The sequence below is a fragment of the Streptomyces sp. LUP30 genome (genome assembly GCF_001746365.1).
Lineage (GTDB): Bacteria > Actinomycetota > Actinomycetes > Streptomycetales > Streptomycetaceae > Streptomyces.
This window is the reverse complement of record NZ_MJAJ01000034.1, coordinates 1-89,983: the sequence shown is the minus strand read 5'-3', so window position 1 is coordinate 89,983 and position 89,983 is coordinate 1. Positions and strand designations below refer to the sequence as shown.

89 protein-coding genes, 1 rRNA gene and 1 riboswitch are annotated in these 89,983 nt (G+C 72.2%); of the genes, 59 read left to right on the top strand and 31 right to left on the bottom strand.

The genetic code is table 11. The features are described from left to right. Positions 1-132: 132 nt before the first annotated feature. The 12 genes from rrf (at position 133) to BG482_RS25550 (ending at position 11,068) form a co-directional block, all read left to right on the top strand. Positions 133-249, top strand: a 5S ribosomal RNA gene (gene rrf, locus BG482_RS25605). Positions 250-358: 109 nt separating this feature from the next. After that, entirely contained in the window at positions 359-967 is a 609-nt protein-coding gene (locus tag BG482_RS25600; protein WP_069771486.1) for a CDP-alcohol phosphatidyltransferase family protein, read from the top strand. A gap of 112 nt (positions 968-1,079) precedes the next feature. Beyond that, positions 1,080-3,575, top strand: coding sequence for a mannose-1-phosphate guanyltransferase (locus BG482_RS25595; protein ID WP_069771485.1), 2,496 nt, complete (start codon positions 1,080-1,082; stop codon positions 3,573-3,575). A 166-nt stretch (positions 3,576-3,741) separates the two neighbouring features. Continuing rightward, positions 3,742-4,578: a DUF881 domain-containing protein gene (locus BG482_RS25590; RefSeq protein ID WP_069771484.1), complete on the top strand. Its 837-nt coding sequence runs from the start codon at positions 3,742-3,744 to the stop codon at positions 4,576-4,578. Next, positions 4,575-4,907, top strand: a complete 333-nt coding sequence (locus BG482_RS25585) for a small basic family protein (RefSeq protein ID WP_020133151.1) — start codon at positions 4,575-4,577, stop codon at positions 4,905-4,907. The genes BG482_RS25590 and BG482_RS25585 overlap by 4 nt, the downstream gene beginning before the upstream one ends. Positions 4,908-4,912: 5 nt before the next feature. Continuing rightward, positions 4,913-5,776 carry a DUF881 domain-containing protein gene (locus BG482_RS25580; protein WP_069771493.1) on the top strand — a complete coding sequence of 288 codons (864 nt, stop codon included), beginning with the start codon at positions 4,913-4,915 and terminating at the stop codon, positions 5,774-5,776. A 190-nt stretch (positions 5,777-5,966) separates the two neighbouring features. After that, complete coding sequence (locus tag BG482_RS41455; protein ID WP_256096479.1) at positions 5,967-6,743, top strand: FHA domain-containing protein; 777 nt, start codon at positions 5,967-5,969, stop codon at positions 6,741-6,743. Between the two features lie 44 nt (positions 6,744-6,787). Further along, positions 6,788-7,525, top strand: coding sequence for a MerR family transcriptional regulator (locus tag BG482_RS25570; RefSeq protein ID WP_069771482.1), 738 nt, complete (start codon positions 6,788-6,790; stop codon positions 7,523-7,525). A gap of 84 nt (positions 7,526-7,609) precedes the next feature. Further along, positions 7,610-8,083 (top strand): bifunctional nuclease family protein, encoded by a 474-nt coding sequence (locus BG482_RS25565; protein WP_004934251.1) that lies wholly within the window; start codon positions 7,610-7,612, stop codon positions 8,081-8,083. Between the two features lie 244 nt (positions 8,084-8,327). Next, positions 8,328-9,011 carry a MerR family transcriptional regulator gene (locus tag BG482_RS25560; protein ID WP_079142137.1) on the top strand — a complete coding sequence of 228 codons (684 nt, stop codon included), beginning with the start codon at positions 8,328-8,330 and terminating at the stop codon, positions 9,009-9,011. A 68-nt stretch (positions 9,012-9,079) separates the two neighbouring features. Beyond that, entirely contained in the window at positions 9,080-10,495 is a 1,416-nt protein-coding gene (locus BG482_RS25555) for a DNA polymerase IV (protein WP_069771492.1), read from the top strand. A 111-nt stretch (positions 10,496-10,606) separates the two neighbouring features. Beyond that, the gene (locus BG482_RS25550; RefSeq protein WP_069771480.1) at positions 10,607-11,068 is read left to right on the top strand and encodes a nucleotidyltransferase domain-containing protein; all 462 of its coding nucleotides are present in this window, start codon (positions 10,607-10,609) and stop codon (positions 11,066-11,068) included. 4 nt (positions 11,069-11,072) lie between these two features. Here BG482_RS25550 and BG482_RS25545 read toward each other — a convergent pair whose 3' ends face one another. Next, positions 11,073-11,444, bottom strand: a complete 372-nt coding sequence (locus BG482_RS25545) for a PRC-barrel domain-containing protein (RefSeq protein ID WP_069771479.1) — start codon at positions 11,442-11,444, stop codon at positions 11,073-11,075. A 112-nt stretch (positions 11,445-11,556) separates the two neighbouring features. Then, positions 11,557-11,653, top strand: a riboswitch (glycine riboswitch). A gap of 184 nt (positions 11,654-11,837) precedes the next feature. Here BG482_RS25545 and gcvP point away from each other — a divergent pair. Continuing rightward, the gene (gcvP, locus tag BG482_RS25540) at positions 11,838-14,723 is read left to right on the top strand and encodes an aminomethyl-transferring glycine dehydrogenase (protein WP_069771478.1); all 2,886 of its coding nucleotides are present in this window, start codon (positions 11,838-11,840) and stop codon (positions 14,721-14,723) included. A gap of 138 nt (positions 14,724-14,861) precedes the next feature. On the opposite strand, the gene BG482_RS25535 is transcribed toward gcvP, so the two are convergent. Beyond that, on the bottom strand, positions 14,862-15,281 hold the full coding sequence (locus BG482_RS25535; RefSeq protein ID WP_069771477.1) for a molybdopterin-binding protein: 420 nt from the start codon (positions 15,279-15,281) through the stop codon (positions 14,862-14,864). A 198-nt stretch (positions 15,282-15,479) separates the two neighbouring features. Beyond that, entirely contained in the window at positions 15,480-17,438 is a 1,959-nt protein-coding gene (locus tag BG482_RS25530; RefSeq protein WP_069771476.1) for an APC family permease, read from the bottom strand. A gap of 417 nt (positions 17,439-17,855) precedes the next feature. Between BG482_RS25530 and BG482_RS25525 the strand changes: the two genes are divergently transcribed. From BG482_RS25525 to BG482_RS25510, 4 genes are all read left to right on the top strand, one after another. Further along, positions 17,856-19,148: an extracellular solute-binding protein gene (locus BG482_RS25525; protein ID WP_069771475.1), complete on the top strand. Its 1,293-nt coding sequence runs from the start codon at positions 17,856-17,858 to the stop codon at positions 19,146-19,148. A 6-nt stretch (positions 19,149-19,154) separates the two neighbouring features. After that, positions 19,155-20,153, top strand: a complete 999-nt coding sequence (locus tag BG482_RS25520) for a carbohydrate ABC transporter permease (RefSeq protein ID WP_069771474.1) — start codon at positions 19,155-19,157, stop codon at positions 20,151-20,153. A gap of 143 nt (positions 20,154-20,296) precedes the next feature. Next, positions 20,297-21,061 (top strand): carbohydrate ABC transporter permease, encoded by a 765-nt coding sequence (locus BG482_RS25515; RefSeq protein ID WP_245970598.1) that lies wholly within the window; start codon positions 20,297-20,299, stop codon positions 21,059-21,061. A 53-nt stretch (positions 21,062-21,114) separates the two neighbouring features. Further along, positions 21,115-22,188 (top strand): endo-1,4-beta-xylanase, encoded by a 1,074-nt coding sequence (locus BG482_RS25510; RefSeq protein WP_069771473.1) that lies wholly within the window; start codon positions 21,115-21,117, stop codon positions 22,186-22,188. Here the strand turns inward: BG482_RS25510 and BG482_RS25505 are convergent. From BG482_RS25505 to BG482_RS25495, 3 genes are all read right to left on the bottom strand, one after another. Continuing rightward, complete coding sequence (locus BG482_RS25505; RefSeq protein WP_069771472.1) at positions 22,181-23,263, bottom strand: LacI family DNA-binding transcriptional regulator; 1,083 nt, start codon at positions 23,261-23,263, stop codon at positions 22,181-22,183. The genes BG482_RS25510 and BG482_RS25505 overlap by 8 nt on opposite strands. Positions 23,264-23,558: 295 nt before the next feature. Next, positions 23,559-23,747, bottom strand: coding sequence for a DUF5999 family protein (locus tag BG482_RS25500; protein WP_057580598.1), 189 nt, complete (start codon positions 23,745-23,747; stop codon positions 23,559-23,561). A 420-nt stretch (positions 23,748-24,167) separates the two neighbouring features. Continuing rightward, the gene (locus BG482_RS25495) at positions 24,168-24,758 is read right to left on the bottom strand and encodes a hypothetical protein (protein ID WP_069771471.1); all 591 of its coding nucleotides are present in this window, start codon (positions 24,756-24,758) and stop codon (positions 24,168-24,170) included. A gap of 568 nt (positions 24,759-25,326) precedes the next feature. Between BG482_RS25495 and BG482_RS25490 the strand changes: the two genes are divergently transcribed. Continuing rightward, on the top strand, positions 25,327-26,844 hold the full coding sequence (locus BG482_RS25490) for a hypothetical protein (RefSeq protein WP_069771470.1): 1,518 nt from the start codon (positions 25,327-25,329) through the stop codon (positions 26,842-26,844). 725 nt (positions 26,845-27,569) lie between these two features. Next, the gene (locus BG482_RS25485) at positions 27,570-28,376 is read left to right on the top strand and encodes a CPBP family intramembrane glutamic endopeptidase (RefSeq protein WP_069771469.1); all 807 of its coding nucleotides are present in this window, start codon (positions 27,570-27,572) and stop codon (positions 28,374-28,376) included. 23 nt (positions 28,377-28,399) lie between these two features. Here the strand turns inward: BG482_RS25485 and BG482_RS25480 are convergent, their stop codons facing one another. After that, the gene (locus BG482_RS25480; protein WP_069771468.1) at positions 28,400-29,212 is read right to left on the bottom strand and encodes a PhzF family phenazine biosynthesis protein; all 813 of its coding nucleotides are present in this window, start codon (positions 29,210-29,212) and stop codon (positions 28,400-28,402) included. Positions 29,213-29,509: 297 nt separating this feature from the next. On the opposite strand from BG482_RS25480, the gene BG482_RS25475 reads away from it, so the two are divergent. The 8 genes from BG482_RS25475 to BG482_RS25440 all read left to right on the top strand — a co-directional run bounded on the left by BG482_RS25475 (position 29,510) and on the right by BG482_RS25440 (position 37,747). Next, the gene (locus BG482_RS25475; RefSeq protein WP_069771467.1) at positions 29,510-32,254 is read left to right on the top strand and encodes a LuxR C-terminal-related transcriptional regulator; all 2,745 of its coding nucleotides are present in this window, start codon (positions 29,510-29,512) and stop codon (positions 32,252-32,254) included. A gap of 162 nt (positions 32,255-32,416) precedes the next feature. Further along, entirely contained in the window at positions 32,417-34,042 is a 1,626-nt protein-coding gene (locus tag BG482_RS25470; protein WP_069771466.1) for an MFS transporter, read from the top strand. Positions 34,043-34,095: 53 nt separating this feature from the next. Next, positions 34,096-34,617 carry a hypothetical protein gene (locus BG482_RS25465; RefSeq protein ID WP_069771465.1) on the top strand — a complete coding sequence of 174 codons (522 nt, stop codon included), beginning with the start codon at positions 34,096-34,098 and terminating at the stop codon, positions 34,615-34,617. A 130-nt stretch (positions 34,618-34,747) separates the two neighbouring features. After that, positions 34,748-34,945: a hypothetical protein gene (locus BG482_RS25460; protein ID WP_069771464.1), complete on the top strand. Its 198-nt coding sequence runs from the start codon at positions 34,748-34,750 to the stop codon at positions 34,943-34,945. Positions 34,946-34,995: 50 nt separating this feature from the next. After that, the gene (locus BG482_RS25455; protein WP_079142133.1) at positions 34,996-35,706 is read left to right on the top strand and encodes an HdeD family acid-resistance protein; all 711 of its coding nucleotides are present in this window, start codon (positions 34,996-34,998) and stop codon (positions 35,704-35,706) included. A 151-nt stretch (positions 35,707-35,857) separates the two neighbouring features. Next, complete coding sequence (locus BG482_RS25450) at positions 35,858-36,289, top strand: SHOCT domain-containing protein (protein WP_069771463.1); 432 nt, start codon at positions 35,858-35,860, stop codon at positions 36,287-36,289. A gap of 116 nt (positions 36,290-36,405) precedes the next feature. Further along, a complete protein-coding gene (locus BG482_RS25445) occupies positions 36,406-36,840 on the top strand; it encodes a hypothetical protein (RefSeq protein WP_069771462.1) in 435 nt (144 codons plus the stop codon). A gap of 67 nt (positions 36,841-36,907) precedes the next feature. Then, positions 36,908-37,747: a class II glutamine amidotransferase gene (locus BG482_RS25440; RefSeq protein ID WP_069771461.1), complete on the top strand. Its 840-nt coding sequence runs from the start codon at positions 36,908-36,910 to the stop codon at positions 37,745-37,747. A 31-nt stretch (positions 37,748-37,778) separates the two neighbouring features. Here BG482_RS25440 and BG482_RS25435 read toward each other — a convergent pair whose 3' ends face one another. Further along, positions 37,779-38,594 (bottom strand): SDR family NAD(P)-dependent oxidoreductase, encoded by an 816-nt coding sequence (locus BG482_RS25435; RefSeq protein WP_069771460.1) that lies wholly within the window; start codon positions 38,592-38,594, stop codon positions 37,779-37,781. A 99-nt stretch (positions 38,595-38,693) separates the two neighbouring features. Between BG482_RS25435 and BG482_RS25430 the strand changes: the two genes are divergently transcribed. Then, positions 38,694-39,335, top strand: coding sequence for a PadR family transcriptional regulator (locus BG482_RS25430; protein ID WP_079142131.1), 642 nt, complete (start codon positions 38,694-38,696; stop codon positions 39,333-39,335). A 121-nt stretch (positions 39,336-39,456) separates the two neighbouring features. Here BG482_RS25430 and BG482_RS25425 read toward each other — a convergent pair whose 3' ends face one another. Continuing rightward, on the bottom strand, positions 39,457-39,885 hold the full coding sequence (locus tag BG482_RS25425; RefSeq protein WP_069771458.1) for an SRPBCC family protein: 429 nt from the start codon (positions 39,883-39,885) through the stop codon (positions 39,457-39,459). Between the two features lie 307 nt (positions 39,886-40,192). On the opposite strand from BG482_RS25425, the gene BG482_RS25420 reads away from it, so the two are divergent. Further along, complete coding sequence (locus BG482_RS25420) at positions 40,193-40,822, top strand: Clp protease N-terminal domain-containing protein (protein ID WP_069771490.1); 630 nt, start codon at positions 40,193-40,195, stop codon at positions 40,820-40,822. Positions 40,823-40,904: 82 nt separating this feature from the next. After that, positions 40,905-41,909, top strand: a complete 1,005-nt coding sequence (locus BG482_RS25415) for a DMT family transporter (RefSeq protein WP_069771457.1) — start codon at positions 40,905-40,907, stop codon at positions 41,907-41,909. 45 nt (positions 41,910-41,954) lie between these two features. Here BG482_RS25415 and BG482_RS25410 read toward each other — a convergent pair whose 3' ends face one another. From BG482_RS25410 to BG482_RS25400, 3 genes are all read right to left on the bottom strand, one after another. Next, positions 41,955-42,602: a dihydrofolate reductase family protein gene (locus tag BG482_RS25410; RefSeq protein WP_069771456.1), complete on the bottom strand. Its 648-nt coding sequence runs from the start codon at positions 42,600-42,602 to the stop codon at positions 41,955-41,957. A 195-nt stretch (positions 42,603-42,797) separates the two neighbouring features. Next, a complete protein-coding gene (locus tag BG482_RS25405; RefSeq protein ID WP_069771455.1) occupies positions 42,798-43,442 on the bottom strand; it encodes an FMN-binding negative transcriptional regulator in 645 nt (214 codons plus the stop codon). After that, a complete protein-coding gene (locus BG482_RS25400) occupies positions 43,442-44,128 on the bottom strand; it encodes a pyridoxamine 5'-phosphate oxidase family protein (protein WP_069771454.1) in 687 nt (228 codons plus the stop codon). Before BG482_RS25400 ends, BG482_RS25405 begins: the two co-directional genes overlap by 1 nt. Positions 44,129-44,163: 35 nt before the next feature. On the opposite strand from BG482_RS25400, the gene BG482_RS25395 reads away from it, so the two are divergent. Next, on the top strand, positions 44,164-45,495 hold the full coding sequence (locus BG482_RS25395; protein WP_069771453.1) for an aminotransferase class I/II-fold pyridoxal phosphate-dependent enzyme: 1,332 nt from the start codon (positions 44,164-44,166) through the stop codon (positions 45,493-45,495). Positions 45,496-45,546: 51 nt separating this feature from the next. On the opposite strand, the gene BG482_RS25390 is transcribed toward BG482_RS25395, so the two are convergent. Then, complete coding sequence (locus tag BG482_RS25390) at positions 45,547-46,509, bottom strand: DMT family transporter (RefSeq protein WP_069771452.1); 963 nt, start codon at positions 46,507-46,509, stop codon at positions 45,547-45,549. A 73-nt stretch (positions 46,510-46,582) separates the two neighbouring features. Here BG482_RS25390 and BG482_RS25385 point away from each other — a divergent pair, with 73 nt between their 5' ends. Beyond that, positions 46,583-47,536 (top strand): LysR family transcriptional regulator, encoded by a 954-nt coding sequence (locus BG482_RS25385; protein ID WP_069771451.1) that lies wholly within the window; start codon positions 46,583-46,585, stop codon positions 47,534-47,536. 63 nt (positions 47,537-47,599) lie between these two features. Here BG482_RS25385 and BG482_RS25380 read toward each other — a convergent pair whose 3' ends face one another. Further along, a complete protein-coding gene (locus BG482_RS25380) occupies positions 47,600-48,067 on the bottom strand; it encodes a pyridoxamine 5'-phosphate oxidase family protein (RefSeq protein ID WP_069771450.1) in 468 nt (155 codons plus the stop codon). Positions 48,068-48,202: 135 nt separating this feature from the next. On the opposite strand from BG482_RS25380, the gene BG482_RS25375 reads away from it, so the two are divergent. Next, positions 48,203-48,865, top strand: coding sequence for a cysteine hydrolase (locus BG482_RS25375; RefSeq protein WP_069771449.1), 663 nt, complete (start codon positions 48,203-48,205; stop codon positions 48,863-48,865). Here the strand turns inward: BG482_RS25375 and BG482_RS25370 are convergent. Further along, a complete protein-coding gene (locus tag BG482_RS25370; RefSeq protein WP_069771448.1) occupies positions 48,852-49,355 on the bottom strand; it encodes a Rieske (2Fe-2S) protein in 504 nt (167 codons plus the stop codon). The genes BG482_RS25375 and BG482_RS25370 overlap by 14 nt on opposite strands. Positions 49,356-49,546: 191 nt before the next feature. Here BG482_RS25370 and BG482_RS25365 point away from each other — a divergent pair, with 191 nt between their 5' ends. From BG482_RS25365 to BG482_RS25335, 7 genes are all read left to right on the top strand, one after another. Beyond that, the gene (locus BG482_RS25365; protein WP_069771447.1) at positions 49,547-50,302 is read left to right on the top strand and encodes a HipA family kinase; all 756 of its coding nucleotides are present in this window, start codon (positions 49,547-49,549) and stop codon (positions 50,300-50,302) included. After that, on the top strand, positions 50,299-50,715 hold the full coding sequence (locus BG482_RS25360) for a DUF3037 domain-containing protein (RefSeq protein WP_069771446.1): 417 nt from the start codon (positions 50,299-50,301) through the stop codon (positions 50,713-50,715). The genes BG482_RS25365 and BG482_RS25360 overlap by 4 nt, the downstream gene beginning before the upstream one ends. A 168-nt stretch (positions 50,716-50,883) precedes the next feature. Beyond that, positions 50,884-51,645: a 3-oxoacyl-ACP reductase FabG gene (fabG, locus tag BG482_RS25355; protein ID WP_069771445.1), complete on the top strand. Its 762-nt coding sequence runs from the start codon at positions 50,884-50,886 to the stop codon at positions 51,643-51,645. A 30-nt stretch (positions 51,646-51,675) separates the two neighbouring features. Further along, positions 51,676-52,437, top strand: a complete 762-nt coding sequence (locus BG482_RS25350) for an SDR family oxidoreductase (RefSeq protein ID WP_069771444.1) — start codon at positions 51,676-51,678, stop codon at positions 52,435-52,437. A 242-nt stretch (positions 52,438-52,679) separates the two neighbouring features. Next, the gene (locus tag BG482_RS25345; protein WP_069771443.1) at positions 52,680-54,263 is read left to right on the top strand and encodes an ABC transporter substrate-binding protein; all 1,584 of its coding nucleotides are present in this window, start codon (positions 52,680-52,682) and stop codon (positions 54,261-54,263) included. A gap of 159 nt (positions 54,264-54,422) precedes the next feature. Further along, positions 54,423-55,106: a uracil-DNA glycosylase gene (gene ung, locus BG482_RS25340; RefSeq protein WP_069771442.1), complete on the top strand. Its 684-nt coding sequence runs from the start codon at positions 54,423-54,425 to the stop codon at positions 55,104-55,106. A 159-nt stretch (positions 55,107-55,265) separates the two neighbouring features. Continuing rightward, positions 55,266-55,796, top strand: a complete 531-nt coding sequence (locus BG482_RS25335; protein ID WP_069771441.1) for a hypothetical protein — start codon at positions 55,266-55,268, stop codon at positions 55,794-55,796. 45 nt (positions 55,797-55,841) lie between these two features. Here the strand turns inward: BG482_RS25335 and BG482_RS25330 are convergent, their stop codons facing one another. Both BG482_RS25330 and BG482_RS25325 read right to left on the bottom strand, forming a co-directional pair. Further along, the gene (locus BG482_RS25330; RefSeq protein WP_256096477.1) at positions 55,842-56,321 is read right to left on the bottom strand and encodes a hypothetical protein; all 480 of its coding nucleotides are present in this window, start codon (positions 56,319-56,321) and stop codon (positions 55,842-55,844) included. A 370-nt stretch (positions 56,322-56,691) separates the two neighbouring features. Beyond that, positions 56,692-57,204 (bottom strand): DinB family protein, encoded by a 513-nt coding sequence (locus BG482_RS25325; RefSeq protein WP_069771439.1) that lies wholly within the window; start codon positions 57,202-57,204, stop codon positions 56,692-56,694. A gap of 135 nt (positions 57,205-57,339) precedes the next feature. On the opposite strand from BG482_RS25325, the gene BG482_RS25320 reads away from it, so the two are divergent. After that, positions 57,340-58,251 (top strand): Gfo/Idh/MocA family protein, encoded by a 912-nt coding sequence (locus BG482_RS25320; RefSeq protein WP_069771438.1) that lies wholly within the window; start codon positions 57,340-57,342, stop codon positions 58,249-58,251. Here BG482_RS25320 and lnt read toward each other — a convergent pair. The 5 genes from lnt to BG482_RS25300 form a co-directional block, all read right to left on the bottom strand. Then, positions 58,169-59,740, bottom strand: coding sequence for an apolipoprotein N-acyltransferase (gene lnt, locus BG482_RS25315; RefSeq protein WP_069771437.1), 1,572 nt, complete (start codon positions 59,738-59,740; stop codon positions 58,169-58,171). The two genes, BG482_RS25320 and lnt, sit on opposite strands and share 83 nt — an antisense overlap. Positions 59,741-59,869: 129 nt before the next feature. Further along, entirely contained in the window at positions 59,870-60,337 is a 468-nt protein-coding gene (locus BG482_RS25310; protein ID WP_069771436.1) for a nuclear transport factor 2 family protein, read from the bottom strand. A gap of 137 nt (positions 60,338-60,474) precedes the next feature. Further along, a complete protein-coding gene (locus tag BG482_RS25305) occupies positions 60,475-60,933 on the bottom strand; it encodes a chloramphenicol phosphotransferase (RefSeq protein ID WP_069771435.1) in 459 nt (152 codons plus the stop codon). A 62-nt stretch (positions 60,934-60,995) separates the two neighbouring features. Next, positions 60,996-61,175, bottom strand: coding sequence for a hypothetical protein (locus BG482_RS41450; protein WP_079142127.1), 180 nt, complete (start codon positions 61,173-61,175; stop codon positions 60,996-60,998). Between the two features lie 183 nt (positions 61,176-61,358). Then, complete coding sequence (locus BG482_RS25300; RefSeq protein ID WP_069771434.1) at positions 61,359-62,234, bottom strand: undecaprenyl-diphosphate phosphatase; 876 nt, start codon at positions 62,232-62,234, stop codon at positions 61,359-61,361. 430 nt (positions 62,235-62,664) lie between these two features. On the opposite strand from BG482_RS25300, the gene BG482_RS25295 reads away from it, so the two are divergent. The 4 genes from BG482_RS25295 to BG482_RS25280 all read left to right on the top strand — a co-directional run bounded on the left by BG482_RS25295 (position 62,665) and on the right by BG482_RS25280 (position 66,271). Further along, entirely contained in the window at positions 62,665-63,825 is a 1,161-nt protein-coding gene (locus BG482_RS25295; RefSeq protein WP_069771433.1) for a Gfo/Idh/MocA family protein, read from the top strand. Continuing rightward, entirely contained in the window at positions 63,822-64,751 is a 930-nt protein-coding gene (locus BG482_RS25290) for a PmoA family protein (protein WP_069771432.1), read from the top strand. Before BG482_RS25295 ends, BG482_RS25290 begins: the two co-directional genes overlap by 4 nt. Then, positions 64,745-65,455, top strand: a complete 711-nt coding sequence (locus BG482_RS25285; protein WP_069771431.1) for a cupin — start codon at positions 64,745-64,747, stop codon at positions 65,453-65,455. Before BG482_RS25290 ends, BG482_RS25285 begins: the two co-directional genes overlap by 7 nt. 117 nt (positions 65,456-65,572) lie before the next feature. Continuing rightward, positions 65,573-66,271: a hypothetical protein gene (locus BG482_RS25280; protein WP_069771430.1), complete on the top strand. Its 699-nt coding sequence runs from the start codon at positions 65,573-65,575 to the stop codon at positions 66,269-66,271. 306 nt (positions 66,272-66,577) lie between these two features. Here the strand turns inward: BG482_RS25280 and BG482_RS25270 are convergent, their stop codons facing one another. Beyond that, entirely contained in the window at positions 66,578-67,432 is an 855-nt protein-coding gene (locus BG482_RS25270) for a TVP38/TMEM64 family protein (protein WP_069771428.1), read from the bottom strand. A gap of 49 nt (positions 67,433-67,481) precedes the next feature. Here BG482_RS25270 and BG482_RS25265 point away from each other — a divergent pair, with 49 nt between their 5' ends. The 3 genes from BG482_RS25265 (at position 67,482) to BG482_RS25255 (ending at position 70,605) form a co-directional block, all read left to right on the top strand. Next, positions 67,482-68,219 (top strand): DNA alkylation repair protein, encoded by a 738-nt coding sequence (locus BG482_RS25265; protein WP_069771427.1) that lies wholly within the window; start codon positions 67,482-67,484, stop codon positions 68,217-68,219. Between the two features lie 303 nt (positions 68,220-68,522). After that, complete coding sequence (gene tuf, locus BG482_RS25260; RefSeq protein ID WP_069771426.1) at positions 68,523-69,692, top strand: elongation factor Tu; 1,170 nt, start codon at positions 68,523-68,525, stop codon at positions 69,690-69,692. 121 nt (positions 69,693-69,813) lie between these two features. Further along, on the top strand, positions 69,814-70,605 hold the full coding sequence (locus BG482_RS25255; protein WP_107450734.1) for a spermidine synthase: 792 nt from the start codon (positions 69,814-69,816) through the stop codon (positions 70,603-70,605). Positions 70,606-70,709: 104 nt separating this feature from the next. Here the strand turns inward: BG482_RS25255 and BG482_RS25250 are convergent, their stop codons facing one another. Continuing rightward, on the bottom strand, positions 70,710-71,747 hold the full coding sequence (locus BG482_RS25250) for a hypothetical protein (RefSeq protein WP_069771489.1): 1,038 nt from the start codon (positions 71,745-71,747) through the stop codon (positions 70,710-70,712). Positions 71,748-72,003: 256 nt separating this feature from the next. Here BG482_RS25250 and BG482_RS25245 point away from each other — a divergent pair, with 256 nt between their 5' ends. Next, on the top strand, positions 72,004-72,441 hold the full coding sequence (locus tag BG482_RS25245) for a DUF4442 domain-containing protein (RefSeq protein ID WP_069771424.1): 438 nt from the start codon (positions 72,004-72,006) through the stop codon (positions 72,439-72,441). 208 nt (positions 72,442-72,649) lie between these two features. Here BG482_RS25245 and galU read toward each other — a convergent pair whose 3' ends face one another. Next, positions 72,650-73,579, bottom strand: a complete 930-nt coding sequence (gene galU, locus BG482_RS25240) for a UTP--glucose-1-phosphate uridylyltransferase GalU (protein ID WP_069771423.1) — start codon at positions 73,577-73,579, stop codon at positions 72,650-72,652. A 428-nt stretch (positions 73,580-74,007) separates the two neighbouring features. Here galU and BG482_RS25235 point away from each other — a divergent pair, with 428 nt between their 5' ends. Together BG482_RS25235 and BG482_RS25230 are read left to right on the top strand one after the other, a co-directional pair. Further along, positions 74,008-75,930, top strand: a complete 1,923-nt coding sequence (locus BG482_RS25235; protein ID WP_069771422.1) for an RICIN domain-containing protein — start codon at positions 74,008-74,010, stop codon at positions 75,928-75,930. Positions 75,931-76,254: 324 nt separating this feature from the next. Beyond that, a complete protein-coding gene (locus BG482_RS25230; protein ID WP_069771421.1) occupies positions 76,255-76,911 on the top strand; it encodes a DedA family protein in 657 nt (218 codons plus the stop codon). Positions 76,912-76,960: 49 nt separating this feature from the next. On the opposite strand, the gene BG482_RS25225 is transcribed toward BG482_RS25230, so the two are convergent. Then, positions 76,961-77,488 (bottom strand): gamma carbonic anhydrase family protein, encoded by a 528-nt coding sequence (locus tag BG482_RS25225; RefSeq protein ID WP_069771420.1) that lies wholly within the window; start codon positions 77,486-77,488, stop codon positions 76,961-76,963. 137 nt (positions 77,489-77,625) lie between these two features. Here BG482_RS25225 and BG482_RS25220 point away from each other — a divergent pair, with 137 nt between their 5' ends. Beyond that, positions 77,626-78,390, top strand: a complete 765-nt coding sequence (locus BG482_RS25220) for an acyltransferase (RefSeq protein ID WP_069771419.1) — start codon at positions 77,626-77,628, stop codon at positions 78,388-78,390. Positions 78,391-78,450: 60 nt separating this feature from the next. Here the strand turns inward: BG482_RS25220 and BG482_RS25215 are convergent, their stop codons facing one another. Further along, positions 78,451-79,308: a DMT family transporter gene (locus BG482_RS25215; RefSeq protein WP_069771488.1), complete on the bottom strand. Its 858-nt coding sequence runs from the start codon at positions 79,306-79,308 to the stop codon at positions 78,451-78,453. A gap of 145 nt (positions 79,309-79,453) precedes the next feature. Between BG482_RS25215 and BG482_RS25210 the strand changes: the two genes are divergently transcribed. Beyond that, the gene (locus BG482_RS25210) at positions 79,454-80,035 is read left to right on the top strand and encodes a helix-turn-helix domain-containing protein (RefSeq protein ID WP_069771418.1); all 582 of its coding nucleotides are present in this window, start codon (positions 79,454-79,456) and stop codon (positions 80,033-80,035) included. Positions 80,036-80,102: 67 nt separating this feature from the next. Here the strand turns inward: BG482_RS25210 and BG482_RS25205 are convergent, their stop codons facing one another. Further along, a complete protein-coding gene (locus tag BG482_RS25205; RefSeq protein WP_069771487.1) occupies positions 80,103-81,308 on the bottom strand; it encodes a cation diffusion facilitator family transporter in 1,206 nt (401 codons plus the stop codon). A 62-nt stretch (positions 81,309-81,370) separates the two neighbouring features. On the opposite strand from BG482_RS25205, the gene BG482_RS25200 reads away from it, so the two are divergent. After that, on the top strand, positions 81,371-81,730 hold the full coding sequence (locus BG482_RS25200) for a metalloregulator ArsR/SmtB family transcription factor (protein WP_069771417.1): 360 nt from the start codon (positions 81,371-81,373) through the stop codon (positions 81,728-81,730). A 32-nt stretch (positions 81,731-81,762) separates the two neighbouring features. Here the strand turns inward: BG482_RS25200 and BG482_RS25195 are convergent, their stop codons facing one another. Continuing rightward, positions 81,763-82,971 (bottom strand): 4-hydroxybenzoate 3-monooxygenase, encoded by a 1,209-nt coding sequence (locus tag BG482_RS25195; RefSeq protein ID WP_069771416.1) that lies wholly within the window; start codon positions 82,969-82,971, stop codon positions 81,763-81,765. A 25-nt stretch (positions 82,972-82,996) separates the two neighbouring features. Next, the gene (locus BG482_RS25190) at positions 82,997-83,404 is read right to left on the bottom strand and encodes a CoA-binding protein (protein WP_069771415.1); all 408 of its coding nucleotides are present in this window, start codon (positions 83,402-83,404) and stop codon (positions 82,997-82,999) included. Between the two features lie 167 nt (positions 83,405-83,571). On the opposite strand from BG482_RS25190, the gene BG482_RS25185 reads away from it, so the two are divergent. Continuing rightward, positions 83,572-84,318 (top strand): hypothetical protein, encoded by a 747-nt coding sequence (locus tag BG482_RS25185; protein WP_069771414.1) that lies wholly within the window; start codon positions 83,572-83,574, stop codon positions 84,316-84,318. Continuing rightward, positions 84,315-84,863 (top strand): histidine phosphatase family protein, encoded by a 549-nt coding sequence (locus BG482_RS25180; protein WP_069771413.1) that lies wholly within the window; start codon positions 84,315-84,317, stop codon positions 84,861-84,863. Before BG482_RS25185 ends, BG482_RS25180 begins: the two co-directional genes overlap by 4 nt. On the opposite strand, the gene BG482_RS25175 is transcribed toward BG482_RS25180, so the two are convergent. Continuing rightward, positions 84,860-86,827: an APC family permease gene (locus tag BG482_RS25175; RefSeq protein ID WP_069771412.1), complete on the bottom strand. Its 1,968-nt coding sequence runs from the start codon at positions 86,825-86,827 to the stop codon at positions 84,860-84,862. The genes BG482_RS25180 and BG482_RS25175 overlap by 4 nt on opposite strands. A gap of 126 nt (positions 86,828-86,953) precedes the next feature. Here BG482_RS25175 and BG482_RS25170 point away from each other — a divergent pair, with 126 nt between their 5' ends. From BG482_RS25170 to BG482_RS25160, 3 genes are all read left to right on the top strand, one after another. After that, the gene (locus BG482_RS25170; protein WP_069771411.1) at positions 86,954-87,580 is read left to right on the top strand and encodes a YigZ family protein; all 627 of its coding nucleotides are present in this window, start codon (positions 86,954-86,956) and stop codon (positions 87,578-87,580) included. Positions 87,581-87,794: 214 nt separating this feature from the next. Beyond that, a complete protein-coding gene (locus tag BG482_RS25165) occupies positions 87,795-88,958 on the top strand; it encodes an exonuclease SbcCD subunit D (RefSeq protein ID WP_069771410.1) in 1,164 nt (387 codons plus the stop codon). Beyond that, positions 88,955-89,983 (top strand): AAA family ATPase (locus BG482_RS25160; protein ID WP_176741458.1); only part of this gene is annotated, 1,029 nt, incomplete at its 3' end. The genes BG482_RS25165 and BG482_RS25160, both read left to right, overlap by 4 nt.

The following is an 89,983-nucleotide window of genomic DNA, read 5'->3' as shown; positions in this document are numbered from 1 at the left end:
TGGGTGAAGCTGACTGGTACTAATAGGCCGAGGGCTTGTCCTCAGTTGCTCGCGTCCACTGTGTTGGTTCTGAAACCACGAACAGCCCCATGCCATGGTCACGGTGTGGTGCGGCTGACAGTTTCATAGTGTTTCGGTGGTCATAGCGTGAGGGAAACGCCCGGTTACATTCCGAACCCGGAAGCTAAGCCTTACAGCGCCGATGGTACTGCAGGGGGGACCCTGTGGGAGAGTAGGACACCGCCGAACTCCTTTTAGAGCTCTGGCTCTTGGGCATACAGCCCGAGAGCCAGAGCTTTTTTGCGTTGGGGTAGGGTCAGGGAGCATCGTTGGCTCATTTCCTACTGGAGGCCCCCGGGTGGAGGTCCAGGAGACCCGCGTTCAGACAGACCGGGTACTCACCATCCCGAACGTTCTCAGCATGGCGCGTCTCGTCGGCGTGCCCGTCTTTCTGTGGCTGATCCTCCGGCCTGAGTTCGGAGGCCCGCAGAGCGACGGCTGGGCCCTCCTCGTGCTGGCTTTCAGCGGGGTCAGCGACTATCTGGACGGCAAGCTCGCGCGACGCTGGAACCAGATCAGCAGCCTCGGCCGGCTGCTCGACCCGGCGGCCGACCGGCTCTACATTCTCTCGACCCTGGTCGGCCTCACGTGGCGGGAGATTCTCCCCCTGTGGTTGACGGCTGTACTTCTCGCGCGAGAGCTGGTTCTGCTGGTGATGGTGGGCATCCTCAGGCGACACGGTTATCCGCCGCCACAGGTGAACTTCCTGGGGAAGGCCGCCACGTTCAACCTGATGTACGCCTTCCCGCTGCTCCTGCTCAGTGACGGAAGTGGGTGGTTGGCGTCACTGGGTGCTATTTTCGGATGGGCGTTCGCTGGATGGGGTACAACCCTGTACTGGTGGGCAGGAGTCCTGTACGTGGTACAGGTCCGCCGCATCGTTCGTGCGGACGCTGTGGCCGACTGACCTCGCCGATTGGCAGCAGCAGTGGCTCGATCGCCTGCGGCATGAATCTGCGGGACAATCTGGACGGGTGAAGTCGGCTAGACCGTCGTCTCTTTAGGAGGACGCTTCCGACATGAAGGCCGTCGTGATGGCCGGAGGCGAAGGCACGCGCCTTCGCCCTATGACCTCGAGCATGCCCAAGCCGCTCCTGCCGGTGGCCAACCGGCCGATCATGGAGCACGTTCTGAGGCTGCTCAAAAGGCATGGGCTCAATGAGACCGTCGTAACTGTTCAGTTCCTGGCGTCACTGGTCAAGAACTATTTCGGTGACGGCGAAGAGCTCGGAATGGAGCTCAGCTATGCCAACGAGGAGAAGCCACTCGGTACCGCCGGAAGCGTCAAGAACGCGGAGGAGGCTCTCAAGGACGACGCCTTCCTCGTCATTTCCGGTGACGCTCTGACCGACTTCGACCTCACCGAGCTCATCAACTTCCACAAGGAAAAGGGTGCGCTGGTCACCGTCTGTCTGACCCGCGTGCCGAATCCGCTGGAATTCGGTATCACGATCGTCGACGAAGAGGGCAAGGTCGAGCGCTTCCTGGAGAAGCCGACCTGGGGCCAGGTCTTCTCGGACACCGTGAACACCGGCATCTACGTCATGGAGCCCGAGGTCTTCGACTACGTCGAGGCCGACGTCCCCGTCGACTGGTCCGGTGACGTCTTCCCGCAGCTGATGAAGGAGGGGAAGCCGGTCTACGGCTTCATCGCCGAGGGCTACTGGGAGGACGTGGGCACGCACGAGAGTTATGTGAAGGCCCAGGCGGACGTCCTGGAAGGCAAGGTCGACGTCGAGATCGACGGATTCGAGATCTCGCCGGGCGTGTGGGTTGCCGAAGGGGCCGAAGTGCACCCCGACGCCGACCTCCGCGGGCCGCTCTACATCGGCGATTACGCGAAGGTCGAAGCCGGCGCGGAAATCCGCGAACACTCGGTCATCGGCTCCAATGTCGTCGTGAAGAGCGGCGCCTTCCTGCACAAGGCCGTCGTGCACGACAACGTGTACGTCGGTCAGCACAGCAATCTGCGCGGCTGCGTCGTCGGCAAGAACACCGACATCATGCGGGCCGCCCGGATCGAGGACGGCGCCGTCATCGGCGACGAGTGCCTGATCGGTGAAGAATCGATCGTGCAGGGCAACGTGCGGGTCTATCCCTTCAAGACCATCGAAGCCGGCGCGTTCGTCAACACCTCGGTGATCTGGGAGTCCCGCGGGCAAGCCCACCTGTTCGGTGCTCGTGGGGTGTCCGGCATCCTGAACGTCGAGATCACGCCTGAACTGGCCGTGCGTCTCGCCGGCGCGTACGCCACGACGCTGAAGAAGGGGTCCACCGTCACCACGGCCCGTGACCACTCCCGTGGCGCCCGTGCGCTCAAGCGGGCCGTGATCTCGGCGCTTCAGGCCAGCGCCATCGACGTACGGGACCTGGAGAACGTCCCGCTGCCCGTGGCGCGGCAGCAGACCGCGCGCGGGAGCGCCGGCGGAATCATGATCCGGACCTCACCCGGTGTGCCGGACTCCGTCGACATCATGTTCTTCGACGGCCAGGGCGCCGACCTGTCGCAGGGCAGTCAGCGGAAGCTGGACCGGGTGTTCGCCCGGCAGGAGTACCGGCGGGCGTTCCCGGGTGAGATCGGCGATCTGCATTTCCCGGGCAGCGTCTTCGACTCGTACACCGGGTCGCTGCTACGGAACGTGGACACGACCGGGATCGCGGAGTCCGGGTTGAAGGTCGTCGTGGACGCCTCCAACGGCAGCGCCGGGCTGGTGCTGCCGAGCCTCCTCGGCAAGCTCGGCGTGGACTCGCTGACGATCAATCCCGGTCTGAACGAGGCACGGCCGACGGAGACCGGCGACCAGCGGCGGTCCGGCCTGGTACGGCTCGGGGAGATCGTGGCGTCCTCGCGTGCCGCGTTCGGCGTGCGTTTCGACCCGGTGGGCGAGCGGCTCTCTCTCGTGGACGAGAAGGGGCGGATCATCGAGGACGACCGCGCGCTCCTGGTGCTGCTCGACCTGGTGGCCGCCGAGCGGCGCAGCGGGCGGGTCGCCCTGCCGGTGACGACGACCCGGATCGCCGAGCAGGTCGCGGCCTATCACGGGACCCAGGTCGAATGGACGACGACGTCGCCCGACGATCTCACCCGGGTCGGGCAGGACGAGACCACCATCTTCGGCGGCGACGGCAAGGGTGGGTTCATCGTCCCGGAGTTCAGCAGTGTCTTCGACGGCACGGCGGCCTTCGTACGGCTGATCGGGCTCGTGGCCCGGACGCAGCTCACCCTCAGTCAGATCGACGCGCGCATCCCGCGGGCGCACGTCCTGAAGCGGGATCTGGCGACCCCGTGGGCCGTCAAGGGGCTGGTGATGCGGAGTGTCGTCGAAGCGGCCGGTGATCGCTTCGTGGACACCACGGACGGGGTACGCGTGGTGGAGACCGACGGGCGCTGGGTGATGGTCCTGCCCGACCCGGCGGAGGCCGTCACCCATCTGTGGGCGGAGGGTCCGGACGACGCGTCCGCCCAGGCCCTGCTCGACGAATGGGCGGCGGTCGTGGACAGCGCCGGCCGCTGAACCGCCTGCACACGCGCGTGCCGGACAGGTGTCCCCGACGGGGCCTGTCCGGCACGCGCGTGGGGCCGTTCGGAGGTACGGGACGCGACGTGCGACGATGTGCGGCATGCCGCAGCCGCCCCCCGTTCGGAGCACACCCGCGCGCGTGTCGCGCCCGGACGCGTCCATGTCGCTGCTCACCAACGTCATGGATCACAGCCTCGACGACGGTTACGCCGAGGCGGCCGCACGTAAACGGACCGACGGCGCGGGGGGCATGCCCAGGACGGCGGGGGCCAAGGTCGTTCTGGCCGCGGGCCTGGTGCTTGCGGCCCTGGTGGTCACCGTCGGTGCGGTGCAGGCGCGGGTCGCGGCTCCGGTCGTCGCCAAGGAGCGCGAGGAACTGATCGACCGCATCGACCGCGAGACCGAGGCGGCCGACAGGCTGGAGAGCACGGTCGACAAGCTGCGCGACGAGGTGAGCACTCGGCAGCAGGCGGCGCTCAAGCAGAGCGGCGGCGGCGAGCGCGCTGACCTGGTGGGCATCCTGGCCGGAGCGGTCGAGGTGCACGGACCCGGCGTGAAACTGGTGGTGGACGACGCCAAGGAGGCCACCTCGGGTGGTGGCGGCGGCCCGCGCGAGACCGCGGGTTTCTCCGACACCGGCCGTGTGCGGGACCGTGACATGCAGCGCGTGGTCAACGGGCTGTGGGCGTCGGGCGCCGAGGCCGTCTCGATCAACGGACAGCGGCTGACGGCGCTGTCGGCCATCAGGGCGGCGGGTGAGGCGATACTGGTCGACAACAAACCGCTGGTGCCCCCGTACACGGTGCTGGCGGTGGGGGACGGGAAAAACCTGAGCACGAGGTTCCAGGACAGCGCGGACGGGCTGTATCTGAACGCTCTGCAGGAGAACTACGGCATCCGGACGGCCATCTCGGTGGTGGACGACGTCCGGCTGCCCGCCGCACCGAGTGTGATCGTACGTACAGCACAGCCGAGAACTGAGAAGGACGCATCGTGATCGCCGTACTGGGCCTCGTCGTGGGAGTCGTGGCCGGACTGTTGGTCCAGCCCGAGGTCCCGGCAGCCGTCGTGCCGTATCTGCCGATCGCCGTGGTGGCGGCGCTGGACGCCGTGTTCGGCGGCTTGCGGGCCATGCTCGACGGCATCTTCGACGACAAGGTGTTCGTGGTGTCGTTCCTGTCCAACGTGGTGGTGGCCGCGCTGATCGTCTTCCTGGGCGACGAGTTGGGCGTGGGGTCGCAGCTGTCCACCGGTGTGGTGGTCGTCCTGGGAATCCGGATCTTCTCCAATGCCGCGGCGATCCGCCGGCACGTGTTCCGGGCGTGACGGCCATGAGCGACCAGGACGAGAACGACGAGACGCCCGAGTACCGGCTGCGCAAGGAACTGCCCGACGAGGTGCCCGCGGCCGCGGCCGCGCCCGCGGACGACGCGGCCGCGGACGACACGGCGGCGGAGCCCGCCGAGCCCGCGTTGACCGGTCGGCAGCGGCTGGTCCAAGGAATCTGGCCGCCGCGGGTCACCCGGGCCCAACTCATCGTCGCGGTCCTGCTGTTCGGTCTCGGCTTCGGGCTGGCCGTCCAGGTCGCGTCCAACAGCGACAGCGGAAACGCCCTGCGCGGCGCACGCCAAGAGGATCTTGTTCGCATCCTCGATGAACTCGGCGACCGCAGTCAGCGTCTTGAGGACGAGAAGCAGGGCCTCGACAAGCAACGGCAGGAGTTGGAGAACAGCTCCGACCAGGCGGAAGAGGCCCGTAAGCAGACCGTCGAGAAGGAGAGGCAACTCGGCATTCTGGCGGGCACGGTCGCCGCCCAGGGGCCGGGCATCACGATGACGATCGAGGACACGAAGGGGACGGTCGAGGCGGACATGCTGCTCGACGCGATCCAGGAGCTGCGCGCGGCCGGCGCCGAGGCGATCCAGGTGAACGGCGTGCGGGTGGTCGCCGGGACGTTTCTGACGGAATCCGGCAAGGGCGTGAGAGTGGACGGGAACAAGATCGACACGCCCTTCCGTTTCAAGGTCATCGGCAACCCGCAGGATCTCGAGCCGGCGCTGAACATCCCGGGAGGTGTGGTGCAGACTCTGGAGAAGGAGCAGGCCACCGTGACCGTCGAGCGGTCCGACAAGATCGTTGTGGACGCCTTGCGAGCAGCGAAGCGGCCTGACTACGCTCGGTCGTCGGACCGGTGAACCGGGAGTGCTTGGGGGGCGTCCGGCAGGGGCATGAGGTTGCGGGGGGTCGACGCACCGATCGGGTGGTGCGTGGTGGAAACTGTCTGGTGGGCACGGACGTTGTGAAGGTGTCCGGTTCGACCGGTGTAATCAGTCAGGGTTCGTCCTGCCCCACGGGCGGGTCTGTTTCGGTCAAGGGGAATCGCCCGTGAAGTTGTTTGCGAAGTTGTTCGGCAAGAGCGCGCGAGAGAGCAGCGCCAACGCGACCGCGCGTCATCGCGCACAGCCCGACGCGGAAGGTCAGCGGCCGCTGTTCAGGGACCAGGTGGGTGGTCCGGGCGGCGACATTTCCGGTGGTCAGGGCGCGGCGTCTGTTGACCCTGCACAGTCCGGCGGCATAGGTTTCGGCCAACCGTCAGCCTCAAGTGCGGGTGGAGGGTTTTCCCCTATGTCAGCCCTGGTGTGTACGAGGTGCGGTAACCGCAACGCGGAGAACAGCCGCTTCTGCTCCAACTGCGGCGCGCCGCTGCGTCCCGGGCTGACACCCGAGCGTCCGTCGGAGACGACCTCCACGATCTCCATTTCCGGTCTCGAGGCCTACGACGCGGAGGTGACCGGCCAGACGCAGTTGCCGGCGCTGTCTCCCGAGGCGCAGGCCGCGGTCGACGCGCTGCCGCTGGGTTCCGCGCTGCTCGTGGTGCGGCGCGGCCCGAACTCGGGCAGCCGCTTCCTGCTGGACGGCGATCTGACCACGGCCGGCCGCCACCCGCAGAGCGACATCTTCCTCGACGACGTGACGGTCTCGCGTCGGCACGTGGAGTTCCGGCGCAACCCCGACGGCACCTTCAGGGTCGCGGACGTCGGCAGCCTGAACGGCACCTATGTCAACCGCGAGCGGATCGACGAGGTCGCTCTGTCGAACGGTGACGAGGTGCAGATCGGAAAGTACCGGCTGGTCTTCTACGCGAGCCAGCAGGGCTACTGACCCGCCCCCGGGCTCTGCCCGGGGGAATCCCCCAGGGAAGGTCCATGCTTCGAACACCGAGGGGCGGTGCCGGACACGGCACCGCCGCGGCGGACGGTGGCCCGATGAGCATCGGCGCGGTGCTGAACGCGTTGCGCGACGAGTTTCCCGAGGTCACCATCTCCAAGATCCGTTTCCTGGAGTCGGAAGGGCTCGTCGAGCCGCAGCGCACCCCTTCGGGGTACCGCAAGTTCAGCGTGCGGGACGTCGAACGTCTGGGCCATGTGCTGAGGATGCAGCGGGACCACTATCTGCCGCTCAAGGTCATCCGTGAGCATCTGGACGCCATGGAACGCGGCGAGGCCGCGCCGTTGCCGACCGTGGGCCGGCAGCGGGACGGCGAGGCCGTCCTGGAGGCGTCGGACGGTCCCACCGTCGCCCGGATCGGTCGGTCCGAGCTGCTCGCGGCCGCGGGGATCGGTGAGCGGGAACTCGAGGAGTGGGAGTCGTACGGGCTCGTAGTGCCGCTGGAGGGCGGGGTCTACGACGCTGAGGCCGCCACGGTGGCCGCGCTCGTCGCCGAGCTGGGTCGGTTCGGGATCGAGCCGAGGCATCTGCGGGTGATGAAGGCCGCCGCCGACCGCGAGGCCGGGCTCGTGGATCAGGTGGTGGCTCCTCTGAAGCTCCACCGCAATCCGCAGACCAGGGCTCACGCGGAGGCCCGTACCAAGGAGATCGCGGGCCTCACAGTGCGGCTGCATGCGGCCTTGGTGCAGACCGCGCTCGGGGTGCGGCTGCCCTGAGCGGGCGGTTTCGGCGAGGGTGGATCGGTCACCCGTTCCCGGCCCGACTACCCAAACGTCCCGGGCACGGCCTAGGGTTGCTGTGTGAACGAGCTCGATGTCGTAGGTGTCCGGGTCGAGATGCCCTCCAACCAACCGATCGTGCTGCTGCGCGAAGTGGGAGGCGACCGCTACCTTCCCATCTGGATCGGACCGGGCGAGGCGACGGCGATCGCCTTCGCCCAGCAGGGCATGGCTCCCGCGCGGCCGCTGACTCACGATCTGTTCAAGGACGTGCTGGAGGCCGTCGGCCAGGAGCTCACCGAAGTGCGCATCACGGATCTGCGGGAGGGCGTCTTCTACGCGGAGCTGGTCTTCGCCAGCGGGGTCGAGGTGAGCGCGCGTCCGTCCGACGCCATAGCGCTGGCGCTGCGCACCGGAACGCCGATCTACGGCAGCGACACGGTGCTCGACGACGCGGGGATCGCCATCCCGGACGAGCAGGAGGACGAGGTGGAGAAGTTCCGCGAGTTCCTCGACCAGATCTCGCCCGAGGACTTCGGCACCAGCAACCAGTAGCCGGCGCAGGCGCGAGAGGAGGGCGTCCCGTACGGGGCGCCCGCTCCGTTTCCGGCAAATGCCGGGGGCCACTGAGAGCGTCCTACGGCTGGTTCTCAGCGCATTCGGCTAGCCTTTCCCCGCGGTGGGGTACGGGAAACCACTCCTTGGGTGATTATCACTCGGCGTGCCGAGTGTGGCGATCGTTGACGCACCCCTGGTGACTGCCTACCGTCGATAAGGCAGTTCAAGGACGGAGGTCGGCGTGAGAAGCAGCGGCGACGGTACGGCTGGGGGTGCCCCCGGACTCGGTGTCGGGGGAAGCGGTCCGTACCCTCCCCCGAGCTCTCGGTTGCGCCCCGGTGGGGGATACCCGCACCAGGGCGGCGCGGCCGATCACGCCCCGCATCGACCGGCGGCCGTGCCGAGCGGCGGAGGGGCGACGTCCATGGCGTCCGAGCAGATCGGCTATCGCGGTCCCACGGCCTGTGCGGCCGCGGGCATCACCTACCGGCAACTCGACTACTGGGCTCGCACCGGGCTCGTCGAGCCGAGCGTGCGGCCGGCGCTCGGCTCCGGCACCCAGCGGTTGTACAGCTTCCGGGACGTCGTCGTCCTGAAGATCGTCAAGAGGTTCCTCGACACCGGGGTGTCGCTGCAGAACATCCGCAGCGCCGTCCGGCATCTGCGTGAGCGCGGGTTCAGCGACCTGGAGCGCATGACGCTGATGAGCGACGGCGCCACGGTGTACGAGTGCACCTCGCCGGACGAGGTCCACGCCCTGCTCCAGGGCGGGCAGGGTGTCTTCGGAATCGCCGTGGGCGTGGTGTGGCGGGACGTGGAGAGCGCGCTGTCGCAGCTGCACGGTGAGCGCGTGGACACCGGGGAGACGCTGGTCGGGCACAACCCGGCGGACGAGCTGGCGCGGCGGCGCAACCGGGCGGTCTGAGGCCCTCTCCGGGCGTAGGCAGCGGCCGTGGAACGCCGTTGTCAGTGGCGTGGTGCAGCATCGGACATGTGAGAAACGCGCCCACCGTCCTGCATCTGGACATGGATGCCTTCTTCGCCCAGGCGGAGCAGGCGTCCAAGCCGAGCCTGCGCGGGAAGGCCGTGGTCGTGGGCGGTCTGGGACCGCGTGGGGTCGTGGCGACCGCCTCCTACGAGGCGCGTGTCTTCGGCGTGCACTCGGCGATGCCCATGGCCCAGGCGCGCCGCCTGGCCCCCAACGCCGCCTACCTCGTTCCGCGCTTCGCGTTCTACCGGTCGATCAGCGAGCAGGTGATGGCGCTGCTGCGGGCGCTCTCGCCGTTGGTCGAGCCGCTGAGCCTGGACGAGGCGTTCGTGGACCTGGAGGCCGGGGAGGCGGCCTGGGACAGCGAGTCGGCTCGGTTGTCCGGCATCCGGCTGCGCGGGGACATACGGGCGGTGACAGGTCTCACGGGTTCGGTGGGGCTGGCCTCCTGCAAGATGCTCGCCAAGATCGCATCGGAGCAGGCGAAGCCCGACGGCCTGGTGCTGATCGAGCCGGGCACCGAGCGCGCGATGCTCGGGCCGATGTCGGTGCGCACGCTGCCGGGGGTCGGCCCGGCCACGGGGGACCATCTCCGGCGCGCCGGGATCACCACGGTCGACGAGATCGCCGAGGCCGGTGAGGACGAGCTGGTGCGGCTGCTGGGCAAGGCCCACGGGCATGCCCTGTACGCCATGGCGCTCGCGCGGGACGACCGGCCCGTGGTGGCCGAGCGGGAGACCAAGTCCGTGTCGGTCGAGGACACCTATGACGTGGACATCCATGACCGGGTGCGGGTCGAGCTGGAGGTGCAGCGGCTCGCCGACCGGTGTGTGCGCAGGCTGCGGGAGGCCGGTCTGTCCGGGCGGACCATCGTGCTGAAGGTGCGGCGCTACGACTTCTCCACGCTCACCCGGTCCGAGACGCTGCGCGGGCCGACGGACGATCCGGCGGTGGTCCGGGAAGCGGCGGCCCGGCTGCTGGACGCCGTGGACACGACCGGTGGGGTGCGGCTCCTGGGCGTCGGCGTCAGCGGCCTGGCGGACTTCACCCAGGAGGACCTGTTCGCTCAGGCTGCGGAGGTGCGCTCGGCCGGCTCCGAGGAGGAGCCGGTGGGCGAGCCCGTGGTCGAGGCGCCGGCCCCGGCGGAGCACCGGTGGCGACCCGGGCATGATGTGCGCCATGCCGAGCTGGGGCACGGGTGGGTGCAGGGCAGTGGCCTCGGCCGGGTGACGGTGCGCTTCGAGACGCCCGAGTCGGAGCCGGGGCGGGTGCGGACGTTCCGGACCGACGATCCGGGCCTGGAACCGGCGGATCCGCTGCCGCTGGTGCGGCGAAGACCCGACGAGGGCGACGGGCCGGCGGCCTGGGCGCCCGGTCCGGACGTGGGCCTCACGGGGTGGGGGAGCGGGAACTCCCGGTGAGGCCCGTCAGTTACACAGAGTGAGACTGAGTGAGCAGTGTGAACGGCGTACGGACTGCGCCGGAGTGACGGCGATGCCGGGCGGGGCGGCGCCGACGGTGGAGGGGGCTGGATGACAGCGCACGAAGACCGGTTCGTGGCAGGGGCCGGGGTGTCGCCGCAGCGGGCGGCCGAGATGAGTTCGGTGGTGGACCGGGTCACCCGGTGGTCCGCCGACCGGAGCGACGTGGCCGGGCTGCTGCTCGTCGGGTCCTGCGCGCGGGGGGAAGCGCGCTCCGACTCGGACGTCGATCTCCTGCTGTTGTCGACGGCTCCGGGCCGGTACGCGGTCGACGACTCGTGGCTGCGGGAGCTGTCCCTGGGCGAGGTGGTGCGGGTCCGTGCCTGGGGGCCGCTCACCGAATGGCGGCATGTCACCGCGTCCGGTCTGGAGGTGGAGATGTGCGTCGGACCCACCGCCTGGGCGAAGACCGGCCCGGTCGACGCCGGCACGAGAAGAGTCGTCACGGACGGAGCCCGGCCGCTCCACGACCCGGCCGGGATTCTGGGTGAGCTGATACGGGCCTGTGCCTGAGGGCTCAGCCGTCGTCCGTGCCGGCCAGCCGGCCGAAGTCGTGATCGGGGAGCGGGGGAGGAGTGCCCAGGTCGAGACCGTAGTGGTGGTAGAGCTGGAGTTCCTGCTCCGGAGAGAGGTGGCGGCCCACGCCGAAGTCCGGAGCGTCCTTGATCAGCGCCCGGTCGAAGGGGATGCGCAGCGCGCCTTCGACCAGCTCGCTGGGCTCGAGGGGGACGAAGGCGTCGCGGGAGAACAGGCCCGTGCGTATGGCCGCCCACTCCGGAACACCGGTCGCGTCGTCCAGGTAGACCTCGTCGACGGTGCCGATCTTGGTGCCGTTGCGGTCGAACGCCTTGCGGCCGATCAGGTTGCGCGGATCGATATCGGTCTGCACGGGCCCTCCACTTGGTCGCAACTCATCCGTTAGCACTACAAAAGAGCACAATGGGACCGGCGGCCACTCGAGAGGGTGATGTTGACCTCGCTGGTAGTCTGACAACGGCTGCTGACCCCGTGCGGGAGAGTCCTCCGAACGACAATCGGAGGCGCCGAAGGAGCAAATCCTCCCCGGAATCTCTCAGGCTCACGTACCGCACGGACGAGGTCACTCTGGAAAGCAGGGCGGGTGCCGACGGCGTCGACGGCTTCCGCTCTCACCGACGGTGAAAGCCGGGCGCCCGCCTGCGTCCGGTGAAGCTCTCAGGTTGAGATGACAGAGGGGGAGGCCGTCCGGGTACCCGTGCCGTGGTGACCCACGAAGGTCGTGTCAGACCAGGAGGCCTCCGTAATGACCGCCCATCGCATTCCACTCTCCGAGCTCGAGCAGGGAATCCCCTTCGAGCAGCGCCATGTCGGACCCGATCACGAGGCGCAGGCCAAGATGCTCGCGCACGTGGGCTACGGCTCGCTGGACGAGCTCACCGCCGCAGCGGTCCCGGACGTGATCAAGAACGCCGACGCGCTGGACCTGCCGGGCGCGCGCACCGAGGCCGAGGTGCTGGCCGAGCTGCGCTCGCTGGCCGATCGCAACCAGGTCCTCGACCCGATGATCGGGCTCGGCTACTACGGCACGTTCACACCGCCGGTCGTGCTGCGCAACGTCATGGAGAACCCGGCCTGGTACACGGCCTACACGCCGTACCAGCCGGAGATCTCGCAGGGCCGGCTGGAGGCGCTGCTGAACTTCCAGACCATGGTCGCCGACCTCACGGGTCTGCCGACGTCCGGGGCGTCGTTGCTCGACGAGGGCACGGCCGCCGCCGAGGCGATGGCCCTTTCGCTCCGGATGGGGAAGAACAAGAAGGGCCTCTTCCTCGTCGACGCGGACGCCCTGCCGCAGACCATCGCCGTGATCGAGACCCGCGCCGAGCCGACCGGCGTGGAGGTCGTCGTCGCCGACCTGAGCGACGGCATCCCGGCCGAGATCGCCGAGCGCGAGATCAACGGCGTGCTCGTGCAGTACCCGGGGGCCTCCGGCGCCGTGCGTGATCTCCGGGCGCTCGTCGACCAGGCGCACGGGCTCGGCGCGCTCGTCACGGTCGCCGCGGACCTGCTCGCGCTGACGCTGCTGAAGTCGCCGGGCGAACTGGGGGCCGACATCGCCGTCGGGACCACTCAGCGGTTCGGCGTGCCGATGGGCTTCGGCGGGCCGCACGCCGGTTACATGGCCGTCCACGAGAAGTTCGCGCGCAGCCTGCCCGGGCGGCTCGTGGGCGTGTCCGTCGACGCGGACGGTCACAAGGCCTACCGGCTCGCGCTGCAGACGCGTGAGCAGCACATCCGGCGTGAGAAGGCCACCAGCAACATCTGCACGGCACAGGTGCTGCTCGCGGTGATGGCCGGGATGTACGCCGTCTACCACGGGCCCGACGGGCTGCGGGCGATCGCCCGGCGCACGCACCGGTACGCCACCGTCCTGGCCGCCGGACTCCGGGCCGGCGGGGTCGAGGTCGTGCACGGCTCCTACTTCGACACGCTGACCGTGCGGGTGCCGGCGAGGGCCGCGGAGGTCGTCGCCGGGGCGCGCGAGCACGGGGTGAACCTGCACCTCGTCGACGCCGACCACGTGTCGGTCTCCTGCGACGAGACCACCGCGCGGGCCCAGGTGTCGGCGGTGTGGGCCGCGTTCGGCGTGGCCGGCGACATCGAAGCGCTCGACGCGGCGACCGAGGACGCTCTGCCCGCCGGTCTGCTGCGGTCCGACGCGATCCTGACGCATCCCGTCTTCCACCAGTACCGCTCCGAGACGGCGATGCTGCGCTACCTGCGCCGCCTCGCCGACCGGGACTACGCGCTCGACCGGGGCATGATCCCGTTGGGCTCGTGCACGATGAAGCTCAACGCGACCACCGAGATGGAGCCCGTCACCTGGCCCGAGTTCGGGCAGATGCACCCCTTCGCGCCCATTGAGCAGGCACAGGGCTACCTGACGCTCATCCGTGAGCTGGAGGACCGGCTCGCCGAGGTCACCGGGTACGACAAGGTGTCCCTGCAGCCGAACGCCGGGTCACAGGGCGAGCTGGCCGGGCTGCTCGCCGTGCGCGGGTACCACCGGGGCAACGGGGACGAGCAGCGGACCGTGTGCCTGATCCCGTCGTCCGCGCACGGGACCAACGCGGCCAGTGCCGTGATGGCGGGCATGAGGGTCGTCGTCGTGAAGACCGCCGAGGACGGCGAGATCGACGTCGAGGACCTCCGCGCGAAGATCGAGAAGCACCGCGAAGAGCTGGCGGTGCTGATGATCACCTACCCGTCGACGCACGGGGTGTTCGAGGAGCACGTCGCCGACATCTGCGCCCAGGTGCACGAGGCCGGCGGGCAGGTGTACGTCGACGGCGCGAACCTCAACGCGCTGGTCGGGCTGGCCAAGCCGGGACACTTCGGCGGCGACGTCTCCCACCTGAACCTGCACAAGACGTTCTGCATCCCGCACGGCGGCGGCGGTCCGGGCGTCGGACCGGTCGCCGTACGGTCGCACCTCGCGCCCTATCTGCCGAACCACCCGCTGCAGCCCGCCGCCGGGCCGGAGACCGGTGTGGGGCCGATCTCGGCGGCTCCCTGGGGTTCCGCGGGGATCCTGCCGATCTCCTGGGCGTATGTGCGGCTCATGGGCGGCGAGGGCCTCAAGCGGGCCACCCAGGTGGCCGTGCTCAGCGCCAACTACGTGGCCAAGCGGCTGGAGCCGCACTACCCCGTGCTCTACAACGGGCCCGGCGGGCTGGTCGCGCACGAGTGCATCATCGACCTGCGGCCGCTGACCAAGGCGACCGGCGTGAGCGTCGACGACGTCGCCAAGCGGCTGATCGACTACGGGTTCCATGCGCCGACGATGTCGTTCCCGGTGGCCGGGACGCTGATGATCGAGCCGACCGAGTCCGAGGACCTCGTCGAGCTCGACCGGTTCTGCGACGCGATGATCGCGATCCGCGCGGAGATCGAGAAGGTCGGCTCGGGCGAGTGGCCGGCCGAGGACAACCCGCTCCACCACGCCCCGCACACCGCGGCCGCCCTCGGCGGCGAGTGGGCGCACGCGTACACGCGTGAGGAGGCAGTCTTCCCGGCCGGGGTGTCGGCCGCCGACAAGTACTGGCCTCCGGTGCGCCGGATCGACCAGGCCTTCGGCGACCGGAACCTGGTCTGCTCGTGCCCGCCGCTGGACGCGTACGAGGACTGAGCGAGCGTGCCGGCCGCAGGGCTCCTTCCGTGGTGGAGGAGCCCTGCGGCCGTTTGCGGTGCTGGAAGCCCTGTCCCCCCTCCGCGAGGTCCCGCCCGGCTCGTGCTGCCCCGCTCCGCGCGCTCGGTCCCGGGTGTCCTACGCCGTCGCCACGGACACCTCGGTCGCCTTGATCAGCGCCACGACGTCGGAGCCCACGAAGAGCCCGAGATCGGTCGCGGCCTCCTTGGTGATCACCGCCGTGAGCCGGCCGCCGTCCAGGGTGATTTTCACCGAGGCCATGACCTCGCCGATCGTGAGGCCCGTGATCGTGCCGGGGAGCCGATTGCGGATCGAGAGTCCGGCGACCTGACCGGCGGCCAGGGCCACCTCCGTCGACTTCACCAGGGCATGGACGGCGGTGCCCGGGGTGAGGCCGAGCTGGTTCGCGGCCTCCAGGGTGATGGCCGCCATGAGGTCCTGGCCCCCGTCGAGGCGGATCCTGACGGTGGCCATGACCTCGCCGGTCCGGACGGCGATCACGGTGCCGGGAAGCTGGTTGCGGATGCTCAGGGTCATGAGCGTCACGGTAGAGCTACTGAAGGCTTATGTCTGGTATGCGAGTTTCTGTGCCGTCGTCGCTTCCGGTCGGGACGAGTGCCGACGGGTCCGTGCGGACGACGGCGGTTACGGCGGTGACAGCGGCGGCCGCGGTCGGTGATCGACTTGTGTGTTCATCGACTTTTCGGGTCGCCCGCCCGCCCCGCCGCCCGGCTGTCAGCCCGTGTGGACGCGGGGGCGGCGGGTGCGGTCGGGTTCCGCCTCGCGCAGGACCTCCCGGGTGACCGGGGCGACCTCACCCTGGCCGAAGAGGAAGAAGCGCAGGAAGTTGGCGAACGGGTTGCCCTCGGTCCACTCGAAGTAGATGTGCGGAATGCGGCCGGTGGTGTCACGGGTGTGCAGCAGCAGTGCGGCCAGGGCGTTGGAGATGGAGGAGGACTCCAGGGTCAGGACGCGGTAGCGGTTGTGCAGGATCTCCCCGCGCACGGTCAGTCCGGCCTCGAACTCGGACGGGTCCACGACCGTGACCTCGACGAAGACGAAGTCCTCGCCGGGGATGTCGTTGTCCTGGCGGATCTGCTCGATCTTGTCGCGGTACTCGGCCTTGTCGCGCTGGTCGGGCTCGTTGGCGATGAACCGTATCTTGCGGCTGGCCATGTCCCGGATGAAGCGTTCCGCCATGTCGTCCAGCGTCACGCCGGTCACGCGCAGCTCGAAGGCGCGGGCCAGCCGGGAGAGGAGTGAGACGAGGATGATGCCGGCGATGAAGCAGGCGCCGATCTTCACGCCGTCGGGGCGCTCGATGACGTTGACGACGGTGACGTAGAGCAGGACCGCCGAGACGACGGCGAAGCCGGCCGTCCAGCCCCGCTGCCCGGCCCGGCGGGCGGCGATGGTCACCGCGATCGCGGCCGAGGACATCAGCACCAGGACGCCGGTGGCGTAGGCGCCGCCCTGGGCGTCGACGTCCGCGTCGAAGATCCAGGTGACCAGGAAGGCGATCAGGGTGAAGACGATGACCATCGGGCGGACGGCACGCGCCCAGTGCGGGGCCATGCCGTAGCGGGGGAGGTAGCGGGGCATCAGGTTGAGCAGTCCGGCCATCGCGGAGGCGCCGGCGAACCAGAGGATGGCGATCGTCGAGGCGTCGTACACCGTGCCGAAGGCGTTGCCCAGGTACTCGTGGGACAGGTAGGCGAGGGCCCGTCCGTTGGCTTTGCCGCCGGGCTCGAACTCCTTCTCCGGGATCAGCACCGTGGTGATGAAGCTGGTGGCGATCAGGAAGACGCTCATGATCAGGGCGGCCGTCGTCAGCAGCTTCTTCGCGTCGCGGATGCGGCCCGCGGGGTTCTCCGCGGTGTCGTCGGGGTCGCCCTGCACGTGGGGCATGACCGCGACGCCGGTCTCGAAGCCGGACAGGCCGAGGGCGAGTTTGGGGAAGACCAGCAGGGAGACGCCGATCATCGCGAAGACGTTGCCGTGCTCGGCGGTCAGGGCACTCGACCAGTCGGTGACCACATGGCCCTCGGTGAGTACGTGCCACAGTCCGACGGCGACGACGACGGCGTTCAGGGCGAGGTAGGCCGCCACCAGCGCCACGGCGACGCCGACGGCCTCCAGGAAGCCCTTGAGGAACACCGCGCCCAGCAGGGCCACCAGGACGAGAGTGATCACCATCTGCCGGTCGTGCAGGGCCGCGGTCAGGTGCGGGTTCTCGACGAGGTGGGTCGAGGCGTCGGCCGCGGACAGGGTGATGGTGATCAGGAAGTCGGTGGCGGCGAAGCCCAGCAGGGTCAGGACGAACAGCTTGCCCTTCCAGAAGGACAGCAGCCGCTCCAGCATCGCGATCGAGCCCTCGCCGTGCGGGCTCTCCTCGGCCACCCGCCGGTAGACGGGCAGCGCGCCGGCCAGGGTGACGACCACCAGCACGACGGTGGCCACGGGGGAGAGCAGGCCCGCCGCGAGGGCGGCGATGCCCGGCTGGTAACCGAGGGTCGAGAAGTAGTCGACGCCCGTCAGGCACATGACCCGGTACCAGCGCTGCCCCTGGGGCTCGGGGGGCGCCTCGGACCCGGCGGCCGACCCCTGGGGGCCGTGGCCCTTGCCCATGTCGGAGAGGCCCTCCAGCATCCAGGCGCGCAGGCGACCGGGCGGAGGGTGTTCGGCAGTGGCCATCGGCGTGCTCCATGGGTGCGGCTCGGCGTGTGGTTTCGGCCATCACGCGGACGGCGGCATCAGCGTAAGCGGAGAGTGACGCTCGGGCCCGTGGATGAAGGGTCGAACGGCGTCAAGCTTCCGTTAAGACTGGTCGCGGGCCGGGCGGGAGCGGTGACCGGAACACGCAGCGTCACGTCGCGCGGGGCGAGGAACCGGCCAGTCGGGCTTTCGTCTCTCTCCGGCTTCGTAAGGTTCGCCGACGAACCCGAATGTTTCGATGTGATCAAGGGTTGCGTCTGGCCTTCTTCTTTGAAGTGGCCCCCGGAATACCTGCGTTCAAGGGGTTGCCACCCGTCGGAGGGTGTCTCTAGGGTGCGGCAGCAGCGAACCTTTCTGGATCTGGTTCGAAACTTTCGATCTATCAAGGAGCGCATGATGGGCGACCCGGCACTCTCCCGCCGCGGCTTCCTGGCGGCCTCCGCCGCGGCCGGTGTCAGCATGACGGCACTGAGCGCCTGCGGCGGCGACTCGGACGGAGGGTCGTCCGGGACGACCACCATCGAGTGGTGGAACATCTCCACCACGCAGCCGACGAAGGACGTCTGGGCGGCGCTGGCCAAGCAGTTCGAGGCGCAGAACCCCAAGGTCAAGGTGAAGATCGTTCAGCTGGAGAACGACGCCTACAAATCGAAGATGACGGCGCTGACCGCATCCGGGAAGCTCCCCGACATCTTTCACACCTGGGGCGGCGGCGTCCTGCGGCAGCAGGTCGACGCCGGGCTCGTCGAGGACCTCACCGACCGCACGAAGGACTGGTCCGAGGGCCTGATGAAGGTGGCCCGGCAGCCGTATCTGGTCGACGACAAGGCGTACGGCATCCCGTTCGACATCGGCATGATCGGCTTCTGGTACAACAAGGCGCTCTTCAAGCAGGCCGGCGTCGCCGGGCCCCCCACCACCTGGAGCGGGTTCCTCGACGCCGTGCGCAAGCTGAAGGCCGCCGGGATCACCCCGCTCGCCCTGGCCGGCAAGGAGAAGTGGCCCGGCATGTACTACTGGGCGTATCTCGCGATGCGCACCGCGGGCGTCGACGCCCTGCGCAAGGCGGGCGACGACAAGGACTTCACCGGGGACGGGTTCGTCCAGGCCGGACAGCACCTGCAGGACCTCGTCGACCTGCAGCCGTTCCAGAAGGGCTACCTCGGCGCCGCCTACTCCAGCCCCACGGGTCAGGCCGCCGCCGTCGGCAACGGCAAGGCGGCGATGGAACTCATGGGCCAGTGGGCGCCGGTCGTGGAGGCCGACGCGGGCAAGGGACTCGGCGCGAACCTCGGCTTCTTCCCGTTTCCGGCGGTCGACGGCGGCAAGGGCGTGATCACCGAGGTGTTCGGCGGAGGAGGCGGGCACGCGCTGCGCAAGGGCGCCCCGCAGGCGGCCGTCGACTTCCTGAAGTTCTTCGCCTCCGCCGCCACGGACACCATCCTGGTCAAGAAGACCAGCACGCTGCCCATCGTCCCGGCCGCGGAGAGCGCCCTCACCGACCCCAACATCAAGGCCGTGCAGGCGCAGTTGAAGGGTGCCACCGGATTCCAGCTCTACCTGGACCAGGCGTACGCGCCCGCGCTCGGCCAGGAGGTCAACGACAGCGTCGCCGCTCTGATCGCCGGTTCGAAATCGCCCCAACAGGTCGCCCAGTCGATCACCAAGGTCGCGAAGGAAGAGCAGTAGCCGGCGATGACCTCCACCTTCCTCCCGGACAAGCGCAGCGGTCCGGACATCACACCCCCGCTTCCCGTCGCCGGCGCGGGCCGGGGACGGGCGCGGCGGCGGACACTGCACTGGCTCACCGCCGTCGCCTTCCAGGCGCCCGCGCTGGTGCTGTTCGGCACGCTGGTGCTGCTTCCGATGCTGTTCGCGCTCTACGCCGCGTTCTTCCGCTGGGGCGGCTTCGGCATGCCCGAGGACTTCGTCGGCGGCGACAACTTCACCCGTCTCTTCCAGGACCCGGTGTTCCTGGGCGACCTGTGGCGCTGCCTGCTCCTGGTGGGCCTCTCGCTCGCCCTGCAACTGCCGTTCGCGCTCGCCCTGGCCGTCGCGCTCAACCAGCGCATCCGCGGCCGGGCCGCGTACCGGATGCTGTTCTTCGCGCCGTACATCCTCTCCGAGGCGATCACCGGCGTGCTGTTCAGCATGATCTTCGCCCCGGACGACGGCCTCGCCGACCATGTGCTGGGGGCGGTCGGCCTGGACGGGGCCGGCGGGCAGTGGTTCGCCGATCCCTCCACCGTGATGGCGACCCTCTTCCTGGTCATGACGTGGAAGTACTTCGGCTTCCACATGATGCTCTACCTGGCCGGACTCCAGTCCATCCCGGCCGAGTTGACCGAGGCGGCGCTGATCGACGGAGCGGGCCCCTGGCAGCGCTTCCGCAACGTCACGCTGCCGCTGCTCGCGCCGACCCTGCGCATCAGCGTGTTCCTGTCCGTCATCGGCGCGATCCAGCTCTTCGACCTGGTGTGGGTGACCACCGCGGGCGGGCCCGACCACCACTCCGAGACCATGGCCGTGACCATGTTCCAGTACGGCTTCAAGCGCTACCAGGTCGGATACGCCAGCGCGATCAGCGTGGCCATGTTCGGCATCTGCCTCGTCTTCGCCCTCGCCTACCAGCGGTTCGTGCTCCGCCGCGACCTCCAGGGCGCCACCACGACCATGCGAGGAGGCGGCTCGTGAGCGTCGTCAAGACCGGCCCCGCCGCCCGCGGGGCCGACCGGAGCTCCCGCCGGAGCGACCGGAGCGACCGGCGCGCCCGCGCGGGCGGCCGGACCGGGCGGACCCTTCCGCTGCACCTGGTGCTCGTGATCGCCGGCGCGGTCATGGCCGTACCGCTCGTCTACGCCGTGCTGTCCGGGTTCAAGTCCACCGACCAGCTCTCCCGCAACCCCATCGGCCTGCCCGACCCGTGGGTCCCCTCCAACTACACCGACATCCTGGGCTCCGGCTCGTTCTGGCGGCTGGTCGGCAGCAGCACCCTCATCGCCGTGGGCACCACCGTGGTGGTCGTCGCGGTGTCCGCGCTCGCCGCGTTCTCCTTCGCCCGGTTCGCCTTCCGCGGGCGGGAGGTGCTGTTCACCCTGTTCACGATGGGGCTGATGTTCCCCTTCGCGGTGGCGGCGCTGCCCCTGTTCCTGCTGCTGCGCTCCATCGGTCTGCTGGACAACCCGCTCGGCGTGATCCTGCCGCAGGCGGCGTTCGGACTGCCGGTGACCATCGTCATCCTGCGCGGCTTCTTCCGGGAGATCCCCGCCGAGCTGGAGGAGGCGGCCACCCTGGACGGCTGCGGGCCCTTCGGCTTCTTCTGGCGGGTCCTGCTGCCCATGGCGAGGCCGGCCCTCGGCACGGTGTCCGTGCTCGCCGTCGTCGGCAGCTGGAACAACTTCCTCCTGCCGCTGCTGGTCTTCAACGAGCCCACGTGGTGGACCGTGCCGATCGGTGTGCAGCAGTTCCAGGGCCAGTACTCCGCCGAGTACGCCCGTGTGTTCGCCTACCTCGTCCTCGCCATGGTCCCCGCCCTGGCCTTCTACTCCGTCGCCGAGCGCCAGCTCGTCGGCGGTCTCGCCGCCGGCGCCACCAAGGGGTGACGCGCCCCCGCGAACCGTTCGGCTCACACCCACCCGACGTGAGGAGTCGCACCATGCCCAGCACCGCCGTCCGCACCCGGCTCAGACTCGCCGGAGCCCTCGCCGCCGTCCTCGTCGCCGCCGGTGTCGTCACCGGGCCCGCCGCACAGGCGCACGAGCGACCGGGGCAGGGAAAACCCCGGGCCACCCTCGCCGACCTCGCGCAGCGCCACGGCCGGTACTTCGGCAGCGCCACGGACAACCCCGAGCTCACCGACGCCGCGTACACGAAGATCCTCGGCCGCGAGTTCGACATGATCACCCCCGGCAACGGCATGAAGTGGTACGCCACCGAGCCGCAGCAGGGCGTCTTCGACTGGACGGCGGGCGACGAGATCGTCGCTCTCGCGCGCGGGCACCGCCAGAAGGTCCGCGCCCACACCCTCGTCTGGCACAGCCAGTTGCCCGCCTGGCTCACCGGCCGGGAGTGGACGGCCGGCGAGCTGCGCGCCGTCCTGAAGAAGCACATCCAGACCGAGGTGCGCCACTACCGTGGCCAGGTCTACTCGTGGGACGTCGTCAACGAGGCGTTCAACGAGGACGGCACCTACCGGGAGACCGTGTTCTACAAGACCCTCGGCCCCGGTTACATCGCCGACGCCCTGCGATGGGCCCATGAGGCCGACCCGAAGGCGAAGCTCTACCTCAACGACTACAACATCGAGGCCGTCGGCCCCAAGAGCGACGCCTACTACGCCCTGGCCAAGGAGCTGAAGGCCCGGCGCGTCCCGCTCGACGGCATCGGCCTGCAGGCCCATCTCGCCCTGCAGTACGGCTATCCGACGACCCTGCAGGACAACCTCCGCCGTTTCGCCCGGCTCGGCCTGGACACCGCCCTCACCGAGGTCGACGTACGGATGCTGCTGCCCGCGACCGACGAGAAGCTGGCCCAGCAGGCCGACTGGTACCGGGACCTGACCGAGGCGTGCCTCGCGGTGCGGCGCTGCGTCGGCGTCACCATCTGGGACTACACCGACAAGTACTCCTGGATCCCGGCGGTGTTCCCCGAGGAGGGGGCCGCCCTGCCCTGGGACGAGCACCTGGCACCCAAGCCGGCCTACCGGGCGATCCGGGAGGCTCTCAGCTAGGGCCGGGCCTGCGGACCGGGTCGGAGGGAAGGGACGGGAACCGGCCGCGCGGTGGTGCGGTGCTCGACCGCACCACCAGCTCCGTGCCCAGTTCCACCCGCGGCGAGTCCGGGCGCTCCCCGCGGGCCAGGCCGAGGACCGTGCGGACGGCGAGCTTGCCCATGTCGGCCAGGGGCTGGCGGACGGTCGTCAACGGCGGCGCCGACCAGCGCACTTCCGGCAGGTCGTCGAACCCGACCACGCTCATGTCCTCCGGCGCGCGCAGTCCGCGCCGGCGCAGCGCCTCGATCGCGCCGAGCGCCATCTGGTCGCTCGCCGCGAACACGGCGGTGGGCGGTTCGGGAAGGTCGAGCAGGGCGGTGCAGCCGGTGAAGCCCGACTCCGGGCGGAAGTCGCCGGGGACGACGAGGGTGTCGTCGACGGCGAGGCCGGCCGCCTCCAGGGCCGCGCGGTAGCCGTCGAAGCGGGCCCGGGAGCACAGCAGCCTGGGCGGGCCCGCGATCAGGCCGATCCGGCGGTGGCCCAGCGCCAGCAGGTGTTCGGTGGCCGCGAGACCGCCGGACCAGTTGGCGGCGCCGATGGTCGGGGTGTCGTCGGCGGGGGAGCCCATCGGGTCGACGACGACCAGCGGGACACCCAGGATCCGCAACTGCTCGTGCAGGGTGGGTTCCAGCGCCGAGGTGACGAGGATGACGCCGTCGGAGGCGCGCGAGCGCAGGTTGCGCATCCACTCGCGGGCGTCGCCCGAGCGGCCGTGGATCGCCGAGACCACGGTGCCCGCGCCCGCCGCGTGGGCGACCTCCTCGACGCCGCGGATGATCTCCACGGCCCAGGGGCTGTCGAGATCGTTGAAGACCAGGTCGAGCAGCGTGGCGCGGGCCGGGGAGGCGGCGGGGCGCTTGCGGTAGCCGTGCAGGCGCAGCAGGTCCTCGACCCTGGCCCGGGTCCGCGGGGAGACGTCGGAGCGGCCGTTGACCACGCGGGACACGGTCGGCACGGAGACGCCGGCCCGGCGGGCGATCTCCGTGATCGTGACTCTGCCCCCGGACGCGGGCGCCCTGTCCTGTGTCGTCACTTCCCCCACCTCCGTCACCCCGTTCCGGTCGCCGCGCCGAAACTTCCAGGAGTCTTCCGGAAGGTGCGCGGTCGTGGGAAGACGTCCGGAGCGACGGTCGGGGGGATCTTCGAGGAGTCGTGCGAGCGATGCCCGAGGGGGCGTTCCGGGGAGGCCGGGGGTCGTGCGTCGGTCCGGAGCCGGGGGGCTACGGGGAGTGAACAGTTCCGGACACGCGTCGGGGCCGGTGCGCAGAAGTGTCTGCGGCCGGCCCCACAGGTCTCCGGACGGCGGTCCCGCGCCGTCCGGACAGGCTCTAGGCGGCGGTCACGACCCGGTGGGGGGCGATGACCCGGCCGTCCGGCAGGAGCTCACCGGTGTCCTCGAAGAGCAGGACGCCGTTGCACAGCAGGCTCCAGCCCTGTTCCGGGTGGTGCGCCACGAGACGGGCGGACTCCCGGTCGGCTGAGGTCGCTGTCGGGCACGGTGGCTGGTGCTGGCACATGGATGGGAACTTCCGCTCTGGCGTGATGAGTGAGATGGCTGTCGTATCGGTCGTGTCTGTCCCGCGGCTTGAAGCGTCGTTCATGGCCGCCCCCCGTTGTGATACGTCGTCGGAACCCAGTGTTGCCCTACGGAGGTCGTTCCGCAGGGATTTCGCGGCACCGCTTCTCACAGGTTCATGACGCGTCACCCGCGCGGGCGGTTCATCCCAACCGCACTGTCACTTCGGGTGGTTCTCGGTGGCCGGATGGGGCTAGTCCCCTGGGGCCGCCCGGTGATCTTTCCCGTACGGCGGTCCTCCGCCCGGTGAGCGCCGCCCGGCACTGCCGTACCCCGCCGCCGGGGCCACGGCGACGGGGTACGGGGTACGGGCTGAGGGGACTGGCCTGACTGACCGGGCTGACCGGGCGGATCGGACGGGTCAGGCGGGCGAGCCGAGGAGGGGCGGAGGCGCCGGGGTCACCCGGAGGGTCAGCACCGGGAGCAGTTCGGCGACCCGGTGCGGGCGGTGGGCGGCGATACCGGGGGGCGCGGGGGCGAGCGGTACCAGCAGGTCGGTCGGATCGGGGTGCCCCGTGGTGCCGTCCGAGGCGCAGTCGCCGTGCAGCCAGAGCGTCAGCATGTAGAGGCCCGGCACCGACAGCAGGCGCGCCTGGTACGGCTGGGTCGCCGACTCGGCCTGCCGCAGGGCGCGTTCGGTGGAGGCGATGTAGGGGCCCTCGAAGAAGTGCGAGAACGCCCACCCGTCCGGGGTGAGCCGGGTCTCGGCCGCGGCCACGGCGCGCTCGTCGCAGCGGATCAGGAAGCGCCATCCGGCCAGCCGGGTCTCGGCCACGCCTTCCGCGCTGATCGCGTCCAGGACGTGCAGGGGCAGCGGATGGTCCGGGACTGCCTCCTGCTGTGCGGTGCGCAGGGCGGGCGTACGAGCCTCGCGGACCGCGGTGGGGGAACCGAGTGCCGTGAGGACGGAGCGTAGGGCGGGCGCGGGAGCCGGGGGGACATGCAAAGGCATGGTGGGTCGCCTCTCATTCGACAGGCACGGTGGCGCGAGGGCGGGGGCGGACGGCGCTGTCAGCTAGCTCTCGGGGGTCGGAGAGGCGGGGGCCGGGCCTGGGGGGGCTCGGGTGCGCGAGCGGCCTGCCGTCATCTCGACGACAGGCTCCTTCGACCGTGGGCGCCAACCTTCTCTGCCTTGTTCGCGGAGTTTATACGACATGTGTTCAGACTGTGTTTCGTCTAGTCGATCCCCGGTTACACGACAAGGGTTCATTCGGTCGGCGATACGTGTGAATCATCCCGATTCACCGGGAGTGGCGCCGCGATGACCTCGGGTTATGCGCGGGTAGCGGTCGGCCCATTTTCGTCGGCGTTTTTCACGAGACCTTGATTCGCGAAAGGGCTCCTGTGCCGCATGCCCGGTGAATGTGCCAACGGAACGCTGCGGGCGGCTTTCGGTCAGCGTAGCGGGTGCCGTGGACGGCCGGGGACGTTATCGATCCGCCGGGCTGGGCATCATCCTTCCTGTCAGGGACACCCGGCGGCCGGGACGGCCGGACCGCCGCACGAGGAGGGACGCTTCGATGGGCGAGAAGGTCGTGGCAGGCGCATTCGACCTGTCCGATCGTCAGCACTACCGGGACAAGCTCCGACGGTGTCTGACGGGGCTCGAGCGGCTCCTGGCCCAGAAGCGCTTCGACCGCCCCAAGAACCTCATGGGTCTTGAGATCGAACTGAATCTCGCGGGCGACGACGGCCAGCCGAAAATGTTGAATGGCGAGGTACTGGAGAGGATCGCGAGTCGTGATTTCCAAACAGAACTCGCCATGTTCAACCTGGAAGTCAACATAGCCCCACACCGATTGGGCGGCCGGGTATTCGACAGGCTCGCCGAGGAAATCACCACGTCGCTGGCATATGCCCACCGAAAGGCGGGCGAGGTCGACGCCGGAATCGTGATGATCGGTATTCTGCCGACGCTCGACCGGGACGACCTGGTGTCGACCAACCTTTCCGACGTCGACCGCTACACGCTGCTCAACGACCAGATCGTGGCCGCGCGCGGCGAGGACTTCACCCTGGAGATCGACGGGGTCGAGCGGCTGTCGTGCACCTCGAAGTCGATCGTGCCCGAGGCGGCCTGCACCTCCGTGCAACTGCACCTCCAGGTCACGCCGGCCCGCTTCCCCGCGGTGTGGAACGCCGCGCAGGCGGTCACCGCCGCGCAGATCGCCGTCGGGGCCAACTCACCCTTCCTGTTCGGCCACGAGCTGTGGCGCGAGTCGCGTCCCCCGCTGTTCCAGCAGGCCACCGACACGCGGCCGCCAGAGCTCCAGGCGCAGGGCGTCCGGCCCCGGACGTGGTTCGGGGAACGGTGGATCAGCTCGGCTCACGAACTGTTCGAGGAGAACCTGCGCTACTTCCCGCCGCTGCTGCCGATCTGCGACGAGGAGGACCCGCTGGAGGTCCTGGACGCGGGCGGGGTGCCCTCGCTCGCCGAACTCGTCCTGCACAACGGCACGGTCTACCGCTGGAACCGGCCCGTCTACGGCATCGCCGACGGCGTTCCGCACCTGCGGGTGGAGAACCGGGTGCTGCCCGCGGGGCCGACCGTGACCGACGTGATCGCCAACGCGGCCTTCTACTACGGCCTCGTACGGTCGCTGGCCGAGGAGTCCCGGCCGGTGTGGTCCCGGCTGCCGTTCGAGACGGCCGCCGCCAACTTCGAGGCGGCCTGCCGGCACGGGATCGACGCGCGGCTGCAGTGGCCCCGGCGGGGACGGCTGGGCGGCCTGGTCGAGGTGGACGCGGTGAGTCTCGTCCGGGACGAGCTGCTGCCGCTGGCCGAGGCGGGGCTGGACGCGTGGGGCGTGGAGCCCGCCGACCGCGATCTGTATCTGGGGGTCATCGACGAGCGCTGCCGACGACGGGCCAACGGGGCGACCTGGCAGGTGGCGACGTTCCACCGGGCGCTGGAGGCGGGACTGCCGCGCGATACGGCGCTGGCCGCCACCACGCGACGGTACGCGGAGCTCATGCACCTCGGAGAGCCCGTGCACACCTGGCCCGTGGGCCTGCCGGAGCCGGCCGCACTGGGGTGAGGCCGGGTCGTCGGCGGGAGGCGTACGGGCGGACGCTCGCAGCAGGGCGCGGCTGACCGCGCCGCGCCCCGCCGCAGGCTGGTCCGGGACCGCCGGCCGGTCCGTCGCCCCTTGGCCACCTCGGCCGGCGTTCCCGTCGCACGGCGTCCGGGTGCGGGGCACGCCCCTGCTTCGTAGGCCGTCGCCGCCCTCACCGCCGTCGCCGCCGTCCGCGCCGTCGCCGAGCCGCCCGTCGGAAGCACACGTGGTGGTCCTGATCCCCGGCCGGTCTCACGGACGACTCCCGCACTCCCACGCCCCGGTCTCGTCGTCCTCGGTGCAGGCGGTGAGCGCAGGCGGTGGGGATCCAGGCCGCCGCCATGTGCGAGCGGTCCGTGGCGGGGGACCGGATGCGAGGCGCCCCGCAGCGCCGCCCCGGCGTCCCCGGCGGTGATCAGGACGAAGGGCCCGGCGCGACCCGGCGCGGAGCGGCGACCGGGGTGAGAGCGGGGGGCGCTGCCGCCCGCCCCGTACGGATCGGGCAAGCTGTGACGTCCCATGACGGTGCCGCCCCTCCCTGTCGGACTCCGTGGCGGATTCCCGCCGAACGGCATGCGAAGGGGAGGTACGCCCCGTACGGTGCCCGTCCCCCCGGCGGCCTGTCGCGCACGGATGTCTCCACTTCTTTCGAGACCCTGGCGAGGCAGATGCGGGGATGCGGTGTGTTCACGCGACTGGAGGCAAGTGTGCAGGTGGAGGCGGGACAGGTGGCCGATTCCTTTTCGCGGGACGGACTTTCGCGACGGATGCTCCGGGACGAGACGCTGCTCGTCCTGGCGCTCTCGCTCGGCGCGAGCGGTGTGTCCGCGCTGATCAGCTTCGTCGGATCGGTCACCAAGCCGGGAGGCCTGAAGGACCAGGCGGCGACGCTCAACGCCTCCGCCGCACCGGGCCGCCCCTGGCTCGATCTCGCCTGGCAGCTCTTCGGGATCGCCACGGCGCTCGTCCCCGTCGCCCTCGTCGCGCACTTCCTGCTGCGCGAGCGCGAGGGGCGCGGGCTGCGGACGCTGGGCTTCGACCGCACCCGGCCCTGGCCGGACCTCGGCCGGGGGGCGGCGATCGCAGCGGTGATCGGAAGCACCGGCATCGCGTTCTACCTGGCGGCGCGCGGACTCGGCTTCAACCTCACGGTGGTGCCGGAAGCCCTCCCGGACGTCTGGTGGAAGTACCCGGTGCTGATCATGTCCGCGCTGCAGAACGCGATCCTCGAAGAGGTCATCGTCGTCGGCTACCTGCTGCGCCGGCTCGGCCAGCTGGGCTGGACGCCGGGGACCGCCCTCGTGGCCAGCGCCGTGCTGCGCGGCTCGTACCACCTCTACCAGGGCATCGGCGGCTTCATCGGCAACATGGTGATGGGCGTCGTCTTCGTCTACCTCTACCGGCGCTGGGGCCGGGTGGGCCCCCTCGTGGTGGCGCACTCCCTGCTCGACATCGGAGCCTTCGTGGGGTACGCGCTGCTCGCGGGGAAGGTGGGCTGGCTCCCGACGGCGTGAGCCGCCCCCCTTCACCGGGAGTTTCACCAGGCGAGCAGTTCCCCCTCGATGACGGTGACCGCGCGGCCGGTCAGCAGCGTGCGGTCCCCGCGCAGTTCGGTGCGGACGCGGCCGGAGCGGGGGGAGGCCTGCAGTCCCGTGAGGCCGGCGCGGCCGAGCCGCTCGGACCAGAAGGGGGCGAGCGCGGTGTGGGCGCTGCCCGTCACCGGGTCCTCGTCGATGCCGACGTTGGGGAAGAAGCAGCGGGAGACGAAGTCGTACCCCAGCTCCGGGTTCTCGGCGCGGGCGGTGGCGATGACGCCGCGACGGGAGTAGGCGGCCAGCGCCCTGTGGTGCGGGCGCAGCGCGTGCACGGTCTTCTCGTCGGCCACCTCGACCAGCAGGTCGCCGATCTGCGGGCCGGTGTCGAAGCAGGTCAGCGGCTCGGCGCCCAGGGCTTCGGCGACGCCGGCCGGGATCTCGGCCCTCGTCAGGCGGGCGGTCGGGAAGTCCAGGGTGATCGAGCCGTCCTCGGCGGGCGTGGCCACCAGCACACCACTGCGGGTGGCGAAGCGCACCGGGCCCTCGTGCGCGCCGGTCGTGCGCAGGATGTGGGCCGTGGCGAGCGTGGCGTGGCCGCACATGGCGACCTCGGCGACCGGCGTGAACCAGCGCAGGGCCCAGTCCGCCTCGCCGCCCTCCGGGAGCGGGTGGGCGAACGCCGTTTCGGCGTGGTTGACCTCCAGGGCCACGTTCTGCAGTCGGCCGTCGTCCGGGAAGGCGTCCAGGAGCACTACCCCGGCCGGGTTGCCGGCGAACGGGCGATCGGTGAAGGCGTCGACGATGTGAATCCGCATGCCGCCGACGCTAGGGGGTCGCCGCGCTCGCCGGCCAAGGCCAATCCGAGGGTCCTGGCCCGGATTCCGCCGACGCCCCGGCCCGTCCGCGCGTCCGCCTCGGCCGGCCCGCCTGGGCCCGCCCGTCCGCCTCGGCCCGTCTGCCCGCCTCGGCCCGTCCGTCCGCCTGCCTGTCCGCCCGCCTCGGGCTTGCCCCCTACCTCGGTCCGCTCGCAGCGCGGCGCCGACCGAAGGCTGGGATATTGAGGGAGGAGCGCAGCGCTACCCACGACCTCAGGACCAGGGGCGGTGAGCGCCATGAGCGAGCTCGAGGAGAGCGACGCCGAGCGGGCGGCGCCGGACGCGGATCCCCAGGGGGATCCGTTTCTGCGCACGCGGTTCGTCGTACCGCCCCGACCGGTGGCTTTTCTGCGGCGCGAGCGGCTGGTCAGCCATCTCGACCGGGCGCTGCAGACGCCCTTGACCATGGTCAACGGCCCTGCCGGGGCGGGCAAGACGCTGCTGGTGGCCGACTGGGCCGCAGCGCGCGAGACGTCCGTCGCCTGGCTCACCACCGATGCGGCGGGACAGAAGCCGGGCATGTTCTGGGCGTACCTGCTCCAGGCCCTGCGCGCGTCCGGCACGCCCCTGCCCGCCGCCATCGGCTGCCCGGCCGACGCGGGCCGGGCGCCCCCGACGCTGCTCGCACGCCTGGCCGCCGAGCTGAGCGTCCTGGACCGGCCGGTCGTCGTCGTCCTCGACGAGTACGACCAGGTCACCGACCCGGAGATCGCCGAGCAGCTCGAGTTCGTGCTGCGCCACGCCGGCGACGGCCTGCGCCTGATCCTCGTCACCCGCACCGAGCCGCTGCTGCCGCTGCACCGCTACCGGGCGGCCGGCGACCTGACGGAGATCCGCGGTGCGGAACTCGCCTTCACCTGCGAAGAGGCGACCGAACTGCTGGAGCTGCACGGACTGCGGCTTCCGGAATCCGCCGCACGAGGGCTCGTGGAACGCACCCGGGGCTGGGCCGCGGGCCTGCGGCTGTGCGCTCTGGCCGCGCGCGAGAGGCCGGATCCCCAGACCTATCTGAAGGAGTTCGAGGCCGACCGGACCTCGGTCGCCGACTTCCTGCTGGCGGAGGTGCTCGGGCAGCAGCCGGCCGCGACCCAGGACCTGCTGCTGCGGGTGAGCGTCCTCGACCGGTTCCGCCCCGACCTGGTCAACGCGCTCACCGGCCGGACCGACGCCGAACCGATCCTGGCCGGCCTGTGCCGCGCGAACGCGTTCGTGGAGCACCTGGAGCAGGACTGGTACCGCCTGCACCCGCTGTTCGGCGAGATCCTCCGGGCCCATCTGCGGGTGCGTTCGCCGGGGCTGGAGACCGAACTGCACCGGCGGGCCGCGCGATGGCTGCGCGGCTCGGGCTCGCTCACGGAGACGCTGGGACACGGTGCCGCCGCCGGCGACTGGCAGTTCACCGCGGACGCGCTGGTCGACGACCTTGCCATCGGCTGGCTCTTCACCGGACTGCGCTCGGACGAGCTGGGCGAGCTGTTCTCCCGGATGGGGCCGGAGGCCGCGGGCCCCGCCGCGGAGCTGGTCCGGGCGGCCCGTGATCTGTCCCGGCACGAGGTCGACCGGGGCCTCGGCCACCTGCGTCGGGCAGAGCACGGCCTGGCCGCCGAACTCGGCCTGACGGCGGCCGGAGCCGGCCCGGCGGCGGATCTGGGGGAACTTTTCCCGGGCCGGCCGGACCCGACCACCGGGTGGCGCCTGCCGGACAGTGATCCCGCACTGGCGGAGGCCCGGTTGACGTGTGCCCTGCTGGAGGCGCTGGCGGCCCGGCTGACCGGCGCCCCGGCCCGGGCGGAAGTGGCCGCGACGGCAGCCGAGACACTGCGCGACGTGGTCCCCGCCCACCTCCTGGAAAGGCACCCCGAACTCATCGCCCTCCTGCTCGCCCACCTGGGCTCGGCGCGCCTGTGGGCCGGACGGTTCGAGGACGCGCACACCGCCCTGACGGGGGCGGCGGGGAGTGCCGCCGGGGCCTCGACCGCGCTCGCCCGCGAGGACTCGCTGGGCCGGCTGGCGCTGATCGACTACCTGAACGGCCGGCTCGCCGGGGCGGAACGCACGGCCCGTGCCGCGCTGACCGAGATGGAGCGCTACGGCCTGCCCCAGCCGTCCGGTTCCGGCATGGGAAGGCTGGTGCTGGCCGCCGTCGCCGTCGAACGCGACGACCTGAGCCTGGCCCAGGCCCTCCTGGCGGAGGCGGCGGAGCCGCACCCCGCACTGCGCGACCCCGTCATGGAGGCGGGCCGGGCCATCGCCACCGCCCGGCTGCACCTGGCCCGCGGCGACATCGGGGCCGCGCTCGCCGCGGCGGAGCGGACCGTGCCGGCCGCCGTCGCCTCGCCCTGGGCGCAGGGCCAGACGGCGCTCGTCGTCTCCGCCGCGCATCTCGCCGACGGCCGACCCGAGACGGCCGTCAAGGTGCTGCAGGAGCTGACCGAGGCGACCCCCGCCTGCACGGTGGCGTCCGCCCGCGCCGAGCTCGCCGCCGGCAGGCCGCTGGCCGCGATCGACCTGCTCGACCGGCTGCGCGCCGAGGACCGCTGCGGGCCCGCCGTGACGGTCCGGGCCCTGCTGGTGCGGGCCCAGGCGGCCGACGAGGCGGGCGAGCGGGCCGCCGCACGCGGACTCGTCGCCCTGGCGCTGCGCGAGGCCCGGCGCGACGGCCTGCGGCGCCCCTTCGCCGAAGCCGGACCGTGGATCCGTCCCTTCCTGGCCGCGTCGGCCTCGCGCGGGCCGACGACGGACGCCCACCCCCACGCCCGGCCGTCGGACGGCCCCCCGCCCCCGATGGTCGAGGAGCTGACCGGACGCGAGCGCGACGTGCTGCGCAGGCTGGCCCTGGCCATGTCGACGCAGGAGATCGCCGCCGATCTCTATCTGTCCGTGAACACCGTCAAGACCCACCTCAAGAGCGCCTACCGGAAGCTTTCGGTCAGCCGCCGCAACGAGGCGGTGCGCCGCGCCCGCGATCTGGGACTGCTGTGAACGGCCGCGGCGTGCGAGGACGACGCCCGATGGACCGAGGCCCGATGGACCGAGGCCCGATGGACCGAGGCCCGAACGGGGAGGCCGGGCGCGTCGGCGGGCTCGCCCGTAGCGGGTGAGGCGGGGACGCCGATTCCCGGGTGCCATGAGGAGGTGGACACGATGACCCGCTGGCGGGCTCTGATGGTGCTGGGCACCGCCCAGTTCCTGATGGTCCTGGACACGTCCGTCATGAACGTCTCGATCAGTCAGCTGGTCGAGGACTTCGACACGGAGGTGACCGCCATCCAGGCCGTCATCACCCTGTACGCCCTGGTCATGGCGGCCTTCATGATCATCGGAGGTCGGCTGGGCGACATCTTCGGGCGACGGCGGCTCTTCTTCCTCGGCCTCGTCGTCTACGCGACGGGATCGGCCCTCACGGCAGCCGCCCCCACCCTGTGGGTGCTCGCTCTGGGCTGGTCGGTCATCGAGGGGCTGGGGGCAGCGATGGTCCTGCCGGCCATGGCGGCGCTGGTCGCCGAGTCCTACCGGGGGCGGGACCGTGCCGTGGCCTACGGCGTCATCGGAGGTCTGGCCGGGGCGGGCATCGCCGTCGGCCCGCTTCTGGGCGGCTGGGTGACGACGTACCTCACCTGGAGGCTGGTCTTCGTCGGCGAGGTCGTGGTCGTGCTGGTCGTGCTGTGCTTCCGGCGCGTGATCACGGACACCCCGCGCACCGGACCGCCCCCCCGCCTCGACGGCGTCGGGGCCGCGCTCTCCGCGACCGGTCTGGCGCTCGGCGTGCTCGGGGTGCTGCAGAGCGGCACCTGGGGCTGGGTGCAGCCGCGCAACCCGCCCTTCACCGTGCTGGGCTTCTCACCCACACTCTTCGTCATCGGCGCGGGAGCGGCCGTGCTCGCCCTCTTCGTGCACTGGGAGCGGCGCAGGGAGGCCCGGGGCGGCGAACCGCTGGTGCATCTGACGCTGCTGCGCAAGCCCGCACTGCGCTCCGGCCTGACGTGTCTGCTGAGCCAGAACCTCATCCTGCTGGGCCTGTTCTTCACCATCCCGCTGTATCTGCAGGTGGTGCAGGGCTTCGACGCCTTCGAGACCGGCCTGCGCCTGCTCCCCGTCTCGATCACCATGCTGGCCGCTTCCATGCTCGCCGCCCGGCTGGGCCGGGTGGCGGGACCGCGCCGGGTGGTCAGGATCGCGCTGGCGACCCTGGTCGGGGCCGTGGTGTGGCTGCTGGCCACCATCGACCCGGTCATCGACGACGCCCAGTTCGCCGGGGCGATGGCGCTGCTCGGCGTCGGCATGGGGCTGCTCGCCTCGCAGCTCGGCAACGTCGTCCAGTCCAGCGTGGGCGAGGAGGAGCGCAGCGAGGTCGGCGGGCTGCAGTTCACGGCGCAGAACCTGGGCTCCGCACTGGGCACCGCCCTGATCGGGTCGCTGCTGATCGGCGCGCTGGCCCAGGCGTTCACCACCAAGGTGGAGGAGCAGCCGGCCCTCTCGGACGAGGCCCGTCGCCAGACCGGCGTCGCCCTGGAGGCCGGCATCAGCTTCGTCCCCACCACGGAGGTGCGCACGGCCGCCGAGGACGCCGGGCTGCCGCCGGCCGAGGTGGACGCCCTCGTGGACTCCTACGCGTCGGCACAGCTCAACGGTCTGAAAGCGGCGATCCTGGCCGCAGGCGGGATCACCCTCGCCAGCTTCCTGGTCACGAGGGGTCTGCCGACCGCGAAGACCGCGGGACCGTCCCGGTCCGAGTCCGACGCGCCGACCGGCCCGTCCCCGTCCCCCTGACCGGTCCGCCCGGCCGACCGGCCCGGACCGTCCGACTCGCCGCGGGAGGCGCGATGCCCGGGACCGACCACGGCGCACACCGTCGGGCGCAGGCCGTCGAGCGCCGGGCCGCGGCCGACTACACCGGAGGCGTCTACGGGTCCATGCTCGCGGCCTCGGTCGTGGTCGGCGTGGGCACCCTGGGGTCGGTGCCCCGGGTGGAACTCGTGATTCTGCTGCTGCTCACCGGGGTCGTGTTCTGGGTCGCGCATGTGCACGCCCATCTGTTCGGGGCGCGGCTCGCGCAACGGCGGCCGGACCGGCGCATCGTCGCGCAGGTGTGCCGTGACGAGTGGCCGATCGTCAAGGCCGCGGTCCCGCCGGCCGTCGCCGTGGCCGTCAGCCCGCTGCTCGGCCTCGACCTGGCGGGCACCCTCTGGTTCGCTCTCGCGGTCGCCGTCGCCGGCCAGGTGGGCTGGTCGGCGGCGGCGGCCCGACGCGCGGGAGCCTCCTGGCGCCTGGTGGCGGTCACCGCCTCGGTGAACCTCGTGCTCGGTCTGCTGATCATCGTCTTCAAGCTCTGGGTGACGCACTGACCCCTGCCCGTCCACCGGGTCGCCCGCGCGCGGCTATCACCTCCAGCGGGTGAGGCCGGGGGACCGTGGGGGACGGAGGATCGCGGTGAGGGCGCAGTCCGCCTGTCCCAGGCCGTCCCGGGAGCAGCTCATGCGCTACGAGATCCGCGTCGAAGGACAGCTTTCGGAGGCGCTGACCGAGGCCTTTCCGGAGCTGGACCATGTGGTCATGTCCGGCCAGACCGTGCTGTTCGGGCAAGTCGTCGACGAGGCGCACCTGTACGGGCTGCTGGCCCGCTGTCAGTCCCTGGGGCTGCGGGTCCTGGAGATGCGCCAGCTGCCGGAGTGACGTTCCGGGGACCGACGTCTTCGCCGGACGCGAGGACACGAGGAGGAGTCATGAGCGTGTCACCTGGTCCCGCACCGCACCCCGGCCCCGATCCCCGGCCCCCCGGCGAGCCGGGCCCGGGTCCCGTGCCGACGACCGGCGATCCGTCCGCCGCGCTGGCCGTGCTCGGGCGGTCCTGGACGTGGATCCTCGGTTCGGCGGTCGTCACGTTCGTGCCGGGCATCCTGATCCTCGTCTGGCCGGACGAGACCCTGCACGTCCTCGCGGTCCTGATCGGCCTGTATCTGCTGGCGACCGGGTTGTTCCGGTTCGTGGCGTCCTTCGCCGGGGAGGACGGCGGCGCGCGGGTGACCGGACTGCTGCTGGCGGTGCTCTACGTGGTGGCCGGCGTGTTGTGCCTGCGGCATCCGCTGCAGACCATCGCCGCGCTGTCGCTGATCGTCGGCGTCCTGTGGCTGGTGTCCGGCATCGTCACGCTCTTCACTGCCCTCGCCACCAAGGACATGCCCCATCGGGGCGTCGTGGTCGGCGCGGCGTTGCTGGCCGTCGTGGCGGGGATCGTGGTGCTCGCCCTGCCCACCGAGTCGGCCCGGGCGCTGACCCGGCTGCTGGGCCTGTGGCTGGTCCTGCTCGCTCTGGTGGAGGCGGCCGTCGCCTTCGCCTGGCGGGCCGCGGTCCGCAGGGCCGGCACGGCCGTGCGGGACCGGGACCCGGACCTGGATCGGGGCCGGGACGGCGGCGGCCGCGCCGGGCCCGTCTGATGCGCCCGCGTACCACCGGGGCGGCCGGGGCTCGCCCTCCGGCGCTCACCCGTCCCGGGTGAGGCCGGCCGGTTCCCCCCCGGCGCAGGCTGGGAACGGCATGCGACGCCATGCCGGGTTGTCGGGCGAGAGCCCGGAACGGAGGAAAGAGATGAGTGGGGACACGTACCTCGCGTACGACTATCCGCTGCTGAGCGCCTTCTGGACCATGCTGGTGTTCTTCCTGTGGATCATGTGGTTCGTCCTGCTGTTCCGGGTCGTCGTCGACATCCTGCGCGACGATCACCTCAGCGGCTGGGCCAAGGCCGGCTGGCTGGTCTTCTGCGTCGTGCTGCCCTTCCTCGGCGTGTTCGTCTATGTGATCGCGCGCGGCAAGAACATGGGTCGCAGGGAGGTCTCGCAGGCGCGCGAGCAGCAGCAGGCCTTCGACAGCTACGTCCGCGAGACGGCCAAGGGCACCGGCGGCCCCTCCAGCAGCGTCGACGAACTCGCCCGGCTCTCCGAGATCCGCGCCCGCGGCGACATCACGGACGAGGAGTTCGCGAAGGCGAAGCAAATGGTCCTGAGCGGCCCCGGCCGCTGAACCGTCGACTCCGGGCGGGCCCCGAGCGGTTGCGGCCGCCGGCCGCAGGGCTCCCTGCTCCCTGCTCCGGGCCCCGGCTCAGGGCTCGCCGAACGGCAACGAATCGAGGCATCGGCATGACCGAGACGCACACCAGCGACAGCACGACCGCCGAGCGGCATCCGACCCGGCAGGCCTGGGCCGGCGGGCTGATGGCCTTCGCCGCCGTCACGCTCCTGCTCACCGGAGTGCTGGACATCTTCCGCGGCATCATGGGGATAGCCGAGGACGACATCTTCGTGTCGACCCGCCAGTACGTCTTCCGGTTCGACCTCACCGGCTGGGGCTGGATCCACCTCGCCCTGGGCACGGTCGCCGTGATCGTCGGCCTGGGCCTGTTCACGGGAGCGATGTGGGCACGGGTCGCGGGGGTGGCCATCGCCGGACTGATCGTCATCGGCAACTTCCTCTCCCTGCCGTACTACCCGGTGTGGTCCGTGGTGATGATCGCCTTCTCCGCGTTCGTCATCTGGGCTCTGTGCGTGGTCAAGCCCGACAGGTTCGCGGACTGACCTGCCGGGCCCTGCGCTTCGGTCCCGTCCGGTCCCGTGGTCCGGAACTGCCAGGAAGGTGGCGGAGATGTGCCGTTGGCTCGCCTACTCAGGCACCCCCATCCTGCTCGAAACGATTCTCTACCGGCCGGCCCACTCCCTGATCGACCAGAGCCTGCACTCCAGGATGGGCGTGGAGACGACGAACGGCGACGGCTTCGGCGTCGGCTGGTACGCGTCCGACGGGGCGGACGGGACCCCGGCGGTCGTCCGGGAGATCGGCCCGGCCTGGAGCAACCGCAACCTGCGGGAGATCGCCGGACACGTCCGTTCCTCGCTGTTCTTCGCCCATATCCGGGCCTCGACCGGCACGGCCGTGCAGCAGACCAACAGCCATCCGTTCCGGCACGGCCGCTGGATGTGGATGCACAACGGAGCGATCGCCGACTTCCACCGCATCCGCCGGGAGCTCGCCCTCGCCGTCGACCCGATGCTGTTTCCCGACATCGAGGGCTCCACCGACTCCGAGCTGATGTTCTTCCTGGCCCTCACCCTGGGGCTGGAGGAGGATCCGCCGGGCGCGGTCGCACGGATGGTGGGCCTGGTGGAACGCGTCGGGCACGCGCACGGCGTGGAGTTCCCGATCCAGATGACGGTCGCCGTGACCGAGGGGGTGCGGCTGTGGGCGTTCCGCTACTCCACCCAGGGCGCGTCGCGCTCGCTGTTCTACAGCACCCGGGTGGAGACGCTGCGCGAGCTGCACCCCGACATGGCGTTCCTGCGGGAGGTCTCCGACGAGACCCGCCTGATCGTCTCCGAGCCCCTGGGCGACCTGCCCGGCGCCTGGAACGAGGTGCCCGAGAGCACGTACGGCGTCGTGCAGCCCGACGGCGACGAGATCCTGGAGTTCACCCCCCGGACGGCGTAGGGCGGTGGCGCGGTCCGCGGCCGGGCCGGGCTCAGTGGACGGAGAACCCTCCGTCGACGAAGATCGCCTGCCCGGTGACATAGCCGGAGGCGCGGCTCGCCAGGAACACGGCCGCCCCGGCGAAGTCCTCGGCGAGACCGTTGCGGCCGACCATCGTGCGCGCGGCCAGCGCCGCCACCTTCTCGGGGTCGGACGACAGCCGTGTGTTGAGCGGGGTCATGACGAACCCGGGCACCAGCGTGTTGCAGGTGACGCCGTGGGGCGACCAGGCCTCGGCCTGCGAGCGGGCCAGCGACTCAAGGGCGCCCTTGGAGACCCCGTAGGCGCCGCTGCGGACGAACGCGCGGTGCGCCTGCTGCGAGGTGACGTGGATGATCCGTCCGAAGCCCCGCTCGGCCATGCCGGGTCCGAAGCGCCGGCCGAGCAGATAGGGCGCCTCCAGGTTCACGCTCATGGTGGCGTCCCACACCGTCTCGTCCAGTTCGTCCATCGGCGGCCGCAGGTTGATCCCCGCGCAGTTGACCAGGACGTCGGGCTCGCCGTAGACCTCGGCCGCCCGCTCCGCCGCGGTGCGCACCCCGTCACGGGTGCCGAGGTCGCCGCTCACCCAGGCCGCCCGGCAGCCGTCGGCCGTCAGCTCGTCGACCGTCGCGGCCAGCTCCGCTTCCCTGCGCGCCACGATCACCACGCTCGCCCCCGCCCGTGCGAGAGCGCCCGCGATGCCGCGGCCGATGCCGGAACTGCCGCCGGTCACCAGGGCGACCCGCCCGACCAGCGAGAACAGCTCGGAGAGGTAGGCGGTCGAGGGGCTGTGCCCGGTGCCGTGCGAGGTGTTCGGGGATGTCATGTCCGCACCCTAAGCGGCAGACCCTTGCCAAGCGAACTTCACCGATATATCGTTGACGCATCGCGACAGATCAACGATGGAATGAAGGAGTGGTTTGCGATGCGTACCCACGGATTCGAGCGTGGACATGGACAGGACGGCCCCCGGCGCGGCCGCGGCGGCTTCGACGGACGGCGTGCGGCCTTCGGGCCCTTCGGTCCGGGTGGCCCCGGTGGTCCGGGCGGCCCCGGCTTCGGCTTCGGCGGTCCGGGCTTCGGTCCCGGCCCCTGGGGCGGGCGAGGGCGGGGCGGACCCAGGGGGAGGGCGCGGCGCGGAGACGTGCGGGCCTCGATCCTGGCCCTGCTCACGGACCGGCCCATGCACGGCTACGAGATGATCCAGGAGATCGCCGAGCGCAGCGGCGGGGCGTGGAAGCCCAGCCCGGGGTCGGTGTACCCGACCCTCCAGCTGCTGGAGGACGAGGGCCTGATCAGCAGTGCGAGCGACGGCGGCAAGAAGCTGTTCTCGCTCACCGAAGAAGGTCGCACGGCCGCCGAGGAGGGCCCGGACGCCCCCTGGGAGGAGGCCACGCGCGGGGTCGACTGGGAGGCTCTCGGTGAGATCCGCCAGGCCGGCTTCGGTCTGATGGAGGCCTTCGGCCAGGTCTGGAAGACCGGCAGCAAGGAGCAGCGCGAGAAGGCTCTGGCGGTCATCAACGAGGCACGCAAGAAGCTGTACCTGATCCTCGCCGACGAGGACTGAGCCGGCCGGTGGCAGGCCGCACGACGACGGAGGCGCTCCGCGGAATCGACCGCGGGGCGCCTTCGTGCTGCGGGCGGGCGCCCTGCGTGATCCGGCGTCCGCGCCCGTTTGTGGACCGCGCTCAGGTGACGAGCGTGCCCAGCTTGCGCAGCGACTCGTTCAGGGCGGCCGTGCCCGAGTCCTTGAGCTTGCCCGCCATCAGCGACACCGCCGCGCCGGTGAACTCGCCGTCGATGCGGACCGTCGTGCCGTCGCCGTCGGGGGTCAGGGTGTAGCGGGTGGTGACGGAGACGGCCATCGGCCCCTTGCCTCGGATGGCGAGCACCCGGGCCGGCTCGAGCTCCGCCACGGTCCACTCGACCTCGGCCGGGAAACCCATGAGCTTCATGTTCTCCAGGAAGGTCGCGCCCGGTTCGAGGGTCGCCGGGCCGCCCTTGGGGAAGCTGGTGTGGGTCGCGTTCCACTCCCCGTAGGCCGGCCAGTCGGTGAGCTGGGCCCACACCTTCTCGGCCGGCGCCTGGATGCGTGCCTCCGCGCTGACTTCGGCCATGCGACCACCTCTTCGTGTCGGGCAGCTCCGGCTGCGGTGTCGCGGAACGTAACTCCAGACGGTCGAACATTCAATACTGACGAACCGTCAGGAAATGCTGTCCGGTGCAGGCCCGTCCGACCTCCGCGCCGCGACGACCCGCCCGTCGCGTCAGCCCATGCGCCGCATCGCCGCTCCGTCGAGGGAAACGGCCTGATCTCATCCGTAAGGAGGAGAGTCCGGCAACCCTGCTCCACTCTGCGTGGGACGTCAAGATGCTCCCTGCCGGGGACGACCGCACCCGGCGGCGACTGATGGGATGGGGGTCGTGCAACCCCGTATCCCCCGGCAGTCGCCCCGCGACCGGGCGGCCCACGGCAGGGACGACGTCCCCGGGCTCGACGCCGACGCCGCGGCGGCGCTCGCCGCAGCCCGCCGCCGGGCGGTGCGGGACGGGGACCGGCAGGTCGACACCGCCCATCTGCTGCACTCGCTCCTGGAACACGACCCCCAGGTCCGCGCCGCGTTCGACGGCCCCCACTTGGCCCGGCTGCTCGGCTATCTCGTCCAGCGCAGCATCGGCTACGGGCTGCGCTGGCAGGGTGGCGTCGAGGACTCCGGCGGCGTACCCGTCGTGACGGCCGCCGGGTCTCCCGGCCGGACGTCCGGGGCGGCGACGTCCGCGGAAGCGGGCGGGGCGCCTGGCGCGGCGGCCGTCGAGGGGCTGTCCCCGCTGGCCGCGGCCGCGCTGGAGCAGGCGCGCCAGGAGGCCGCCCGGCACTCCGGCGCGCCGGCCCGGGGCGTCGACCTGCTCGCGGCGATGGTCGCGGACCCGCAGGCCCGGGCGGTCGAGGTCCTCACCCGCGCCGGCGTCGACGTGTACGAACTGCGAGCCCGGATCGAGGACGGTCCCCAGGAGTGCGCGGCGGGCCTCGAAGGCGGCGGCCCCGCCGGCTGAACGGCCCGTGCCCCGCCCACGCCGTCCAGCCGGTGAGACAGGTGTCAACGGGGATGACGCTCATGTCATGGCCTGTCATCATGTGGCGGTGCGTACCTCAGTGAGCAGCCAGGGCAGCCGCGGAAAGGGCCTCGGGCTCTCTCTCGCGGTCGGGTCGGCCATCGCCTTCGGCGGGTCCGGGGTCGCGGCGAAGCCGCTGATCGAGGCGGGCCTCGACCCGCTGCACGTGGTGTGGCTGCGGGTGACCGGCGCGGCGCTGGTGATGCTGCCGCTCGCCGTGCGCCACCGCGCTCTGGTGCGCAGCCGGTCCGCGCTGCTCGCCGGCTTCGGTCTGCTCGGCGTGGCCGGAGTGCAGGCGTTCTACTTCGCCGCGATCTCCCGGATCCCCGTCGGCGTGGCCCTGCTCGTGGAGTACCTCGCCCCCGCCCTGGTGCTCGGCTGGGTGCGCTTCGTGCAGCGGCGGCCCGTGACCCGGGCCGCCGCGCTCGGTGTCGTCCTGGCGGTGGGAGGGCTGGCCTGTGTGGTCGAGATCTGGGCGGGCCTGGGCTTCGACGCCCTCGGCCTGCTGCTCGCGCTGGCGGCCGCCTGCTGCCAGGTCGGCTACTTCGTCCTGTCCGACCAGGGCAGCGACTCCGGCGACGACGCCCCCGATCCGCTCGGGGTCATCGCCTACGGCCTCCTCGTGGGCGCCGTCGTGCTGACCGTCGTCGCCCGGCCCTGGGGCATGGACTGGTCCGTGCTCGCGCACACCGCCGACATGAACGGCTCCGAGGTCCCCGCCTGGCTGTTGCTCGCGTGGATCGTGCTGCTCGCGACGGTCGTCGCGTACGTCACCGGCGTGGTCTCCGTGCGCCGGCTCTCCCCGCAGGTCGCCGGAGTGGTGGCCTGTCTGGAGGCGGTCATCGCGACCGTCCTGGCGTGGGTGCTGCTCGGCGAGCACCTTTCCGCCCCGCAGATCGTCGGCGGGGCGGTGGTGCTTCTCGGCGCCTTCATCGCCCAGTCGTCGACGCCCGCCAAGGGCTCGCCGGGCCCGGTGGCGGCCGGCAGCCCCGAGCGGGAGCTGTCGGCCCGCGGAACGGCCGCCTAGCGCGGAGACCGGAAAGGTCACCGCGGCCGGCAGGACCGCTGCTCGTCACTTCCGCCAGAAGAGGTGGTGCGTCACACCGCTCGGGCTGGGCACCACGTCCACGTGGAAGCGGTCCAGGAGCTCTTCGGGCGAGTCCCAGAGACGTAGCCCGAACCCGAGCTTCACCGGTGAGACGACCACATGCATGGTGTCGACGAGGTCGGCGTCGAGGAACTCCCGGACGGTGGTCACACCGCCGCCCAGCCGGACGTCCTTGCCCTGCGCGGCCTCACGCGCCTGCGTGAGAACGGCGGCGGGGTCGCCGTCGACGAAATGGAACGTGGTGTCGGAGAGCGTGAACGAAGGACGTTCGTGGTGGGTCAGGACGAAGACCGGCGTGTGGAAGGGCGGCTCGTCACCCCACCACCCGCGCCACTCGTGGTCGGTCCACGGGCCGCGCTGGGGTCCGAACTTGTTGCGGCCCATGATCTCGGCGCCGATGTTGTGGCTGAAGTCCCGGGTGAAGTAGTCGTCGAGGCCCCGGCTGCCCCCGGGCTCGGTGCGGTTGGGCCAGCTCGCCGTGGCGCCGGCCCAGGAGAAGAGCTTCCCCGGATCGATGTGGTGGCCGAAGGGCCGCTCCAGAGTCTGGTCCTCGCCCGCTGCGACGCCGTCGCTCGAGATGGTGAAGTTCTGCACGCGCAGCAGCTGATCCACGTGTTTCCTCATCAGTCCTGTCGCCTCCTGGTGTGGCGATGCGTCCTACACCAGGATGTCGAACGGGACGCCGCCGGATCGACAGCGGCGCGTGAGTTGTTTTGACGGACGCGCCGCGGGACGCGTCACGGAGGCGGACGGCCTCCCGGCGCGGAGCGTCCGAGCAGGTCGGGCCGTGTCCCGTCGAACCCCCGGTCACGTCCTCGGTCGTTCTGCGCGCCGGCGCAGCAGGTGCTCCAGGGCCGCCGGGTCGCCCGGACCGCCGCGGGTCGCGAGTCCGGCGGCGATGCGGTCCTGGGTCTCGGCCGGCCGGTGCGCCGCGTACTTGAACTTGGCCTCCACGGAGGTCACCTCGAGCCGGATCCCCCGGATGCCGGAGAGCAGGCGGCCGTACGGAGCCTCGCCCGGCGCCGGCCGCGCGGAGCCGCCTTCCGGCTGGAAGTGCGCCATCTGGCGGACGAGCAGGTCGGCCTTGCCCGCCGGGTCGTCCACGATGTGCGCCGTGCACCGCAGCTGGACCGCCGTGTAGAAGCTCGTCGGGGTGCCGTGCTCGGCCGGGGCGCCGGGCGGCGCCTGCCAGGGGCCGGGCACGAAGACGTAGTCGTCGACCACGCTCAGCGTCACCGCCGGGTTCGCCTCCAGGGCGGGCCACAGGGGGTTGGGCCGGGCCAGGTGGGTGACGGCCGTGTCGTCGGCGGGGTCGTAGGCGAAGTGCAGGGGCTGCACGAACGGCGGCTCTCCCGGCAGCCCGTTGACGGCCAGCTCGCCGAAGTCGTGCGTGGCCAGCCAGTCCCGCCACTCGGCGTCGTCGTGGGGCGCGTCCCAGGGGTGGACGAGCATCACAGCTCCGCGAGGTAGTCGGGGACCCGGACGCCGGGCGCGAGGTCGGCCTCCGGGACGGGGGTGCCGTAGCCCTTGCGCAGCGGGAGGACGCCGGCCCAGTGGGGGAGGGCGAGGTCCTCGGGCTCGTCGTTCACGCCGCCGGTGCGGGTCTTGGCCGAGACCTCGCCGAGGTCGAGACGGATCACCGCGGTCGCCGCCAGCTCCTTGCGGTTCGCGGGGCGCGAGTCGGCGGCCCGGCCCGGGACGACATGGTCGACGAGGGCGTCGAGCGCGGCGCGCTTGTCCTGCGGGTCCGTCACGTCGTAGGCGGTGCCGTGCACCACCACCGAGCGGTAGTTGATCGAGTGGTGGAAGGCCGAGCGGGCCAGCACCAGACCGTCGACGTGCGTGACCGTCAGGCAGACCGGCAACCCCGGGTCCGCCTGTCCCGCCATCCTCAGGGGGCGCGAGCCGGTCGAGCCGTGCACGTAGAGCGTCTCGCCGACCCGGGCGTAGAGCGTCGGCAGCACGATCGGCGCGCCGTCGCGGACGAAGCCGAGGTGGCACACGTAGCCCTCGTCGAGTATCGAGTGCACCAGTTCCCTGTCGTAGGACGCCTGCTGGGCGGCCCGGGTGGGGACCGTGCGGTCGGTCGGGGTGTAGGCGGCGGGCGGTGGCGTCGTCGGCTGCTCGGTCCCCTGCATGGCGCTCTCCATTGTACTAGTGCATAATAGATTTTGTGCTAGGAGAGTATCGGATCCAAGGCCGGAGAGCAGCCGAGATTTCCGCGAGCGTGGAGGCGGCGGTCGGGGCGGGCGAGCTGCCTCCGGGGCAACTGCTGCCGCCCATGAGGGAGTTGGCGACCGAGCTCGGGGTCAACCCGAACACCGTCGCGGCCGCCTATCGCATCCTGCGCGAGCGGGGGGTGATCGAGACCGACGGCCGCCGGGGCAGCCGGGTGCGCGCGAAGCCCGCCACGACCGGGCGCGAGTTCATCCGGGTGGACGCCCCGGAGGGCGTGCGGGACGCGTCCGCAGGCAACCCGGACACGGTGCTGCTGCCGCCGCTGGCCCCGGCGTTCGCCTGGGCGGCCGCCCAGGGCGACCGGGAGCCGGTGCTGTACGGACACGCGCCGGTGGAACCCGAGCTGGCCGCGCTGGCCCGGGCCGATCTGGACGCGGACGGGGTGCCGGCCGGACCGGTGGCGGTCGCCTCCGGTTCGCTGGACGCGATCGAACGCGTCCTCGCCGCACATCTGCGGCCGGGCGACGTCGTGGCCGTCGAGGATCCCGGCTGGGGCTCCCTGCTCGACCTGGTGCCGGCTCTCGGCCTGCGCACCGTGCCGGTCGGCCTGGACGACGAGGGCCCCCTGCCCCAGGACGTGCGCCGTGCGCTGGAGGCCGGGGCGCGCGCGCTGATCGTCACCGACCGGGCGCAGAACCCGACCGGCGCGGCGGTGAGCGCCCCGCGCGCGCGTGCCCTGCGCGCCGTGCTCGGGGAGCATCCGCACACCCTGCTCGTCGAGGACGACCACGGTCACCGGATCGTCGACCTGCCTCTGCATCCCCTCGCGGGAGTCACCCGGCACTGGGCCTTCGTGCGCTCGGCCGCCAAGGCCTATGGGCCGGACCTGCGGTTCGCCGTCCTCGCCGGGGACGACGTCACCCTCGACCGGGTGAGCGGACGGCAGCGGCTCGGCCCGGGCTGGGTCAGCCGGATCACCCAGCGGGCCGTGCTGCGGCTGTGGGCCGACGACGCGGTGGACCCGCGAGCGGTGGCGTCGGCGTACGGCAGCCGGCGCGACGCGCTGATCGCCGCACTGACCGCCCGCGGGGTCCGGGCGCGCGGACGCAGCGGACTGAACGTCTGGGTCCCGGTGCCCGACGAGACGGGGGCCGTCACCCGGCTGCTGCAGGCGGGGTGGGCGGTCGCCCCCGGGGCGCGGTTCCGCGTCGAGTCCCCGCCCGGGATCCGGATCACCGTGTCCACCCTGGCGCAGGACGAGATCGACGGGCTCGCGGACGCGGTCGCCGCCGCGGTGCGGGTGGGCGGGGTGCGCGGATACGTCTGAGGCCGGCGGCGGCGCGCGGCGGCCCCCGGGCGGGGAACCGCCGCGCGCCGGTCAGGACCGGCCCCGCACCTGGGTCAGCGCCGCACCCGCCAGGACGATCGCCGCTCCCACCGGTGTCGACCAGCTCAGCGGCTCGTCCAGCAGGGCGACACCCGCCGCCGTCGCGATGACCGGGATGAAGTACGTGACCATCTGAGCCGTCGTCGGACCGACCTCCGCGACCAGGCCGTACTGCATCAGCAGGGCCAGGCCCGTGCCCAGCGCCCCCAGGGCGGCCGTCGCGAGCAGGGGGAGCAGCGGGAAGCGGGTCGGGAGCGTGGTGAACAGGGGGGTGACCACGGCGAGTTGCAGGGTCGCCAGGAACAGTTGCGCGCCGGTCATCGACAGGGCGGAGGAGCCGGTGTGCGCCAGTGTGCGACGGAGATAGATCCAGCCGACCGGGTAGCTGAGCGAGGCCAGCAGGGCCAGCGTCGTGCCACCGGCGTCCAGGCCGTGGAAGCCCTGCCATGCCCCGAGCACCGTCAGCACGCCCAGGAACCCCAGACCCAGACCCGCGACGCGCAGCCTGGTCGGCCGGTCCTCGGAGAGCGCGACCAGGGACAGGGCCATGCCCCACAGCGGCGAGGTCGCGTTGCAGATGCCGGCCAGGGTGGACGGGATCGTCAGCTCCGCGTAGGCGAAGAGGGAGAAGGGCAGGGCGTTGAGCAGGAACGCGGACACGGTCAGATGCGCCCAGGTGCGCGCCCCGCGCGGGAGGCGCTCCCGCTTGACCGCCATCGCGACCGCCAGCACGGCCGTCCCGAACGCCAGCCTGCCGAACGTGACCTGGAAGGGTGCGTAGCCGCCCGTGCCCACCTTGATGAGCAGGAAGCTGAAACCCCAGATCAGCGACAGCGCGCCGAAGCGCAGACGCCAGTCGAGGGCGTGGCGTCGGCGGGCGGCGGTGCGCGGGGCCGGCCGGGTCGGGGGACGCTGCGAGGGCCGGGGCGGAGTGGGTGTGGTCGCCGTGGTCATGGCTCAACGATGCGGGAGACGATCTCGTAGCACAATCGAGAATTTTCGAGCAGTACCTCGTAGCATTGCTTACATGTTGAACCTGGAGCGCCTGCGCACCCTCGACGCCCTCGCCCGGCACGGATCGGTCAGCGGAGCGGCCCTGGGCCTGCACATCACCACGTCGGCCGTATCGCAGCAGATGGCGAAGCTGGAGCGGGAGGTGGGCCAACGGCTCCTCGCCAAACACGGACGGGGGGTGCGGCTGACGGACGCGGGGCGGCTGCTCGCCGAGCACGCGTCCCGCATCCTGTCCCAGGTCGAGCTGGCCCAGGCCGATCTGGAGGCGCAACGCGGCCAGGTGGCGGGGGAGTTGCGACTGTCGGCGTTCCCGACCGCGGCGCGTGGGCTGTTCCCCGTCGTGCTCGCCGAGCTGCGCAAGGCGCATCCGGGACTGCGGCTGCGCTCCTCCGAGCTGGAGCCGGAGCGCGGCATCGCCGGCGTCGTGCGCGGCGACCTCGACCTCGCCGTCGTCCTGGACTGGTACAACAAGCCGATGCCGCTGCCGGACGGCCTGGTCAAGGCGCCCGTCCTCGACGATCCCGCCGACGTCGCGATGCCGGCCGGACATCCCCTCGCCCACCGGGGCGAGGTGGACCTCGCGGAGTTCGCCGAGGACGAGTGGATCACCTGGGGCGAGGGTGAGTTCTGCCACGAGTGGCTGATGTTCACGCTGCGCTCACGGGGGGTCGAGCCGATCGTCGGACACCGGGCGGCCGAGACCCACACCCAACTCGGTCTGGTGGCCGCCGGGCTGGGCGTGTGCATCGCGCCGCTGCTCGGGCGTCACCCGGTGCCCGAGGGGGTCGTCACGGTCCCGTTGCGGCAGCGGGTGCGCCGGCACGTGTACGCCGTCTGGCGGGCGGACGCCGACCGCCGCCCGTCCATCCGGGCGGCCGTCGAGGCGCTCGAGGCGGCGGGCCGGACGCTGGGGCGGACGGCGGAGACTGCGGAGGCGGCGGAGACGGCGGACGGGGCGGCGGACTGAGGGGACGGGCAGGCGGCGGGTTGCCGGGACGGGCCGAACGGCGGGCTGCGGCGGGTCGGCGGCTCACGCCCCGCCGAGCTTGCGGAAGTCCCAGGACACGACCTTCTCCGGCCTGAGCCGCACCCAGGCGTGCCGCCCGTCGTGCGGCATCGCGTCGAGGCCGAAGTTCTTGCGCGCGAACAGGGTCTCCACCGCGTCGAGTTCGGCGCACAGCTCACCGGTGCGCGGGATCTCCCCGACGAACTCCACCGCGCCGGACAGCTCGACGCCGCGCAGACTGTCGTACTCCTCGCCCGTGTCGATCACGATCGCGACCCGGGGATCGCGGCGCAGATCGGTCCAGCGCTTGCTGCGCACCACCGAGTACAGCCAGAGCGCGTCCCCGTCCCAGAAGAACCACAGGGCGCTGACGTGCGGGGCGCCGTCGGTGGACACGGTCGCGACCCGGCAGGTGCGCTGGACGGTGAGGAACGCGTCCAGCTCGCCCGAGGTCATCATGATCTTCCGGCCCCGACGCTGAGTGACGGTCATCCGGCCCCCTCATTCTTCTCTTGTGTCGTCCTGTGGTGATTTTCTGAGACCCCGTCAGAAAATGATGGGTCTTCTTCCCTCTCCGCGCAATGGCCGTTAGTGTCGCCCGCCCCACACCGACGTCAGGGGGAGCCCATGCCGTCGCACGAAGAGCTCGGCGACCTTCTCGACCCCGCCGGCACCGTCCTGATCACGGTGGAATGCCAGCAGGGCGTCGTCGGACCGGCCGCCGCGCTTCCCCAACTCGCACGTGCCGCAAGGGAGTCGGGTGCCCTCGCCAACATCGCCCGGCTGGTGGCGGCCGCCCGCGCGCACGGCGTCCAGGTCGTGCACGCCGTGGCCGAGCGCCGGCCCGACGGCCGGGGCGCCAACCGCAACGCCCGGCTGTTCCGCGCGGCCGAACGCCTCCCCGTCCAGCAGCTCGCCGGCACCGACGCGACCCGCGTCGCACCGCCGATCGACGTCGCCGAGCAGGATCTCGTCGTGAGGCGGCTGCACGGGCTGTCGCCCGTCCAGGGCACCGACGTCGACGCCCTGCTGCGCAACCTCGGCTGCCGCACCCTGATCGTGACCGGGGTGTCGGCCAACGTCGCGATTCCCAACACCGTCTTCGACGCCGTCAACCGGGGCTACACGGTCGTCGTGCCGTCGGACGCCGTCGCGGGGGTGCCCGCCGACTACACCTCCGCGATGATCCGCCACACCCTCGCGCTGGTCGCCACGGTCGCGACCACCGACGAAGTGCTGGCCTGCCTCCGGCGGACCGCCCCGGCGGAGGCGGAGGTCAGGCCAGAGTGATCGAGTCTCCGCTGACCTTGATCGGCACCTCGGGCAGGGGCTTGCGCGCGGGACCGCTCTTCACGCTGCCGTCCGTGATCGAGAAGTTGCTGTTGTGGCAGGGACAGTGGATCACGCCGTCGTTGACGGACTTCACCGCGCAGCCCGCGTGGGTGCACACCGCGGAGAACGCCTTGTAGGCGCCGGCCGTCGGCTGGGTGACGACCACCTTCTCGGTCTCGAAGACCTTGCCGCCGCCCTCGGGTATGTCGGACGTCTTGCTGAGCGCCGCACCCGCCGGCGCGTTGTCCCCGCCACCCGTGCCGCCCGTGCTCGCGGCGGGCGTGCCGGCGGTGGATCCGGTGGAACCCGCGGCGCCGGCCGACGACGACGAGTCGTCGTCGGAGCCTCCGCACGCGGTCAGCGCGACGGAGAGCCCCGCGGCTCCGGCGGCTGCCACGACGGCACGGCGGGCAGGCCCCGACGCGGACTTGATCGATGCGCTGGTCATGCTGGGGGTTCCCTTCCAGGGGGGTGTGTGGATCTGCCGTGAGGTACGAGCCGGGGGCGCGGCTTGTTCAGCGCCCTCGGCGAGTTCGGACGGTGTCGAGATATTGACGGGGTCGACATGAGCGCGGCGTAAGCAGCAGCTGTCGCCGAGCTGTCGGCCGTGCATCGGTGCAGGCCCAGTAACCTGGGGCGATGCTCAAGGAAGTCACCGCCACCCGTTACGTCACGCCACTGCGTGAGGGCGGATCCCTGCCGGGACTCGTCGAGGCGGACGACCTCGGCCTGTACGTCCTGAAGTTCACCGGCGCCGGACAGGGCCGCAAGACGCTCGTCGCGGAGGTGGTCTGCGGCGAACTGGCCCGCCGGCTCGGCCTGCGGGTGCCCCCGCTGGCGGCCGTGGAGCTCGACGTCCTGCTGGGGCTCGGCGAACCCGACGTCCAGGTGCAGGAGTTGCTGAAGGCGAGCGGCGGGACCAACCTCGGCATGGCCTTCCTCTCCGGCGCCCTCGGCTTCGACCCGCTCGCCTTCCCGGTGAGCCCCGAGGAGGCCGGCCGCATCGTCTGGTTCGACGCGCTGGTGAACAACGTCGATCGCTCCTGGCGCAACCCCAACCTCCTGGTGCACCGCGGAGACCTGTGGCTCGTCGACCACGGCGCGACCATGATCTGGCACCACAACTGGCCCACCGCCGAGACCTCGGCGGCCCGCCCCTACGACGCCTCCGACCACGTCCTCGCCCCCTTCGGGCCGGACGTCGCGGCCGCGGCGGCGGAGCTGGCCCCGCTGGTCACCGCCGACCTGCTCGCCGAGGTCACCGCCGAGATCCCCGACGTCTGGCTGACGGACGAACCCGGCTTCGACACTCCGGACACGCTCCGGCACGCCTACGCGGCGCCCCTCCTGGCACGCGCCGCCGTCATCCACGACCGCATCAAGGGGACCGAGTGAACGACCGCCACATCATCAGGCCGGGTCAGGGCGGCGACCGGGACGTCTTCGAGTACGCGCTGCTGCGCGTCGTCCCGCGCGTGGAGCGCGGCGAGTGCATCAACGCGGGCGTGCTGGTCTACTGCCGCGGTCAGGACTACGTCGGCGCACGCACCCACCTCGACGAGACGAAGTTGCTGGCGCTGGACGCGGAAGCGGACGTGGCGGGGGTGCGGGCCGCCCTACGGGCCGTCGAGGGCGTCTGCGCGGGCGGCGCCTCGGCCGGTCAGGCGGCACGCGACGACGCCGGACGGCGTTTTCGGTGGCTGATCGCACCCCGCTCGACGATCGTCCAGCCGGGCCCCGTGCACACCGGGCTCACCACCGACCCGGCGGCCGAGACGGACCGGTTGCTCCAGCTGCTGGTGAGGTAATGGATCACACCGGCGACGTGTGGCGTTGACACCGGGTGCCAGGGCTTCTAGCGTCACGTCTGCCGAAGGTACTAAGCGGTCGCTCACCAGTCGGGCGCACCAGCGCCCCGGGCGGAACAGCGCCCCCCGGGCGCATTCAGGCTTTCTCAAGGGCGAGGAGAACCAGCAATGTCCACCACTGAGCAGCGGGTCGCCGTAGTCACGGGCGCGGCGCGGGGCATCGGAGCGGCCACCGCCGTACGACTGGCGGCCGAGGGCCGTGCTGTCGCGGTCGTCGACCTCGACGAGGCCGCCTGCAAGGACACCGTCGAGAAGATCACCGCCGCCGGCGGCAAGGCCGTCGCCATCGGCGCCGACGTCTCCGACGAGGCCCAGGTCGAGGCCGCGATCGCCCGGATCGTCGAGGAGCTCGGCGCGCCGACGATCCTCGTGAACAACGCCGGCGTGCTCCGCGACAACCTGCTGTTCAAGATGAGCGCCGCCGACTGGGACACGGTGCTGAACGTGCACCTGCGCGGCTCGTTCCTCATGACCAAGGCCGTCCAGAAGCACATGGTCGACGCCGGCTTCGGCCGTGTCGTCAACCTGTCCTCCTCCTCGGCGCTGGGCAACCGCGGCCAGGCCAACTACTCGGCCGCCAAGGCCGGTCTGCAGGGCTTCACCAAGACCCTGGCCATCGAGCTCGGCAAGTTCGGCATCACCGCCAACGCCGTCGCCCCCGGCTTCATCGCCACCGACATGACCGCCGCCACCGCCGCCCGCGTCGGCATGGGCTTCGAGGAGTTCAAGGCGGCTGCGGCCACCCAGATCCCGGTCGCGCGTGTCGGCGAGCCCGACGACATCGCCAACGCGATCGCGTTCTTCACGAACGAGGCCGCCGGCTTCGTCTCCGGCCAGGTGCTGTACGTCGCCGGCGGACCGCTCGACTAACCGCTGCCAAGGACCCTGGGGATCACGAACATGACTGAACTGCCCGAACTCTCCGGCAAGGTGGCCCTCGTCACGGGCGCCAGCCGAGGCATCGGCTACGGCGTCGCCGAGGCGCTCGTCGCCCGCGGCGACCGGGTCTGCATCACCGGCCGGGGCGAGGACGCCCTGAAGGAGGCCGTCGAGCGGCTCGGCGCCGACCGGGTCATCGGCGTCGCCGGCAAGGCGCACGACGAGGAGCACCAGGCCGCCGCCGTGGACCGCACGATGGAGGCCTTCGGCCGCGTCGACTTCCTGGTCAACAACGCCGGCACGAACCCGGTGTTCGGCCCGATCGCCGACCTGGACCTGAACGTCGCCCGCAAGGTCTTCGAGACCAACGTGGTCTCCGCGCTCGGCTTCGCCCAGCGGACCTGGCACGCCTGGCAGAAGGAGAACGGCGGCGCGATCGTCAACATCGCCTCCGTCGCGGGCCTGTCGGCCTCGCCCTTCATCGGCGCGTACGGCATCAGCAAGGCCGCGATGATCAACCTGACCCTGCAGCTGGCGCACGAGTACGCGCCGCGCGTGCGGGTCAACGCGATCGCCCCGGCGGTGGTGAAGACCAAGTTCGCCCAGGCCCTGTACGAGGGCCGCGAGGAGGAGGCGGCCGCGGCCTACCCGCTGGCCCGGCTGGGCGTGCCCTCCGACATCGGGGGCACGGCCGCGTTCCTGACCTCGGAGCAGTCGGACTGGATCACCGGCCAGACGCTCGTCGTCGACGGCGGCATCTTCCTCAACGCGGGCGTGGGCTGAGCCCGCCCCGGGCCGCACCCCGGCCCGGGGCGCACCGCGACGACCGCGTCCACGGGCGCCGTTTTCCCGACGGAAACGGCGCCCGTGTCGTCGTATACCGGGACATACGCGCCTCGGCCACGGTGATGACAACGTCGTCATACCGAGAGTGATCAAGAACGCCGTACAGGCGCGGGTTCAGGCCGCGCGGCGCTGCGGTATGGTCTGCCAACCCTTGGCATGGCAGATCGAGGAGCGTGCGCGTGTTCAACCGGAACCGATCCTTGCAGCAGATGGCGGCGATCGTGTCCATATCCCTGGTGGCCGGGTGCAGCCTCCTGGGGGAGGAGAGCTCCGACAATGCCGGGCCGATCGTCGTGGGCACCACCAGTGCGCCCAGCACGCTGGACCCCGCGGCCGCCTGGGACGGCTCCTGGGAGCTGTTCCGCAACATCTACCAGACGCTGCTGAGCTACCCGAACGGCACGACGGCCCCGCAGCCGGACGCCGCCGAGTCCTGCGAGTTCACGGACAGCACCAGTCGCACCTACAAGTGCGAACTGCGCGACGGGCTCAAGTTCTCCAACGGCGACAAGCTGGACGCGCGGGCCGTGAAGTACTCGATCGACCGGATCCGGACGATCAACGCCCCCACCGGCCCCAACGGACTGCTCGGCAGCCTGGACAGCGTGGTGACGAAGGGCGACCGCGAGGTGCTCTTCCGGCTCAACAAGGCCGACGCCACCTTCCCGTTCGTGCTCGCCACCCCCGGCATGTCGATCGTCGACCCCGACGACTACCCCGCGAAGTCCCTGCGCAAGGACGACGGCATCGTCGGCTCCGGGCCCTACCGGCTCCAGTCCTACCAAGAGGGCAAGCAGTCCGTGCTCGTGCGCAACGACGGCTACAAGGGCCTCGCCGAGCGCAAGAATGACGCGGTGGACATCCGCTACTTCCAGGACTCCGGCGCCATGGTCAAGGCCCTGCGCGCCAAGGACATCGACATCACCTACCAGGGCCTCGCCGCCGACGACATCGTCGAGCTGGAGGGCAAGGGCGCCGCCAACGAGGGGCTGCAGCTCGTCGAGGGCGCGGCCACCAACATCAACTACCTGGTCTTCAACCCCAAGGACGACTGGTCGGACAAGCTGCCCGTGCGCCGGGCCGTGGCCCAGGTCATCGACCGGGCCGCGATCGCCCACAAGGTCTACAAGGACACGGTCGACCCCCTGTACTCCATGGTCCCGACCGGGCTGACCGGCCACACCACCGGCTTCTTCGACTCCTTCGGCGACCCCGACACCGCCAAGGCCCGCAAGATCCTCACCGAGGCCGGCATCACCGAGACCGTGCCGCTCACCCTCTGGTACACCACCGACCGCTACGGCTCCGACACCGCGCTGGAGTTCAAGGAGATCAAGAGGCAGCTGGAGGCGTCCGGCCTGTTCTCGGTCACGCTGAAGAGCCGCCCCTGGAACGCCTACGTGGTCGGCTACCAGAACGGCGAGTACCCGGTGTTCGGGCGCGGCTGGTCCCCCGACTTCCCGGACCCCGACAACTTCGTCGCCCCCTTCGTGGGCGAGCAGAACGCGCTCGGCACGCCCTACCCGGAGAAGAAGATCACGCAGGTGCTGCTGCCCCACTCCCGCCAGGAGAGCGACCGCGCCGAGGTGGCGAAGGACTTCGAGGAGGCCCAGCAGATCCTCGTCCGGGACGCCCGGCTGCTGCCCCTGTGGCAGGGCAAGCAGTACATCGCCTCGTCCGAGGACGTCTCGGGCGGGGAGCGCGCCCTGGACCCGTCGACGATCATGATGGTCTGGGAGCTGTCGCGGAAGACCAGCTGGTAGAAGCCGGTCGATGAGCCGGTGACCGGCTGCGGGACGGCCCTCGGGAGGGTCTCGGGAGAGCTCTCCGGTGGGCCCCCGAGAACCGTCCGCGGTACGGGTTGTCAGTGGTCGCCTGTAGGTTCTGCAGTCTGAAGCGACCGCACACCGAAGGACGTTGACGTGACCGACATCGCCATGCTGCCCGAGTCCTGGCGCGGGGTTCTGGGCGACGAACTGCAGCAGCCCTACTTCAAGGAGCTGACGGAGTTCGTCGAGGAGGAGCGGGCGAAAGGCCCTGTCTACCCTCCGCGCGAAGAGGTGTTCGCCGCACTCGACGCGACGCCGTACGAGCGGGTGAAGGTGCTCGTCCTCGGACAGGACCCGTACCACGGCGAGGGCCAGGGACACGGCCTGTGCTTCTCGGTGCGGCCCGGGGTGAAGATCCCGCCGTCCCTGCGCAACATCTACAAGGAGATGCACGCGGAGCTGGGCACGCCCGTCCCGGACAACGGCTACCTGATGCCGTGGGCGCAGCAGGGCGTCCTGCTGCTCAACGCGGTCCTCACGGTCCGCTCCGGCGAGGCGAACTCGCACAAGGGCAAGGGCTGGGAGAGGTTCACCGACGCGGTGATCCGCGCGGTGGCCGACCGTCCCGACCCGGCGGTCTTCGTGCTGTGGGGCAACTACGCGCAGAAGAAGCTGCCGCTCATCGACGAGACGCGGCACATCGTGGTCAAGGGCGCGCACCCCTCGCCGCTCTCGGCGAAGAAGTTCTTCGGCTCCCGCCCCTTCACCCAGATCGACGCGGCGGTGGCGCAGCAGGGCCATGAGCCGATCGACTGGACCATCCCGAACCTGGACTGACCCGTTCCGTCCCGCCGCGGGCCGCTCGTCGCGTCCCGGGTCGGTCGCGTCCTGCCGCCGGGCCGGTTCCCGCGGGGGCCGGCCCGGTGCCGCCTGACCGTGATCGCCCCCGCCGGCGGCTAGCGTCGTCGCAACGAGCGCGACGCAAGGAGGCCGAGGGTGGCGGACCGACAGGGACGGACGACGCCGGACACCCTGCTGACGCGGATCGGGCAGGTCGTGATGCTGCACCACGGGGGAGACCGCGAGGAGGCCCGCCGCCGGCTCCTCGACCTGTGGACGGAGATCGGCGAGGAGGGCGACCCGCTGCACCGCTGCACCCTCGCCCACTATCTCGCCGACACCCACGACGACCCCTTGGACGAACTGGCGTGGGATCTGCGGGCGCTGACCGCGGCGCAGGAGCACGACGGCTCGGCGGGGGAGCGGCTGCGGCCGGGGGAGGAGCCTCAGGGGGCCGCCCAGGACCAGGGGTCGTCCCAGGCGAGGGCGCTCCTCCCGTCCCTCCACCTCAACCTGGCGGCGGACTACGTGAAACTCGGCCGCGCGGACGCCGCCCGCGTCCATGTGCGGCGGGCACGCGGGGCGGCCGCCGCACTGGCCGACGACAGCTACGGGGACGGGGTGCGGGCGGCTCTCAACAGGATGGAGCTGCGGCTCGGGGAGGGGGAGTGGAGACGGGAGCGATGAGAGCGGGCGGCGGCGGGCGGGCGTCCCGGTGCGGCCCGGATCCCGTCACCGCCCGTAGGCCCGCTCGGCCTGCTCGCAGATGGCGGCCTCCTTGCTGTCCCCCTGCCACGCGCCGTACTTCCTGCCCAGGGCGCATGCGTCGGCTTTCCCGCGCACCGCGTCCTCCACGTCCTGGAGGTCCACGCGGGGCGGTGCGTGCCGCGGCGGCTGCGGGTCGGGCTCCCGGGCCTGCGGACCGGTGTCCGACGACGGCGGCCGTCCGGCCGACGGCTCCTCGGCCGTCCGCCGCGGCCGCGCTGCTTTCCGCTTCTCCTGCTTCCGGGACGACTCGGCCATCTCCAGCGCCTCCCTGGCGGGCGCCTGCACGATCTGCGTCTCGGCCCGCCCGCCGGGCCGTGGCACGGACGGCTCGGCGGGCGCCGCGGCCGGACCGGGCACGGGCGGACGCTGGACGGTCACGCAGCCGGACAGGGCCGAGAAGGCCACGGTGACCAGGAGCGTCGCGGTAGTCGTCGTTCGATGCACCCGCGCCACTCTGGTGGTTCCGGCCGCCCGCGCGACAGCGCACGAGCGGAGGTTGCCCCGCACGGGTGATCTCGTACCCCGTAAGGAGGGTGCGAGCCCGCCGCCGCTGACGACGCCTCGAACGTCGTCCCTGGCGAAGCGTCCCCCCGCCCCGGAACTCTGCGCGGCCCCGCTGCCGATCCCCACAGGCCCGGACGCCGGCCCCCGGCGCGAGTTCCCGTCGCCCGGGGCCCCGCCCGGCTGCCCGGGGTCCGGCCCGGCCGCTCCCCGCCGCGGGTCCTCGGCGTCTGCCCCTCACCGGACGCCCGCCCTCGCCGCAGGCCCCGAAGTCGGCCGCGGCGCGGAGTCCCCGGCGGTCAGTCCCCGGCGGTCAGTCCCCGGTGGCGCCGTCGATCCGCTCGCGGATGAGGTCGGCGTGGCCGTTGTGGCGGGCGTACTCCTCGATCATGTGCGTGTAGATCCAGCGCAGGGTGAACGGCTCGTCGGTGAACCTGCTCCGGCCGCGCGAGAAGTCGTCCAGCGCGAAGTCGGCCGCGTAGCGCCGGGCGACCTCGATCTCGGCCTGCCACGTGGCGTGCGCCTGTGCCCAGGTGTCGGCGTCGGTGAGATGGAACTCGCCGTCCGGGTCCGCGTCGCTGTAGTGGATCGGCCCGGCGCCGTCGCCCACGAGCACCCTGCGGAACCAGCTCCGCTCCACGTCCGCCATGTGCCGCACCAGCCCCATCAGGGACAGTTCGGAAGGCGGCACGGAGGCGGTGCGCAGCTGGGCGTCGGTGAGGCCCTCGCATTTCTGCGCCAGGGTCTGCCGGTGGTAGTCCAGCCAGCCTTCCAGCATCGTGCGTTCGTCGGCGTTCAGGGCGGGTCCGGTGCGCGGTGTGGTCATGTCCGCATGGTGTCTCCTGATCGCCCCGCTCACCACGGATTTTCCGCCGACCGGGCAGACCGGCCACCACCCGTCGCCCGGTCGCGGCGGGGCCGTATGCTGCGGGGCAGGCAGGCAAGCAGTGAGGGAGCGCCCGTGAAGGTCGGCTGCATCGGACTCGGCGACATCGCGCAGAAGGCGTATCTGCCCGTGCTGGGCGCGCTGCCCGGGATCGAGCTCCACCTGCAGACCCGCACCCGGGCCACCCTCGACCGGGTCGCCGACGCCCTCCGGCTGCCCCGCGAACAACGCCACCGCGACCTCGACGCGCTCATCGCCGCCGGCCTGGACGCGGCCTTCGTGCACGCCCCCACCGCCGTCCACCCCGAGATCGTCACCCGGCTGCTGGAGGCGGGCGTCCCGACCTACGTGGACAAGCCCCTCGCCTACGAACTCGCCGACTCGGAGCGGCTGGTGACGCTCGCGGAGGCCCGGAACACGACCCTGGCCGTGGGCTTCAACCGGCGTCTGGCGCCCGGCTACGCGCAGTGCGCCGACCACCCGCGCGAGCTGATCCTCCTGCAGAAGAACCGGGTCGGCCTGCCCGAGGAACCGCGCACGATGATCCTCGACGACTTCATCCACGTCGTCGACACGCTGCGTTTCCTGGCGCCCGGCCCGATCGACGACGTGACCGTCCGCGCCCGCGTCGCGGACGGTCTGCTGCACCATGTGGTCCTCCAGCTTGCCGGCGACGGCTTCACCGCCCTCGGCGTGATGAACCGGCTCAGCGGTTCGAACGAGGAGATCCTGGAGGTGTCCGGGCAGGACACCAAGCGCCAGGTGATCAATCTGGCCGAGGTCGTCGACCACAAGGGCCAGCCGACGGTGCGGCGGCGCGGTGACTGGGTGCCGGTGGCCCGGCAGCGCGGCGTCGAGCAGGCGGTTCTCGCCTTCCTCGACGCCGTGCGCGCGGGAAGGGTGCTCAGCGCCCGGGACGCGCTGGCGACTCACGAACTGTGTGAGCGGGTGGTCCGAGCGGTGCTGGAGCAGTCCGCCGCAGCCTGACCGCCCGCGCGCCCTCGGTGAGCCCCAGGGCCACGAGGACCAGCAGGGCCCCGTGGAGGACCCAGTCGCCGTAGCGGACGTACAGGGTGACGCCGTCGGCGAGCGGCACGTCGTAGACGGCGGCCGTGCTCGCGTCCGGGCCCAGCCACGAGCCCAGTCGCCGGCCGCTCGCGTCGTACACCGCGGAGTCGCCGGTCAGCGTGGCGTGGACGAAGGGCCGGCCGGTCTCCGCGGCACGCAGGGCGCCCAGCGAGGCGTGCTGCGCGGGCGCCCAGCTCCGCTGGAACGACGAGGTCGACGACTGGCCGACGAGCAGGCCCGCACCGTCCTCGACGAGATGCCGGCTCATGTCCGGGAACGCCGTCTCGAAGCACACCATCGGCCCGAACCGCACACCGGGACCGGCGCCCATCAGGACCTGTCCCGCACCGCGCTGCCGGTCCTCGCCCGCGGCCCTGCCGACCGAGGTGGCCCAGCCGAGCAGCGAACGGGCCGGTATGTACTCGCCGAACGGCACCAGCCGCATCTTGTCGTACCGGTCGCCGGTCGGGCCGCCCGCGCCGACGAGGATCGAGCTCTTGTAGATGCCGGGCCGGTCGGAGCGGCGGGCGTCGACGTTGACGAGGACGTCGGCGCCGGTCGCCCGGGCCAGCTCGGCGATGCGCCTGGCCAGGTCGGGACGCTCGGCGAGGTCGTATCCGACGCTGCTCTCGCCCCAGACGATCAGGTCGACGTCCTGCCCGGCCAGGCGGCGGGTCAGCTCCTCCTCGCGGTCGAAGCGCTGGTCGGGCCCGTCGATCACGCCCGGCTGGACGACGGCGATGCGGGTCTCCCCGTCGGCGTCGGGACGCGGCGCCCACGCCCACGCGGCCGAGGCCGTGGCGGCGGTGGCGACCAGTCCGGCCACGGCCGGGGCCCGGGAGGCGGGGAGCGCGACCAGGACGGCGGCGGCCACGTTGACCGCCACCACCAGGAAGCTGAGCAGCCACACCCCGCCGACGGAGGCGAGCCGCAGCGCGGGCTCCACCTGCCACTGGCTGGCCCCCAGCACGCCCCACGGCCCGCCCAGCCCCTGCCAGGAGCGGACGAGCTCGACGGCCAGCCAGGCCGAGGGCAGGACCAGCAGTGCGGCGAGGACCCGCCTGCGGGTGGGAGCCTCGGCCTCGGCGAGGAAGCGGCGCACCAGCCACGCCCACGGCGCCCACAGCCCGCCGAGCAGCGCTGCCAGCACGAGGGTGAAGACATGCAGGTCCGGCAGCAGCCAGTGGTGCATGGCCAGCATGAAGCCGAACCCGCCGCCCCAGCCGTCGTACGCGGCCCGCCGCCCCGTGGGAGCGGAGCGGGCCAGCAGGATCCAGGGGACGAGCGCCACGTAGGCCCACCACCACAGGGCGGGCGCGGGGAACGCGAGCACGGGCAGCGCGCCCGCGAGAGCCGCGACGGTCGTACGCCGCCAGGGGGAGGTGAGCCAGTGTCCGCATCTGTTCATACGACACCTCCCTACCCGGGTTGGGTCGCTTCAGTGTGCGCTTCGGAGACGATCTCCGACAGGGCGTGCTCGCGTCCGGCTTCGAGCGGCGCCCGCGTCAGCCGAACACGCCGCCTGCCGAGGACGCCGTCAGCCGGGCAGCCGCCGCCACTTCTCCCGTACGACCACCTCGCGCACCCGCCAGCCGTCCTGCGTCCGCAGCAGGCCGAAGGAGTACCGGCCGCCGCAGACGAAGTCGGGCACCTCGGCGGGGGCGCCGTCCCGCTCGGCGGCGAGGCGCATGGGGTTGACGTAGTCGGCCTGCACCTGTGCGGTGTCGCCCGTGTCCTGATCCAGGACCCCGAACCGCACCCGGCGGTTGACGATGAGGTGCTGCCGCATCGCGAACAGCCGCATGGTGTCCGCGAGCCAGGAGGCGACGTTCCCCGCCTCGCCCTCGATGCCGCCGGCCGAGCGGTAGTCCGCGCGCCCGTCGGCCGTGAACAGTTGCCGGTACGCCGTCCAGTCCCCGTCGTCCACCGCCACGGCGTAGTCGGTGATCAGTCCGTCGACGGCCAGCCGGTCCATCACGGCGGCGAGCTCCACACGCTGCGTCATGGCCCGAGTGTTGGGCATGGCGGGTGCACAGCCAAGGTCTTTGCGGCGATCGGCGTCCCGGACGGGGGAAACGGGGCTGCTCGGCGTCCTGACGGACGGTCGGGGCCCTCGTACCCCCGCCGCTCAGGTCTCCGTCGTCAGGGACGGACCGGCGGCCGGCCGAGGCGGGCGGCGATGAACCGCCCACACGCCAGGGCCTCGGCGCGCGCGGTGTCCACCTCCAGGTCGTGGACGGCCCCCTCATGCACCGTGCGCGCCTGCGCGGCCGCCGTTCCCGGAATCCGGTCACCGCGGGCGGTCTCCCGGCCCGCCGCGACCGCTTCCTCGCACCGGACGCCGCCCCACAGCACCGGGAGCCCGTCCAGGGCCTCCCGCCACCGCCGCTGGGATGCCGCTCCGCCGAGGAACACGTCGTCGACGACGATCCCGGCGCCGGCCCGGGCCATCGCGGCGACGCCCTGCGCCCAGGCCGCGTCGAGCGCCCGGAACTCCTGCCCGACGCTCACCCCGCCGTCCGCCGCGAACGTGATCCCCGCATCGATCCCGGACTTCCCCGAGCTCGAGCCACCGTTGGGAACGATCACCTGAACAGTCATCGCGCCACGCCAGGGGCGACTTGCTCACGACGGCAAACGGATTTCCACGCCTGGGTGCGACGTCAGGCCGCCGCGACCACGTCGCCGCGGATCGCCGCGGCCCACTCCACCACCAGCAGTTCGTACTCGGCGCGCTCCTGGGCGGACAGCGACCCGCCCGCGCGCAGCCAGAGGGCGCGGATCCGCTCGTTCAACTCGGCAGCGGACCGCACGGAACCAGAGGCGACAGAGTGGGCGGACATGCGCTCAGCGTAGGCGCAAGCACTGACACTGCGCTACCGGACGGCTACGCGTGAGGCAGTGGGGTTGGTCACGGTTGATCGATCAACCGGCCGGTCAACTGTGCGTCGGCGGCGGTGGGTTGGGGCGCACCTTGCCTGGACAGGCGCCGGTCCGACGGCCCTGGGGCAGTCGCCCGAGGGGGCTCAGCCCGCCGACTCCGCCGCGTGCGGGCTCAGCGCGCCCGTCGTGACCAGGGCGATGATGACGATGCCGAGGACGACGCGGTAGTAGACGAACGGCATGAAGGACTTGGTGCTGATGAACTTCATGAACCAGGCGATGACCGCGTAGCCCGACGCGAAGGCGATCACCGTCGCGAACAGCGTGGGCCCCCATGCCACATGGCCGCCCTCCAGCGCGTCCTTCGTCTCGAAGACCCCGGAGGCCAGCACGGCCGGGATGGCCAGCAGGAAGGAGTAACGGGCCGCGGCCTCGCGCTTGTAGCCCATGAACAGGCCGCCGCTGATGGTCGCGCCGGAGCGCGAGACGCCCGGGACGAGCGCGCAGGCCTGGCAGAGACCGAAGACGAGTCCGTCCTTGACGCCCAGGTTCTCCAGCGTCTTGCGCTGCTTGGGGGCGCGATGCTTGCCGCCCGTCTCGTCGCGGGCCGCGAGCCGGTCGGCGATGCCGATCACGACGCCGACGACGACGAGCATCGTGGCCGTGATGCGCAGGTCGCGGAAGGGGCCCTCGATCTGGTCCTTGAGGGTCACGCCCAGCACCCCGATCGGGATCGAGCCGACGATCACCAGCCAGCCCATCTGGGCGTCGTGGTCCCTGCGCATCGCCTTGACGAACAGCGACCGGCTCCATGCCGCGATGATCCGCCCGATGTCCTTGCGGAAGTAGATCAGCACCGCCGCCTCCGTGCCGATCTGGGTGATCGCCGTGAAGGCCGCGCCGGGGTCCTTCCAGCCGGAGAACGCCGCGGTCAGCCGCAGATGCGCACTGGAGGAGACGGGGAGGAACTCGGTCAGCCCCTGGACGAGTCCGAGGACGAGGGATTCAAACCAAGACATGAGGTTACGGAGTCCAAGTGCCGATCGGAGAAGGGCGCGACGACGACGGCGGGCGGCCGCGCCCAATGATCAAGGGTGTGCAAAGAAAGGGTAGCGGTGTCGTGTGTCAGGTCCTGCACAGGGGTTTGGCGGACGGTACGACCGGCGGCGGTCCCGGGCCCGGCGGCCGGGCGTCCGCCGGGTCGACCGGCCGGGTCGCCGAGCCGTGCCCGGGGGCCTCCGGATCGTTGACCGGCCGCGTTGCCGAGCCGCACGCCGGGATGCCCGCATGGTTGACCGGCCGCCCGGCCGCCGCATACGTTGCTGGCGACGGGAAAGCGCTTGCTGTGCACAGGTGCCGCACATGTGCCGTGTGTGCCGTGTGCGCCCCGCACGCTTGCCGGACCCGCCCGGTCCACGGCCGTACGTCGGAGGAGTGCTGATCACGCCCATGTCCCCCACCACTCCGCCGCCGGGCCCGCTCGACGGCCGCCGGATCCGGGCCGCCGTCGTCGGCGCGGGCGCCATCGCCCGCGGCTCCCATCTGCCCGCCCTCCAGCAACTGGCCGCCGAGGGTGAGACCGAGGTCGTGGCGGCCGTTGACATCGATGCCAACGCCGTCCGGGCGTTCTGTGCGGAGGGCGGCGTGCCGCACGCCTACACCGACCTGGACCGGATGCTGGCGGAGCAGCGGCCCGACCTGGTGACCATCTGCACCCCGCCCACGCTGCACCGCGAGCAGAGCGTGGCCGCGCTGCGGGCCGGCGCCTGGGTGTGGTGCGAGAAGCCGCCCGTGCCGACCCTGGCGGACTACGACGCCGTGGCGGCCGAGGAGGGCACGCCCGACGGCCCCTTCTCCTCGATCGTCTTCCAGCACCGCTTCGGATCGGGAGCCCGGCATGTGCGCCGGCTGCTCGCCGAGCAGGCCCTCGGCCGGCCGCTCGTCGCCCACTGCCAGACCACCTGGTACCGCGACACCGCCTACTACGCCGTGCCGTGGCGCGGTCGCTGGCAGACCGAGGGCGGCGGCCCGGCGATGGGCCACGGCATCCACCAGATGGACCTGCTGCTCGACCTCCTCGGCCCGTGGAGCGAGGTGCGGGCCATGGCCGGCCGGCTCGTGCACGACGTGGAGACGGAGGACGTGTCCACCGCGCTGCTGCGCTTCGAGAGCGGCGCCCTCGCCACGGTCGTCAACAGCGTCCTGAGCCCCGAAGAGGTCAGCCGCATCCGGATCGACTGCGAGCGCGCCACCGTCGAGCTCACGCACCTGTACGGCCACTCCAACGCCGACTGGCGCCTCACCCCCGCCCCGGACGTGCCCGGCGACGAGGCCGCCGGCTGGCGGGACTTCGGCGCGGACGTGCCCAGTTCGCACCTGGCCCAGCTGCGCGAGCTCGTCGCCTGCATGCGTGCGGGACGGCGACCGCGCAGCAGCGGCGCGGACGGACGCACCAGCCTGGAGCTGATCACCGCGCTGTACAAGTCGGCGTTCACGGACACGACGGTGCGGCGGGGCGAGATCGGTCCCGGCGACGCCTATTACACGGCCCTGCACGGCGGCGCCCCGGGCTGGGCGCCGGCGACGGCGTCCGTGGAGGTGCCCGCATGACCGCGGAGCTGCGCCTGGTGCACGCCCACGGCGACCGCGTCACGGTGAGCGACCCGGTCACCGGCGTCGAACTGCTCGCCTACGTCTACCGGCCCGAGGCGGCCTGGGAGGCGCCCAAGCCGTACATCCACCCGTTGCGGACCCTCGCCGGGGACGTCGTCACCGACTACCGGCCCAACGACCACCGCTGGCACAAGGGGCTGTCGCTGACCGCCTCGCACCTCTCGGGCGCCAATCTGTGGGGCGGCAACTCGTACGTCCACGGCGAGGGTTACCTGGAACTGCCCGAGCGGGTGGGGTCCATGGCGCACGTCGACTTCGACGAGGTCGCGGCGGACGGGGGCCGTGCCGTCATCGCCGAACGGCTGACCTGGCATCCGTCGGGCGGTGAGCTGTGGGCGAGGGAGGAGCGCCGCATCGAGGTGCACGACGTCGAGCCCGACTCCGGTTCCTGGGCGCTGACCTGGACCAGCGCCGTCACCAACTGCCGTGACGAACCGCTGCGCTTCGGCAGTCCGACCACCGCCGGACGGGAGATGGCCGGCTACACGGGCCTGTTCTGGCGGGGCCCGCGCGCCTTCCGGGACGGCCGGATCATCGGCCCGGACGGCGAGGGGCCCGGACTGATGGCCTCACAGAGCCCGTGGCTCGCCCTCACCGGAGAGCACGACGGCGCCGACGGTCACGCCACCGTCGTCTTCGCGCACGCCCCCGAGAACGACCACGCCGGCGTCCGAGGGGCTCACCCCGCCCACTGGTTCGTCCGCAACGAGCCCTTCGCGGGCATCGCCCCCTCCTGGGCCTTCTTCGACGAACTGGAGCTGGCCCCCGGCGACACGCTCACCCGCCGCTACCGGGTGGTGGTGGCCGATGGCGCCTGGGAGCGCGAGGAGATCGCCAAGTACCTGCGGACGCACCCGTGGTGAGCCCGTACGCCGGACTGCCCGGCGGCGTCGCCGTCTCGCACCTGTGCGTCTACGACTGGCCCGCCGCCGACGGTCTGCAAGGCGGAACCCCCCATATGCACCTGGTCTGTTCGGAGGGGTACGTCGTCACCCACGGACGGGGAGCGGTGCATACCCTCACGGCCTCCGGACACCGGGTGACGCCCCTGGCGCCCGGCACGGTCGCCTGGTTCACGCCGGGCACGATCCACCGGCTGGTCAACGAGGACGACCTGCGCATCACCGTCCTGATGCAGAACGGCGGGCTGCCCGAGGCGGGCGACGCGGTGCTCACCCTGCCGCCGGAGCATCTCGCCGACCCCGAGGCGTACGCCGCCGCGACCGCGATCCCCGCCGACGCCCCGCCCGAGGAGCAGGCCCGGATCGCCCGCGCCCGGCGCGACCTCGCGCTGGAGGGCTGTCTGGCGCTGTGCGAGGCGCCGGACCCCCGCGCCGCCCTGGCCGAATTCCACCGGGCCGCCGCTGCGCTCGTCCGGCCCCGGCTCGCCGAGTGGCGTGAACGCTGGACGCACGGCGCGCGGGCGGCCGCGGAGGCCACCGGGGAGCAGCTCGACCGGCTCGCGGAAGGGGACGTCTCCCATCTCGCCGAAGCCGTCGTGCGGGCCGAGGAACCGTCCGCGCGCGGGAGGTTCGGCATGTGCGGGCGGCTGGACGTGTACGCGTGAACCTGGGCCCGGTTCATCATCGCCGGCCGGGTCGGTCGTCGTAGTTCCGGCGAAATCTCTGCGACCCGTGCCGTCGGCTGATCCAATCGACCGATGTCGAGAGCGGGGAGTCAGCACATGCGGATCAGGGTGACGGCGGCGGCGCTGTGCACGGCGGTTCTGGTGGCCGGGTGCGGCGGCGGCGGGGGCGGTTCGGCCGAGAAGGACTCCGGCGCCGCGGGCTCCGGCCCCGTGTCGGGTTCGGCTTCGGGCGCGGGGCGCAAGGGTCCCTCCGGACCGCTCGGAGAGGCTCAGCTGAAGTCCGCGGCGCTGACGGTTGGAGACGTGGACAGATACCAGATCACCGACTACCCCGTGAAGCCCGCCGGCCACTCGACCGCGCGGCCCGCCGCGTGCCAGCCGTTGGAGAACATCCGTACGGCCGTTCCCGATCCGGAGCCCCGGGCGTTCCAGGGACGCCTCGCCTTCTCGGGCTCCGGCCCCGCGGCCGGAGCGGCCACCACCATCGGCCTCATGGCCTACGACCGGTCCGCCGCCGAGGGCGTCCTCGACGGTCTGCGCACCGCCCTGAAGAAGTGCACGGCCTACGAGGGCGGGGTGCCCGCCCGCACCACCGCCGAGGCCGCCGCCGCGCCGGACGCGGGCGACGAGGCCGTCGCGTTCGCACTGCACACCGAGCGGGACAGGCCGGACGCGTTCGTGGTCGTGCGCAGCGGCGCCACGGTCGTCCTGTTCTGCACGGCGAGCGGGACGGGCGCGCCCGCGAAGGTCCCCGGGGACCTTGTCTCGGCGCAGATCCGGAAGCTGGAGGCGTGAGGGGCTCAGCGACGGACGCTGTGACCGCGCCGCGGCGCGATCGCGCTCGGCGGCCCCGCGGCGCCCGGTACGCCCTGCAGACCATGTGCGAGGCCGGCGGGCTCGCCGACGCGATGGTGCTCGAGTCCGTGCAGCCGGGCCGGGCCCGCCGCGGATCCGGTGTCCCGCACCCGCCCCCGCTCTCCGCTTCCGGCTCCCGGCGAGCGGGCCCCGGCTTCTGAGCGGCTGCGGCCCCGGGCCGTCCGGGGTCCGGAAGCCGGTCCGGAAGCCGGTCCGGAAGCCGGTCCGGAGGACAGCCCGGGGGGGTTACGGACGGTGCAGGTGGTGGCGTTTGCGCCAGGCCACCGCCGCGCCGACGAGCGCCGGCAGGGCGATGCAGACCATCGCGATCAGGAAGGCCGGCGAGGTGGGCGAGGAGGCCCGGGCCCCCGCGACGACATAGGCGGCGGTGTTCGGGATCGAGCCCACCGCGGTCGCCACCAGGAAGGACGGCCAGGTCATGCGGGAGACGGCGGCGCAGTAGTTCGCGGCCCAGAACGGCACCCCCGGGAACAGCCGGGCCGCCAGCATCGAGCGCAGACCGTGCCGGCTGAGCTGGCCGTCCGCCGCCTTGAGCAACCGGCCGCGCAGCAGGGGCCGCAGGGCGTCCTGTCCCAGGACGCGGCCCAGCCCGAAGGCGACCCCGGCCCCCAGCACCGTGCCCGCAAGCGCCGCGCCCGCGCCCCACTGCGAGCCGAACAGCGCGCCGGCGGCCAGGTTCAGCAGCGGTCTCGGCACGAACGCCACCGTGCACAGCCCGTACGCCACCGCGAAGAGCGCGGCCGCCGAAGCGCCCCCCAACTGGGGCGGCCAGCCGTCCGCGAGGAGCTTCTGCGGCTCGAAGAGCAGCACGCTCGCCGCGGCCGCCGCCAGCAGCGCGACCAGCAGCGCCAGACGGGACCAGGGCGACAGGAGCACTCTGCCGCAGCGCGCGGCGAGGCCGCCGGGAGCGGCGGCCGAGGACGAGACGGGCGGCGCGACGACGGGCGCGGTGACAGGCGCGGCGCCGGTCGCGACGACGGGCAGGGGAGCAGGCGCGAGCAACGGAATGACGAAGTCCGTGCCGGTGGCCCGGGGAGAGGCCGTTGCGGTGCCCCCAGAGCGGGTGGTGGCATCGAGCATCCCGTGACACTAACGGACGAAGATGTGTGATCGCCGTATGGTTCGTCTCATGACCGTCACAGGCGCGGGCCCGGCCGGCGCGCCGCACAGTGCGCTCGCCGACTCCGTGCTGGAGCGGCTGACGGCCGCGTACGGCGGCGCGGCCGACCCCGCCCGTGCGGCGGCCATGAGCGCGTACATGAAGGACGTGGCCCCCTTCCTCGGGCTTCCCACCCCCGACCGCCGGGCCCTGTCCCGCGCCGTCCTGGCCGGCACGCCCCGGCCCGCCGAGGCCGACTGCACGGCGATCGCCCTGCGCTGCTGGGCTCTGCCGCACCGTGAGTACCACTACTTCGCCGTGGACTACCTGCGCCGTCACGCGGGACGCCTGTCGTCGGCGTTCCTGCCCGTGGCCCGCCGGCTCGTCACCACCACCTCCTGGTGGGACACGGTCGATCTGCTCGCCGCGCACGTGGTCGGCGCCCTCGTCGCCGCCTACCCCGGCCTCACCGCCGACATGGACGAGTGGATCGTCGACGAGGACCTGTGGGTGGTGCGCACCGCGCTGCTGCACCAACTGCGCCACAAGGAGCGCACCGACGCCGACCGGCTGTTCGCGTACTGCCTGCGCCAGTCCGGCCATCCCGACTTCTTCGTCCGCAAGGCCATCGGGTGGTGCCTGCGCGAGTACGCCAAGACCGACCCCGAGGCCGTGCGCGCCTTCCTCGTCCGCGAGCGGGGCCGGTTCGCGCCCCTGACGGTCCGTGAGGCCCTGAAGAACATCGACGCGGCCCCCGACCTGCCCTGAACGGTTCCCCGGACCGCCGTGACGCGGGATGCGTCCGGTCGCCGGGCCCCGTCCCCGGTCCGACGAAAAGCATTCGACACGTGACGAACCGTCGACGAGGATCGGCCTCATGTTCCGGCACGCCTTCCTCCTCGCAGCATCCGCGGTCGCGGATGCCCCGAAGGCTGCCGTCCCGATCCTCGCGGCCGCTGTCGACGGCGCCCGAAGCTGACCCTCCCCGGACTGTCCGGCGGACCCCCCAGGGGGAGGGTCGGCCGCTTCCTCGGGGTCCCCCTTCCCACGGACACGCTTCGAGGTACAGCCATGCCCAAGACCGCTTACGTGCGGACCAAGCCGCATCTCAACATCGGCACCATGGGTCACGTCGACCACGGCAAGACCACCCTGACCGCCGCCATCACCAAGGTTCTCGCCGACCGCGGGACCGGCTCCTTCGTGCCGTTCGACCGCATCGACCGGGCCCCGGAGGAGGCCGCGCGGGGGATCACCATCAACATCGCGCACGTCGAGTACGAGACCGACACCCGGCACTACGCGCACGTCGACATGCCCGGCCACGCCGACTACGTCAAGAACATGGTCACCGGCGCGGCACAGCTCGACGGGGCGATCCTCGTCGTCTCCGCGCTCGACGGGATCATGCCGCAGACCGCCGAACACGTCCTGCTGGCCCGGCAGGTGGGGGTGGACCACATCGTGGTCGCGCTCAACAAGGCCGACGCGGGCGACGAGGAGCTCATCGACCTCGTCGAGCTGGAGGTCCGCGACCTGCTCACCGAGCACGGCTACGGCGGCGATGCCGCCCCCGTGGTGCGGGTGTCGGGGCTGAAGGCCCTGGAGGGTGACCCGCGCTGGACGCGTGCCGTCGACGCCCTGCTCGACGCGGTGGACACCTATGTGCCCATCCCCGAGCGCTACCTGGACGCGCCGTTCCTGCTGCCCGTGGAGAACGTGCTCACCATCACCGGCCGGGGGACCGTGGTCACCGGCGCGGTGGAACGGGGGACCGTGCGGGTGGGCGACCGGGTCGACGTGCTCGGCGCGGGCCTGGAGAGCGTCGTCACCGGCCTGGAGACCTTCGGCAAGCCGATGACCGAGGCCCAGGCCGGTGACAACGTGGCCCTGCTGCTGCGCGGGGTTGCGCGCGACGCCGTCCGTCGGGGGCAGGTCGTGGCCGCGCCCGGGAGCGTCACGCCGCGACGGCGGTTCGAGGCGCGGGTGTACGTGCTGTCGACGCGGGAGGGCGGTCGTACCACACCCGTCTCGACCGGGTACCGGCCGCAGTTCTACATCCGGACGGCGGACGTCGTCGGGGACGTGGACCTGGGCGAGATCGCGGTCGCGCGGCCCGGGGACACGGTCGCCATGACCGTCGAACTGGGCCACGACGTCGCGTTGGAGCCCGGCCTCGGCTTCGCCGTCCGCGAGGGCGGCCGGACCGTGGGGGCGGGAACCGTGACGACCGTCCTGTGAGGCAGGCCGGCGTCCGGGGCGGGGGCGCGTCCGGCGGGCGCGCCCTCCCCGGCACAATGATCAGGTGAACGACGAGCCCGTACCCGTCACCCGAGCCGTCGACCACGGCACCGCCAAGCTGATGCCCGACGTCGACCGGGCCCGGGCCTGGCTGCTGACGGTCGACGGCGCGCCCCAGTCGTACGTCGACCTCGACGAGCCCACGCACCTGGAGTTCGAGTACACGCGACGCCTCGGGCACGTCCTGGACCTCGCCGCCGAGCCGGGGCGGCCCCTGGACGTGCTGCATCTCGGCGGCGGCGCGCTCACCCTGCCCCGGTACGTGGCCGCGACCCGGCCGGGCTCCCGGCAGGATGTCGTCGAGTTCGACCGCGGGCTGCTGGACCTGGTCGTCGAGCACCTGCCCGTCCCGCCCCGGGCCGGCGTCGAGCTGCACGCGGCCGACGCGCGGGCGTGGCTGGAAGCGGCCCCGGACGACTCCGCCGACGTGCTCGTCGCCGACGTCTTCGGCGGCTCCCGGATCCCCGCCCGACTGACCTCCCTCGCCTGTGCGCAGGAGGCGGCACGCGTCCTGCGCGGTGACGGGGTCTACCTGGCGAACCTCGCCGACGCGGCGCCGTTCGCCTTTCTGAGGTCCCAACTGGCCAACCTGGCCCAGGTGTTCGAGGAGCTGGTGCTGATCGCCGAGCCGGCCGTGCTGCGCGGCCGCCGCTTCGGCAACGCGGTGCTGGCCGCCGCGCACCGCCCGTTCGACCTGGCCGCACTGGCCCGGCGTACCGCCTCCGACGCGTTCCCGGCCCGGGTGGAACACGGCCCCGGCCTGCGCCGTCTCATCGGCGACGCCCGCCCGGTCCGCGACGAGGACGCCGTACCGTCACCCGAACCGCCCGAGGGCGCGTTCGGCATCGGCTGAGCGGCGGCCGACGGAGCGACGACGGGTGGGGCGCCGGTGCGGTGTCGCCGCCGGCGCCCGCCGCGCCGGTCGGGCACCGGCCGACGCCCCCTGCGACTGCGGCTCTAGTTCTGGGTGGGCGTCCCGTGGAGTCGCACGGTGCTGAGGATCTGCATGATCGTGGCCTTCGGGAGCTCGTCCTTCACGCCCTTGGCCCCGTACAGGTTCCAGGACACGTAGTCGCTGTTGGAGTTCTTGAACCCGAAGGTGATCGCCTTGCCGTCGCTGTCGCACTTGCCCTTCTGGGGCGTGTTCGTCGACTGCGCCCAGGCGTAACTGCCCTTGACGCCGGAGGCGGTCGTGAACGGGGTGGCCTTCTTGTCGAAGGTGATGCTCTTCTTGTCCGGCTCGGTGTAGCCGCCGAAGACCCACCAGGCGGGCGTGTTGATCGCGATCTCGTCGGTGCTCTTGGCGCCCTCCGCGCCCTTGCTCCCGACCATGGCCAGGGCGGTGTCCTCGACCTTGCCGTCCTTGTCGGAGTCCACCGAGCACCACTTCGACTTGAACTCGGCCGTGCCCCCCTGCAGGATCCGGTCGTAACCGTCCTTCTTCTTCTTGTCCTCCCACTCGAACCCCTGGCTGAGCCCGGGAGACTGCACCTCCCAGTCCGCCGGCACGTCGAAGGCGATGCCCCATTTGGGGTTCACGACGACCTTCCAGCCGGCGATGGTCGGCTTCTCCGCCTCGCCGTTGCGCGGGTTGTCGTCCGTGCCGGTCGACGAGGACGCCGACGCCGAGGCGGGCCCGGAGACCGAGGGGCTGCTGCTGCCCTTGCTCACGGGGGCCGGTTCGTCGTCGTCACCGCCGAGCACCAGGAAACCGGTGACTCCTGCGGCCACGACGACGGCCGAGGCCGCGACGATCGCGACCAGCTTGGTCCGGTTGTCGCCTCCGCCTCCGCCTCCGCTGCCGCCGGGCGGCGGCGTGGGCGCGCCCACGGGCGCCGGAGCGCCCCATTGCGGCTGCTGCGCATAGGGGTTGGGCTGCTGCTGGTATCCGGGTTGCTGATACGGGTTCGGCTGCTGGTATCCCGGCTGCTGGTACGGATTGTTCTGCGCCTGCGGGTTCTGCTCTCCCCCGGGCGGCTGCTGTCCTGGCCACATGGCCAGAAACACTAGTGCCGTCCCGGACACGGTTCGGTCACCGCCCCTTGTCAGGGACGTACCGAATCGGGGCCGGACGGGGGTGACCCGGGCACAGTGCCCCGGTACCTCCGGATTGCGGGGTTCCGGCGTCCGGTCGCCGACCCGCGGGTGACGGGAACGGGCGACGGTCGCGGACCGGTCATGGGGCGAGCGTCACATCGGCTGGCCAGCTGAAGCTACCCGTAGGTAACCTCACGGCATGAGCGCAGACCAGATGTCCATCGGCGAGATGCTCGCCGCCACGGTGCCCATGGCCAGGACCCTGAACCTCGAGTTCATCGAGGCCGGTCCGGAGAGGGCCGTGGTCGCGCTGCCGGACCAGGGCGAGTTCCACAACCACGTCGGCGGCCCGCACGCCGGCGCGATGTTCACGCTCGGCGAGTCCGCCAGCGGAGCGATCGTCCTCGCGGCGTTCGGGGACCAGCTCTCCCGGGCCGTGCCGCTCGCCGTCGGCGCGGAGATCGCCTACCGGAAGCTGGCGATGGGCGCCGTCACCGCCACCGCCACCCTGGGGCGACCGGCCGCCGAGGTCGTCGCGCAGCTCGATGCCGGGGAGCGCCCCGAGTTCCCGGTCGCGATCGAGATCCGCCGCGCCGACGGGGCGGTCACCGGCGAGATGACCGTGACGTGGACCCTGCGCCCCAACGGCTGACAGCGCCTGCGGTTGACAGCGCCTGCGGCTGACACCGCCTACGCTGGCACCGTCTCCGGTTGACACCGCCTGCGGTCGACGCCTACGACGGCCGACGTCCTTCACCGCCACGCGGACGGCGTTCAGGCGTGGGGCGTCGGCCCCGGCCGGGGCGCACCGGGCCGCCGGGGCCGTCGGCGTCGTCGTCGGCGGCCCCGACGCCGTCGTGTCAGGCGGCCGGCCGGTCCCGCGCGGCGTCGCCGTCCTCCAGGCCCGCCACGAAGTCCTTCAGCCAGGCGACGAACTCCGGTCCCAGGTCGGGTCGGTCGCAGGCCAGGCGGACGACCGTGCGCAGGTAGTCCGCCTTGTCGCCGGTGTCGTACCGGCGGCCGGAGAAGATCACGCCGTGCACCGTGCCGGCCGCCGCCAGCTCCTGGAGCGCGTCGGTGAGCTGGATCTCGCCGCCGCGACCCGGCTCGGTGCGCTCCAGGACGTCGAAGACGGCCGGGTCGAGGACATAGCGGCCGATGACGGCGTACCGGCTCGGCGCGTCCTCGCGCGCGGGCTTCTCCACGAGGCCGGTGACGCGCACAACGCCGTCCTCGCCGGACGGTTCGACGGCCGCGCAGCCGTAGAGGTGGACCTGCTCCGGCGCCACCTCCATCAGGGCGACCACGCTGCCCGCGTACCGGTCGCGGACGTCCAGCATCTGACTCAGCAGCGTCTCGCGCGGGTCGATCAGGTCGTCCCCCAGCAGGACGGCGAACGGCTGGTCGCCCACGTGGTTGCGGGCGCACAGGACCGCGTGACCCAGGCCGAGCGGGTCGCCCTGCCGGATGTGGTGGATGTCGGCGAGCCGCGAGGGGTCGCGCACCGCGTTCAGCCGCACGGTGTCGCCCTTGGCGGCGAGCGCCTGCTCCAGTTCGAGGGCGTGGTCGAAGTGGTCCTCGATGGCCCGCTTGTGGCGTCCGGTCACCATCAGCACGTCGTCCAGGCCGGCGGCGGCCGCCTCCTCGACGACGTACTGGATGGCCGGCTTGTCGACGACCGGCAGCATCTCCTTCGGGGTCGCCTTCGTGGCGGGCAGGAAACGGGTGCCGAGACCGGCGGCCGGAACGACCGCTTTGCGGACGCGGGGTGCGGAGTGGAGGGCGCTCATGCCGACGATGCTGGCTCATGCGGATGGGAGTACACCGGGAGTGGCATCGGAGATTCCTGTGCGCGGTCGTCCGCCGCCGGCCGGCCTGCGGTCAGTCCCGGGGCGGCCGTCACGCCGGGGTCTGAAGTTGGAGATTCCGTGTCTCATCCGGCTTTCCCCGTACACAAGTTGAGCCGGGCCGTCCGGGACATTTTCGAAAACGGGTGCGGCTACCGCCGGTAACTTATCTGAAATTCCCTCGCTTTGAACTTGAGTCACTCGGAGTCCTTGTTTCGCGTGAGGGGCGTGTGCGAAGGTGAGCCTCCCCTTACGGATGGGTCCGATCAGGCCAACGTGCCTGGTCAGATCAAAGGTACGCACCAATCAGGCACCTGCTTTCCGACGACGTGTTTTCCGTGCCGTCCGTCGGCTTGGAAGGAAATGGTTCCGTGCAATCCCCCAACCCCCCACGCCCGCCCCACCCGCCCCGCCCCGGTTGGACTCCCGGGGATTCCGACCCCGAACTCGTCGCCCGGCTCGCCGACCCCGACGGCCGTGCCCACGCGATAGCCCTGCTCTTCGCCCGTCACTGGCGACCGGCCCACGACTACGCCACCGTCTGCCTGGCCGGCACCGAGGACACGGCGCGCCTCGTGGCCGCCGCGGCCTTCCATGACGTACTCGGTCGGCTGTCCGGCGGGCGCACCGGAGGGGCCCTGCGCCCCCAACTCCTCGTCGCCGTGCGGGAGACCGTCAGGGAATGGGCCGGCGCCGACAAGGTCGCGGCCGTTCTGCCGGAACTGCGGAAAACCGTCGGCGGCCGTGGACTGCGCGCCGCGCGCCCGGTGACCGCCGAAAGGCGACAACTGGCCGAACGTTCTTTTCAGTTGCTCCCGTCCGCCTCGCAATGCCTTCTGTGGCACACGGAGGTGGAGGCGGAACCCATATCCGTACCGGCTGGTCTGTCGGGGATGGACGACGTCGCCGCGGCCGCCGCTCTGGAACAGGCGCGGGAACAATTGCGGGTGGGCTGTGTACGCGCCCACCGGGAACTCGCGCCGACGAGTGAATGCCGCTTCTACAACCGTCTCCTCGACGTTCCCCTGCGGCGCGGCGGAACGCTGCTGCCCGATGTCCGCCGCCATCTCGCGCACTGCCGCTTCTGCCGCCACGCCGCCGAACAGCTCAGCCATTTCGACGGCGGACTGGACGTGCTGCTCGCCGAGACCGTGCTCGGCTGGGGCGCCCGCCGCTATCTCGACTCCCGGCCCGGACGCGCCTCCGCCGCCGACTCCGGCGCGCCGGTCCGCCCCGTCGGGATGCGCCCGCCCACCGGCGGCCGGCACCGCACCACCTCCGCGGGCCTGCTCGACCTGCCGGGCAGGCGCCCCAAGGCCGTGCTCGTCGGCGTGGGGCTGACCTCCCTCGCACTGCTCGCCACCGTCTTCGTGGCCAAGGGATGGTCGGACGACGGCGCGCCCGCTCCCGGCGCGACCTGGGGTGCGCCCGTCGGCCGGACCAGCACTCCGGCCACGGACGGCCGGCGGTTTCCCGGCGTTCCCCGCGACCCTTCGCCCTCCGGCTCCCCGTCGGCGGCCTCCGCCTCCCGCAACGCCGCGGTCGCGCTCGGCAGCCTGCGCGGCCCGGACTCGGGGCTCTGCCTCGACGTCTCGGGCGGCCGGGCCGAGGCCGGTGTGGGGATCGTCCTGGCGGACTGCTCGACGGCCGCGTCCCAGCAGTGGTCGTTCGAGCGCGACGGGCTGCTGCGCAGCGCCGCCGACCCCACGCTCTGTCTGGCCGCCGACCCCGGCCGCCGGACGACCGCCCTGGCCCGGTGCCTCGTGCACGCGGGGGAGACGTTCTTCGACCTGACCGTCCGCGGCGAGCTGCTGCTGCGCCGCGACGACCAACTCGTCGTCGCCCGGGACGCCGAGGGAGCCGGGGCGTCCGTCGTCGTCTCCGAGCGGGACGGCTCGGCCGGACAGCGGTGGGTCTTCGACACGGCCGGGACGGCGCCCGGAGCGCCCGGCCCGCAGGTGCGCAAGCAGACGGAGCCGCCCGGCACGGATGTGCCGAACACGCCGGGGGCCCCGGACCTCGCGGCGTCCCCCACGCCGGGCGGCGCCCCGCCCCTCGCCCCCGACGGCGCTCCCGCGCCCGCCGGGACGGCCCCGGAGTTCCGGACCAGGATCGCCCAGGTGAGCTGCTGTGACACCCCGGCCGACCCGGCTGCCCCGACCGCTCCGGCCGCTCCCGTCGTGGACACGGTCGTGGACGCCCTCCCGGCGGCTGCCGCCGTGTCCGAGGTGTCCGAGGTGTCCGAGGCGCTCGACGGAGCCGTAGGGAAGGCGACCGCCGCCCTGGGGCACTGAGCCGGCGACGGCCGCGAAGCCGAAGGAGGGGCCGCACGAGGGGAGTGGCCCCTCCTTCTTCGCGCCCGCAGCTCCTCCTCCTTCGCGCCGCAGCTCCTGCCGGGCGTCTCGCCCCCCGGCGGCGACGTGCTCCGAACGAGGCCTCGCGCTGCCCCCGTTCATGAGGCGGCCGATCGACGGGGTTCCCGGCGGGAACAGGGCGCAGACGGAGGGCGTTTGGTCGTCCGCGATCGTCCGCACCACCGGGCGGACCGGCCGGAGCGGACCCGGTAGGCTTCCAGGGAAGGGCGACAGAGCCAGGACGTCAAACGGGAGGAACCCGCGGTGCACGTGCAGGAATGGCTCGACTCGGTGCCCGCGGCCGCCGTCTACGCCGTGGTCGCCCTGGTCATCGGCCTGGAGAGTCTCGGCGTCCCGCTGCCCGGTGAGATCGTCCTCGTCTCGGCCGCGCTGCTCTCCTCCCAGCACGGCGGCGTGAACCCGGTCGTCCTGGGCGCGTGCGCCACCGCCGGCGCCGTGGTCGGCGACTCCATCGGCTACGCCATCGGCCGCAAGGGCGGACGCCCGCTGCTGGCCTGGCTGGGCGCGAAGTTCCCCCGCCACTTCAGCGAGGGGCACATCGCCACCGCGGAGCGGTCCTTCGAGAAGTGGGGCATGTGGGCCGTCTTCTTCGGCCGTTTCGTCGCCCTGCTGCGCATCTTCGCCGGACCGCTCGCGGGCGTCCTGCACATGCCGTACTGGAAGTTCCTCACCGCCAACCTGCTCGGCGGCATCGCCTGGGCGGGCGGCACGACAGCCGTCATCTACTACGTGGGCGTCGTCGCGGAGTCCTGGCTGAAGCGGTTCTCGTGGCTGGGACTGGTGCTGGCGGTGCTGATCGGCCTCACGTCGATGCTCGTCATCAAGCGCAAGGCCAAGCGCGCCGCGCAGGAGACCGCCGAGGCGAGGACCGAGTCCGAGCCCGCGGTCGCCGCCGAGTAGTCGGCTCGGCGCAGCCGGGCGGCGCGCGCTCCTGCGATGTCGGCCGCGCCTACTCGTGGATCTTCCCGTGAGCCTTGGCCAGGTCCGCGTACAGCGTGCCGTTCAGCGTCACGCCCTGCCGCTCCTCCTCGCTCAGCTCCCGCTTCACCTTGGCCGGCACCCCGGCCACCAGCGAACCCGGTGGGATCTCCATCCCCTGCGGCACGAGCGCCTGTGCGGCCACCAGTGAACCCGCCCCGATCACGGCCCCGTTGAGTACGGTCGCCCCCATGCCGACGAGGCAGTCGTCCCCGACGGTCGCCCCGTGCACCACGGCGTTGTGACCGACCGAGACCCGCTCGCCGATGGTCACGGGGAACCCGGGGTCGGCGTGCAGTGTCACGTTGTCCTGGATGTTCGCGTCGGCCCGCACGGTGATGCGCTCCACGTCGCCGCGCACGACCGCCCCGTACCAGACGCTGGCCCCCGCCTCCAGGGTGACGTCGCCGATCACCGAGGCGGTCGGCGCCACGAACGCCTCCGCGTGGACCTGGGGTTCCCTGCCGCCGATGCCCACGATCAGCGCCCTGTGCGTCATCACCGTCTCCTCGTGCCCGTCGTGCCCGTGCTGTCCGTCGTGTCCGTCGTCACCCCGCACCGTACGCCAACGGGGTGGGGCGAAGATCACAGGGCCGGGGGCCGTCGGGGGCGGCGTGCGCTGAGTACGGTGAGCGGGTGCCGAAGCGCAAGAACACGTTCTCATCATGGCGGCGCCGACAGGTGCAGCGCGCCGTCCACGCGGGCTGGTCCTGGGTCCAGCGCACGGCGTCCGTCACCGCCGAGAGCCCCGGGCGCTTCCGCTTCGGCTCCATCGGCGTCGGCACCCGGCTCGCCTTCCCGCTCGGCACGGTCTTCGGGGAGCCCTGGATCCACCTCGGCGCGCACTGCATCGTCGGCGAGCAGGTGACCCTGACCGCCGGTCTGATGCCCGACCTCGACCTCGGCCCGGACCCGATCCTGCGCCTCGGCGACGGTGTGGTCCTGGGCCGGGGCAGCCATGTCATCGCCGACACGACGGTCACCATCGGCAGCGACTGCTACTTCGGTCCGTACGTGTACGTCACCTCCACCAACCACTCCTACGACGATCCGCACGAGCCGATCGGCAAGCAGTGGCCCCGCATGGAGCCCGTGGAGATCGGGCCGGGGTGCTGGATCGGCACCGGGGCGGTGATCCTGCCGGGGGCGCGGATCGGGCGGAACGTCGTCGTCGCGGCCGGCGCGGTCGTTCGCGGGACCGTGCCCGACCACGCCGTCGTCGCGGGGGCGCCGGCCAAGGTCGTCCGACGCTGGACGCCCGCCGAGGGCTGGCAGCCGCCGCTGCGCAGCCCCGCCCCCGTGCCGATACCGGACGGCGTCACCCCCGGCCAACTGGTCGCGCTCTCGGAGCTGGACGAGGAGACCGTGGCGAAGCTGGCCGGACTGGAGCCCGGCAGCTGATCCGGGGCGCACTCCCAGGCCCGAACGCGGGCCCGGCCGCGGGTTCGGCGACCCGCAGGACTAGCCGGTGGCCAGCAGCAGCGTGCCGAGCAGGGCCAGCCCCGCACCCGCGGCCTGGACCGCACGAAGCCGCTCGCGCAGGAACCCGCGCGCGGCGAGAGCCGTCACCACCGGGTACAGCGAGGCCAGCACGGCGGCCACCGTGACCGGGCCGTGCTGGGCGGCGACGGCGTAGGTGCCGTTCGCGGCGACGTCGCCGAGACCGATCAGCCCGTAAGCCGGCAGCGAGGCGAGTGCGAGGCCGCCCTCCGGCAGCGCGGGCGCCCCGCGCCGGACGGCGACGTACAGCGCGGCGCCGCCCGTCGCCACGTTGATCACGCGTTGCACGAACAGGGCGAGGAACAGACCGGTGACGGTCGTGGAGGCCTCGGTGATCAGCACGAACACCGTGCCGAAGCCGAGCGCCGCGACCAGCGTGAGCAGCACGGCCCGGCGCTGTACCGGCGCGCCCCGCAGCTGCGGACCGCCCGCCAGGACGACCCCGACGACGGCGACCGCGATGCCGGCGAACTGGACGAACCCCGGGCGCTCGCCGAGGACCAGCCCGACGGAGACCGGCACGGCGACCCCGAGGGCGGCCAGCGGGGAGACGACCCCCATGGGGCCGAGCGCCAGCGCCTTGTAGAAGGAGAGCAGGGCGACCGGACCCACCAGGCCGGCCGCGACGGCGAACCACAGCCGGGGGCCGGCCTCGCTCCAGCCGCCGGTGGCGACGACGACGGCGCCGAGGACCACCGCGGCGATCGACTGCGAGACGACGACCACGGTGAGGGCCGGGGCGCGCCGGGTCAGCAGCCCGCCGCCGAAGTCGGCCAGGCCCCACAGGAGGCTGGTGGCCAGGGCGAAGAGTGCTGTCACGGGTCCCTCGCAGTACAGTTCGGTGCACGATCGGGTGCACCACACCGTAGTTCAAGGAAGTGGACCCTGTCATCCAGAATATTGGACTCCGGGATCGCGGCGGAACCGCATGGAAAAGGTGGAACAGGGTGGAACAGGACGGAATGTGTCGGACCTCGACCTGCTGACCCAGTCCCTGGCGCGCAGCGTCAAACGGTGGCGCACCGAACGCGGCTTCACCCTCGACGCGCTGGCTGCGCGGGCCGGGGTCAGCCGCGGCATGCTGATCCAGATCGAGCAGGCTCGCACCAACCCCAGTCTGGGCACGGTCGTCAAGATCGGTGACGCGCTCGGCGTCAGCATCACCACCCTGCTCGACTACGAGCGCGGCCCCCAGGTCCGCATCGTCCCCGCCGAGCAGGCGGTGCGGCTGTGGCACACCGACGCGGGCAGCTACAGCCGGCTCCTCGCGGGCACGGAGGCGCCAGGTCCGCTGGAGATGTGGGAGTGGCTGCTGATGCCCGGCGAGAGCAGCGGCTCGGACCCGCACCCCCTCGGCACGGTCGAGATCGCCCATGTCACGGCCGGCGAGCTGACCCTCACCGTCGACGGCGCGGAGCACCGCGTCCCGGCCGGTGCGAGCGTCACCTTCGAGGCCAACGCCGCGCACCGGTACGCGAACCTCGGCGAGGTCCCGACGCGGATGGTCCTGACGGTGTCGGTGCCCCCTCCCGCGCCCGCGCGCTGAGCGGCACCGCGACGCGCGGTGGCGGGCGGCAGGCGTGGCGCGCGCCGACCCCGGGGCCCGGTCCGGCCTAACCCAGGACCCGCGTCGGGCCGTGGTGGGCGAGGAGCAGATGGGGGTCGTCCTCGCCGGGCGACGGCGCCGGGTCCGCGTGGACCAGTGCCGCCGTCAGACGAGGCACCGCGTGCAGCAGTGCGTGTTCGGCCGCCACGGCGATCCCGTGCGCCTGACGTACCGTCGCCTCCCCGTCCACGACGACCGCCACTTCGGCGCGCAGCCGGTGCCCGATCCAGCGCAGCCGCACCTCGCCCACCGCGCGCACCCCTTCGACCTCCCGCACCGTACGCTCGGCCCGGTCCACCAAGGCGGGGTCGACGGCGTCCAGCACCCTCCGGAACACCTCCCGCGCCGCGTCCCGCAACACCAGCGCGATCAGCGCGGTGATCGCCAACCCCACGACGGGGTCCGCGAGTCGCCACCCCAGCGCCGAGCCGCCCGCACCCACGAGCACCGCCAGCGAGGTGAACCCGTCGGTGCGCGCGTGCAGCCCGTCCGCGACCAGTGCGGCCGAACCGATCGAACGGCCCACCCGGATCCGGTGGCGCGCGACCCACTCGTTGCCGGCGAAACCGACCAGCGCGGCCACGGCGACGGCGCCGACGTGATCGACGGGCCGCGGATGCAGCAGCCGCTCGACCGCCGCCCACCCGGCGAAGAGCGCCGACGCGGCGATCGTCAGCACGATCGCCAGGCCCGCGAGGTCCTCGGCCCGTCCGAAGCCGTAGGTGAAACGACGGGTGGCCGCCCGGCGGCCCAGCACGAAGGCGATCCCGAGCGGTACGGCGGTCAGCGCGTCCGCCGCGTTGTGCACCGTGTCGCCGAGCAGCGCGACCGAGCCCGAGAGCACGACCACCACCGCCTGCACGACGGCCGTCCCGCCCAGCACCGCCAGCGACACCCACAGGGCGCGCATGCCCCGGGCCGACGACTCCAGGGCCGCGTCCAGCTTGTCGGCGCTCTCGTGGGAGTGCGGGGTGAGGGCATGGGCGAGGCGGCGACGGAGCCGCCCCGGGGCGGGGGAGAGGGGGAGGGGGGAGTGCGAGTGAGCCTGCGGGTGCGGGTGCGGGTGCGGGTGCGGGTGCGGGTGCTCGGTGGGGGCGTGGGAGTGGGCTGGGCTGCGGCCGTGACCCTCGGCGTGGGCGTGGTCGTGCGGGTGTCCGTGATCGCGTCCGCGCGCGTGGTGGTGTCCGTGGTCGTGGTCGTGCCGGTCGCTCACGTCGATCCCCTTCCGGTGCGCCCAGGTGGACTCGGCCGCGCCCACTCCGCCATTATGTGCGTATGAGCGCACGCATGCACCTGTCATCTGCACATCATGCGCATCCGCGCACCCCCGGCGAGGAGCAGTTCGCCCTCGCCGCCGAGCTGCTCTCCCTGCTCGGCGACCGCACCCGGCTCACTCTGCTGCACGCTCTGGCCTCCGGCGAGGCGGATGTGACGACCCTGACGGAACGCTGCGGTGCGGCCCGGCCGGCGGTCAGCCAGCATCTGGCGCGACTTCGGCTGGCCGGTCTCGTGAACACCCGCAAGGAGGGCCGCCGGGTGGTCTACTCGCTCTCCGACGGCCATCTGCGCCGCCTGGTCGACGAGGCGCTGAACGTGGCGGACCACCGGCTCGGGGACCAGCCGGTGCACGACTGAGCCGCTCGCGTGCGGGTCGGGAGCGTTGCGGATCAGTAGCGTTCCGCGGCGCCCAGGTACTGCTCCGCGAAGGCGGCGGCAGCGGCGGGGGACGTGAACAGGCGGCGCAGCCGGGCGAACGTCGTGCCCGCGCGGAAGGGGTCGCCCGCCGCGGTCCCGTGGTAGACCTCGGACAGCCACTGCGAGAACTCCTGGTAGTCCCACACCTGGCGCAGACAGGCCTCCGAGTAGCCGTCCAGGCCGGTCCCGTCGTCGCCGTCAAGGTAGGCGACCAGGGCGTCGCCCAGCAGGAACGCGTCGTGCAGGGCGAGGTTCATGCCCTTCGCCGCGATGGGCGCCACGAGGTGGGCCGAGTCGCCGGCCAGGAAGAGCCGCCCGTACGTCATCGGCTCGACCACGTAGTCGTGCATGTCGAGCACGCGTTTCTCGATCAGCGGGCCCTCGGTGAGCGGCGGCGCGTCCGCCCCCTCCAGGCGCTGGTGCAGCTCGGACCAGACGCGGTCGTGGGACCAGTTCTCCGGGTCGTCGCCGGGCGGGCACTGGAGGTAGTACCGGGTCACCCCGGGGCTGCGGGCCATGTGCCCGGCGAAGCCGTTCGGATGGACGCCGAACAGCACGCAGTCGGAGGACGCCGGCGCCTCGGCGAGCAGCGCCAGCCAGCCTATTTTGTAGTCGTGCCGGGCGATCCGTGCGTGCCCGGCCGGCAGCGCGGCCCGGGACGCCCCGCGCGGGCCGTCCGCACCGACGACGAAGTCGCAGGTCAGCGAACGGCGTTCACCGGTGTCGGGGCAGGTGTACGTCACGGACGGGCGAGCGGTGTCGAGGTCGTGCAGCTCGACGTCGCGCACCGAGAAGCGGGCGTCGCCGCCGCGCACGTCGACGTACTCGTGAGCGAGGTCCGCCACCAGCAACGGCTGTGGATACACCCAGTGGTGACGGCCCGTCAGGTCGGTGTAGGGGAAGCGGTACCGTTCGCCGCCGAAGCGGAACTCGCACGACGAGTGGCGCTGGGCGCGCTCCGACAGGTTGTCCGCCAGTCCGCGGCGCTGGAGTGCGCGCACCGCCCACTCCTCGATGACGCCGGCCCGCGGCCGCCGCTCGATGAACTCACGGCTCTCCGCCTCCAGGACGACGCAGTCGACGGACGCGGCCCGCAGGATGTTGCCGACGGTGAGTCCCGCCGGGCCCGCGCCCACGACGACGACCGGAACATGGCGGGGGGAAGAGGAGTCGGAGGTCACCCGCACATTATGGGCGGCCAGGCCGTCAGGCCAGGCGGGGGATCTCGATCGCCGGGCAGCGGTCCATGACCATCTCCAGGCCCGCGGCCCTGGTGCGGTCGTAGGCCGCCTCGTCGACGACGCCGAGCTGGAACCACACCGCCCGCGCACCCTTGGCCACCGCCTCCTCGGCGACGGCTCCCGCGAGCTCGCTGTTGACGAAGACGTCGACGACGTCCACCTCGAAGGGGATGTCCGCGAGGGAGGCGTACCCCGGTTCGCCGTGCACGGTCTCCGCCTTGGGATGAACGGGGACGACCCGCTTGCCGAAGCGTCGGAGCACCTCGGCGACGCCGTAGGCCGCACGTCCGCGGTTCGTCGACAGGCCCACCACGGCCCAGGTGTCACCGAGTCCGGTGAGGATCTTCCGGATCGTCGCCTCGTCGCCGTACACCGGCGGCCTCCTTTAACGGTCAGAAACAATCAGAAACGGTCGGATGTGGTTTTCGTGTCGAACAGGATCCGACGCGGGTGTCAACAGTGTGCGGTGGATCCTGATTCCGGGCCCCGCCTTTCCGGCCCCTGCCTGCGAACCCGCCTCCGTCCGCCTAGGCTCGGCACGTGCTGCGCATCATGGACGCCCGAACCGGCGAACCCGCCCTCGCCGCCCCCGTCCGGCGGGGGCTGACCCGTGTCGAGGCGCATGCCTCGGGGTACGGGGCCGCGTCGCTCAGGGTGCTGCTCGTCGCCGATCTGCTCGTGCGTGCGCTGGAACTGGGCGGCACGCCCGCCTGGCTCCTGCTCACCGGCGACCGGGACCAGGCGGAGCTGCGGGCGGGCGCCACCGCCCTCGGCATGCATCCCTTCGAGGACGGCCGGGACCTCGCGGCGGGCGTGGGCGAGGCGCAGGTCCTGCACGTGGTGAGCGCGTACGCCCCGAGCCCCGACGACGGTGTGCGGATCGCCGTCGCGCCGGCCGAGGGCGACCTGTCCGGGGCGCCGACGCGGGGAGCCGCGACGGACGCCGATCCGGCCGTCCTGCGTCTCGCCCTTCTCTCCGCGCCCCGTACGGAGCCCCTCCGGCTCGACGCGACGGCACTGGCCGAGGCCCACGACACCCTGGCGCGCTGGCGGCGGGCCGTCGCCGACTGGGCGCGGCAGCCCTCGCGCCCGGTCCCCGAATCGCTTCGCGGGCGGCTGCGCACCGCCTGGGAGGACGACCTCGACGTGCCCGAGGTGCTGCGCGTGCTGCGGTGGGTGCGCGACGCCGGCCCCGAACTGCCCGCGGGCGCGCGGTTCGAGACGTACGCCTACGCCGACCGTCTGCTCGGTCTGGAACTCACCCACGACCTCGGAGCCCCGGCGTGACCGTCCCTGACTCCGGAGCGGCGGACGCCGGTGCGCCGCGTCGGCTGGTCGTGCTGCGGCACGCCAAGTCGGCCTGGCCCGACGGCGTCCCCGACCACGAGAGGCCGCTCGCCCCGCGCGGCCTCAGGGACGCGCCGGCGGCGGGCCGCGCCCTCGCCGAGGCGGGCTGCCGCCCGGATCTCGCCCTGTGCTCCACCGCCGTCCGCGCCCGCCGTACCTGGGAGCTGGCCCGCGCCCGGTGGGACGCGCCGCCCCCCACGCGTCTCGACCCGCGGCTCTACGGGGCGGACGTGCCCGAACTCCTGGACGTCGTCCGCGAGACGCCCGACGAGGTCGGCACCCTGCTGCTCGTCGGGCACAACCCCGGACTGGAGGAACTCGTCCTCGCCCTGGCCGTCGAGGGGCTCGGCGACGCCCTCGACCAGGTGCGGCTGAAGTTCCCGACGTCGGCGATCGCCGTCCTGACCTGGCAGGGGCCCGACTGGCGGACCCTGGCCCCCGGCGCGGCGCTGCTCACCTCGATGACGGTGCCGCGGGGCGGCTAGCCGACGTGCACGCGCGGTCGCCGTTCGGGGTCCGGCTCGGCGCGTCGCAGCACCTCGCGGGTGACGGGCGCGACCTCGCCGTCGCCGAAGACGAGGAAGCGGATCAGATGGCTCACCGGGTTGCCCTCGGTCCAGCTGAAGTACGCGTGCGGGACCTGGCCCGTGCGGTCGCGCAGCGCCAGCAGCACCGCGGCGATGCTGTTGGGGACCGTGGGACCGGACACCCGCAGCCGGCGCACCCCGTGCTTCTCGTCGCCGTGCACGTCGATGTCCGCGGTGAAGTCGGAGGAGTCCCGTACGAACACCTCCAGGAACAGCGGCCGGCCCGCACCCGGGATCGGCGTGTGCTCGCGCTGCTCGCCCTCCTTGGCGCGGTACGCGCGCGTGCTGTGTTCCTGCGGTTCGTTCGCGATGAGCTGCACGGGCCCGTGCCGTGCAGCCTCGTCCGCGAACCGGGCGGCGGTCTCGTCCAGCGTCACCTCGGCCGCGCGGAGTTCGAAGGCCCGGCCCACCCGTGACCCGAACGACGTGACCAGGATGGCGAGGATGAAGATCGCCGCGATCTTGATGCCGTCGGGCCGTTCGATGACGTTCGTGACGAGCGTGTAGGCGAAGACCGCCGTGATCGCGCCGAAGCCGAACGTGGCCCGCAACCGGCCGCGCCGGTGCACCGCGACGGTGGACGCGAACGCCGCCGACAGCATCAGCACCAGCACGCCCGTCGCGTAGGCGCCGCTCTGGTCGTCGACGTTCGCGTTGAACCACAGGGTGATGAAGACGGCGGCCGCCATGAACACCAGCACCAGCGGCCGCACCGCGCGCGTCCATTCGGGGGCCATGCCGTAACGGGGGAGGTAGCGCGGGACGAGGTTCAGCAGCCCGGCGAGGGCCGAGGCGCCCGCGAACCACAGGATGGCGATCGTGGAGACGTCGTAGACGGTGCCGAAGGCCTCGCCGAGGTGCTCGTGCGCGAGGTAGGCCAGCGCCCGCCCGTTCGCGGGCCCGCCGCTCTTGAAGTCGTCCTGCGGGATGAGGATCGTCGTCGCGAGACTGGACAGCAGCAGGAAGCAGCTCATGATCAGCGCGGCCGTGGTGAGCAGCTTGCGGGTGTCGCGCACCCGTCCCGCGGGCTTCTCGTAGGTGTCCGCCGGATCGCCCTTGACCTGCGGCATCACCGCCACCCCGGTCTCGAAGCCGGACATCCCGAGCGCCAGCTTCGGGAAGACCAGCAGGGCCACCCCGATCATGATCCAGGGGGAGGAGTGCTCGGCGCTCACGGCGTCGGTCCAGTCCCCGATCCGCACCGGGTCGGTGAGGATCTCCCAGGCGGAGACGCCCAGCACCACCACGTTGAGCGCGAGATAGCCCGCCACCAGGGGCACCGCGATGCCGATGGCCTCCCGGAAGCCCTTGAGGAACACCGCGCCCAGCGCGCCGACCAGCACCAGGGTGATCCACTCGTTGCCGTCGGACATCCAGTGCGGCGCGAACGGGTTCTCCACGACGTGCGCGGCGGCGTCCGCGGAGGACAGGGTGATCGTGATCATGAAGTCGGTGGCCGCGAAGCCCAGCAGCACCAGCACCAGGATCTTCCCCGACCACCAGGGCAGCAGCCGCTCCAGCATCGCGATGGAGCCCTCGCCGTGCGGGCTCTCGTGCGCCACCCGGCGGTACACCGGCAGCGCGCCGAGCAGCGTCAGCGCGATCAGCACCAGGGTCGCGAGCGGGGACAGCAGCCCGGCGGCGAGGGCGGCGATGCCGGGCTGGTAGCCGAGCGTGGAGAAGTAGTCGACGCCGGTGAGGCACATCACGCGCCACCAGCGGTGGCCCTCCTGCTCCGCCCGTGGGGTGGCGTGCGGGCCCGGATGACGTGCTGTCTGCTCGCTCAGCCCCTCCAGGAGCCAGGCGCGCCACCGGGAGGACGTCGAACCCGCGCCGGTCTCCTTCACCCGCGTGCCGGTCATGCTGCGCGCTCCCTGCGGTCGGTCGGGGCCAAGGTCATGGTCACCACCGTTGGTTACCCCGCACATCGTGGCCCGCACCTGCGACGTGGGCGAGTCGGCGATCCGATCACCGCTTAGGCTGACCGGATGCAGGACGAGTACCGCACCGTCGCCCGCGCGGGCGTGCACGAGACCGAGGTCAACCGGTCCCGCTTCCTGTGCGCCCTCGCCCCGGCGGCCACCGAGCGGGAGGCGCAGGACTTCCTCGCGTCCGTGCGCAAGGAGCACGCCGACGCCACCCACAACTGCTGGGCGTATGTCATCGGCGCCGACGCCGCCGTGCAGAAGGCGAGTGACGACGGCGAGCCCGGCGGCACCGCGGGCGTCCCGATGCTCCAGATGCTGCTGCGCCGCGACATGCGGTACGTCGTGGCCGTCGTCACCCGTTACTACGGCGGCGTCAAGCTCGGCGCGGGGGGCCTGATCCGGGCGTACGGCGGCGCGGTCGGCGAGGCGATCGACTCCCTGGGCGTCCTCACCCGCCGGCGCTTCCGGCTGGCCACGGTGACCGTCGACCACCAGCGGGCCGGCAAGGTGCACAACGACCTGCTCGCGACCGGACGCCAGGTGCGCGCCGTGCGCTACGGCGAGGCGGTCGCCATCGAGATCGGCCTGCCGGACGCCGAGGTGGACGCCTTCCGCGGCTGGCTGGCGGACGCGACCGCGGGGACGGCCGGCCTCGCGCTGGGCGACGAGGCGTACGGGGACGTGTGAACGGCGCGGGCGGGGCCCCCAAGGCGTGACACGCGTGCGGGGCGTGCGGGCGGAATGCGCGAAGTGCGACGTGTGACGTGCGACGCGTCGAGAGGCACCCTGGATGAACGCTTTGGTGAAATGTCCGTAAAGCCCTTTTGGGGCAGCTGCCATGACGGTGCGATACGGGAGTAACCGCCCGGGCTGTCGGACCCGGCCGTTAGTCTCGGGGATCATGAGGCTCCTGCACACTTCCGACTGGCATCTCGGCCGGGCGTTCCACCGGGTGAACATGCTCGGCGCCCAGGCCGAGTTCATCGGTCACCTCGTCGCGACCGTGCGTGAGCGCGAAGTCGACGCGGTGGTCGTGTCGGGGGACGTGTACGACCGCGCGGTGCCGCCGCTCGCCGCCGTCGAGCTCTTCGACGACGCCCTGCACCGGCTGGCCGACCTCGGCGTGCCCACGGTGATGATCTCCGGCAACCACGACTCGGCCCGCCGGCTCGGCGTGGGCGCCGGCCTCATCGGGCGCGCGGGCATCCACCTGCGCACGGATCCGGCGGCGGCCGGCACTCCGGTCATCCTGCGGGACGCCTTCGGCGAGGTCGCCTTCTACGGCCTGCCCTATCTCGAACCCGCCCTGGTGAAGGACGAGTTCGGCGTGGACAAGGCCGCGCACGAGGCCGTGCTCGCCGCCGCGATGGACCGGGTCCGCACCGACCTCGCGGCACGCGCGCGGGGAACGCGTTCCGTCGTCCTCGCCCATGCCTTCGTCACCGGCGGCGAGCCCAGCGACAGCGAACGCGACATCACCGTCGGCGGCGTCGCCTCCGTGCCGGCCGGAGTCTTCGCCGGCGTCGACTACACGGCGCTCGGTCATCTCCACGGCTGCCAGACCATCACCGAGCGGGTGCGCTACTCGGGCTCCCCGCTGCCCTACTCGTTCTCCGAGAGCGAGCACCGCAAGACGATGTGGCTGGTCGACCTCGCGGCCGACGGGGAGATCGCCGCCGAGCGCGTCGACTGCCCGGTCCCCCGCGCGCTCGCCCGTATCCGGGGAACGCTGGAGGAACTGCTCGCCGACCCCGCGCTCACGCGCCACGAGGAGGCCTGGATCGAGGCCACGCTCACCGACGCCGTCCGCCCCGCCGACCCCATGGCCCGGCTCGCCGAGCGTTTCCCGCATACCCTCAGCCTCGTCTTCGCCCCCGAGCGCGCGCCCGACGACCCCGACGTGTCCTACGCCCGCCGCCTCGCCGACCGCAGCGACCAGGAGATCGCCGAGGACTTCGTGGCGCATGTGCGCGGAGCGGCGCCCGACTCCCGCGAGCAGGGCGTGCTGCGGGACGCCTTCGACGCGGTCCGCGCGGACGACATGGTGGGGGAGGTGGCGCGATGAGGCTGCACCGGCTCGACCTGACGGCCTTCGGCCCCTTCGGCGGCGCCCAGAGCGTCGACTTCGACGAGCTCTCCGCCGCCGGCCTGTTCCTGCTGCACGGGCCGACGGGCGCGGGCAAGACGTCGGTCCTGGACGCCGTCTGCTATGCCCTGTACGGCTCCGTGCCGGGCGCCCGCCAGAGCGGCCAGGGCACGACCCTGCGCAGCGACCACGCCGCGCCCGGCACGCGCACCGAGGTCACCCTCGAACTCACCGTCGCGGGACGCCGGTTGGAGGTCGCCCGGCAGCCGCCCTGGGAACGGCCCAAGAAGCGGGGAGCCGGCACCACGGTCGAGAAGGCCCAGAGCCTGCTGCGCGAGTACGACACGACCGCGGGCGCCTGGAAGGACCTCAGCCGCTCCCACCAGGAGATCGGCGAGGAGATCACCCAGCTGCTCGGCATGAGCCGCGAGCAGTTCTGCCAGGTCGTGCTGCTGCCCCAGGGCGACTTCGCCCGCTTCCTGCGCGCCGACGCCGAGGCGCGGGGCCGGCTGCTGGGCCGCCTCTTCGACACCCGGCGGTTCGCCGAGGTCGAGAAGCGCCTCGCCGAGCGCCGTCGCATCACCGAGGCACGCGTGCGCGAGGGCGACGCCGCGCTGCTCGCCGACGCGCACCGGATGCAGCAGGCGGCCGGGGACGCCATGGAGCTGCCCGAGCTCGCCCCGGGAGAGCCCGGCCTGGCCGAGGCGGTGCTCGGCGCGGCCGCGGTCGCCCGCAGCACCGCACGAGAGCTGCTGACGACCGCGCACTGCGGCCGCCTCGCCGCCGAGTCCGCACAGGCCGCAGCCGAGCGCGCGCTGGCCGACGTCCGTGAACGCGAGCGGCTGCAGCGGCGGTTCACCGAGGCCCGGGAGCGGGCCGCGGCACTGCAGGAGCGGGCCGGAGCCCACCAGGAGGCGCGGGCGCGCATGGAGCGGGCGCGCAAGGCGGAGGCGGTGGCGCCGGCGCTGGAGCTGCGCGAGGCCGCGGACGCCGAGCACGAGGGG

Excerpts from the sequence above, each read along its gene's own strand:
- BG482_RS25570 (WP_069771482.1), top strand. The coding sequence starts at position 6,788 with ATGCTTCGAACACCGAGGGGCGGTGCCGGACACGGCACCGCCGCGGCG.
- BG482_RS25375 (WP_069771449.1), top strand. The coding sequence starts at position 48,203 with ATGCCGTCGCACGAAGAGCTCGGCGACCTTCTCGACCCCGCCGGCACC.
- BG482_RS25515 (WP_245970598.1), top strand. The coding sequence starts at position 20,297 with ATGGCCGTACCGCTCGTCTACGCCGTGCTGTCCGGGTTCAAGTCCACC.
- BG482_RS25445 (WP_069771462.1), top strand. The coding sequence starts at position 36,406 with ATGACCGAGACGCACACCAGCGACAGCACGACCGCCGAGCGGCATCCG.
- BG482_RS25525 (WP_069771475.1), top strand. The coding sequence starts at position 17,856 with ATGGGCGACCCGGCACTCTCCCGCCGCGGCTTCCTGGCGGCCTCCGCC.
- BG482_RS25455 (WP_079142133.1), top strand. The coding sequence starts at position 34,996 with ATGAGCGTGTCACCTGGTCCCGCACCGCACCCCGGCCCCGATCCCCGG.
- BG482_RS25550 (WP_069771480.1), top strand. The coding sequence starts at position 10,607 with ATGACAGCGCACGAAGACCGGTTCGTGGCAGGGGCCGGGGTGTCGCCG.
- BG482_RS25510 (WP_069771473.1), top strand. The coding sequence starts at position 21,115 with ATGCCCAGCACCGCCGTCCGCACCCGGCTCAGACTCGCCGGAGCCCTC.
- BG482_RS25580 (WP_069771493.1), top strand. The coding sequence starts at position 4,913 with ATGAGCGACCAGGACGAGAACGACGAGACGCCCGAGTACCGGCTGCGC.
- BG482_RS25200 (WP_069771417.1), top strand. The coding sequence starts at position 81,371 with ATGAGCGCACGCATGCACCTGTCATCTGCACATCATGCGCATCCGCGC.
- BG482_RS25365 (WP_069771447.1), top strand. The coding sequence starts at position 49,547 with ATGCTCAAGGAAGTCACCGCCACCCGTTACGTCACGCCACTGCGTGAG.
- BG482_RS25170 (WP_069771411.1), top strand. The coding sequence starts at position 86,954 with ATGCAGGACGAGTACCGCACCGTCGCCCGCGCGGGCGTGCACGAGACC.
- BG482_RS25385 (WP_069771451.1), top strand. The coding sequence starts at position 46,583 with ATGTTGAACCTGGAGCGCCTGCGCACCCTCGACGCCCTCGCCCGGCAC.
- tuf (WP_069771426.1), top strand. The coding sequence starts at position 68,523 with ATGCCCAAGACCGCTTACGTGCGGACCAAGCCGCATCTCAACATCGGC.
- gcvP (WP_069771478.1), top strand. The coding sequence starts at position 11,838 with ATGACCGCCCATCGCATTCCACTCTCCGAGCTCGAGCAGGGAATCCCC.
- BG482_RS25435 (WP_069771460.1), bottom strand. The coding sequence starts at position 38,594 with ATGACATCCCCGAACACCTCGCACGGCACCGGGCACAGCCCCTCGACC.
- BG482_RS25225 (WP_069771420.1), bottom strand. The coding sequence starts at position 77,488 with ATGACGCACAGGGCGCTGATCGTGGGCATCGGCGGCAGGGAACCCCAG.
- BG482_RS25520 (WP_069771474.1), top strand. The coding sequence starts at position 19,155 with ATGACCTCCACCTTCCTCCCGGACAAGCGCAGCGGTCCGGACATCACA.
- BG482_RS25250 (WP_069771489.1), bottom strand. The coding sequence starts at position 71,747 with ATGTGGCCAGGACAGCAGCCGCCCGGGGGAGAGCAGAACCCGCAGGCG.
- galU (WP_069771423.1), bottom strand. The coding sequence starts at position 73,579 with ATGAGCGCCCTCCACTCCGCACCCCGCGTCCGCAAAGCGGTCGTTCCG.
- BG482_RS25305 (WP_069771435.1), bottom strand. The coding sequence starts at position 60,933 with ATGACTGTTCAGGTGATCGTTCCCAACGGTGGCTCGAGCTCGGGGAAG.
- BG482_RS25535 (WP_069771477.1), bottom strand. The coding sequence starts at position 15,281 with ATGACCCTGAGCATCCGCAACCAGCTTCCCGGCACCGTGATCGCCGTC.
- BG482_RS25350 (WP_069771444.1), top strand. The coding sequence starts at position 51,676 with ATGACTGAACTGCCCGAACTCTCCGGCAAGGTGGCCCTCGTCACGGGC.
- BG482_RS25390 (WP_069771452.1), bottom strand. The coding sequence starts at position 46,509 with ATGACCACGGCGACCACACCCACTCCGCCCCGGCCCTCGCAGCGTCCC.
- BG482_RS41450 (WP_079142127.1), bottom strand. The coding sequence starts at position 61,175 with ATGTCCGCCCACTCTGTCGCCTCTGGTTCCGTGCGGTCCGCTGCCGAG.
- BG482_RS25310 (WP_069771436.1), bottom strand. The coding sequence starts at position 60,337 with ATGACGCAGCGTGTGGAGCTCGCCGCCGTGATGGACCGGCTGGCCGTC.
- lnt (WP_069771437.1), bottom strand. The coding sequence starts at position 59,740 with ATGAACAGATGCGGACACTGGCTCACCTCCCCCTGGCGGCGTACGACC.
- BG482_RS25380 (WP_069771450.1), bottom strand. The coding sequence starts at position 48,067 with ATGACCGTCACTCAGCGTCGGGGCCGGAAGATCATGATGACCTCGGGC.
- BG482_RS25475 (WP_069771467.1), top strand. The coding sequence starts at position 29,510 with ATGAGCGAGCTCGAGGAGAGCGACGCCGAGCGGGCGGCGCCGGACGCG.
- BG482_RS25300 (WP_069771434.1), bottom strand. The coding sequence starts at position 62,234 with ATGTCTTGGTTTGAATCCCTCGTCCTCGGACTCGTCCAGGGGCTGACC.
- BG482_RS25495 (WP_069771471.1), bottom strand. The coding sequence starts at position 24,758 with ATGCCTTTGCATGTCCCCCCGGCTCCCGCGCCCGCCCTACGCTCCGTC.
- BG482_RS25530 (WP_069771476.1), bottom strand. The coding sequence starts at position 17,438 with ATGGCCACTGCCGAACACCCTCCGCCCGGTCGCCTGCGCGCCTGGATG.
- BG482_RS25370 (WP_069771448.1), bottom strand. The coding sequence starts at position 49,355 with ATGACCAGCGCATCGATCAAGTCCGCGTCGGGGCCTGCCCGCCGTGCC.
- BG482_RS25295 (WP_069771433.1), top strand. The coding sequence starts at position 62,665 with ATGTCCCCCACCACTCCGCCGCCGGGCCCGCTCGACGGCCGCCGGATC.
- BG482_RS25470 (WP_069771466.1), top strand. The coding sequence starts at position 32,417 with ATGACCCGCTGGCGGGCTCTGATGGTGCTGGGCACCGCCCAGTTCCTG.
- fabG (WP_069771445.1), top strand. The coding sequence starts at position 50,884 with ATGTCCACCACTGAGCAGCGGGTCGCCGTAGTCACGGGCGCGGCGCGG.
- BG482_RS25405 (WP_069771455.1), bottom strand. The coding sequence starts at position 43,442 with ATGCTCGTCCACCCCTGGGACGCGCCCCACGACGACGCCGAGTGGCGG.
- BG482_RS25430 (WP_079142131.1), top strand. The coding sequence starts at position 38,694 with ATGCGTACCCACGGATTCGAGCGTGGACATGGACAGGACGGCCCCCGG.
- BG482_RS25490 (WP_069771470.1), top strand. The coding sequence starts at position 25,327 with ATGGGCGAGAAGGTCGTGGCAGGCGCATTCGACCTGTCCGATCGTCAG.
- BG482_RS25290 (WP_069771432.1), top strand. The coding sequence starts at position 63,822 with ATGACCGCGGAGCTGCGCCTGGTGCACGCCCACGGCGACCGCGTCACG.
- BG482_RS25325 (WP_069771439.1), bottom strand. The coding sequence starts at position 57,204 with ATGACCACACCGCGCACCGGACCCGCCCTGAACGCCGACGAACGCACG.
- BG482_RS25595 (WP_069771485.1), top strand. The coding sequence starts at position 1,080 with ATGAAGGCCGTCGTGATGGCCGGAGGCGAAGGCACGCGCCTTCGCCCT.
- BG482_RS25255 (WP_107450734.1), top strand. The coding sequence starts at position 69,814 with ATGCCCGACGTCGACCGGGCCCGGGCCTGGCTGCTGACGGTCGACGGC.
- BG482_RS25165 (WP_069771410.1), top strand. The coding sequence starts at position 87,795 with ATGAGGCTCCTGCACACTTCCGACTGGCATCTCGGCCGGGCGTTCCAC.
- BG482_RS25265 (WP_069771427.1), top strand. The coding sequence starts at position 67,482 with ATGACCGTCACAGGCGCGGGCCCGGCCGGCGCGCCGCACAGTGCGCTC.
- BG482_RS25460 (WP_069771464.1), top strand. The coding sequence starts at position 34,748 with ATGCGCTACGAGATCCGCGTCGAAGGACAGCTTTCGGAGGCGCTGACC.
- BG482_RS25245 (WP_069771424.1), top strand. The coding sequence starts at position 72,004 with ATGTCCATCGGCGAGATGCTCGCCGCCACGGTGCCCATGGCCAGGACC.
- BG482_RS25400 (WP_069771454.1), bottom strand. The coding sequence starts at position 44,128 with ATGCAGGGGACCGAGCAGCCGACGACGCCACCGCCCGCCGCCTACACC.
- BG482_RS25500 (WP_057580598.1), bottom strand. The coding sequence starts at position 23,747 with ATGTGCCAGCACCAGCCACCGTGCCCGACAGCGACCTCAGCCGACCGG.
- BG482_RS25175 (WP_069771412.1), bottom strand. The coding sequence starts at position 86,827 with ATGACCGGCACGCGGGTGAAGGAGACCGGCGCGGGTTCGACGTCCTCC.
- BG482_RS25270 (WP_069771428.1), bottom strand. The coding sequence starts at position 67,432 with ATGCTCGATGCCACCACCCGCTCTGGGGGCACCGCAACGGCCTCTCCC.
- BG482_RS25465 (WP_069771465.1), top strand. The coding sequence starts at position 34,096 with ATGCCCGGGACCGACCACGGCGCACACCGTCGGGCGCAGGCCGTCGAG.
- BG482_RS25480 (WP_069771468.1), bottom strand. The coding sequence starts at position 29,212 with ATGCGGATTCACATCGTCGACGCCTTCACCGATCGCCCGTTCGCCGGC.
- BG482_RS25280 (WP_069771430.1), top strand. The coding sequence starts at position 65,573 with ATGCGGATCAGGGTGACGGCGGCGGCGCTGTGCACGGCGGTTCTGGTG.
- BG482_RS25590 (WP_069771484.1), top strand. The coding sequence starts at position 3,742 with ATGTCGCTGCTCACCAACGTCATGGATCACAGCCTCGACGACGGTTAC.
- BG482_RS25450 (WP_069771463.1), top strand. The coding sequence starts at position 35,858 with ATGAGTGGGGACACGTACCTCGCGTACGACTATCCGCTGCTGAGCGCC.
- BG482_RS25425 (WP_069771458.1), bottom strand. The coding sequence starts at position 39,885 with ATGGCCGAAGTCAGCGCGGAGGCACGCATCCAGGCGCCGGCCGAGAAG.
- BG482_RS25440 (WP_069771461.1), top strand. The coding sequence starts at position 36,908 with ATGTGCCGTTGGCTCGCCTACTCAGGCACCCCCATCCTGCTCGAAACG.